Genomic DNA, 85,678 nt, shown 5'->3' with positions numbered 1-85,678 from the left:
GGAACTGGGAAATCGCATGTCGCCACCGCTCTTGGCATCCAAGCGATCGAACATCACCGTAAACGCGTCCGCTTCTTCTCGACGGTTGAGTTGGTCAATGCGCTGGAGCAGGAAAAGGCCCAAAACAAGGCGGGGAAGATCGCTGAGGCGCTGGTGAAAACCGACTTGGTGATCCTGGATGAGTTGGGATATCTGCCGTTCAGCGCTTCGGGAGGCGCGTTGTTGTTCCACCTTCTCAGTAAACTCTACGAGCGCACCAGCGTCGTCATCACCACGAACTTGAGCTTCAGCGAATGGGCCAGCGTGTTCGGCGATGCGAAAATGACCACCGCGCTACTCGACCGCCTTACCCACCGCTGCCACATCCTGGAGACCGGCAATGACAGCTATCGGTTCAAGGCCAGCTCGGAGACAGCGAAAAAGAAACGAAAGGAGACAGCAGCATTGACGCCATCATGACGCAAAGAACATAACAGCTGGGTGGGTCAAGTCTCGGTGACAATGCCGGGTCAGTTCTCAGCGACAATCAACAACTCTTCGCCTGCCGGGATTTCGCCGGAATCGCCATTGTTCCAGCCTTGCGGATCCGAGAACGTGATGTTGTACCGATCATAGGTTTCGCCCTGGAAGTTCGCGGTTCCCCCCGCAGCGATGTCGGCATCTCCCCAGGGGCTTAGCCCACCGTCGTAGACGGACCCGACTTGTGGCGTGTCCGCATCCTGATCGACGAGCACAGTAATGCGCAGCCCGTTCGCCGTGGAACTGTTGGGATTGATGAAATCCCAATTGCTCAACGTTTGTTCATACAGACCGAGAGCGCCAGCCAGGGCTTCGTAGCTCGTATCGCTGAAATGCCGGTCCTCGACCCTGTCGGCCGCAGGAGGAGAGTCCATGACATGGTTTTCCCGCGCATCCTCACCCGGTCGCGGGTCGGCGGAACTGTGCCCCGGATTGCCCAGGGTCGAGCTGTGTCCGGGTTCGTGCGAGGTTGTGCCGGCAATCGCGTTGGCCCAGCGGTCGAGCGTGCCGTCGCCGGGTGTCAGGAGACCATCGAAATTTCCGCCGACAACCGCACCGGCCGCGAAGGAACCGGCGAACACCCGTGCCATGTTACTGTTGCAGCACACGCCGAACAGCCCGCCTTTGGGATCGCTGCCAATGCCCACGACAAAGTAGCTGTCATCGGTTGGTACGGGGTTGGTCGTGCCATTGGCGCTGGTGGTCTGCACCACACGCACATCGAATTCGCAGTAGTCGGTCTTGACCCGTTCGGTAATTGCGTTGCGGTATTGTGCGGTGGTGCCCAGTGTGGAATCCAGGTCGCTGGCGTCGAAAGGTTCCAGCGGCGATGTGGTCTCGCCAAACATCGGAGACGGAAAGTTGTTGTCCGACGAGGTTGGGTAGTAAAGATAGAGAACCAGCCCATCACCGCCTCTGTCGGCCTGACAATCCACATTGGCGGCTCGAACTTCCAAGCCATTGATTAAAAACAGAATTGCAAACATAAATCCTGAACACAGGTGAATAAATCTTGCAAAGGTCATTGTTCAATCCTCTCAGATTCAAATCTTGTTCAATCCTCCCCGCCGATCATGCGCTCGGCGATTTTGGAAAGATGCCCCGCCAACCAGGACCCGCCCCGATAGCTTTCCTGCGCGTCGCTGGAACAGATGCGTTCGATCCTGCCTGGCCCTGTCGGCCGGTAGCAGCCGTAGAACCCTTCTACAGCCTGGTCGAAGAGGCGTGCGTCGATGCGATAGGCCGCGTACGTTCCGTCCTCGCTCCGTGTGCGGGTCAGGGTTGTGGGGGGGCGGGACAATGCCTGCACATAGACATAGTCTGCATCGCGCCGTATCTCGCCTTCGCCCGCTCTACCGAGTGGGCGGACCAGTCCTTCGCCTTCTGCTACGGCAAAAAGAACGATGAATTGTCCCACGTCAAAATCACCAGTGCGTGTTTCCGGTGGATAGCTGTCGAAACGGATGACGCCGAGCGATTTAGGCACCTCTGATTGACGAAAGTTGTAAGCCAATTCAATCTCGTAGCGCGCATCCTCTAGGTTTGTGACATCGCCGCGCACTGCGACGTCATTGGCCATCAGCAACTGGAAGAGCGTCATGGGACCGTAGTCCGAGGCGACTGGCGCCGCAGAAACCAGGAGGATTAAACTAGCAATAACTGACTTGACCCGCGAATGGCGCATGATGGCTCCGCTTCAGTCTCTAAGTGTCGTTGTTCAACCTATCATAGAATCGACGCTTTGTCATGTTTCAGTGTTCAGTCTTCGATGGGACGCGCAAAGGGTTCAGGTCGCGGTTTCACGGTTCCGTTCGATGGTCGCGCGCAGGTTTTCTTTTCGGGTGGCGAGAAGGCCATGCCGCTTCCCTCATAGTGAACCGCCCCGGGTTTGCCGGAGAGCACAACACTCACAGGCTGAGCCCGATGTCGAAGAGACGCTTCGCCTCCGCTTATCCGGCTGAACTTCGCGAAGGCGGAATTCTGCTGTTTCGAGAGACCCGCGCCGACTGCACCAGCGATACAACAGCGTTCCGTGCAATAGCGCTGAAGCTGGGTTGTTCGCCGGACAGCCTGCGTGCCTGGTGCCAGCAAGCCGAACGCGACACGGGTCAACGAGCTGGACTGACCCGCGCAGAGAAGGGCAGGGCCAAGGCGTCGGAGCCGGAAGTTCGCGAATTACGGACGGCCAATGAGATTCTGAAGAAAGCATCCGCGTATTTGGCGATCGACGTCTTGGCCCGCAAGATTGCCGGCTGGCGTGTTTCGGCTTCGATGACGACCGCACTGGTGGCCCTGCCGCTTCATTAATCGCGCCATTTGCCGCGATCCATACCAAGGTGTTTCCAGGAATTGTTTATCGGTGATTGCCACGAACTTCAGGTTCTCGGCGCTCTCGCCAACAGGCTGACAATACAACGATGATCGCGTCAGACGCAGCAAAGCGCACTGGCGACGCTGGCTCAGCTTGTGATCCGCGCTCACCATTTCTGCCTCGCGCCCCAAGCAACCGGTGCGAGGCAGCGGCCAAAAAACCCCGGTCCACCACCAGCCGACCGATTTTGGAGCGAAGCTTTTCTGTCTCGGCCTCAGACTGGCGCGTGTCTTCGGATTTGCCGTGCTCAAACCCCGATGCCATGTTTGCAATCGCGCTGCGCTTCCGTGTGCTGATCATCTTCGGATGCACGCCCTACTTAGTGGACAGCTCCGCAAGCGTCCTCTCTTCGCGGATCGCTTCCAGCGCAACCCCGGTCTTGAAATCGGGTGAACGGTTCTTTCTCTTTGCCATTCTGGATCGTCGCTTTCGTCATGCGATGCACCTCAAACGCTGGTCCTGATTTCCGCGACCACCTCTGGCTATCGTTCCAATGACAGGCTGCGGGCTTTTTTCCATGATTATCTGTCGGGCGTCGTCCCCCTGGGTCTTTGAAATCAGAGGCTTGGCCATGCTGGAAACGTCAGATGATCTCGTCTTCGTCAAACAACGGATCCTCTTCTAGTTGCGTTGCCAAATCGCCGATTGCGGCCTCGGCGTAATCGTTCGACTTGAGCGCAGCGAGGTGAAACACTGCATCGCCTTCGTTGACGACGGGCAACACCGATCGCCCGATGATGATACCGCCAAACGGGGCGGCAATCGTCGCCTCCGCTTCTCCAAAAGGGTCTGAAATCGAGGCCAGCGTTTCGCCGGTTTCCACAACGTCGCCTCGGCGTTTATAGATCCGGATCAGTCCGCCGACCGGGCTGCGCAGCCACTTGCTTGAGGCACAGAGCACCGAAGCGGCCTTGGCCTTGGCGATCCCTTTCGCCGGTAGCATCCCGTTGTGGCGCATGACGCGCAGGATGCCCGCAACCCCGGCGCGCACCGCCATCTCATCGAACCGCAAACCTTCGCCGGCCTCATAGAGCAGTACTTCGACACCGCGATCCCTGGCTGCGCCGCGCAGCGAGCCTTCACGGATCGGAGACGTCAGGATCACGGGGGCACCGAACACCCTGGCCAGTTCCAGCGTTTCGGGGTTCCCTGGCGACACCCGGATCTGTGGCAGGTTGGTTCGGTGCACGGCGGCCGAGTGCAGATCGATGCCAAGATCGCAGCGCATCACGACTTCGCTCAGAAACAGGTGCGCCAGCCGCGCGGCAAGCGATCCGCTGGTACTGCCGGGAAAACAGCGGTTCAGATCGCGGCGGTCGGGCAGATAGCGCGAATGGTTTATGAAACCAAATGCGTTGACAATCGGCACGACTATCAAAGATCCACGCAGGCTCTTGAGGTTTGGCATGCGCAACAGACGGCGCACGATTTCGACCCCGATCACCTCGTCGCCATGGACGCCGGAACTGACGAACATGGTTGGCCCTTTGCGCCGACCATGCACGATATGCGCCGACATGGTCACCGGGGTATGGTCCGACAGGACGCTGACCGGCAAATTGACGGTCCTGCGATCCCCCGCAGCAATCACGGTCCCGCCGATTTCAAACGCGGACTGCGGCATCATCAGCCTTTGCCCTTTGTCTTGGTCGCTCCTGTTTTGGCGTGCTTTGCGATATGGTCGATGATCTTGCCCGCGATGTCGATCCCGGTCGCTTTCTCGACGCCTTCCAGCCCGGGGGACGAGTTGACCTCCATAACCACCGGCCCATGATTGGCGCGCAGCATATCGACACCGCAGACGTTCAGGCCCATTGTCTTGGCCGCTCTGATGGCGGTGGACCGTTCCTCGGGACTTATCTTGATGGTCTTGGCACTGCCGCCGCGATGCAGGTTCGAGCGGAATTCGCCCTCGGCACCGGTCCGTTGCATCGCCGCGATCACCCTGCCGCCGACGACCAGAGCGCGGATATCCGTCCCACCGGCTTCTTTGATGAACTCCTGCACGAGGATGTTGACACCCGCACCGCGGAACGCTTCGACTACCGATTTCGCCGACCGTTCGGTGTCGGCCAGAACCACACCGATGCCCTGCGTCCCTTCCAGCAGCTTGATCACCAGCGGTGCACCGCCGGCCAGCTTCAGCACCTCTTCGGTCTGTTTCGGATCATGGGCAAAGGTGGTGACCGGCAACCCGATCCCGTCGCGCGCTAACAGTTGCATCGAACGCAGCTTGTCGCGGCTGCGTCCGATGGCAACGCTTTCGTTCAACGGATAGACACCCATCATCTCGAACTGGCGCAGCACGGCCATGCCATAAAAGGTGATCGAGGCACCGATACGCGGAATGACCGCGTCATATCGGGGCAGCTTTTCACCGTTGTAATAGATTTCGGGTCGGCGCGACGCGATGTTCATATAGCAGCGCAGCGTGTTGATGATGTCCAACTCGTGGCCCCGTTCTTCGGCGGCTTCTTTGAGGCGTTGATGTGAATAGAGGTTCGGGCTCCGTGAGAGCATAACTATCTTCATATCGCGTCCTTTCGGGTGGGTTTCTTGTGTGTTTGTCTCTTTTCGGGGGCGCCCGCGATGTAGGAGCGTCCGCTGTCTACCAGCAGATTGTGTCGCCTGATCGCGGCACGACCGATAATGATCGGGAAGGTCATCTTCGTCCTGTCGGTCAACGAGAGGTCAATCTTCCAGTGCCGCCCGGCGATCATCAGCGTGGTGCGGATAACGATCCTACTTTCGGGCACGCCACTGGTGTTCTTGATCTCGCGTTCATCGTGAACCGGAAAGCGGCACGGCGTGATCTTGCCTTTGGCTATGCGCGGGGGCAGGAATTCGACCAGCCGTATCCCACCTTCGGTAAGGGTGTGGATCTTGTGCGCGTGCAGTGCTGCGGTTCGTGCTCCGGTATCGATTTTGGCATGAAGCAGAGGCAATCCCAGATCGGGCAAGCCGACAAGCTCCCGCCAGCCTATCACGTCTGGTAGGCGGTGCTCGCGCGGTTTCGGTACAGATGTCACCGTTTTTTCCTTCATTATCCGACCAACAGCGGCATCATCATGCTGGCCAGGCTCAGCACCAGGAAAAAGCCCGCCATATCGGTGATGGTGGTCAGCAGTGGGCCGCTCGCAACCGCCGGATCCTGCCCGATGCGTTTCAGTGCCAGTGGAACGACGCCGCCGATAGACACCGCAAGAACGGTATTGAGCGCCAGCGCCAGACCGATAACCATGCCCAGCCAGGGATTGCCCTTCCAGATCCATGCAACGATACCGATCAGGATCCCAAGGGCAATTCCGTTGACCACCCCGACCGACGCCTCTTTCATCCAGACCCGGAACGCGTCGCGTGGGCGTACCAACCCAAGGGAAAGTTCCCGCATTGTCACGCCGACGGCCTGATTGCCGGAACAGCCGCTCATATCCGACACCATCGGCAGGAACACCGCGATGGCAATGACGGCTGTCAGCGTGTCCTCGTAAGCCGAAATGACGCTGGCCGCGATGATATTCAGTACGATATTGGCGGACAGCCAGGCCAGGCGGCGGCGCGACCGGATGCCCAATGGCATCGACCGCAGCTCGTCCCCGACGATACCTTGCAGGCGCAGCCCTTCGACCTGAGCGCGTTCCAGCGCGGCAGTATCCACCGCAGATCGCGACAGCGCGCCGACAAGACGCCCGTCTGCCTCGACCACTGGCAAGCCAAGGAACGGAAATTTGTCAAAAAGATCCTGAAGCTCGTCCAGCGGGGCGTCGGCTCGAACCACCAGCGGCTCGACCATAATCGATGTCAGAGGCGCGCTTCGTTTGGACGTCAGCAGGCCGCGCAATGAAACCACACCAACCGGTTTGCCGTCAGCGTCGATAATATAGGGATGCTGGCCACGGTAACGTTCAAAATCGTCGTCTTCACTGGCCAGACCGCGCAGAACGGCACCGACCGTTGCGGTTTCCGGAAACGAAAACGTCTCGGCCGCCATCAGCCCGCCCGCTGTGCCATCTTCGTATTCCGAAAGGCGGCGCACATCAGCCGCGTCATCCGCATCCATTGCGGCCAGGATCGCCTCGGCATCCTTGTGGTCAAGATCGCCGATCATGTCGGCCTGAATGTCGGAATCCATCTCTTCGATGATTTCGGCGGCCCGCATTGTAGACAGCCGTTCGACAAGCTCGGTGGCTGTCGATTGCGGCGCTTCTTCGATCAGCTGTGCGGCAAGCGTCGGCGGAATCATGGACAGAACCGCATCGCGATCCGCAACAGACAGGTTGAGCAGTTCGCGCAGTGCATCGCTGAGCGGCAAACCGTCCAACATTATTGAAATCGTTTCAACGTCCTTCGCCTCGACGGCGACTTGAAGCTGGCCCGTAATATCGATGCCATCTTCGGGCTTTGCGACTGTCTGTAAATTTTCCAACCTAAACTCTCCTGCTCGTTCCCGTAGTATGTATGTGACAAAATTTTGTCTATAGACAAAATTTCTATTTATATTAGTCTGTCCGTATGGATAGAGAGAACATTGACACAGCGGCCAACGCACTTGCGGCGATGTACGATACAGGTTTTGGTGGCAAATCCTCCGGTCGCTACAGAATACCGCGCAAACTACTCTCTGAGCTGCTGGGCAGACGGAGGATCTATGGCAAAGATATTCGGCTGCTTTCGCGTGTCCTGTTCGAAAGGGGCTATGTATTGATTGATATGGACAGTTTCTTTGTGGTCCTGAGCGCCAATTCATTCGTCAACTACAGACGTGCAAACCAGGATGCGATTTCCGCTCAGCATATCGGACTGCCGGGCCATGAGGTAAACTAGGCTCAAGGATTGGAAACGCGAGGCAATCCGCTATGACCGATGCCACAAGATCTGCCTCTCAGCTATTGTCACCTATTGGTTATGGATCCTGACTCTAGGTGTTCAGTCCCGGCATCTTGTGGATCGGGTCCCAGATGGATCGACCCGGCTCTGATGTCCGGATCTTGCAGATGTATTCACAGGGCGTGAGGCCGCTGGGGGTCTTCAGGCGGCGCGCGCAGCCGATCATGGCTCTCGTACTGGAAGCGTTTAACTGTCGCGTCCTGAATTGTTCGGTTCCGTTGTCCGGCAGGCGATTGCCTGGCAATACCCTGCCGGGTAACCGTACGTGGCGCTCCCGTGACGAACTTGCCCCATAGCGCGTCCTTCCAGTCCTGCAAAGGATCGCACTATCAAATCGTGGGATCAAACGCCTAGCATGTCCAACGAGGGATTTTGATGGCACGAGCACAATAGAACGCCTTGAGGGCCGGATTGAAATCGGGATCACGCCAGACCGCGCTCACTTCGGACGACCTGATCGTGTTGATCCAGCCTGGCATTCGGCTAGGCATGCTGAAGACAACGGAGCCCAGCGGCCAAGCGCGCCAAGGTCGGCGGGCGACCGACGTGGAGACGGAAAAACATGACCGGATTTCTGGGATGACATCGCGGCAATCTGTATTGCAGTGCGGCCCTGTCCATTTTGCCCCGAACGGCAGCTATGCGGTGGCAACGATAGACTTGCCGGTTCGGACAGTTCGGGTCCAGAAAACCGGCAAGAATATCTGATTGTTTCAGCCCGTCGTTGCCGCAAGGCACTTCGGTCCGTCAACCGGATGGGAATGTTTCAGCGCTGCCAGCCTGTCGTTCAGTACCGCAATGAGGCGACGGACGATCAGAATGCGTCAACCTTGACTCTTGGAGCGGCAGGTTTGCTGTGCGGGAGGTCAACTTCTGCGGGCCTTCCATTGCGCATAGCGCGCCATCAGCCGTTCGGGCACAGGGGGGCGGGGTCTGTTGTCCAACCGCAGCTTGCCACCGCCGGCGCGGTACATCTCGGCGAACACATCCAGCACTTTGGCGCGGACCATGCCGCGCAGCGGAACATGAGCCATCATGCCATAGGTCGCGGCCCCTCCGATGCGGGCCAGTTTCGGGTCAGCGCGCACGGTTGCAACGGCCTGGGCCAGGTCCGACAGGTAGTGTTCCGTCACCTCGCGGTGCCGTGCCGTGACCATGGCGTGGATGCCGTCGGGGTTCTGCACCCGGTTGACGCTCCAGCCCTTGGTTTCCAACTGGTCGGCGACCGCAAAGATACTGACCGCGCTTTCAGTCGATCCAAAGGACAGCAGCGGCCCCTGAGGGTGCCCGAGAATGCGCAGCCCGTCTATGTTCGCAATCCCGGCTTTTAATATTTCGACGGCTTCAGTGGTCTGGGCGGCTAAATCGCGATAGCCTTGGATGCCGAGTTTCTGCATCACGGCCCAGGCCGAGGCATAGGCCCCTCCCGGGCGCGTGCCTAGCAGCGCGGGCGACGCGAATACGCCTCCGGGCCAATCCTGGTAGACGAACATCTGGTACTTCAGCAGATCCAGATTGCGGTACAGGATCAATGAGGCACCCTTGGACGTATAGCCGTATTTGTGCAGATCCGTCGAAATCGAGGTGACACCGGGCACCCGAAAATCCCACTCGGGCAAATCGGCCCCGTTCATCGCCATAAACGGCAGAATCATCCCGCCAACGCACGCATCGATATGCAGCGGCACATGACGGCGGGCGGCAGTCTTGCCCATTGCGGCAATCGCGTCGATGGTGCCGTGCGGATATTCCGGCGCAGACCCCAACACCATCACGGTGTTGCGATCGATCTTGCGGTTCAGCCGGGTGACATCGGTGGCCAAATCCGCGGTCATTGGCAATAATCGGGGCGTGACCCCAAAATATTCGGCCGCCTTGAACCAGGCCACATGCGCCGTCGCCGGGATCGCCATATTGGGCCGATGGACGCCGCGCCGCTTGCGGGCCATGTCGCGATAGGTCTTGACCGCCATCAGACAGCTCTCAGTGCCACCGGCGGTCAGTACACCGCAGGTTTCCGGGCCGCCGTGCAGCAGGGTCGCGACCATTGCAACGATTTCGCTTTCCATACGCTTGAGGCTTTGAAAGGCGGCAGGGTTCAGCCCGTTGGCCGACGAATATTGCCGATATGCCGCCGCCGTGAAATCGTCATGCGCGTCATCCAGATGATAAACCAGGCTCCAGATCCGGTGATTGCGGTAATCGGGATCGTTCTGTCCGAACCGTTTCAGATCGTCCAGCACTTCGGCTTCGGGGCGGCCCTGTGGTGGCAGGCTTGGTCTGTCCATCTCGTCTATCCTTTGGCAGCCAGGAGCAGGGCAACGGAAATGCCCAGGTAATTTCCGATTGCAAAGCCCAGAATGCCGGTCGCCATGCCCGAGATCAGGATTGCGGGATTGCGCAGATTGCGCGCGACCATCGGCACAAAGGCGGGTGACATGATGGCGGCGACCGAGGTGATCAGAAACGTATCCGCGTCCACCCGCGCCACCCGGCACAGGATCGCATGCAGGGCCAGGCTGCCGAAGGTGGCAATCACGATGAACACCAATATCATCGGGTCCATATCAGTCAGCGCGCTCAGATTCAGAGAGGCGGCTACGCAAATCGAGAAGACATAGATCAGGTACATGCCGAGCCGGGGCGCATGGACGTTGTCCCGGATCGGCGGAATGAACGAGGCCAGAAGTCCAAAAGTCGTGAGCAGGACGATCACCATGATCTGCGGTTCTGCAAAGTGCAGCATCGATGCAAGCAGGACTGCCAGCCCAACGCAAGCCCCCGCCGCCAGGAGCGCGGACAGAACACCCGGTAAGGATCGCAGGAACAGCAGGTCGGCATAATGTTCCCGGGCCATCTCGGTGGTGACGTCCCCGCGAAAAGCATCGGGAAAGCGCGGCAGAAAGCGCCCGAACAGGCGTGGTGCCAATGTCAGAACGAACAGCAGGTAGAGCGCCCCGATCGCGGTGTCGACCGTAGCAAACAACAGATAGCGCCCGTCTGGAATGTTCAGCGCCAGCTTGATCGCGCCCAGGTTGGCGATGCCGCCGGTATACATGCCCACCGCCATGCCGGAAAGTTGTTCGGCCTGGCTGATGCCCCGGGCGGCAAACAGATAATACAGTGCGGTTGCCAGTGTCACGACCGAAATCACAGCAAACAGCATAGACACCATCGCCCGGCCGGCCACGTGTCTCCAGGCGCGGAAATCGACGGAAAACAGCAGCAGCGGCAATGCCAGGGCCAGGCTGGCCTCGGTGACGCTGGTGTGTATGGCGGTGCCGCTGTCGGGGAGCAGACCCGTCAACCCAATCAGCAACCCCAGTGCATAGCATAGCACGATCGGCCCCAACGCGCGTGCGAGGGCAATGTGGCGGACCATAAGAAGAACAATTGCCGGAGCGCCCAGAAAAAGACCTGCTGTTATGGCTCCGACCATGATGTGTCTCCGATTGCGACGCGGCAGGCGATCCTCCCCGCGTCAGGAGGCACTATGCACAGCCATTGGGGCGTCGAAAACCCTTGGACCGGGCTGCCGTTACGTCCCGGTTTCGATGCCCGCCGGGGTGCGCCGCCTGCCGACCAATCGATTTGTCAGGATATAAAACAGCGGCACCAGCAGAACCCCCAAAACAGTCGCCGCAATAGTCCCACCCAGCACGCCCGAACCGATGGCGGTGCGTCCGCCGGACCCGGCACCGGTGCTTAACACCAGAGGCAAGACCCCCAGCGAAAATGCCATAGATGTCATGATGATCGGGCGAAACCGCTGCCGCGCGGCCTCGGTGACCGCCGTGAGGGGTGGTTCGCCTGTCGCCACCCGGTCGCGGGCGAATTCGACGATCAGGATCGCGTTTTTGCCGGTCAGACCGATTACGGTCAGTAGTCCGACCTGAAAGAACACGCCGTTCTCGAACCCGCCTGCCCATGCCCCGGCCAATGCGCCCAAAACCCCGATGGGCATGGCCAGCATCACTGCAAACGGGATCGCCCAGCTTTCATACAGGGCCGCCAGACACAGGAAAACCGCAGCCAGCGACAGCGCGTACAGCATCGGCGCCTGGTTGCCAGAGTCGCGTTCTTCGAGCGACAGGCCGGTCCAGGCCACCGCAAAACCTGGCGGCAGCTGTTCGGCCAGGCGTTCGATTTCCGCCATGGCTTCACCTGTGGTCACGTCTGGCGCGGGCGATCCCTGGATCTGCATGGCAGGCACGCCGTTATAGCGCGACAAGCCTTGGGGGCCAAAGCTCCAGGATCCAGAGGTGAAGTTCGAGAACGGCACCAACCCGCCTGTGGCATTGCGCACGCGCCAGCGTTCGATATCTGCGGGTCCGGCGCGGGCATCGGATTCGCCCTGAACGTAGACCCGCTTGATCTGGCCCTGATCGACAAAATCGTTGACGTATCGCCCGGCCCAGGCCACCGTCAACAGGTTCCCTACGTCGCTGGCCGAAACCCCCATGGCACCTGCTGCGCGCCAGTCGATATCCAGATTGAACTGGGCCGCATCCTCCAAACCTGAAGGCCGGGCCGATCCGATCACCGGACTTGCCGCCGCCATTCCCAACAGGGTGTTGCGCGCCGCAAGCAGTTGTTCATGGCTTTGCCCGCTGCGCGCCTGCAGAAAAAAGTCGAAGCCGCTGACGTTGCCCAACTCGGTTACCGCAGGCGGTACGATGGGAAACACAAAAGCATCCTTGATCGACGAAAGGGCGGCATAGGCCCGTCCGGCCACGGCACCGACGCTTTGGTCCGGGCGCGGCCGTTCGGACCAGTCGCGCAGGCGGACAAAGGCCATGCCCACGTTCTGGCCCTGGCCGCCGAAACTGAAACCGACCACGCCGAACATCGACTCCACCGTGTCCTTTTCCCCTTCGAGGAAATGATGCTCGACCTGTTTGACCACATCAAGCGTGCGTTCCGCCGTGGCACCGGTGGGGGCCTGAATCAGGGTGAACATGATGCCCTGGTCTTCGTCCGGCAAGAACCCGGTCGGGGTGTTGTTGAACATCCAGACCATTGCCCAGATCAAGACGCCATAGATCAGCCCGATGCGCAGCGGGCGGCGCAGGATGTGCCCGACAGCGCCCACATAGCCCCGTGTCAGCCCGCCAAACGCACTGTTGAACCAGGCCGCCGGGCCTCGCTTGACATGGCCCGGTTTGCGCGGCCGCAGCAGCGTGGCGCACAGGGCAGGGGTCAAGGTCAGCGCGACCAGAACCGACAGTCCCATCGCCGAAACGATGGTGATCGAGAACTGTTGATAAATCACGCCGGTCGAGCCGCCGAAAAACGCCATGGGAACGAAGACCGCCGATAGGACCAGCGCAATACCGATCAGCGCGCCGGTGATCTGCCCCATCGATTTGCGGGTCGCGGCGACCGGATCCAGGCCTTCCTCTTCCATGATGCGCTCGACGTTTTCGACCACCACGATGGCGTCATCGACCAGCAGACCGATGGCCAGCACCATGGCCAGCATTGTCAGGGTGTTGATGGTGAACCCAGCCACCGCAAGAATTCCGAAGGTGCCCAACAGCACCACCGGCACTGCCAATGTCGGGATCAACGTGGCGCGAAAGTTCTGAAGGAACAGCAGCATCACCAGAAACACGAGGCCGATTGCCTCAAACAGGGTCTTTTGCACCTCTTCGATCGAGATTTTCACAAACGGCGAGGTGTCGAACGGAATCACATAGTCCACGTTCTCGGGAAAAAACTGGGCATATTTCTCCATCTGGCTCTTGACCCGTTCGGCAGTGTCCAGCGCGTTGGCCCCCGATGCCAGCTGAATCGCCATCCCGGCCGAGGGGTTGCCATTGAATCGGGCGATGGTGTCATAGTTTTCCGCGCCGATCTCGATCCGCGCCACATCCTTGAGGAGCACGAGCCCGCCATCGGTCTGGGCCCGCAGTACGATCTGTTCGAAGTCTTCCGGGGTGGACAGCAACGACTGGGCGGTGATGGTGGCGTTCAGTTGTTGCCCTTCGGGTGCGGGCAACTGGCCAAAGGATCCGGCGGTGATCTGGGTGTTCTGTTCGGACACGGCACCGATCACATCCGTCGGCGTCAGTTCGAACGCAGCCAGCTTGGACGGGTCCAGCCAGATGCGCATCGCATATTTCGCACCGAAAACCCGGACGCCGCCGACACCTTCTATGCGGCTGAAATCATTGACCAGGTTGGTGTTCATATAGTCTGCAAGATCGACCTGTTCCAGCGAGCCGTCCGTGGAAATCAGCGCCACCACCATCAGGAAGCTGGACGACGATTTGCGCACGCTTACGCCCAGCCGCTGTACTGTTTCGGGCAATAGCGGTGTGGCCTGGGCCAGCTTGTTCTGGACCTGCACCTGCGCAATATCCACATCGGTGCCGGTCTCGAAAGTCAGCGTGATCGAGGCGCCGCCGGTCGAGGACGAGGTCGAGTTGATATAACGCAGCCCGTCCAGGCCGGTCATTTGCTGTTCGACCACCTGCGTGACCGTGTTTGCGATGGTTTGCGCCGAGGCACCGGGATAGCTGGCGTTGATGCTGACGGTGGGTGGTGCGATCTGCGGGTATTGGGCCACCGGCAGGGTGTTGATCGACAACAGGCCGATGCCCATGATCAGGATTGAGACAACCCAGGCAAAGACCGGTCTGCCGATGAAAAATTGGGCCATGGGTGGCGTCTCCGGATCAGGGCATCAATCCCGCGCAGCGCGGGGGTGTCAGTTGGCGGGCTCGGGTTTGGGTTCCGGATTGGCGCGCTCCACGGGGGCCACGGTCATCCCGACCCCGATCTTTTGCAATCCGGCCACGATGATCCGATCCCCCGTCTCCAGCCCGTCCTCGACGATCCAGAATGCGCCGTGGTCGCCGAGTGTCACCAGATCGCGGGTCTCGACCACATTGTCGGCATTCACTACCATTGCGATGGGACGCCCGCGCCTGTCTCGGCCGACACCTTCCTGGGGGGCCAGGATCACGCCCTTTGCCACGCCTTGCGGCAGTTCAACCTGTACATACATTCCGGGCAGTAACAGCAAGTCAGGATTGGGAAATTCCAGACGCAGAACGACCACGCCGGTCAATTCGTCTACATAGGGTTCGGCCGCCGTCAATAAGCCGGTGTGCTCATAGGCCAAACCGTCCGCCAAGGTCAGGGAAACTGTCTGGTCGGCAGCGACCAGGGCAGCGTTGCGCAGTCCGCGCCGGGCCCGGATCAGCTCTGCCGCAGATTGGGTAACATCCACATAGACCGGATCCAGAGTCCGGATTATTGCCAATGGGGCAGCCTGACCCGACGTGACCAACGCCCCGCGCGTGGTCAGCGACCGACCCACGAGTCCGGAAAGTTCAGCCCGGATAGTCGTGTGTTCCAGATCTATCTCGGCGGCCTGCAACTGTGCCTGGGCCACCTGCAATGCGGCGGCCATGGACTCTCGGGTGGAATTTGCATCTTCGACATTCTGATCGCTGGCGACCTTACGCTCGAATAGAGTCTGGATTCGTGTCGCGTCCCGCTCGGCGGCCCGTAGATTGACCTGAGCCAGCGACACCGATGCTTGTGCCGCTGCGACCTGGGCAGCGTAGCTGGCCGAATCGATGCGGTACAGCGGATCGCCCACTTCGACCGCGCTGCCTTCGCGGAACAGTCGTTCGGTGATGATGCCAGCCACCTGTGGGCGCACCTCGGCCACGCCCGAGGCTACGATCCGGCCCGGCAGCTTGGAACTGAGGGTGATGTCCTGAGCCTCGAGGGTCACTACATCGACTTCGGGTAGAGGCGGTTGCTGGGCCCATGCTGCGCTGGTCGCCAAAAACGTGGTCAGGCATACCGCTTGTGACAGGGTGGCGATCAGGTGGGTCATGCGACAACGTTCCATTCATGTGCGTGAAATTTGTTTTCGCTAGCAGCAGTTAGCCCAAAAAAGGCGCTGCGTACAGGCCACCGGGCGCGACGTCACGAACTTTCTTGTGGCGTGCTGAATGACAGGCAAATTGGGGTCAGGCCGCCTGTATGGATGGCGAGCAACACCATTGACCTCGGTTTTTCCGCTACTTAACGTGCGTCGTGAAGCCGTCATCGCTACTGGGTACGATTGCAAACATGGGTGCCGGTACAGGGAGAAAACGTGAGATGAGAAAAATGATCGCAGCCGCCGCTGCTGTGGGCGCTTTGATGGCCGGATCGGTGCAGGCCGAGATTCGCATCGCCCATGTTTATGGCAAGACCGGTGCTCTCGAGGCCTATGCCGCGCAATCGCACACCGGACTGATGCTGGGGCTGGAATACGCCACCGGCGGCACGATGCAGATCGAGGGTCAGGATATTGTGGTGATCGAAAAGGACACGCAACTGAAACCCGACATCGGTCGCGCCGCGTTGGCAGAGGCGTTCGGCGATGACGACGCACAGATCGCCGTTGGCCCGGTCAGTTCCGGCGTAGCACTTGCGATGCTGCCGGTGGCCGAGGAATACGAACGCATCCTGATCGTAGAGCCGGCGGTGGCGGATTCAATCACCGGCGAAAACTGGAACCGCTATATCTTTCGCACCGGGCGCAATTCCTCGCAGGACGCGATTTCCAACGCCGTCGCTCTGGGCGGCGAGGGCGTGACCGTGGCGACACTGGCACAGGACTATGCCTTTGGCCGAGACGGGGTGGCCGCGTTCCGGTCGGCTCTGGAAGGCACCGGCGCCACCGTTGCGCACGAGGAATACGTGCCGACCGACACCACCGATTTCACCGCCGCCGCCGAGCGCATTTTTAATGCAATGAAGGATATTGAGGGTGAAAAGCGATTGTTCATCATTTGGGCCGGGGGCGGCAACCCGATGTCCAAGATCAACGCCATGGATCCGTCACGCTTTGGCATTGAGATCGCCACTGGCGGCAACATCCTGGCCGCGTTGAAGGCCTATAAGGAACTGCCCGGCATGGAGGGCGCTACATACTATTATTATGAGATCCCCCAGAACGAAGTGAACGACTGGCTGGTCAAAGAGCACATGGAACGTTTTGGTACCCCACCCGATTTCTTTACCGCTGGCGGCATGGCGGCAGGAATGGCCGTGGTCGAAGCGATCCGCAAGGCAGGGTCGACCGAGACCGAAGATCTGCTCGCCGCGATGGAGGGCATGGAGTGGATGACCCCCAAGGGCGTGATGCAGTTCCGGATCAAGGACCATCAGGCGCTGCAATCCATGTATCATTTCCGCACCGAAATCCAGGAAGGCAAGGATTACGGCGTTCCGGTGCTTGTGCGTGAATTGACCATCGAGGACATGGATATCCCGGTCCAGAACTGAACTGCGGGGGGCATCGCCCCCCAACCCTTGCCGGGACTCCCGCCCCATGTCCGACGCCCTATTGGAAACCCGCGACCTGACGGTACGCTTTGGCGGTCATGTGGCCGTCGATGGCGTCAGTTGCGCGTTTGCGCCGGGCCAGATCACCACCATTGTCGGACCGAACGGGGCGGGGAAAACGACATATTTCAATCTGATTTCGGGCCAGATCGCTCCCAGTGCGGGGCAGGTGCTGTTGCGGGGCAGCGCCATCACCCGGCACAGCGTTGCGGCGCGCTGCCGCGCCGGCTTGGGGCGGGCCTTCCAACTGACCAACCTGTTTCCGGACCTCACGGTGTTTGAGAACCTGCGACTGGTGGTTCAGTCGCGCCGCCATCGCGGCTTCGATCTGTTTTCCATGGCAAGCCGTCAGCGGTACATGTCGGACGAAGCCGCCGAGGTTCTGGCCCGCGTGCGACTGAGCGAGCTAGCGGATCACAAGGTGTCAGAGCTGTCCCACGGCAACCAGCGCAAGCTGGAGGTCGCGATGCTGATCGCTTTGGATCCGCTGGTTTATATGTTTGACGAGCCCACGGCGGGAATGAGCGTGGACGAAGCCCCCGCCGTCCTGGAACTGATCGCCGGACTGCGCGGGCGTGCCGACCGCACTATCCTGCTGGTCGAACACAAGATGGACGTGATCCGTAACCTGGCCGACCGCATCATTGTGTTGCACAATGGCGCGCTGGCAGCAGATGGCGATCCGGCAGAGGTGATGGCGTCGGATGTGGTCCAAGAGGCCTATATGGGGCGAGCTATCGAAGATGTCTGACACCATTCTGACCCTGACCGGCGTGCAGGCTGACATCGCGCAATATCACATCCTCCAGGGGGTCGATCTGGCTGTTCCGCGCGGGGCCGTGACCATGTTGCTGGGGCGCAATGGCGTTGGCAAGACAACAACCCTGCGCACGATCATGGGGCATCTGGTGGCGCGTCAGGGCGTGATCGGTTTTGACGGCATGGACATCACCGCCCGTGCGACCTCGGCGCGTGCCCGCCTTGGCATTGGCTATGTTCCCGAGAATATGGGCATCTTTTCCGATCTGACCGTCGAGGAAAACATGGTGTTGGCGGCGGTCTCCGGTCGGCTTCTTGCAGAGCGGCGCGACCGGATCTTTGCCGCCTTTCCGCCGCTGCGCACCTTTTGGACGTCCGATGCAGGCACCCTGTCGGGGGGGCAAAAGCAAATGCTGTCGATTGCCCGTGCCATGGCTGAGGACCGCAAGTTGTATCTGATCGACGAGCCGACCAAGGGGCTGGCTCCGGCGATCATTTCCACCATGGTCGCGGCGCTGCGTGAATTGAAGGACGGTGGCGCGTCGATCTTGTTGGTAGAACAGAATTTCGCCGTCGCCCGCGCCCTTGGCGACCATGCGGCGGTGATGGATGACGGTCGCATCGTCTGGAGTGGGGAGATGTCCGAACTGGCGGATGATGCCGGGCTGCAGGAGCGGCTGATGGGTCTCAGCATGGAAGGTAAGTGATATGAGCGATGCCCCTGACCACCGACCCACCATGGCCGCCGTCTCCTTTGGCGCGCGGCTGGACTGGGCCGCGCCCTGGCTGATGGTGCCGGCGCTGATCCTGCTGGGCTTTTTCGCCATCGGTTCGATGTCATCGTGGCTGACACTGACGGTGTCCGCGCTGGCGATGGGGATGATGATCTTTGTCATGGCTTCGGGGCTGACGCTGGTGTTCGGGCTGATGGACGTGATCAATTTCGGCCACGGCGCATTTGTATCGGTTGGTGCCTTTGTCGGAGTTAGCACGGTGTTGGCGTTGGGGCATTGGGCCGGTGCGCCATCGCTGGTGCTGAACCTGCTGGCAGTGGGACTGGGCGTGCTGGCGGCGATGCTGGTGACAGGGGTTCTGGGCTGGATTTTTGAGCGTGTCATCATTCGGCCAGTATACGGTGCGCACCTAAAGCAGATCCTGATCACCATGGGCGGGCTGATCGTGGTCGAGCAGGTCATCGTGATGATCTGGGGCCCGGACGAGATCTTTTTCGCCCGGCCAGAAACCCTGAAGGGCGCGATCACCTTTGCCGGGGCCGCGCTGGAAAAATACCGGTTGTTGGCGGTCGCCGTGGGGTTGGCGGTGTTTGTCGCCATGCGTCTGGTGCTGCGGCGCACACGGATCGGGTTGATCGTGCGTGCCGGGGTTGAGAACGGCGAGATGGTCGAGGCGCTGGGATACCGGCTGGGGATGGTCTTTGTCGGGGTGTTCATCGCCGGGTCGGCGCTGGCGGGGCTGGGCGGGGTGATGTGGGGGTTCTATCAAGAGGTTATCACCGCAGGCATGGGCGAGGATATGATGGTGTTGGTCTTTATCGTGGTGATCATCGGCGGGCTGGGATCGGTCGAAGGCGCATTCATCGGCGCGCTGATGGTCGGGCTGATGCAAAACTATATCGCGTTCCTCGAACCCAAGGCGGCGCTGATTTCCAACATCGCGCTGATGACCGCGATTTTGATGTGGCGCCCCCAAGGGATGATGCCAGTGGTAAAGGCGAAATGACATGCTGAGCGTGCTGATTTCGGGTGATCGGCCCCGGTCCGTGGTCCTGGGCGTATTGTTGATGGCCATCCTGATCGGCCTTGCCACTGCGCCATTCCTGTTTCCCGGTGTGCGGTCTCTGGAGACTGCGGCGCGGATCTGTGTGTTTGTCGTGTTGGTGGCCAGCTATGATTTGATGCTGGGCTATACCGGCATCGTCAGCTTTGCCCATACCATGTTTTTTGGTCTGGGAGCCTATGGCGTGGCGCTGGCGGTGGACGGGATGGAGCGCGGGTTTGTCCCGGTGGTGCTGGGCGCGGTTCTGGGCGCGCTGGCTGCGGCGGTGCTGGCATTTGCGATCGCATTGTTCTCACTGCGGGTGCGGGCGATCTTCTTTGCGATGATCACGCTTGCGGTGGCCTCGGCAGTGGCGGTTCTGGTCAGTCAGCTCAGCGGGTTGACGGGGGGCGAGGACGGCATGACACTGCGGATCCCGCGTGAACTGACGCCGGCGTTCAAGTTGCTGAATGAACCGGTGCTCGGCGTGCGGTTCAATGGCAAGCTGTTGAATTACTATCTGGTTTTCAGCGTGTCTCTGGTGCTGTTCCTGGTCATGCTGCGGGTGGTCAATTCGCCCTTTGGGCGGGTGTTGCAGGCGATCCGCGAGAACGATTTTCGCGCCGAGGCGATCGGGTATCGCGTCGTTTGGTATCGCACGGTCGCCACTTGCCTGTCGGCGGTGATGGCGGCCCTGGCCGGCAGTCTATATGCTCTTTGGCTGCGCTATGTCGGTCCCGATACCGTGCTGAGTTTTGAGATCATGCTTGATATCCTGTTGATGACAGTCATCGGCGGCATGGGCACGATGTACGGTGCTGCGGTTGGGGCAACGCTGTTTGTGCTGGCTCAGACCTATCTGCAATCGCTGATGGGCGTCGCAGCCGTCGCATTGGCGGATGTGCCGCTGTTGCCCGCATTGTTGAATCCTGACCGCTGGCTTTTGTGGATGGGTGTCCTGTTCATCCTCAGTGTCTATTTCTTTCCCACCGGGATTGTCGGGCGGCTGCGCGAAAGCGTGCGCAGCGGTTGAACGCAGTTTGTGGGCGCAGATGCTCGCCCCAAGACGTCATACAACCGCTGGAAGCGCTGGAGTGATATGGGCGTCTTCGCCAGGTTCATGATGAGCCTGGCCGAACAGGCCCCGAACAACAAGACCATCTCGATCGATGCAAGGTACCTCAAGGTGCTTGCAGCCTGCGGTCAAAAAGGGGGGCGTGGACGTCCGATCACTGCCCGGCAGGGCATCGCGCAGCAATGTCCCGAAAGGGCGCCCGCGCCAAGGGCGGCATGAACACCGGACTGCACGCGGTTACAGACATCTGCGGACGCCCGGATGCCATGCTGGTGCAGAAGTTTCTGATAGTCGTGAGAACAGTATTGGCTGCCCCTGTCGGTGTAATGGATACAGCCCGCAGACGGCCGCCGCAGGGCGATGGCCATGTTCAGAGCGCGGATCGCCAGGTCGCGCTTCATTCTGTTGTTGACCGCCGAGCCGATGACGCGCCGGGAGTGCAGATCAACCATGACCGCCAAATAAAGCCAGCCCTCCGGTGTCCAAATATAGCCGATGTCACCCGCTCGTTCCCGGTTGGGCGGGCTGCCGAGAAGTCCCTGTTCAGCAGGTGCGGCGCGATATAGAAACTGTGGTTGTTGTCGGTCGCAGCCTTGAATGTCCCGTTTTTTCTTCACGGCATTTCCGTTCTCGCGCATCAGGCGGCCATAGCTGCCCAGGGAAAGGCGAAATTGGTCCCGGATATGCGCGCGCCACCATGTCTTTGCGCTGGCTCTGACTGGGTGGCCTTTTTTGCACTTCCCTCTCATCCCAAAGCATACGGGTCTCTTTCCGCAGCGCGGCGATTTCGCGCTCGCGATCGGATTGTCGAACACCGGCGGGGTCGTCACGGTGGTTTCAGCCGTTTGGGAGTGTGTCCCTCCGCGCTGCGTCATGGGTCCAATTTCTGGGTGTATTCGTTCCAATGATGAAATGCAGTGTGCGTTTCTGGCAATAGGTCGCGTCATCCATATTGCGGCGGCAAGGATGAACGGATTGGTTGTTTCAGCTTGCTCTGAAAGAAACGTCTGTGCCGGGTGCGGGTCGCACGATCAGGAGGGGGTCAGCGAGACTTTTCCCCGGGACGCGGTATGCTGTCGCAAACCACCAGAATGCGCGCGTCGCTATCGCTGTCTGAGGCATAAAGATGGCCAACGGCGCTGTCGAAATAGATACTGTCCCCGACGTTCAGACGGACCGGTTCGCGCCCCTCGAGATGCACCGTGACAGCCCCCTCGAGAACGGTCAGGAATTCCTGACCAGGATGGCGGACGAAGTCCTCAAACTGATGCAGCTCATGCGCTTTTAACGTGCCCATCATGGGCTGCATCGATTTGTGCCAGACTTCGGGAAACAGCATTTCATAAACGTAGTTCGACGTTTCCTGACGTTCGAATTCTCCTTTTCTGGCGACCGCTAAACTGCCTGGCTCAAAGATCTCTCCGGTGTCCGAAAAAAACGCCGACATGTCAGTCTCAAGTCCAGCTGCCAGCAGGGCCAGACGATCATAGGTCAGTGCGATGATGCCGCGCTCGGCCTTTGAAATGGTCGATATCGCCAGACCCGAACGGGCGCAGAGTTCGGCAAGGGTCCAACCTTTTTCCCGGCGCAGGCGGCGAATACGACGTCCGAACTCAAGGCGTTGGCTGTCCGGATTCGTGGCGGTGGTCATGCCCGGAGCATAGGGTCGAACCGCTCATAAGGCCAACACAATTTTCCAATGAGAAAACTGTCTCTTTTTCCGATTGGAAAATTGTGTTAGGCGTATAGAAATTGGTGCCGGAGCAAACATGACCCAGACTGACAGTTCGACCGACTGCATCGTAATAGGCGCGGGTATTGCGGGCGCATCGGTGGCGGCGGAACTGGCGGCCCACTGCCCGGTAATTCTGATCGAACGCGAAACCCAACCCGGATATCATACCACAGGCCGTTCAGCGGCAGTCTATGCCGAAAGCTATGGCCCCCCCGTTATCCGGGCGTTAACGCGCGCCTCACGCAGCTTTTTTCATGCAGGCGGAGGTGGGTTCCCGGACCGCCCGTTGTTGCATCCCTGTGGGCTGCTGTTCGTGGCACGTTCAGATCAGGCCGAAGCGTTGGAGGCTCTTGAATATGAGCTGAGAGATGCAGTGGCGCGGCTCTCAGCGGAGGAGGTTGCGGCGCGACAGCCGCTGTTGCGCGATGGCTATGCCTGCGCGGGGCTTTGGGACGGCCATGCCGCAGATATCGACGTGAACGGTCTGCATCAGCATTATCTCAAATTGTTGCGGTCACGCGGCGGCAGTATCCAGACAAATGCCGAAGTCACCGGGCTGAGCCATGCCGACGACTGGCAGGTCGAAACCAGGGCGGGGATCTTCAAAGCGCCTGTCGTCATCAACGCTGCGGGTGCGTGGGGGGATCAGCTGGCACAGCTTGCAGGGATAGAACCGGTCGGGCTGACTCCCAAGCGGCGCACCGTGATGATCGTCGGGGGGCCGGATCGCGCCCGAATAGACGATTGGCCGATGACGGTGGATGCACAGGAACAGTTCTATCTCAAACCGGATGCGGGAAAGTTGCTGATATCGCCGGCGGATGCGACACCGTCACCGCCCTGTGATGCGCAACCCGATGAGTTGGACGTCGCAATCTGTGTCGATCGTATCCAGCGGGCTTTTGATCTGAATGTGCGCCGTATCGACAACAAGTGGGCCGGGTTGCGCAGCTTTCTGCCGGATGGGTCCCCGATGGCAGATTTCGATCCGGATGCATCCGGGTTCTTCTGGCTGGTCGGGCAGGGCGGCTACGGCATTCAGTCAGCGCCCGCTATGGCGCGTACAGCCGCCGCTTTGGTGCGCGGTCAGGACATTCCGGCCGATATTTCCGATCATGGAATAGTGGCGCAGAGCCTGTGCCATTCGCGCAAGAGGCAAGCGGCTTGATCCTGTTGGCTCCTGTCATCGCCGCGGTTTTATTGGCGTCGGGACTGGCAATTGCCTATGTGATCGGCGGCACGGCAGTTGTGGCTTTTGTCGCCTCGGACAACGCCCGCTACCTTGCCATTCTGCCACAACAGATCTTTTCCAAGATCGACGTTTTTGCATTGATGGCCATGCCTCTGTTCATCCTCGCGGGCGAGCTGATGAACAGGGGCGGCATCACCGGTGCCTTGATCAATCTGTCGATGGCCCTCATCGGGCGGCTGCGCGGCGGGTTGGGGCACGTGAATGTGCTGACATCGGTATTCTTTGCCGGGATTTCCGGATCAGCCGTCGCCGATGCTGCGGCGCTGAGCAACACGTTGGTTCCGGAAATGACCAAGCGCGGCTATTCGCCGACCTATGCCAGCGCAATCACGGCGGCCTCTTCGGTCATCGGGCCGATCGTGCCGCCATCAATCATCCTGATCTTTTATGGGGCGTTGATGGGCACATCCGTCACTGCGTTGTTCCTGGCGGGTATTGTGCCGGGACTGGTGCTTGCAGCGGCGCTGATCGGGCTGAATGCGGTTTATGCCTGGCGTCAGGATCACCCCCGTGTGGCGCGCGAGGACATGCCACCGTTGCTGCCGACGATCCTACGGTCGCTGCCCGCCCTGTCGTTGCCCATCGTCATTCTGGGCGGTATCGTGTTTGGCTGGATGACCCCGACCGAAGCAGCGGGTGTGGCGGTCTTTGTCGCGCTGCTGGCGGGATGGTTCTACGACGGCCTGACGCGCGCTTCGGTCATCGAGGGGCTGCAACGCACCGCGATGCTATCGGGATCGATTTTCATCATCATTTGCGCGGTGTCCGCTTTGGGCCACCTTGGTGCGCTCGAACGTATTCCCGAAGCGATCTCGGGGCTGGTCACGACACTGGGGCTGGGGCCCGTCGGCTATATGCTGGCGATAAACGTGATTTTCATCATTGCCGGGATGGTGTTGGACATACCGGTTGCGCTGGCGCTGCTGGTACCGTTGCTGGCCCCGGTGGCCATCGCCCAGGGGGCCGATCCTGTACATCTGGGAATATTGCTGTGCTTCAATCTGTGCATCGGGTTGATTTCGCCGCCGATGGGGGGGTGCCTGCTGGTGGTGTCTGCGGTGACGGGTGTCAACTACTGGAAACTTGCGGCTGCGGTCGTGCCTTTTGTGCTGGTTGAAATAGCCGTTCTGGCGCTGCTGATCGCCTTTCCACAGATCAGCCTCGCGTTGCCACAAGCGTTTGGTCTGGCCGGTGGGTAAGGACCATCAACATCGAGAAACGACATTATTTAGCCAAATTTGGAGGATGGAATCATGAAGAAACACAGTTTGCTGACAGGCGCACTGATGGCGTTGGCACTGGCCTTTACGGGACAGGCGGGACAGGCGCAGGTCAAGATCGCACTGGACAGCCCGCCCGATCTGCAAGGCTCGGGGAGCTATGTCTGGGCCCATGCCTTTGCCGAGCATCTCAAAGCCAACGGCATGGAGGCCGAAGAGTTTCAGCGCGGCGCGCTCGGGGGGGATGACGAGCTGCTGGATCAGGTCAGCCAGGGGTTGCTCGAGGTCAGCATGTCGCCGCTCAATATTGTCGGCTCGATAGACAAGACGATCTATGGCCTGCGACTACCCTATTTCTTCGATGATATGGCGCAGGTCGACAAGGCTCTGAACGAGGGTGGCATGCTGGGCAAGATCAATGCCGCCACCACAGCCGAAGGTGTACGGGTTCTGGCGGTTGATACGGTCGGTCAGGCGTCTGGCATTTTCAACACCAAGAAACCGGTGAAATCCGTGGCCGACATGGCCGGGTTGCGCATGCGCGCGCTGGATGAAAGCCAGATCGAGCTTTATCGGGCCTGGGGCGCGGATGGCACCATCGTCAGTTGGGCGGAAGTTCCCAATGCGTTGCAGACCGGTGTGGCCGACGGCTATCTCAACCCGGCCTTTGTACCGCTGTTGTTCGGCCATACGGATTTCATCAAATTCTACACCGATGCCGCGGTGTCGCCGTCGCTGCGGATCGCGATCGCATCCGAGGATTGGTACCAGGGACTGAGTGACGACGAACGTGCCATCGTCGACGGTGCCGTGGTTGCGGCGAACAAAGCCAACCGCGACTGGTTGAAGTCTCAGGATGCCGTGTTGGAAAAGTTGGAACAGGCCGGGGTGCAGATCGAGCGTCTGGACGCCGCCGCGCGCGAAGGATTCCGTGCCGTGTCCGGCCCGGCCTATGAGAACGGCCCCCTCAGTGCCGAACAGATCGCCGAATGGGAAGCGGCAAAGGGCAACTGAATGGTGCGTGCACTGGCCATCCATCTTGACCGGATTTCGGCAACCGTGAACCGGATCGCGCTATGGGGCGCGGTTCTGGCCGTGCTGGCGATGCTCGGGGCGGCCGGATGGCAGGTGGTCGCCCGATACCTTTTGGACGCGCCACCGATCTGGACCGAAGAACTGGCCCGGCGGGCCATGGTATGGGCCGGCATGTTGGGGGCGTCCTGCGCCTTTCGGGTGCATGCGGATCCCACCCTGTTTCCCGCAATGCGCGACGTGACAGGGCGCGCTGGCAAGGTGCTGGCGCTGATCCGGGGCGGCGGCGTGATATTGTTCGCCGCGCCGGTGATCTGGTATTCGATCTTTGACGCCCGGATGAATCCGATGCGCGGGTTCCTGGGCCGCAGCCTGAACCGGCAGGCGGAAATGCTGGACGTTCCGATGATCTGGTTCACCTCTGCCGTGCCGCTGGCCTTTGCCATCATCGTTCTGCACATGATTGCCGACACGTTGATGCGCTTGACCCACGCGGCCCCGCATCCAGCTCCCGATCCGATTTCTCCGACAAAGGCCTGAAATATGAAACTGTTCATCGCCGGTCTGAGCACCGAGACCAATTCGTTTTCCCCGCTGCCGACAGGCATGCTCAGCTTTCAGGAAGGGTCATTGCATCACGGCGATGCTACCCGCCATGCGGTGCAATATTGGACCGGCCCGCTGCATCTTTGGCGTGACAAGGCCGACGCGCTGGGGTGGGATGTCGTCGAATCCCTGTCAGCGCATGCGCAACCCGCCGGGGTGACGGTGAAATCGGTCTACGAAGAATTCCGGGACGAGATCGTTTCTGATCTCAGGCAAGCGGGCGGTGCGGATATGATCCTGTTGACCCTGCACGGCGCGATGATCGCGGATGGCTATGACGATTGCGAAGGCGATCTGATCGCTGCCTGCCGGGCCGTTGCGCCCGATGCGGTGATCGGCGGTTTGCTCGACCCGCATTGCCATTTGACCGAACTCATGCTGGACAAGGCAACGCTGTTGGTGGCGTTCAAGGAATACCCCCATATCGATATCGCGGAACGCGCAGAGGATCTGTTTCGGCTCTGTGCGGACGCCGCCACCGGCAAGACCAGACCGGTGATGCGCGACTGGGATTGCCGGATGATCCTGGCGATGCCGACACCGTCGGGGCCGATGCGCAGTTTTGTCGACCGGATGTCGGCGCGCGAGGGGCATAACGGAATACTGTCACTGTCCATCGCCCACGGGTTTCCATGGGGCGATCACACGCGTACTGGCACCCGCGCCTTGGCGATCTGCGATGGGGACAGCGATCAGGCCGCCGCCGTTGCGCAGGACCTGGGCCAAAGCCTGTTCGATCTGCGCGACGCGTTGAATACCGACATACCCGACATCGACCGGGCCCTTGATATGGCCCAAGCCGAAACCGAGGGTCCGGTCGTATTGGCGGACATGTCCGACAACGCTGGCGGGGGTGCGCCTTCGGATGCAACCTTTCTGCTGCGCGCGATGATCGAGCGGGGCATGACCTCGGTCGCGACAGGGCTGTTTTACGACCCCGGTGCCGTGCGCATCTGCCGCGAAGCGGGCGAAGGCGCGACCCTGCCGCTGCGCCTGGGGGGCAAACATGGTCCCATGTCAGGCGATCCGCTGGATCTGATTGTGACGGTCCGAAAATGCGCCTCGGGCCTGACGCAGAGGTTTGGCAAACTGCCCGCGCCGATCGGCGAGGCGGTTTGGATCGAAGCGAACGGCATCGACATTGTCATCAATGACATACGGGGACAGACTTTTCACCCCGAAGCCTTTGAACAGTTGGGCATTGATCTGTCTCAACGCCGGTATGTCTGCGTGAAATCGTCAAATCACTATCAGGCTGGATTCAATCCGATTGCCGCGCGGGTCATTCCGGTGGCGACGCCGGGGGCGATCACCCCCGATTTCGCCAATATTCCCTACACGAAACGCGCCAAGACCTATTGGCCCGCAGTCGAGGATCCATTCGCATGACCAATACCCTGATTTCCGACCGCGACCGTTTCGCCGCACAACACCCGGAACAGCGGATCGCGCTGAACGGGCGCGACTGGGGATTTCTGGATATTGGGACCGGTCCTGCCCTGATCCTGATGCCCGGAACATTGGGGCGTTGCGACATCTTCTGGCAGCAGATTTCCGCACTGTCGGACCGCCTGCGCATCGTGTCCATGTCCTATCCCGGAACCGGAGATGTGGCGGACTGGGCCAACGATATCGTGGCGATGATGGATCATCTGGATCTGGAAAAAACGTCTATACTGGGCTCGTCCCTGGGCGGATACCTGGCGCAATATGTGACCGGTCAGGCACCCGATCGTTTTGAAAGGCTGATCGCGGCAAACACATTACATTCGGTGGCGGGCATGGATCAGCGACTGCCCTATGCGTTGGACCTGGATACCACCCCCATAGACGATTTGCGCGCCGGTTTCGGCAAGGGGCTGAACCAATGGCGCGCAGACTACCCGGATCAGAGCGATCTTGTCGATCTGCTGCTGATGGAGGTCGGTGGGCGCATCCCCGAGATGGAATTGCGCAGTCGTCTGAAAGTTCTGAAGGCAGGGCCGGAATTGCCTGACCCGAGGTTGCCCCTTGCGCGGATTTTCACCATTCAGGCCGACGACGACCCGCTGATTCCGCCTGAAATGCGGGCGGCGGTGCGTGGCCGGTTGCACCCGTCCGCCGCCTATCGGTTTCTGTCCGGTGGTCATTTCCCATATATCGCGCGGCCCGCTGAATATACCGCCTTGCTGGAACAGGTGATGGGGCTCGCGCCGACTACCACGCACGAATGGGGCAAGGAGGCGGAGCGGACATTGTGATCGTCCTGTCAAACGATGACGTTGCGCGCCTGTTGCCGATGCACGAGGCGATCGGGGCGGTGACGCGGGCCATGATCACCGTATCGTCCGGAGGGGCGGAAATGCCCCTGCGCAGCGTCATGCCCGTCGGCGGCGACAACCGGATGGGGATCATGCCGGGCGCATTGTCGGACCCGGCCTGTTTCGGAATCAAGCTGATCAGCCTTTTCCCCGGCAACGCCGCGCTTGGGCTGTCGTCGCATCGCGGGGCCTATCTGTTGTTCGAGCCCGCCACCGGTGCCCCGGTTGCGATGATGGACGCCAGCCTGCTGACCGCCATTCGCACTGCGGCTGCCAGCGGCGTCGCAACCCGCGCGCTGGCCAGGACCGACGCAACCCGTCTTGCGATCATAGGCTATGGCGAACAGGCCGAGCACCATCTCGAAGCGATCTGCGCCGTGCGGCCGGTCACCCATGTCCATGTCGCCGGGCGTGACCCGTACAAGGCGGCCGCGTTTTGTGCGGCAGCGCGTAAAAACCATCCCGATGTCGCGTTTCAATCCGGTAGCGACATCAGGGCTGCTGTGGCCCGCGCCGACATCATCTGCACGGTGACGGCCGCGCCCCAACCCATTCTTGAGCACCTCTGGTTGCCCCGCGGCTGTCATGTGAACGTGGTCGGATCGTCTGTCCCGACGATGCGCGAAGTTGACGACGATTTGGTGTTACACTGCTCGATCTGGGTTGACTATCTGCCTTCTGCATTGGCACAGGCAGGCGAAATCGTCGACCTGATCGCGGCAGGGCGGTTCACGGAGGGCCAGCTCAAGGGTGAAATCGGTATGGTACTGAAGGCCGAGTTACAGGGGCGTATCACTGCGGACGAGCAAACCGCTTACCGCTCACTGGGAGTCGCGGCGCAGGACCTGGCGGTGGCCCATCTGATCGCGGATAAGGCGGCGAAAACGGGAGCAGGTCAGAAGGTTGCATTTTAGCACATTACTTTTCGGCGGTGGGGGTATTGGCCATAGGTGCGCAAACCACTGTCGCTCGCGTCCTCCTCGGTGGAACACTCTGGCGTTTTTGGACTGGGGCCTGTGGCGTGGCGGATCCTGATCGCAGGCGGCCACGCGGTTATGGGTGATTGGGTCAGATTTCAATTATGGAGCATGATTGCCGGTAGTGGCACCGGAACGCGCAATATGTTGTCGTTGCCCGTAGTTTGGCGTCATGATGATGTTTGCGATCTTGCCAAGGATGGTCCGGGAATGCCCAACGATGACTGTGTCCGGGCCCTGCAGGCCGGGCATGGCGAAGGACGCTATGCCGCGATATGACGGAAAATGGGAGTCGGCGGGCTGGGCCAAGACAAGGGCGGCAGGTGCCGGGGGCAAGATTGCGGCGTGATTCCGGCCAGACAAATGGAAAACCCACGGTGTTCAGAAGCGCCAAATGCCGCCGTCTCTTGCGGGCAACAACAATCGGATCTCGCGCCGATGCCTGAAAATGCCTTTGGCTAAAAATACGGTCAATGTGGCGATACATTCGATGACGCTCATAACCGCTTTCCGCATCAATTTGGTTCAGAGAGACCGCAGTTGAGATCTGACGACCGTTTCATTGTCAACATGACCTAGTATCTGATCTGGCCGGCAGGATCCGATCCGGCCTCGTCAACCGTTTGGCGGGCTGCTGGATCAGGACGCATGGTCGCAACCAGCTCGGCAACTTTGAGACCGAACTTGCGCATTTCGGATTTATTCATGATGGTGCCGTTTTCGGTCAGATACAGCCAGTCGGTAGCGTTCAACGTGTGCCCTCCGGACTTTTGCGGCAACACGATCTGATACTCCATTTTCACCGTCGATCCCGACACCACACCTCGTGCTTTGCCCACGATATCATCGGCCGTGGCGGTAAAAGTATTGCCTTCGCCCAGGGTCAGGAACCATTTTCGGCTCTGCTGCTCGCCATTGGAATAGGTGAATTCCTCTGACAATGTGCCCGTGTCGCCGTTCCATTCGCCGCTCATTTTCGCAACGAAGCTGTTTGTCACCCTGCCAGTGGGACCATAGATCAGCCCTTCTGACAATATTTCGCCTGCCAGATGGGTCTTAAGCAAAAATTCCGGTCCAGTGTCCGCATAGTCGGATGGGCTTTGTGCCCGGAAGCTTAAAAACATATTCTTGGCAAAGATCGCCGCCAGAACGAGAAGAAGGATAGCTGCGACGAGTTTCATGAGGTTCGCTCCTCTGTGGGAAGCGCAAGGACCATGCCCAGTGCGCCGAGTTTCAGGATACATGGAATGACTGCGTAAGCGATGTTGAGCGTGTTGAGCGCCAGGTCGCTGTTTGTTGCGCCGGGCGAAAAGCCGCTGCGCTCAAGCACGGGCAAGACGGCAAACGCGGCCAGAGCAAGCCCCAGTTTGCCTGCAAAGGACCAGATGCCAAAGGCCAGCGAAGCCTTTAGCCCGGCTCTGGTCAGCGCAACCGAGAACATCGCGGGCAGGATCACCATATCAGCGCCAAGCGCGGCCCCGGAGGCGACGCAGATCAATGCAAAATTGCCCAGGTCGCCCGATGCAAGAAAGGCGGCACCGGCAAACCCGAGAATGGCCAGCGGCATCGCGATCAGCAGGGTGGGTTTCGGTCCCAGACGGTTGCTCAGACCGGCCCAGAGCGGGACACTAAGTCCGGCGCTCAGGAAAAAGAGGATCAAAAGAGGTCCGGCCTGCCCCGGCAAGTGCAGGCGATCTTCGACAAAGAACAGGAACAGTGTCGATGTGATGGCGACAGGGAGGCTGTTGATTAGGGCAAGTGCCAAAAGGCGAAGCGCGCCCGCCTGACCAAGGCTCGCCAAAGAAGGTCGCTCGCCCAGAATGGCAGGGCGACGCCAGATCGGCTGGGTGACCAGCGCGGTCACCAGGGCCAAGCCTCCAAGGAAAAGACCGAAGGCCGGATAACCCTGCGCCCCCGCGCCCAAGGCGACAAACAGGGCTGGGGCGATGGCCGCGATGACCACACCGGCCAGCATGCCACCTTCTCGAAAAGCCGCCAGAGTCATCAGCGCGTCAGGGGTGGGAGCCTTGGCCAGCGTGGCGCTGCGTCCATAGAGCAGGATCATGCCCAGGCTGTAGGCCGAAAACAGCAGCACCAGAACCGCGATCAGCTGGCTTACCACATGTGGCCCCGAACGCGGCGTAAAAAGCAAGGGAAAACCGATGGCCAGCCCGGTTGCGGCTGCAACGGCAAACCACCTCTGCGCCCGAGGCCAGCGGTCGATTGCCCAGCCAATTAGCGGGTCTTGTACCAGATCGACAAGCCGGATCATCAGCAAGATGGTCCCGATGGTACCCAATCCGATGCCGAGATCGACCGAAGCGAACCGGGGTAAATGGATGTAGAGCGGAATGCCGGCCGCAGCCAGCATAAGCGCATAAAGGCTGACACGCGGATACAGCATCATTCACCCCTGAGCCGGCGGGTAAAGGATCTGGACCGGGTATTGTCGCCCAGAAAAATCTCCATGAAACGGGTTTTGATCTGCGGATGGCTGAGCGTGCAAGTATTGGTTCCGTTCAGCCAGAACCCAACCTTGTCCGGTCCTTGAGACACGGCGACATAGCGGTCTCCCTTGCTCACGTCATTGTAGCAGCGTTCAAGGTGTGTACGCAGGGGCAGGGCACCGCCGGTACGTTCGAATTCGCGCAATGTGCCTTTGACCAGCTCGTATTCGGTCAGATTTCGGAGGTAGGTCAGTTCGAGAGCAAAATCGTCACTCCAATCGAGAGGGGCACCGGATCGGGTGAAAAGCCGTGCCTCGTACAGTGGGAAGCCGGCAAAGCGGAGGGTCGCCGTGCCGCGCAACTGGGACTCTGGCAAAATCGACTTGACCGTCGATGCCAGAGGCAGGGTCGGCAGAGCCAGTAATACGAGGGCAAGCAACGCTCTAGGCATGGCTCAGTTCCACCTGAACAACATTGGTGTGTCCGATGGCAAAGGACGCGGCGCAGATTTCAAGATAATATTGCCAGTTGCGAAAGAAGCTCTCGCCATAGCCCAAATCATCGATCCGGGACTTCTGAGCGGTCAGGCGTTCGGCCCAGATGCGGCATGTTTTGGCGTAGTCTTGCCCAAAGGCGTAGCTGTCGCAAACCCGAAGCCCGGCATTTCTTGCCTGTGCGTCAATCACATTGTCAGACAGCAGCATGCCACCGGGAAAAACATATTGGCGGATAAAGTCAGACGAGGTCTTGTAGGTGTCAAAAAAGCTGTCTTTGACGGTGATAGCTTGCAAAAGAACACCTCCACCAGCGGCCAGGTTGCGCTTGAGCATCGAGAAATAGCTGGGCCAGTAACGTGCGCCCACGGCTTCGATCATCTCGATCGAGACAATGTTGTCATAGGTGCCGTCGATGTCGCGGTAATCGCGAAGCTGGATATCGGCGCGCCCGTCCAACCGGCATTCGGCATAGCTGTGTTGATTGCGCGAAATGGTCACGCCGGTCACGTCCCGGCCTTCTTCGGCAGCATATTCTGCGAACCCGCCCCAGCCACAGCCGATTTCCAGCGTTCTCTCGCCCTTGCCCAGACGCGACAGGGCGCGTGCGTTCTTATTGGTTTGCGCGCGGTAAAGGTCGTCGTCGCCCTGTTCAAACAGGCCCGAAGAATAGGTCATCCCTTCGTCGAGCCACAGCGCGTAGAATTCGTTACCGACGTCGTAGTGTGAGCGGATGTTCTTGCGGGATCCGCGGCGCGAATTTGCGCGCAAAAGGGTGTCGACCAGACGAAACCTTGTCCGGTTGAACGGGCTGGCCTGATCAAAGGTATCCAGACGAGCGCGGTTTCGCATGGCTACCGTCGTCAGCGTTTCGATGGATGGCGTGTCCCACAGGCCCTGAACATAGGTTTCGCCCAGCCCCACCTGGCCATGCGCGGCCATCGCCGCAACCGCGGCCCAGTCCCGAATGATCATTTCCGCCTCGGGTCCAGTGCTTCCGAACTGGTAGCGTTCCCCTTCGGGTGTTCTAAGGGTCAGGCGTCCATCATGCAGACGTTCGCAGGTCGAAAGGAAATTCGATTTCAGAGCCTTGTCGGTAAGCCGCATTTTCCATTCCTTTGAATTGGTGCCGGTCGTTGAGCATGCGAACGATGCGCATGGCGCTGGCGATCCCGTCTTCGTGAAAACCGTGACGGTTCCACGCCCCCGCAAACCAGGTGCGGTTGTTGCCCTGCACCTGACGTATTCGTTGCTGCGCCCTCAATGCGGCCTTGTCGTAAACTGGATGAGCGAATTCGACTTCGTCATAAATCGCGTGCCGAGCGATCTCGCTCGAAGGGTTCAGAGTGACGAACAGCGGATCGCTTTCGGGGATATTCTGAAGCTTGTTCATCCAGTACGTGACACCGATATTGCCGTCCTGCGAGCGATAGGACCAGCTTGACCAGCAGGCGCGGTGCCGGGGCATCTGGCCAGGGTCGCAGTGCAACACGGCCTTGTTGGGTTGATAGCGGATACTGCCAAGTGCCGCCGTTTCCACCGGCGAAGCGTCATCGCCTAAAATGGCCAGCGCCTGATCGGAATGACACGCAAGGATCAACTCGTCATAGGCCTCTGCCGGGGCGTTACCCGCCGAGACGCTTACAGAGAACGCTCCGCGATTGGCTTGGCGCACGGGTGTGCCGGTGCGAATAGTGCAGCCGCGCGCGATCAGGGCGGCTTGCAGCCGCCGGACATATTCGATGCTGCCGCCCTTGACGGTCCACCATTGGTGCGCGCCAATGCCCGCCAGCAGGGCATGATTGCGAAAGAACTGGACCAGGGATTTTGCTGGAAACTGGTCAACTTCTCCCACCGGTGTCGACCAGATCGCGCCACACATCGGCATCAGGTAATTGTCACGAAACCAGCGGCCCAGACCCAGATCGTCCACCAATTCGCCAATGGTTTTCTCGTCATATTGTGCGGCCGCCTCAGCTCGCTTGCCAAAGCGGATGACGTCGGCGATCATCTTGTAAAACTGCGGTCGCAGCAGGTTGCGTTTCTGGGCTGTGATGGTGCCCAGATTGTTCAGCCCGTATTCGAGCCAGCCGTCATTGATACTGGCGCCAAAGCTCATCTCACTTTTCATGACCGGCACGTCGAGGTCCCTGAAAAGGCGGGTAAGGTACGGGTAGGTCACATAGTTGAAAACGATGAAGCCCGTATCGACCGGTTGATCTCCGTTACGGCCCGCCATCACGGTGCGCGCATGGCCGCCCAGGCGCGGCGCGGTCTCAAACAGCGTCACGTCGTGGTAGGGCGACAGGTAATATGCGGCGGAAAGGCCGGAAATGCCGCCTCCGACAATCGCGATCTTCTTGCGCGAGCCCTGGGTTTGATCCAACATACCGTCCTCGTATTTTCAATATTATGAGTAAGATACGCCGCCGTTTGCAGGTTGGATCACAAATGGGCGCAGAATAATTTTCGCCTCAAGGGGGGCCAATTGATCCAAAGGGCGCGCGCGCGCGTAATCCACCCATGATGCTAGAACATGTACAGGCCCAAACCCACCATGCGCGGCGCGGCGCGCTGAGACACGCGTTCACTTATGGGGTGGACTACGTATTGAGTGATCTGGGCGATGCCGCGCCGTGGTTGATTTCGCGCAACCGCTTTAACCTGTGGTCCATATGGGATCGCCACCATGGCGGGCCGCGTGGAGACGGGCGCGGGGTGGGATGGTTCCGCGAGGTACTGTTACGGCGTGGCTTCGCTCAGGAGGGTGCTCAGCTTTTGCTGCTGACTCAGCCCAGCTTTCTGTGGTTTCATTTCAACCCCGTGAGTTTCTGGATCGCGATGGTGGACGGCAGACCGCGGGCCTTTGTGGCAGAGGTCAACAATACTTTCGGTCACAGGCACTGTTATTTCTGCGCGCATGAAGATTTTGGTCCGATTGCAAAGGGCGACAGGCTGGTGTCAGAAAAGATGATGCATGTGTCGCCGTTTCAGAGTGTGAACGGGCAGTACCATTTCGACTTTGGCATCGACGAGACCGAGATCGACATCAGGATCAGCTATAAAAACGGCGATCAGGGGGTGGTGGCCACGTTGTCGGGCTCACGCCGGCCTGCATCGAGCCGTTCTCTGCTGTGGGCGGCGCTGCGTCGCCCCTTGGGAGCGTTGCGCGTATTGGGTCTGATTCATTTTGAGGCCGTGATCCTTTTTGCAAAACGGGCGCCGTTTCTGAAGAGACAACCGGCACCCGAACTGCTGATCTCGGACAGTCAGAATTTTGTTAGTGCTGACAAGTGACAGGGTTTTCGGGCAAAACCTATTGGCTCGTAGGGGCGAGCGAAGGGCTCGGCCGCGAAATCGCCCGCCAATTGAGCGCTGGGGGGGCGCATCTGATCCTGTCGGCGCGAAATGCCGAGCGGCTGGACAGCCTCTGTGACGAGTTGCCCAAGGCCCGCGCGATGCCTGTGGACGTGACCGACGCAGCAGCCGTGCGCCGGATTGCCGCCGAAATCGGGGATGTGGACGGCGTTATCTACAATGCCGGGACCTACACTCCGATGCGGACTACGGAATGGGACAGCGATGCGGCGCTTGCGATGTGTGAGGTCAATTTCACCGGCGCGATGCGTGTGTTGGGCGAAATCGTTCCGGGTTTTGTGCAGAAGGGCCGGGGTGACATTACACTTGTGGGGTCGTTGGCGGGCTATCGCGGGCTGCCTGCCGCCATCGGCTACGGTGCCAGCAAGGCGGCGCTCGTCAGCCTTGCCGAGACGATGCGCTTTGATCTCAAGGGTACAGGCGTCGTGGTGCGGTTGGTCAACCCCGGTTTTATAGCAACCCGTTTGACCGAGAAAAACAGCTTCGGGATGCCGATGCTGATGACGCCGGAAGACGCTGCAAACCGGGTGCTTAAAGCGATGCGAACCCCCCGGTTTCGAACCGATTTCCCGGCGCCCTTTTCCTGGTTCATCCGAATATTGGCCTATCTTCCAGACCTTGTCGTCTATCGCTGTCTGAAATCAGGGGTTTCAACGCGATAGCTGATCGCCGATGTCACAAGTTGAACTCGAAACGGTATTGGCAGCAGAAGGCACCGGCGGGACAGCGGCTTGTGTGCAATCGCTTTTTGAATCCCGAACCGGCGTTTGCCTATCTGTTGCAGTTGTTAGCCGATGAAAGGCCGTCTACAGCTCTGAAATGCGAGACGAGTTGCTTGGCAGTAAGATCTTCTACTCGCTTCTCCCATTGACCTGCCACAGGATATTTTTTCCACGGCTGACTAACAGGCCGCTGAAATAGTCCACGAGGCGGACCAGTTTTCCGTCGGACGTGTCGGACGTACTGTCGGCCTTGCGCATCCGGGTTGTTGCCGGGACGGGTCCGTGCGCTTTTTGCCGGTTCCTCTCTTTATGCGGACAGCGGTCGGGGCAGTCCGGCGAGATTGTTGGCATCCATTGTCAGAATAAAAGAAGCGGTTCGGTTTGGCCGCTCTGGCGCGGTCTGATCGTTCCCTTTTGCGCTGCCGTGGCCGCGTAACGCCAGAGAAGGAGCTTGTCGAGGCGTGTGATTTTGCGATCGGCGATCCGGGCGAGGACCCGGGTGCGCCAGGTCTGTGGGTCGAGGCCGTTGGGCCTGGCGGTTTCGATCGCGGGATAGGCGACGACCGCAGCGTTGCCGCCGCTTTCGCAGCCAGCGATGCGGTAATTATTTCTTTCGATATTCACGTAATGAATTGATATTTATATATAATTATTGACGATCCCCAATGGGCCGTTCATCGGATATCCACACATTTTCTTTATGCGACCAAGGGTCTGGCGGATCGCCCTGGCGCGCTCGGATTTGCCCGAGATGCGGTTCAGTTGCGCGGCCAGCCAGGCTTTAAGGTCGCCAAAGACGGGTTTGGCGTCTTGCTGGCGCAGGGCGACACGTCCGTCCGGGGGTTTTCCACGCGCCGCCTTTTCAACGGCATACAGAAGCGCGATGCGCATGTCAGACAAGGAAGCCCGTACAGCTTTCCGAAAGATCCGCCGGGCTGAGACAGACGGCGATCCGATCTGCCTTGCCCATCGCATCAGACCGCGTCTAAGTCAGGCGGATTTGCGTATACCCAGCGAATTCTTTTCCAGCACCACGATGGAGCCATCTGTTCCGGCTTTCACCTTCATCCCAGTCTGTAATCGATCCAGGCCCGAACATTTCACATGCATCAGAATCCCTTTTTCGCGCGCCACGATCGCCATATGGCTAAGCCAGCCGCCAACCTCACTCAACACTCCGCCGGAACGCTGGACATAAGGTAGCCAGGAGGGGCTGACGATGTGGCAGACGATAACATCCCCATCTTCAAACCCGCAAAACGAGCTGGCGTCAGTTGCCGTTTCATCCTCCACGACGAATACGCGGCCGTCTGCGTCCTGACAGCCTGACACGCAAGTGCCTCCCAACGCCGATCCATGCCTGTTGTCGTGGATTGGAACCGATGCCGAAAGCAGTTCGCACTCCTGCAGGGTCAGCGAGACGCGTTCGGGCGCGTTTTTGGCAAGATGCGCCCCGCGTTCCCTCCGCTCTTGTGCCCTGGCTTTATGCGTCATCAGGTTTGCGTTGGTGAGGCTTAGCAGTTCCTCCATTTCCAGATGGAAAATGTGATCGAAAAGCCCGGTTTTTTCAGCCAGTGCCAGAACCGCGCGCCGGATCTGGGCCACGATTCTAAGCGCCTCGTGCTTGGCCTGTTCCTTGAGGTCCTGAAGCGCGATGGCCAGGTCGACCGGATCCGAGGGCACCGTGTCGGGATCGTCGTTCAGATTGGTCGCCAAGGGCGTGGCACTCTCCAGGAAAGGCCAAAGCAATTCGGGCGCTTCGCTGTAGCGCGGCAGGCTCAGTTCATAGTCGAATATCGCCCGATGCCCCATCAAAGCCATCAGCGTCGTTCTCTGGGCGTCACCTTTCAGACTCGCACAGGCATCAATCAGGCTAACCGGCGCGTGCCGCAGAACCGGATGCATCAGCCGGCTGTGCGCGTCTGCATCCCCCTTGGCAAAGGCCTGCGCCTGGGTCATCGCAAAGCCGGCCAAGATGTTGATCTTTTCGGCTTCGACATAGACATCAAGTACCAGTTTATCCCGCAATTTCTCGATACTGCGGATGATTTGAGCTTGTGGCAGTGCGTTGAAATCGATCGCCTGCCAGACCGCCATATCTTCTTGCAGGGCAGGGATGGTGTCCTGGCGGAACTGTGTGATCGAGCCAACCGCGCGTTTGCGCATTTGCCGTGCCTTGGCATTGCTGAGGCGCAGAGCCATTTTTTGCTTCAACGCGTGGTCTACATACGTCCGGCCAAAAAAGTTGACCAGATGCCCGGGGCGCCCTTCTGGCAGATTGTAACCGATACCCAAGTGTCGACATGCGATGTCAAGGCTGCCACCCGGTGCCCACAGCTGTCCCATGAGCGAAAAGGACAGTGGCGTGGGACGTGGCAGGACCTCGGACATTTCGTCCTGTTCGAGGATGACAGTGTAAGGATCGGCACCCTGATAGGCATCAAAAATGCGTCGCCATTCCTGTGTACGTGCCAGTTCGGTCGGATTTGCGCCAGTCAGCGTCGTGATATCCCGGCTTTGGACGATCTGGAACGCGCCATCGGCATAGGCCCATTCGATGTCTTGCGGGCATCCGAATGCCGCTTCAATCTGTCTTCCCAAAGCTAGCAATGGTGCCATGTCGATGGGGGGCGTCTCATCTCCGATCGCCGCGTGTGTATAGCGGCCAAAACGCATGCTTTGCGGCGTTACCCGGCCAGACACCAGATCGTCGCCACAGCCTTTGACCAATTCAACCATCATCAATCCAGGTGCGGTCGGATCCTCGGTAAAGAGTACACCCGCGTAGTCCGATCTGATCATATGCTGCACCAGGATGTTACCATCATGCCCGATTGCGCCATCTTTATCGTAACTCCGAGCACGCGCGGACGAGAACGACCCGACCACTTCATCGAGTGCTTTGCGCATTCCGCATTGCTTCACTTCCAAAACGCTTTCAAAAACACCTGCAAAACTCTGGTCGGCACCATCCTCGTTGGCCGCCGAGCTGCGCACGGCACAGGGTCGTTGGCCCATTATGCGCCAAACCATGTTTGAGAAGTCCTCTTTTTGTTTTTTGGACATGTGGCTGAATGCCCTGATCGCTTCGGAGCGGATGACGAGACCGTCAGGTACAGGCAAACCAGTGTTCTTGAGCACCGACAGGCGATAGGCTTTGTTTCCACATTTCTGCAGCTCATCGGTATGATCAAGCGGGACGACGCCATGGAAGAGGGCGCGTATCTTCCAACGCTGCCACGCCACCAGAGTCCGACGTTTTGCGCGCCCCCAGATGCCTGTGACATAGGCCCTTTGGATCAACAGGAATGTCAGACTGATGCAGAGATAGATATTTCCCGCCGCGCTGAGCTGAAACACCAGCCCGAACATCGCCGGCGCGCCAATCAGCCACGACAAAGCAGCCTGGCGTTTGGATTTGGCCACGGCCCAATGCAGATATGTTCCCGCCAATACCGCGAACAGCGCTGGCAGGATATACGTTCCATCCGGCTGCCCCAGTTTTGGAATCCAAAGGAAAGAAGCATCTATTGATCTGCTGGCCTGTTCGGTTGCGCTAAGTCCCAGCATCATGACCGGCAGGAACAACAACGCGATGAGGTTGCGCATCGGGGTCAGACCCTTATCCGCATAAAACTGCTGTACCGCGCGCGCCTTGCGGGCAGGGTCGCCTTTCAGCCGACCTTTCAGCGCTTTCAACTCGTCGGCATGTTTTGCGGATATTATTTGGTCGCGTTCCGATTTCAACGCGATGGGAACAACCAATAGCCGCGACAGCAGCGCGAGCATCAACAGGCCCAGCACAAAATGAGATTGCTCACCTATCCGGATCAGAGCCGCGGCAAGCTTGTTCACGCCGGTTTGCCATAGGGAAACCTTCTGTTCGGCCAACCAAAGCTGTACATGCGGTTTTGGTTGCGGGGCCACGAAATATTCCCACGGGGTCGTGTATCGCCCGAGGAAATCAATCCCTGCTTCACTCATCTCAAGGCCAAGAACCTGTGACATGAAACAGCTGCGGCGATCGTAGCAGGCTGCAATCGTCGGCTTGTCCTGCAATTCTGCGATGCGCCGTTTCAGCTCTTCGGATGGCAGAGCGCGTACCGGGATGTTGATCGCCCCGGGCAGGTGCCCGGATGCAAAGTCGCCCGGATAGCGGGTATCTACGATCTGCAGATCTGTGTTTGCTTGCAGGTCTTCGAAATCCGCAGTGCTGAGCAGCACGTCCTTGTTGGCGTATTCGGGGATTGCTCTGAGGTCTGACAGCGTCTTGATCTTTTTGTCGCTGAAACCCCGACCTTCGACGATCCATTTTTCTATGCCGCCGGCGATAAATCGGCAATCGATCCCGCGCGCGGCCAGTTCTGCGCATGTTTCGCTGCTGCGGTTGCCGTTATGGCAGAACAATACAACCTGCTTTCCTTCCAGCGGGATGTTTGATTGCAGGAAATCGGGAAAGCGGACATGCCGTGCGCCAGGCAGTGTTCCCATCCGATACTCGCTGGTTTCACGCACATCAAAGAACAGTGGAGCATTTTTGCCGTCGGTATTTTCCAGCAGGTTCTGAGCTTCTGCAGTACTCAGCGCCAGAGGACTTTTTTCCTGGTTACCAAAGCTGGTCTCTTTCAGGTCGGAGTCCAGAATCTGGGTTCCGTCAAACTGCGCGGGCCGGATCAGGGTGTCTTGCAACCGGGCCAATTCCTGAGCCTGATGGTTTCGATATTGCCAGACATTCAGGGCCCCGAACGCAAGCGAAACAAGAAGCAATGCGGTAACCAGGCGAGCCGGAAACCGCGCGGGAGCGCGTCCCGGTTTGTGTGCAAATCCCATCCGCTTGGCGATCAGAGCGCCAGCGCCCGCCGTGGTGGCGAAGGCTACGGCAAAGACCTGTGACAAGGACGACACCGAGCCGATCACAAGCTCTGGCGACGGAATGGCGAGTACCGCCGTTGGCGTCAGAACTGTGATACCAAGGATCGAATTTCTGCAGACCAGACCTAGTATTCGAAATGCGTCCGTTTCAGCAGTTGATGATGTCGGCACAGTAGTCAAACCCCTTACGCCCAAATTCGGTTCAACTATTAGACAGAATTATCAGTTAACAAATGATTATTAAACAATATGTTAACGTATCCCTGATGAAGTATCGATCTCGTAGGTGCCATCAGACTTGTGAGTGCCGATAAACGAATTGTTCGCTTTGTTCTGCCACGAATACCGTGTCTTCTCGCGGCAATGCTGTGTCGGTATTGCGCTGAAACCCTAGAGGGTAAACGATGAAAACCAAACGATTGAAATCGGCTTTTTGCCAGCGGTTGCTTTCAGCTTTCACACCTTTTGCGGCCCAAGTTCTCGGGGGCCTTGCACTGGCATTGGTTGTCTCCGCGCCGGCCAGGGCAGATATCAAACTGGTGTTCGGCACCTATGCAGCCGACAAGCCAACCGTGACGGTCAAGAAGTACAAACCATTCCTGAACTATCTGTCGCAGGAAATGACTAAGGTTCTGGGCGAACCCGTTCAAATCCGAATGAAAATTGCCAAAGATTATGAAAACGGTATCGATGATCTGGCCAACGGCGATGTGGATTTTGCACGTTTCGGACCGGCCTCCTACATCACGGTTTACGAACGCGAAAGTGGCATTCAAATCGTGGCGATGGAATCCAAAGGCGGGAGCAAGCGGTTCAAGGGCATTATCGCAGTGCATTCAAACAGCACCGCCAAATCGCTTTCCGACCTGACCCGGCAAAGCTTTGCCTTTGGCGACCCACTTTCCACCATCGGGCGCTACCTCGCCCAAAGCCATCTGATTGATGCAGGTGTAACCAGTCAGGAACTGAGCGGGTACGAATATCTTGGTCGGCACGATCGGGTTGGTACCGCCGTGGGAGAGGGCAGGTTCACCGCCGGGGCGTTGAAGGAAAGCACCTATAAGAAGCTGGTGCAATCCGGCGTACCGATCCGGGTTCTGTTTGAATTCGAAAATGTCACCAAGCCCTGGCTGGCGGCATCGGGAATGGACCCGAGGGTGCTGGCTGCCATGCGGCAGGTGATGCTGAGCACAATAGATTCCGAGGTTCTGGACAGTATTGCCAAAGACGGCTTTGTCGAGGGGGATGACGCCGACTATGATTTCATCCGCAAGGCCATGCAGCACAGCCGCTCGTTTTGACCGGTTTGATGCGCAAGCGCCTGAAAAATATGGGGATCAACGCGCAAATTGCACTGTCGATGACCTTTGCCGCGGTTCTGGTGACGTTCTTTGTGGGAGAGTACCAGCGCCGCGCCGAGATCAGCCGGATGAATGAGGATCTGCTCGCCCAGGCGGACCTGACAGTCTCTTTGATAAGCGGGTTGATGGTCGAATCCATCATCGTTCAGGACACACCCGTTCTCAAAACCGCCATGGAAGAAGCGTTGTCACGCAACTCCAAACTCCTGGCGCTTTCGATCAAGGATGAATTGGGAAACCTCATTGCCCACACCGAACGCGACAATGCAGACTCCATAACAGAGGTCCGCGACTTTACCCGGGACATCATTGTCGAAGGCGAACCCTTTGGCATGATGGAAGTGGAATGGTCCACAGCCGAAGGTCAGGCATTAATTGACGCCAATGTCCTGCGAATTCGATTAACTGTCGGAATGACCGTATTTGTTCTGTCTGCGTTTTTCCTGATACAGACTAACTTTCTGGCAATGCGGCCCCTTCGCAATATCCACAACCGGATGTCGGCGGTGATTGCCGGGCAGAAACACAATAGGATACCACTTGCGCCCTTTGTGGCCCGGGAGTTCAGAGACCTCGATTTCTCAGTCTCGGTACTTCAAAAAACTTTTGCCGAAAGGGATGAACGTGAATACGCGCTCGAATCTGCCAAAGAGGCGGCGGACAAGGCAAGCAGAGCGAAATCGGATTTCCTTGCGAACATGAGCCATGAAATTCGGACCCCTATGAACGGGGTTATCGGGATGGCCGAACTCATGCTCGAAACCGACCTGGATGAAGATCAGCAGCTTTACGCTCAAACGATTTCACAGTCCGGGTCGGCGCTGTTGACCATCATCAACGATATTCTGAACTTTTCCAAGATTGAAGCCGGGAAGATGGAACTGGAGACAGCCCCTTTCGATCTGCAGGCCGCGATAGAGGATATCGTGACACTGCTTTCGTCGAAAGCCTGTGAAAAACCGGTAGAAATCAGCCTGCGATATGATCCTCGCCTGCCGACGGTGTTTCAAGGCGATGTCGGACGGCTCCGGCAGATTATTACCAACATCGTCGGAAATGCAGTCAAGTTCACGCTTGAAGGTTACGTCTATATCGACGTAACGGGCGAAAAAGGTCCAGATGGCTACAATTTACGCATTGATGTCAAGGACACAGGCATAGGCATCCCACCGGATCAGATTGAACAGATATTCAATGAATTCAGACAGGTAGAAAGCGCGCGCAACAGGCAGTTCGAAGGCACCGGATTGGGCTTGGCGATTTCTACGAGACTGATGGCATTGATGGGTGGCCGTGTATCGGCCACGTCGGAACAGGGTGGCGGATCGACCTTCACCATAGAAGTTTCGTTGCCAACCAGCACCCAAACGCTCTCGGCTACTGCCGACAAAGAACTGGTTCTGGCAGGCTTGAACGTGTTAGTTGTCGATGATTTGGAGCTAAATCGCAAGATTCTGTCCGAGCGTTTCAATAGCTGGGATATGACTGCAGTTCTTGCGTCGTCCGGTGCCGAAGCATTAGATATACTTGAGAAGACAGCGCGAGGTTTTGACCTGATCGTCCTAGACTACCAGATGCCGCAAATGGATGGCGAAGAACTCGCAAAGCGTATTCGTGCCATCGATGCATTCAGAGATACCGCGCTTATCATTTTGTCATCAGTTGACAAATCAATCGACGCGTCTACCCGATCCGAAATCGGACCCTGCGAACTGCTTCTCAAACCGGTACGATCGGCGAGTTTGCGAAGCACCATCGCTCGATCTCTTCAGATGCAGCCAAAGACGATACGCGTGGTTGACACAACGGAACCGCATAATGAAAATGACTCATGTCTGAATATCCTTGTTGCCGAGGATAACAAAACGAACCAACTCATTGTCAAGGCAATGTTAAAAAGCTCTGGAGTTTCCTTGACATTTGCCGAAACCGGCCTTGAAGCACTGCAGAAATTTGGCGAGACTCAGCCCGATATTGTACTGATGGATATTTCCATGCCGCAAATGGATGGGATCGAAGCGACCCACGCTATTCGCAAACTCGAAAGCGAAAGAACCCTGGGTCACTGCCCAATCGTCGCGTTGACGGCCAACGCTATGCGAGAAGATCAAGATCGATGCCTTGATGCTGGTATGGATGATTTCCTGACCAAGCCGATCAGCAAGAGCGCATTGCTGGGTACAATTCAACAGTGGGGTAAATAGAGCATTGTCAGGCTATATTCTTCGGCTGAGGATCTGCCGATCGGCGTCACTTCAGCCATAAACGTCGGGGCTGCGTGCACTGCCGGTCATGGAGAGTGATATGTTCGCTTTGGATAGCGGACACTGTGAGGCACGTTATGGCAGGTCTGCGACGCGGCTTTGAACGGATGACGAGAAGCGGTCGATCTGTTTGCAGACGACGATGGCCGATGTTTCTGTAGCGCAGGTAGCCCGCCGCTATGCGATGAACGCGAACATGATCTTCAAATGGTTGCGCGATCCCCGATCTGCGCCTGATCCCGAGACGATTGAGGTTTCGGCGGCTCCGATCCCAATGCGCTGGCCCGTCTGATCCGAGGCCTCTCAGCATGATCCCGGTCCCGGCGAGCACACGGGTCTGGCTTGCAGCGGGTGTGAGCGTTATGCGGCGCGGGTTCACGACGCGGGCGGCCCAGACAGAGCAGTCGCTGAAGCAGGATCCGGTTGCGGGGCATCTGTTTGTCTTTCGTGATCGGCCCGGCGATCTGATCAAGATCATCTGGTGGGATGGCCAGTGGGCATGCTTGTTCAGCAAACGGCGTGAGACGGGCCGGTTTGTTTGGCCCTCGGCGAAAGAGGGCAGGATCGCCCTGACGGCTGCCCGGTTGGCGATGCTCTTTGAGAGGATCGACTGGCGTCTGCCACAGCGGAACTGGAAGCCACTCGGCGCTGGATAGACCGGCTCGTAACGGGTGAGATTCCTTTGACACACGGATCGGCTATGATGAGACCATGCTGGACGTGACCAAATCTCTTCCGGAAGACCCCGATGAACCGAGACAGTTCACGGCGGGGCGAGGTCGCAGGCGGCCCTGATCCACTGCCCGGCAGGGCATTGCGCAGCAATGTCCCGAGAGCGGAGAAGCTGCGGCATCCGTTGGCAGGCCAGCGCAATCACCGGTTCGGATCGTCGTCAGAGAGCATCGAACAGCCTCGACGGGTCTTGAAAACGAGCGAGATCGCAGTTGCGAAGAGGGCAGCAAGGCGGCGTCTCCCGAAGGCGGAGCCACAGGAGAAGCCCAAACGCCGCCAAATCCCGGATCACATCCCGCGCATGGAGGCAGAACTGACCATTGGTGATGACGGTTGTGCCCTGTGTGGCGGGGTGTTGCGCCACACAGGGCGGGGATGTGACCGAAGAGCCGGAGTATGTTCCGGGACGCTTCATCGTGAACCGCATCGTGCGGCCACGCTTTGCATGTTGGGCTGCGAGGCATTCACTCAGGCGCAGCTAGGATCACGCCCAATCGAGCGTGGTCGTCCTTGCCCAGGTCTGCTGGCACATGTGCTGGTCAAAAATATGCCGATCATCTGCCGCTCTATCGCCAAAGCGGCACCTTCGAGCGCGACGGGATCGGCATTGATCGTTCGACGCTGGCCGACTGGGTAAGTAAATTCACAGCACTTCCGGAGCCGCTGGCAGATGCCATGGGGCGGCATGTGCTGGCTGGAAAGGCCATCTTCGCCCCCTCTCGGCAGCATGCCTTGCATGCGCCTGCCGGGGAATGCATGTCAGGTGCAGGTTTATGGACGTCCGCCGCGCCCAGGGTTCGGCAATTTCCGACGAGGCGATCAAGCGCATCGCGCAACTCTCGGCGCTCGACAAGGAAGCCCGTGGATCACCACCAGACGTGCGGGGGCGGGGTCCGGCAAGCACAGGCAAAGCCGATCTTTGACGATCTGGAGGTCTGGCTGAGCTCTCAACTGCCCGGTATTTCCGGAAAATCGCCGCTGGCTGCCGCAATCCGCTATGCCCTGATGCGCATGGCGCGGGCGATATCTCGACCACGGCATTTTGGAATTGAACAATAACACAGCAGAAAGAGCGATGCGATCCGTCGCCATCTGGCGCAAGAACGGCCGGGTCTTCGGACCGCAGACCGGCGGTAAAGCCGCGGATTTCGCCGGTACGCTCATCGAAAAACGGTATCGACCCGCAGGTCTGACTGGCGGAAACACGCGCCCGCATCCCGGATTACAAGATCAACCACGTCGACGGCCTGCTTCCGTCGAAAACCGGACCATAGGGCGGGCAGCCACGACGCTTCCCTTCCGATGGTCGGGTTGTCAGGTTCTGTTGCCTTAACAGACTGCTGAAAAGGTCGACCGTCGACCTGCCTTGGGGAACACGATGCATCGGCGGAGCGACAACGGCTGAGGCTACGATGCGCGGGGCGGACGAGACGAGCGGGCCGCTGCCGCTGCCCCTTGTCCCGCCCTGGAGGCGAGGCCCGATCTGCGCGCTAGAGGCCCCCGGCGTCGCCAAAGGTTAAAGACGCGCAACGAGGTGACCATCACCGACATCGTCATGCACGACAACCTGCGGTGGATCACCCACGGCGCGTACGGGGCTGGGCGGGTCGGTGGCGTCGATCACCCGCGCGGGCAGGGCGCGGTCGGGGTCGGCGTGGGGTACGGCTTCTATCAGGCGTCGGGTGTAGGGATGGCGGGGGTCGCCGAAAATCTGCGACCCGGTGCCCAGTTCGACGATCTGGCCGAGGTACATCACTGCAACCCGGTCCGCGATGTTTTCGACCACCGCCATATCGTGGCTGATGAAGAGATAGGCCATATTCATTTCGCGTTTCAGCTCTGCCAGCAGATCGAGCACCGTGGCCTGAACGGACACATCCAGCGCTGACACGCTCTCGTCTGCAATGATCAATTGCGGCTCCAGCGCCAAAGCGCGGGCGATGCAGATGCGCTGGCGCTGGCCGCCGGAGAACTCATGCGGGTAGCGGTCGAGAGCGTCTTCGCCCAGGCCTACGCGGGCAAAGAGCGCGGCGGCTCGGTCGCGGCGGCTGGCGGCGGTGCCGATGCCGTGGATCACCAATGGTTCGCGGACCAGGTCGCCGGCTGTCATGCGCCCATTCAGCGCCGCCATCGGATCTTGGAACACCATTTGTAATTCGCGGCTGATTTTCTTGCGCTGAATGGCGTTGTTGCCCAGCGGTTGCCCTTTGAAGCGGATATTGCCGGTGTGCGGTACCAGCCCGGTCAGCGCGCGTGCGATGGTGGATTTGCCACAGCCACTTTCACCCACGAGGGCAAAGGTCTCGCCGGGATAGATGTCAAAGGACACGCCTTCGACGGCATGCACCCGTTGCACCACGCGGCCCAGAATACCGCCATGCAGATCATAGGCAACGCGGGTGTCGCGGAAAGATACGAGCGGTTCGTTTTGTGAATCGGGGTGGACGCCGTGGCCTGTGCCCATGCGCGGCACGGCGGCCAGCAGTTTCCGGGTGTAGGGTTGTTCCGGCGTGCAAAAGAGTTTGCGGACAGGCGCGCGTTCAACCATGCGTCCATCTTGCATGACCAACACATGATCGGCCATTTCCGCGACTACGCCCATATCGTGGGTGATCAGGATCAGCGCGGTGTCCATGTCGCGGGCCAGATCGCGCAGCAGGTCCAGAACCTCGCGCTGCACGGTCACATCCAGCGCCGTCGTCGGCTCATCCGCGATCAGGATATCGGGGCGCAGGGCGATAGCCATGGCAATGACGACGCGCTGGCGCATACCGCCCGACAACTCGTGCGGGTATTGGCGCAATCGCCGTTCCGGTTCAGTCAGCCGCACGGCGCGCACGGCCTCAAGCGCGCGTTTGCGCGCCTGGCTGACCGAGATATTCTCATGGGCGCGGATCGCTTCGACCAGTTGCGCGCCGATCCGCATAACCGGGTTCAGCGCGGTCATCGGCTCCTGAAAAATCATCGCAATACGGTTGCCGCGCAATTGCTGCAGGCGGTGCTCGGGCATGCCCGTCAGCACCAGATCGTCAAAGCGGATGCTGCCCCCGGTGACCCGCACCGCAGGCGGCGGCAGCAGGCCCATGATTGCAAGCGAGGTCAGCGATTTGCCCGACCCGCTTTCGCCCGCGATGGCCAGGGTTTCGCCCTTGCTTAGGTTGAACGACAGGTTCTCGACCAGCGGCATCAGCCCCTGTTCGGTGCGCACGGAAATGCACAGGTTGTCGACGGTCAGGATGGTGTTCTCCCCCGCCGCCGGTGGCGGGGGAGAGATGTCTTGAGCTAGGGTCATTCAAACACACATCGCGGAAAATAGAAGGACACGACCCAGTTGGGCATGTCCACGATTTCAGAGATGCGCAGATCGCCACAGGTGGACACCAGCATATAGGCATCCTCGGCGGCGAGCCCTTGCGTGGCGCAGAGCAGGTCAACCATCTGACTGACCGCGTCGCGGGCACCAGCCATCAGATCAGGCCCAATTCCGGTGGTCACCTCATAGCCCTTGGCATCGAGGTGGTTTGTCACCGGTCCTGGCGTGGTAAAACGCGGCATCCTCAGCTGCGCGTCCTTGATCAGGTCCAGGGTAATGGTCGCGTTCATCGGGCTTTCGATCGCGGTGCCGCAGACCTCGCCGTCGCCCTGTGCCGCATGGGTGTCCCCGATGGAAAACAGCGCCCCCGCTACCTCGACCGGCAGATAAAGCGTGGTGCCTGCCGCCAGATCACGGATATCAAGGTTGCCGCCGACGCGCCGGGGCGGCACGATGCTGTGCAGCCCCGGTTCGGCCGGCGCGCAGCCGATGGTGCCCGCAAAGGGCTTTAGCGGCACCCGGCCATGTTTGCCAAAGAGCGCCGGCGCCAGCGTGTCCGGGTCATAATCCCAGATCGTCAGCGCCGGATCGGTGAACTGGTCTGCAAGCAGGCCAAAACCGGGAATATTCGCCGTCCAGCCGAACCCCGAAGGGGTAAATCCCTCGACAGTGATTTTCAGCGCATCGCCCGGATCTGCCCCTTCGACATAGATCGGCCCCGAGACCGGGTTGATCTTGCCAAAGTCGAGCGTTTCCACATCCTTGACGGTGCTCGATTTGGTCAGTTGACCGGCCGAACTGTCGTGGCAGTGAAATTCGAGCGTCGCGCCGGGGGTCACTGTCTCGGCCGGGACAAACGAATTGTCCCAGCCGAAATGGTGATGGCGTCCGTGGATCGTGTATTCAGGACATTTATTGCACATCGGTCACATACACATAATCATAGTTGACGGGGATCGAGACCGGATCGACATAAAGCGCATCTGCGCCGCCCATCCGCTCCGACTTCATGGTGTAGCGCTGCTCGTTGAATACCGGCACCCAAGGTGCGTCTTCCATGATCTTCATATAGGCGTCAGACCATTTCTGCAGCCGTGCTTCGACCGCGTCGGGGTCTGTCATGCTGTCGGCCTCGGTGGCCATCGCGTCTACCTCTTCGTTACAATACCACGACCAGTTCCAGCCGCCCTGCACCGCACCGGCACAGCCAAGGATCGGACCATAGAAGTTGGACGCATCGGGGAAGTCGGCGATCCACGCCATGCCGCCTGACCAGATCATCGGGGCCTGATCGGCCTCACCACCGGCGGCGATGACGCTGGCCTGGGCGAGAGATTGGATCGACGCCTTGATGCCAACATTCGCCAGATCCTGCTGGATCGCCTGCGCAATCCGTGGGTTCGGATCGGTGTTCATCACGTAAAGCTCGGTTTCAAACCCGTCGGCAAATCCGGCTTTGGCCAGCAGTGCCTTGGCCGCTTCGGGATCATGGGGGTAGCCTTCATATCCGTCGGTGTAGCCGGGCATGGAGGGGGGGAGGGGCTGTGTCGCCGGGACGGCGCGGCCATTGATTACCTGCGTGATGCGTTCCTTGTTGATCGCCATGTTCACGGCGCGGCGTACATCGACATTGTCAAAGGGCGGCATTTTCACGTTGAGCGTGATGTATCCGGTGTGCAGCTGTCCCCCTTCGATCACGCGCGCAGCCTGCGCGGGGTCGGCCATGACTTCCTGAAACTTGGCTGGCGGGATGCCGTCACCAGGCACATCGACCTCGCCATTTTGCAGGCGCAGCAGGGCCACGATGGGTTCCTGGCCCACTTCAAAGGTGATGCTGTCGAGATAAGGCAGCCCCTCGCGCCAGTAGTCTTCGTTCTTTTCAAACACCAGCCGCTGGCCGATGGTCCATTCGCCCAGCTTGAATGCTCCGGTACCCATCGCGGTCTTGCCAAAATCGACCCCTGCTTCCTCGATCGCTTCGCGGGCGACGACGGAGGCGAAGTTCAGGCCCATGACATGCAGAAAGGTTGCATCGGGGCGCGACAGGGTGATTTCCACTGTGTAGGGGTCAATCACCTTGACGCCTTCGAGCGCCTCGGTTTGGCCGCTGGAAATCGCATCAAAGCCCGCGATGGAGCCAAAGAAGCCAGCGCCGGGGCTTTGCGTTTTTGGGTTGGTCACACGGTCGAGGGAATATTTCACGTCTTCCGCGGTCATTTCGCGGCCGTTGTGGAATTTCACGCCCTCGCGTAGCTTGAAGGTAAAGGTCATGCCGTCTTCGGAAATCTCATAGCTTTCGGCCAGACCGGGGCGCAGGTCGGTGGTACCGGGAACATAGTCCATCAGCCCGTCGTAAAGCGATTTGATCATCGACCAGTTCTGCCAGTCATAGCCGATAGCAGGGTCCAGCGTGGCCACGTCATCCTTGTATGAGATGGTGATATTGCCGCCCGATTTCGCGTTTGGGTCCATGCCGGATTGGGCATCGGCAAAGACCGTGGCCGGCAGCGCCAGGGCGGCGACCAGCGCGGTTGAGGTCAGAAATCTTTTCATTTTGTCTCTCCTTGTTGGGTGGTTTTTTGTGGTTAAAGTTAGCGGACTTTGATCCGCGGGTCGGCGAACAGCGATGCGATATCGGCCACCAGATTGCCGATCACGATGGCGCAGGCCGATACCAGCGTGACGCCCATGATGATCGGAATGTCGACGCGTTGAATGGCCTGCCAGGCAAGCTGGCCGATACCCGGCCAGCCAAAGACGGATTCCACCACCACGATGCCGCCCATGAAGATACCCACGTCGATCCCGATCATTGCGATGATCGGCAAGATGGCATTGGGCAGCGCATGACGCAGCAGGACACGGGCGCGCGACAGGCCTTTGGCGTGGGCCGTGCGGATGAAATCTTGACGCAGCACGTCGATCATGGACGAGCGCATCATGCGGCTGTACCACCCCGAGCCGAGGATACCGAGGGTCATGGCGGGCAGCACGAGGTGCGAAAATGTACCGTAACCGCCGATTGGGAACCAGCCAAGCTGCACTGCGAAGACATAAAGCAGCAGCAGTCCGACCACGAATTGCGGTGCCGACACACCGATGAAAGAGGCAATCATCAGGCTGTTGTCGGTTGCGGTGCCACGGCGCAGGGCCGCGACGACGCCCATGGTCAGCCCAACCACCAGTTCAGCCACAATCGCGCCCACCATCAGCAGCAGGCTGGCGGGCAGGCGGGCGGCGATGAGGGTGCTGACTTCGGTTTTTTGCAGATAGGAGCGACCGAGATCGCCCTGCACAAGACTGGTCAGGTAGCGCCAGTATTGCACGACAAAAGGTTGATCGAGGCCCAACTGTTCGCGGATATTCGCAACTGTCTGTGCCGTGGCTGACCGCCCGGCGATCTGGCGCACCGGGTCAGACGGCAGAAGGTAGAGTAGCGCAAAGGTGATCAGCGATACCCCCAACAGGATCATCGCGGATTGCAGCAGCCGCCGGGCAAGGAAATTGATCATTGCTCTTGTCCCCTTTGGGTCGGGTCAAGCACATCGCGCAACGCATCGCCTACCAGGTTGAAGGCCAGTGCAAGGGACACGATCGCAAATCCGGGGAAGAACACCAGCCAAGGGGCGGCCTGAAAATAGGTCTGGTTCTCAAAGATGATATTGCCCCAGCTTGGGGTCGGGGGCTGTACGCCCACGCCCAGATAGCTCAGCGTCGCTTCGAGCAGAACGGTAGTCGAGATGCCCAGGGTGCCCCAGACGATGATCATCGGCACCAGATGCGGCAGGATGTGCCGGAAGAGGATGCGCACATGGCCCGCGCCCAGAGTCCGTTCAGCGGCGATGAATTCGCGCTGCGACAGGGACGAGGTTTCTGCATAGATCACCCGCGCGGTCTGGACCCAGTTCACGGTCGCGATGACCATGGCGACGATCCACAAGGACGGCTGAAAGATTGCGGCCAGGCAGATCGCCAGAAGAAGGGCGGGGAAGGCCATCATCAGATCGGTCAGCCGCATCAGCACACTGCCAATGAAGCCGCGGAAATATCCGGCGGTGATTCCCACCAAGGTGCCGATCACCAGGGCCACACCATTGGCCACAAGTCCGATGATCAGCGAGGTCCGCGAGCCGTAAAGGATGCGGGTCAGAAGATCGCGGCCCAGCAGATCGGTGCCCAGTGGAAACTGTGCACTGGGCGGCATGGGGGCACCTTGCATGGTCAGCCCCTCAAACATCTGGGTGTTGGGTTCATACGGGGTGAGCCAAGGCGCGAAGATCGCCCCGAAAAAGGTCAGCGCGACCAGGAAAAGCCCGATCAAGGCCAGCTTGCGCCGCCGCAACCGGGTCCAGATCGAAGGGGCGCTGGCGCGCAGGGTGGCAGGTTTAGTGGCTGTCACGCAGGATTCCTTTGTCGGTGGCATTTTTTACGATCCGGGCGGCGGCCTCTTCGACGTTGATACGCCAGGCCATGGCAAGCTGGCGCAACTGGTCATAAGCCGCGTCTTGCGATTTGCCCTGCGCCGAGAGCAACGCCACGGCCTGCACCACGGTTTGCCGTGCCGACATACGTTGGCGCAGCTGTTTGATTTCCGACGTGAGCGTGCGGCGCAATTCGAACGAGTGGCGCGCCATCAGCAGTGCCGAAAACGCCCCGCTGGAGCCGACCGGCTTGAGCAGCAGCGCATCGGCTCCCATGCGCGCGGCCCATTCGATACGCCCCGGCGCCTCGGTCCCGACCAGCGCGATCATCGGCATCGGCGCAGTGCCCGGGCCCCAGGGAAACTGCGCATCATGGCCCATATCAGTGTCGTAAAAGATAAAATCCGCCGTGATCGCTGAGGCTGGAAGATCAGGCCAGGCATTGGTCACACTGAGCCCGATGGCGTTGAGCTGTCGCATCAGGGCGGCGACATGATCGGGCGCGGGGTGCACGATCACGGCGCGCGCCTGATCTAGGTTGGGAATGTCCAGGGTGCCCGCCATTACGACACGACGCTCAGCTTGGGGTGGCCGATATTGGGGTGGCGCGAGGACCGGGTGAGATAGGGATCGGGGGCGATGTCGGGCCAGTGGTGCAGTACCTCAAAGACACCGCCGCGCACCTGCGCCACCTTGACGCTGAGCGTGCTGTGATGGGTCGCCGGATCAATGCCAAAGCGCGCGCCGTGATCGGCAATGAAATTCTCGAACGGCTGGTCGCCCTGCGCCATGAGTATGGCGGCCAGTGTCAGCACCGACTGGCGCGAAATGATTTCGAACGAGGAATTCCGTCCATCGTGGCTTCGCGAGGGGCAGAAATGCGGCCCGACAGAGACCAGGCCTTCGGCATCCTGACCAAGCTGGGGCAGTTCGGCCTCGGTCAGGTTACACGATACCACCGGGCAGGTTTCAGCGGTGAAATGCGGGTCACGGCGGCCCAGTTCGCCGTAGGCATGCAGAAAGGCGTAGGAACTTGCACCCACCAGGGAATTGAGGATGAAAGCAGGGCGCAGCGTCTCGATTTCCGCGATCAGGGTATCAATGTCCTCGTCGCCCAGCGGCAGATATCGCTCTCCCAGAACGCGGCCACCGGCCTCATCCGTTCGCATCCGCGCCACACGGCAGGTTTCCCAGCCCCAGATATAATTGGAGCCGACGAGATAGGGCGTCGTGCCGAAATTCTGGAAACACCAGCTGAGCAAGGGCAGTAGATGTTGGTTGGCACAGGCGTGGGAATAGATCACCCGGTTGGAGGTCTCGAACCCCTCAAACGGCAAGTTATACCACAGCATCGCGTTGGTTCGATCGAGTATCGGGATCACTTCCTTGCGCGCAGACGAGGTGACGCAGCCGATCACATGGCGGGCGTCGGAATTGGCAATGATATCGGCGCAAAGCGGGGCGTAACGGTAAATCCGGCCCTCAGGATCGCGCAGGATGGGTCGGAATGAGATTTGCGAGCTGCTCGAGGCGTTCACCTCGTCGATCCCTGCCATCGCCCCGCGCAAGACCGCCTGGGAAATGGCCGCGTAGGTGCCGGATTGCGAATAGAGCACTCCAAGATCGACGGTTTTTTTCACAGCAAGCCCCTAAAACGAAAAAGGCCTCATGCGCACGGATACGTGCGACATGAGGCCTGATTGCCCAGCGGATATCTCCGCATGTGTTTGTAATAAACAAAATATAGATGCGGCTGTCGAGTCTTAGTTGCATGATTTCGCATTCAACTTGCAAGGGCTGCGCAACAATCAGGCTATAAGGATGCCTGGTGCCCGGAGATTGGGCGTCTAAATCGTGATTTATCTTGCGCATGGGGTCGCTCAACAATGTCTTTGATACGGTCGGCAGGCGCTGTTCCATCGCAGCTGCTGCGTCGCGGGATCGCATCGGCCTGCGTCTTTTGCTGTTTGCCCAGCAGATGCAGCGCCTGCGCGGAATAGCTGACGCGGCGCTGGTTGGTCCTCCCCGCGGTTTTGCTGCCCACGGTGCGGCAGAGGTGCCCACTGCGCGGCGGATGTCATAGCGCAGAAAGTTCAGCAGGGGTCCGCCGATCTTCCCGCCGGTGACCGTGCCGAACGCGGTTATACCGCAGTGCAAACTTGTATCGTTCACTTGGTTCACCATTTCTCGAACTTCTGCACGTGGAAGGATCGCAAGGCGGTGGCGCCAATCTGCGTCTGATGTACGGGGCCGCCACAGCCGGTCCGGCGGCTGCTTAACTGGATGTTTCCAAGGAGAAAGGGGCCGGAAAATACGCTTCAATCGCTCGGGCATGGCGGCGGGCGAGGCAGGAGGCGGTCCCTTTTTTGCATTCGATCCGGCGATGCAAAAACCCAACAAGACCAGCGGCTCGTTCCCTGCTGAAGAAGCGGCCGCGAAGCTGATCTCCTTGGCTATTTGCAAATTCGAGAAGGGCGGCAGGAATGTCCGGGAATGGTTTGCTGCCCGAAACCAATGTGTGATCCTGTCCGAGGAGCGCTTGAATGCGTGACCCCATCCGAAACCCGCATGGGGCGGGCCAGATACTCAGAGTTCCGGAAGCCCCAAGGCATTGGCACCGCTGCTAGATAGAAAACGGGCCGCTGGCTGAACACTCGGGCGGAGAATTCCCACCAGCCTTTCCGGTGACGGGAACGCGCCATGCTTTGCTTCCGGCAGATGCGATGTTTGCCGCCGTCCATTCTTCTGACTGCAAGCATTCAACCAAAAGCGCCACCTTTATTCATCCGACATTTCCAAGTTCGACCGCGCCGCCGCTCTTGCCCAGTAGTGCGGTCGAGCTTGGAATAAGGGGCAGCTTCACTGTCCATGCAGAGACTGGTTCGAATGGGCGGGCCTGACGACACCAATCCGGGTCCTCTTCTTTCAAGCGGCTCTTGGCCTTTGTGGTGGAACTGCATCCAACGTGATCGTTCTTCGCTCACACAAATATCGTGAGACACTAGCGCTTAACCCGTAACACGGTGCAGCATCTGGCGGCCCGGTGTCAGCCCCTGCACCTTCTCCACGATCGACGTGGCATCGATGCCGAAGTGGCGATAAAGATCGGCAATTGTGCCGGTCTGGCCAAAATGTTCGACACCCAGCGGCACCGTTTGATGCCCGATCACGGAGCCCAGCCACGACAGGGTGGCCGGGTGGCCATCAATGACGGTGACCAGTTTGCAGTTGCGGGGCAGATCGGCCAACAAGGTTTCAACATGGCTTTGGGCAGTGTCATTGCCGCGCGCCCTTGCACGTTGCGCGGCGGTCCACCCAGCGTTCAGGCGATCCGCCGACGTAACCGCCAGCACGCCGACATCGCGACGGCCCTGCGCGATGATACCCGCCGCCTTGATCGCCTCTGGGGCAACTGCGCCCTGATAGGCAATCACAACTTCGCAGTTCGGTCCGGGCTTGCGCAGCCAATAGGCCCCGTCGATGGCCCCCTGGCGGAAATCCTCATCCACGCGTTTGCCCGGCTGTTCGATCGGGTTGGTCGTCAGCCGCAGGTAGACCGATCCGCCGGTTTCATCGCGCAGCCAGGTGCGTTCATCCGGGTCGTTTTCGCCATCCTTTTGCAGATAGCCAAAGGCCCATTTCATGATCACGGCCAGTTCATCGGCAAAGGCGGGCTCGAAACTGGCCAGCCCGTCCTGGCTCATTCCGATCAGAGGGGATCCGATGGACTGGTGCGCACCACCTTCAGGGGCAAGGGTCACGCCCGACGGCGTGCCGACAATCATGAAGCGCGCATCCTGATAACAGGCATAGTTCAGCGCATCCAGGCCACGGGCCACAAACGGGTCATAGACCGTGCCAATCGGGATCACCCGTTTGCCAAAAGCCGAATGCGACAGGCCCGCCGCCGCCAGCAGCAAAAACAGGTTCATCTCGGCGATGCCCAGTTCGATATGCTGGCCGTCCGAAGTGAATTCCCATTTCGCGGTCGAGGGGATTTTTTCATTGATAAAGGTATCGGCCTGTTCGGTGCGCGCGAACAATTTGCGCCGGTTCACCCAGGGTCCAAGGTTGGTGGTGCCGGTCACATCGGGCGACATGGTAACGATCCGCGCCGCCAAATCGCTGTCGCCCCTGGACAAGTCATCAAGGATCTTGCCAAAGGCCATCTGGGTCGAAATCTCGCGATCAGACGACAGCTCAATCGCCGGCACGCCCAGCACATCATCGCTATGGCGGCGACGGCCCTTGGAAAAGAACACGGCATCGTCCAGGAATTTCTGTAGGGCAGCCGGGTCTTTCACAGTGGCGAATTTTTCCCATTCGTCACCTTCGGCAACACCCATGTGTTTTTGCCAGGCGGCCATCTGCGTCTTGTTCATCAAACCGCCATGGTTGTCCTTGTGCCCGGCAATCGGCGTGCCCCAGCCCTTGACCGTATAGGCCAGAAAACAAACAGGGCGGTCGTGGTCGATGGCATCGAAGGTCTCGGCCATGGTGTCAACGCAGTTGCCGCCGAGGTTTTCCATCAGCGCGGCCAGTTCGTCGTCCGAGCGCGCTTCGATCAGCGCGGTGACATCTCCCTGATCGCCCAGCGATTCCATCAGCCGTTCGCGCCAGACAGCCCCCCCCATGAAGGTCAGCGCCGAATAAAGCTGGTTGGGGCAATTGTCGATCCAGTCGCGCAGCCTGTCGCCGCCCGGTTCATCAAAGGCCGCGCGTTGCAATGCGCCGTATTTGACCTTGACCACATCCCATCCGAAGGCGTCGAAAATCTGCTCGATCCGTTTGAACAATCCTTCGCGCACCACACCATCCAGCGATTGGCGGTTATAGTCGATGATCCACCATGTGTTGCGCAGATCGTTTTTCCAGCCCTCTTGCAAGGCCTCGTAGATATTGCCTTCGTCCAGTTCGGCATCGCCGACCAGGGCCACCATCCGGCCCAGCGTGAGATCCTTGCCCCAGCTTTTGGCCGAGATGTAATCCTGCATAATCGATGCGAAAGAGGTGATCGCAACGCCCAGCCCGACCGAGCCGGTGGAGAAATCGACATCATCGATATCCTTGGTGCGGCTGGGATAGCTTTGCGCCCCGTGATAACCGCGAAAGTTTTCCATCTTCTCGCGGGTCTGATTGCCCATCAGATACTGGATCGCATGGAAAACAGGTGAGGCATGGGGTTTGACCGCAACCCGGTCTTCGGGGCGCAGGGCGCTAAAGTAAAGTGCCGTCATGATCGACACCATCGAGGCCGATGATGCCTGATGCCCGCCAACCTTGATCCCCTCGGTCTTGGGGCGAATGTGGTTGGCGTTGTGGATCATCCAATGCGACAGCCACAACAGCCGCTGTTCGATTGTTTTCAGATGTGCGGAGTTGTTTGTGGTCATGACAGAACTTTCGTGCTGGGCGTTACCATATGGGTTATCGCCCACGGTATTTCAGCTTTCAATCTGGGGGCTCGCAATTTCACCGTTCAGACCAACCGGGTTCAGGGTGGTTTGCGCGTTCGGGCTGTGCGCCAGTGATTTGCGATGCAGTTCGGCGAACTGTTCGGGCGTGGCATCAAAATCGATCCTGGCGGGTTTGAGCTGAATGCCCTCGGCCGTGGCCCCGGCGATGATGCTGACCATCATGCACGAGACCGGTCCCGGCGGCAGCAATTTCCGCGGGTTCGGCCCCTGATTGTTGCCCATCGGCAGGCACGGCCCATTCCGACGGGTTGTATGGCGCCAATAGATGAACCGGTTGCGGGCGAACCCATCTTCGACTGATCGGTATTGGCTCTCGTTCAACACAATGGTCGACGCCTGATAAATCGGGGAGCCAGCAGCGCCGATGCGCGAAGCATCGTGGGTTCCCGTATGAACTGATAGGGTCGACATACCGCGGCCCGGTGCGGAGCGATCGCTAAGGAATGGCCCTGCCTTGCGCCTGCGGTCAATGTGGTTAAGCCAGCCATCCGCGGTATGCCGGGGGGCCTTGCTGGTGATGTCGCCTGGAGTTTTCTTGCTGGACATATGTCGCTCCGGGATTCGGGATGATCTATTGGATGGTACACGCGGCCGGGTCGCCGAATTTGACCTTCGGGCTGTCAGGCGGCCTGCAAATTGTGTGCCCCAAGGGCGCTTTCCAGATCGTCGATAATGTCCTGCGCGCCCTCCAGCCCGACCGAGAGCCGCACAAGCCCCTCGGCAATGCCGTGCTCGGCGCGCTCTTCAGGGGTGTAGGTGGAATGTGTCATGCTGGCGGGGTGCTGGATCAGGCTTTCGGCATCGCCAAGGCTGACGGCGCGCTGGATCAGCTTCAACCGGTTCATGACCGCAATGCCGCCCGCCTTGCCACCTTTCACCTCGAACGGGATCATCCCGCCAAAGTCCGACATCTGACGCCGTGCCAGATCGGCTTGGGGGAAGCTATCCAGACCGGGGTAGGAGACCGACAACACTGCCGGATGCGCTTGGAGTGCCTGCGCGACTTTCATCGCGGTCTCGCAATGCCGCGCCATGCGCAGGTCCAGCGTCTTGATCCCACGCAGCAGCAGCATCGCCGTGAGGGGCGACATCACGGCCCCTGTCATATCCTTCAACCCCACCAGCCGCACCTGCATCATATCCTCTTGGCTGCCCACGATCAGGCCCGCCACGACATCGCCATGACCGCTCAGGAATTTGGTGGCCGAATGCACCACGATATCCGCACCGTGTTCGATCGGCCGCGTCAGCACGGGCGTGGCATAGGTGTTGTCCACCACCACCTTGGCCCCCGCCTGATGCGCGATCTGCGAAATCGCGGCAATATCCACCAAGCGGTTGTTGGGGTTCGCCGGGGTCTCGAAATAGACGATTTTGGTCTTTGCGCCGATCGCATGGCGCAGGTTCCCCGGCTCGGTCATATCGACCAGCGTCACCTTTACCCCGAAACGCGGCAGCCCGTGGGTCATAAAGGCGAAGGTGCAGCCATAAAGCGTCTTGTCGATGATCACCTCATCGCCCGCCTCAAGAAATGACCACATCGTCGAGGTGATCGCCCCCATGCCAGAGGCCGTACACAGCCCCGCCTGCGCGCCCTCAAGGTTCGCAATCCGGCGCTCCAGATGGTCCAGCGTGGGGTTGGAAATGCGCGTGTAGAAATGCCCCTGCTTTTCGCCGGCAAACATCTCGCCCCCTGCCTCGGCGGTTTCGAAGGTAAAAGTCGAACTCATATAGATCGGCGGGTTCAGCGCCCCTTGTTCGGACTGCGCGTCATAGCCGTGGTGAATGGCGCGGGTGGAAAAATCTTGCTGCTTTATCGTCATGGAGGCCCCCTGATCTCTGGAGGCGTTATATGTTGTTTCAAAAGGCGTTTAGTTGCTATTATGTGCGTGCCCTATACAAAGTTTGGCATATTATGCTTAAAAAACACAAATTAGACGCCACAGACCGCAAGATACTAAGAGCCCTTCAACACAATGGCAGGATGAGCAATCTTGACCTTGCGACAGCGGTAAATCTGTCTCCCTCCCCCTGCCTGCGGCGTCTTCGCATGCTGGAAAGCAGCGGAGCCATCACCGGCTATAGTGTGGACGTGGATGCCAAGGCCTATGGGTTGCCCGTGACTGTCATGGTGCGGATCAGCCTCGAAAAACATACAGATGATGTTGTTGGGCGGTTCGAGGCGCATATGCGCGATATCCCCGAGGTATTGGAATGTTTTGTGATGACGGGGCTGTCTGACTATCTTCTTCGTGTCGTGGTCAGTGATCTGGAAGACTACGAACGCTTCGTCCGCGTACGGTTACACCCCATCGGTGGCATCAGCTCCATCGACACCAGTTTTGTCTATGGAGTGGTCAAGCGCACGCATGTTTTTCCCCAGGTGGATTGATCGGCCGCTTTTGCCCCCGATAGCAATACTGGATCGTTGACTCTGTGATCGGCTTTGGTGGGCTCTGTTGCATGAATCGGCTGATGGCCAAGCCCTTCCTTTCCTCGGGCGGATTTGCCGTCAGAGGGTCAAAGATTTCTGCCAGCAGACAAGAAGGCGCGCGATATGCGCCTCTCACCGAGGGGCTTTGTTCAAAGCCAGATGTCTTTTTCAGGCACCGCTTCGCCGGTATGCACCCGGTGTCGCGCCAACCCAATGCTTAAACGCGCGATGGAAATTTGCCGGTGAGGCAAAACCGATATCCTGAGCGATAGCTTCGATGCTTTTTGAACCCGACATCAAGTCCCGAATGGCGATGTCGCGCCGCAACCCGTTCTTGATCGCCTGAAATGAAGTCGCGTCGGAATCGAGCCGTCGCATAAGGGTCCGCGGCGTCATCCCCAACATTCCTGCCGCGTTGGTCAAACTGCAGTCAAGTCGATCAGACAACAGAATCAGCTCTCGCACGCGAAGCGGCAAGGCATGCTCGCGCAGGTTGGTAAATATCCAGTCGCGCGGGGCGCGCACCAGAAAATCCTGCATCTCGGATTCGCTGCGAGAGGCCGCCAAATTCCCCAGTTTTGCGTCAAATGTGATTGCGGACGCGGGTTGGCCGAAATGAACCGGTGCGGGAAAAAGAACCGGATAGTCTTCAGCGAATTCCGGTCGGGCAAAAACAAAGCTGACACGCCGCAGTGGAAGCTCGTGCCCGGCAAGCCACGAGGCAATTCCATGCGCGAGTTTGATCAGCAGCATGTGCCCAAATCGCTGAGGGGTCGCATCGTTTCTGGGTACGAGAATGAGTTGCATCTGATCGGCATCGGTTCGAAAATCGAGACTGTAGTCATCAAGGAGCAGGTTCCAGAAGGTTGTAAACCGGAACAATGCGGCTGAAAGGGATGACGCACCGCGAACCGAAGCACAAAGATGCTTGAGCGCACCGGTCCGGATCGGTCGGCTCCACAAGCCCATCATTTCGTCTCCGGTCCCGATTGCAACCAGTTGATACAATTTGACAATCTGATCATGAGTGACACGTGCGCGCGGCTGTACGGCCGCGCTCAGCCGGGTTTGGTTCAAGAAATCCTTCAGCTGTCGCGGATCACAATGAGTCCGTAAGGATGTAAGCCAATCCTCCAGAAGTGCGCGCGAGACTGTCGGCAGGACAGGCGGATCGGATATTGAGGGCATAGGCGCACTCTGTCCTGGGATTTGGCAGTTATTGCAAGGTTTACGTCCATTTTTGAGATGGAAACCGTATAAAGATAGGATTATTTGGAAAGAAACGCCAGTCTAGGTAAGGAGCCGGTTAATTGGAATTGAAAGCCCCGATCAAGGACATGTTGTTCAACATCGAGCACCTTTCAGGGTGGGCAGCCGTGAAAGCCTCGCGCGTTGATGAAGGTTTGGAACTGGATGACGTGGTGGCCGTACTGGAAGAGTTTGGCCGGTTTTGCGCTGAAAAAATTGCGCCGCTGAATGCGGTCGGGGATCGGGAAGGATCAGTCTTTCAAGATGGCCATGTCACTATGCCGTCAGGCTTTGCAGAGGCCTATTCCCAGTTCGTTGACATGGGTTGGCAAAGCTTGCAGCACCCGTGTGACTACGAAGGCCAAGGCCTGCCGCGGGCTGTTGGAGCGGCGGCAACGGAGATTCTGAATTCGGCCAATATGAGCTTTGCGCTGTGTCCGTTGCTGACCGACGGGGCGATTGAGGCGCTACTGCTGGCCGGCGATGCCAAAACAAAGAAAACCTATCTGCCAAAACTCATCTCGGGTGAGTGGACCGGCACGATGAACCTGACAGAACCGCAGGCGGGCAGCGATCTTTCATTGCTCCGAACACGGGCCGAGCGCCATGAGGGCGGTACATATCGCATAACCGGTACAAAAATTTTCATCACCTACGGCGAACACGATCTGTCAAAAAACATCATACATCTTGTTCTCGCGCGCCTGCCGGATGCGCCTCCGGGTGTTAAGGGTCTCAGCCTTTTTCTGGTGCCCAAGTTCGTTGTTAACGACGATGGCCTGCCCGGCGCGCGCAATGACGTACGCTGCCAGAGCATTGAACATAAGCTGGGCATCAAGGCCAGCCCCACGGCGGTGCTGGAATTTGAGGGCGCCAGCGGTGTCTTGCTGGGCGAGGAAAACGCCGGGTTGAATTACATGTTCCAGATGATGAATGCGGCGCGCTATGCCGTAGGCTTGCAGGGTGTGGGCATAAGCGAGCGCGCATATCAGCAGGCGCTTTCATTTGCAAAAGAACGTGTGCAAAGCCAGCCGGTGGATGGAACGTCGAACCGGGCTGTCACGATCATCCACCATCCGGATGTGCGTCGTTTGCTGGCACGGATGCGCGCCATAACCGAGGGCACGAGGGCAATGGCGGCCTTTACCGCGGGCTGGCAAGAGCTTGCAAGTGTCAGCGAAACGGCCGCCGAACAGAGCGATGCGGCGCGTCTGGCTGAGTTTTTGGTGCCGCTGGTCAAAGGCTACAGCACTGAAATGGCCGTGGATGTGGCATCGTCTGGCGTTCAGGTGCATGGCGGAATGGGCTTTATCGAGGAAACCGGGGCCGCGCAGCACTACCGTGACGCCCGGATCCTGCCGATCTATGAAGGCACAACAGCTATTCAGGCCAACGATCTTCTGGGGCGCAAAACCCTGCGCAATGGTGGCGAGACCGCACGCCGTTTTGCGGTTATGATAGAGCAGACCGAGAAGGATCTGCATCAGGGATCATCTGTTTCCCAGGACATCGCCAGACAGCTGGGGCGCGCGCGCCTCTCATTCCTGGCCGCGGTCGACCATCTGTTGGAGATCAACAAAACAGACATCAACGCGGCCTATGCCGGGGGAGTGCCTTACCTGCTGCTGGCTGGCAATCTGTTTTCCGGATGGCAGCTGGCACGCTCTGTGGTCGTTGCCGAAAGGCTGAAGGAGCAGGGTGATGACACCGCCTTTCTGTCGGCCAAGATTGCGACGGCGCGGTTTTATGCCGATCACATCCTTCCCGAGACGCATGTGCATCGCGAGCGGATTACGGGTGGCGCCGAGAGCCTGCTTGGCGCCGTTCTGTAATCCGAAAATCCATGATGACCCGATACCAAAAGGACAATAACATGCCGCTCCAGATTGATATTTCCCGCTACGAAAACCTCGCCCTTGAGCCTCAGGATGACGGGGTCTGGATAGTCACGCTGAACCGCCCTGAAAAACGAAACGCGCTCAACCTCGACACCATTGAAGAACTGGTCGATTTCTTCTCTGTTGCACCACGGGCCGGCGTTCAGGCCGTGGTTCTGGCAGGGGCAGGCGACCATTTTTGCGCAGGTCTCGACCTGATTGAGCATCATGACGCAGATCGCAGCCCCGCCGACTTCATGCATGTCTGTCTGCGCTGGCACGAGGCGTTCAACAAGATGGAATATGGCGGCGTGCCTGTCATCGCCGCACTTCAAGGCGCTGTAGTCGGCGGTGGGCTCGAGCTTGCAAGCTCGGCTCATATCCGCATCATGGATCGGACCACCTACTTCGCCCTGCCAGAAGGGCAGCGCGGGCTGTTCACCGGCGGCGGGGCGACAATCCGTGTTACCGATCTGGTCGGCAAATCCCGGATGATCGACATGATGCTGACTGGTCGGGTCTATCAGGGGCAAGAGGCCTGCGATCTTGGTATGGCCCAGTACTTCGTCGAAGGATCAAGCTTTGACAAAGCGCTGGAGCTGGCGCGCAAGGCCGCGCAGAATCTGCCCCTGACCAATTTCGCGATCTGTTCGGCCGTAAGCCATATGCAGAACATGTCCGCCCTCGACGCAGCCTATGCTGAATCGGTGGTGGCCGGCGTCGTCAATACCCAGCCCGATGCTCGCGCGCGGCTTGCAGCCTTTGCCGACAAAAGCGCGGCACGTGTTCGACCAAACAGTTGAATCAGCTATGTTTACCTTAAGAGCGTCCAGGCGATGCTCTTAAGATTTTGCCAGTGGTCACGTGGGCGAAAACGTCGACCAGCTTCGACCACCTCGAAAGGAAATGATATGACCGCGAACCCAATCAGCCGCTATCCGGTGCCAGACATCAATGACATGCCAGAGGATATCAAGGCGATGATCCTTGGGGTTCAGGAAAAGGCCGGGTTCATTCCAAATGTGTTTCTAACGCTGGCCCACCGCCCCGATGAATTTCGCGCCTTCATGGCCTATCACGATGCGCTGATGGAGAAGGACAGCGGGTTGACCAAGTCTGACCGCGAAATGATCATCGTGGTCACCTCTAACGACAATGGCTGCCAGTACTGCGTCGTTGCCCATGGCGCAATCCTCAGAATTCGGGCGAAGAATCCAACCCTCTCCGATCAGGTGGCCGTGAATTATCGCAAGGCCGACATCACGCCACGTCAGATGGCAATGCTTGATTTTGCCATGAAAGTGTCAAACGATTCCCGCGCAATCTGTGATGCGGATTTCGAGGTATTGCGCACCCACGGATTCAATGACGAAGACATCTGGGACATCGCAGGGGTGACTGCATTTTTCGGATTGTCCAATCGTATGGCGAACTTTATGTCGATGCGCCCGAACGATGAGTTTTACATGATGGGTCGGAAATAGGCTTTTGCTTGCTTTGCGACGTCGAAGGGCGATCAACATAAATTGACGGTGTTAAGGTCCTATCGCGGCTTGTGAGTGAAGCTCGTCTGGCGTTGAGGGGGGCAACTTTGCTTCGACGACGAAGCCCCCTCGACCTTGGGATCCTCGATTGCCGTCACCGTGTCCCCGTCAGCCAATATATTGCCGTTGCTGTGGGGTGGTCCTCCCCCGCTGAAGCGGTCCTCCGCTATGTTCAGGAAAACGAAGGAAACACATGGCCAACAAGCGACCGAAGCCGAGGAGATTGTCACGAAGTCAGGGCGGGTTGAGATTCTGACGGGGCAAGGGATGCCGCGTCTGGATGCGATCCGACAGATTGGCGGGACTGAGCCGACGTTCTACCGCTGAAAGAAGAAGTACGGTGGAATGGGCGCGGACCGAAGGATCTGAAGCGTCTGCAGAAAGAGAATGAGCGATTGCGCAAGGCCGTTTATGATCTGGCGCCGGACAAGCCGATCCTGGCAGCGGCAGCAAAGGGAAACTTCTAAGCCCCGCTCCATCGATCGTGTTGGTGCTGAGCTGAATGTCCCGGAAGCGGGGTGAATCGTCTCTTCCTCATGGGGCTCAGCCTTTGAGTATTTTACTCTCCGGTAAACCCGGGGCGATTCAAACGCCGCAGTGTGTGTGGTTAAAAGAGGGTGGGTACGCCAACGCAAAGGCAGCGCACCCACGAAGAAATCAGTTCTGCAAATAAACTTCCAGCGTATCGTCCAGTGCGTCCTTCCACGGTGTGTGATGTACCGGAGCCATCGTTCCGGTAATGACGGATTTGTAGGAATTGTTCCTGAAGGTCATGATGTTATCGGCTTTGTGGCCTTTCCACTCATAGAACGCCTGGCATGCGCCATCTACGTCGAAGGTGGGATAGTCAGTCTCTTCAATCAGTTCCTTGACATAATCGCCCTGATATTTGATCGCATATTTCACGTCGTCCGATTCCTCTTCGCGGGCTTCGCGTTCGGCGACATCGGCCAGCAGAACCTGCTTGTCCGTCGGGATCTCGATTTTGCCCATGATAGCGTCTCGGACCCACCAGGCCTGGGCGTCGAACATGTTAAAGGTGAACCACTGATCCTGCATGCCCAGGTAGAACATTCTTGGATTGTGGACATAGACTACACCTTTGTACAGATCGGCGGCGGCCAGCCGGTTGGCAGTCCTCAGGCGCAGGTCGTCGGGCAGGAAGTTGAAATAGTGCTTGTACCCGGTGCACAGAATGATGGCGTCCACGTTTTTCGTGCTGCCATCGCTGAAATATGCGGTATTGCCATCGACCCGGACCAGGGCAGGCTTTTCTTCCCAGTTTTCCGGCCATTTGAAACCCATGGGTGCCGTGCGATAAGAGGACGTGACGGATTTGCAGCCGTATTTCCAACATTGCGATCCGATGTCTTCGGCAGAATAGGAAGCCCCCAGGATCAGGATGTCCTTGTCGGTGAATTCGCGCGCATCGCGGAAGTCATGCGCATGCAACACACGGCCATTGAACGTATCGAACCCTTCGTAAAACGGCACGTTTGGAGTCGAGAAGTGACCGGAAGCACAGATCACGTGGTCGAATTCTTGCTTGTAGGTGCTGTCCTTGTCGTGATCGTGTACGGTCACGGTGAACTTTTGGGTGGTATCGTCGTACTCTACCCAGCGGACGGCGGTATTGAAGCGGATCCAGTCGCGCACGTTGGCCTTTTTTACCCGCCCTTCGATATAATCCATCAGCACGGCACGCGGCGGATAGGATGCGATCTGTTTGCCGAAATGTTCCTCAAAGGAATAGTCGGCAAACTCAAGACCTTCTTTCGGCCCGTTGGACCACAGGTAGCGGTACATTGAGCAATGCACAGGCTCGCCGTTCTCATCCAGCCCGGTGCGCCACGTGTAGTTCCACAGGCCGCCCCATTCGCCCTGCTTTTCAAAACAGACGATGTCGGGAATGTCCTCGCCGTTCTTTGCGGCAGATTGGAAGGCGCGCAGTTGCGCGAGACCCGACGGCCCGGCTCCGATGATGGCCACACGTTTCTTTGTCATGCTGTCTCCCTATTGGTTCATACCAATGTAAAATTTTGGTTCTTTTGGTCTGGTCCAGTTACGCAGAAACTGCGCCTGCCTGTCAATCAATTTTAACAAAGGGAATATATCTTTCTGACTAAGGCTTTGGCTGTACGCCTTTTCTCTGCTACGGTTCGGGTATGGGATCTTCCAGTTTTGCACATCAACTTGCCGTCAAGAGCGCCCTGCCACGGATGTCGGTCGGCATGGCAGATTCGGTGAATGTCGGATTTCTCGCGCCGCTCAGCGGCCGAGTTGAAAGCTGGGGTCAGCCCGGCCTGAACGGCTGCCGCATCTGGGAGGATTGGCTCAATCGCGCCGGGGGTCTGCTGTTGGGCGGGCGGCGCTATCCGGTCCGGATCTGCCCCTATGACTGCGGTTATGACCCAGAGCGCGCGTTGCTGGGGGCAAAGCACTTGGTGCATCAGGAAGGCGTCAAGTTCCTGATGATGCTGGGCGGGGACACGTTCACGCCGGTGCGCGGCTTTGTTACCGACAACAAGGTGCTGACCTCGACTTTGCTGCCCTCGGACCTGTCACCTGACACACCCTATCTCATCGCGCCCAGCGAGCTGCACCCGATCTATAATGTGACCGGAGTCGAATGGTTGTCCCAGACCCGCCCGGAATTGAAGACCGTTGCGATCTGCAGCCAGATGGATGAGCTGGGCCGCCCGTCTCTCGCCACCTATCGCGCTGCATTCAAGGCGTCGGGCATCGGCATTGTGCATGAGGTCCAGTATGATCCCGATGATACCGACCCGGCCCCGATCGTGCAGCCGATGCTCGATGCAAAGCCGGATATCCTGTGCTGGAGCACGTCGTATACGCCGATGGTGCACGCTATGACGGAATATGCCCATGCCCAGGGTTATGACGGTCAGATCATTTCCTGCACGCTGGACGGATACGAGCGGCTGGTGGCCCGAACCTCGGTCGACTTCATGGAAGGCGTCACCTTTCAGTTCCCCGATTTCGACGATCCTCTGCTGCGGGAAAAGGCGTTCTTCTTCAACCAGCCAAAGGCGTTTTACGAAGAGTACAGCCGCCGGTTCCCAGGCACGTGGAGTTCGGTCAGCTGGGAATATGCCGCGATCCTGGACATCTGGCACGCGGCGGTGGAAAAGGCGGGGAATGTGCAGTCGCTATCGGTCATGGCGGCGATGAAGCAGTTGGGCCACGTCACCCATGCATTTGGGTCGGCGCATTGGTGGGGCGATGAATTCTTTGGTATTTCCAATGCTTTGGTCGGTGATTGGCCGGTCGTGACCATCCGCCAGGGCAAAGCACGGATTGCCGAATTCCGCTCGATTTCGGACTGGATGATGCGCCATGGCACTGTGCTGAAACGGGAGATGTCGGACCTGGGTCAGATGTGGCATCAGCGCCTTCCGCCGAGCAACCGACCGTCCCGTGCGCAGCGTCACGGTGCCGATGGATAGCGAGGCGCGCTCAGCTTTCTTGCAACAGCAGCTTCTGTTCTTCAATCAGGTGCAGCTTGATAAACTCGACCGCCGATTCCACATCGCGTGAAGCTATGGCGTTGAAGAGCGTATTATAACGTTGTTGATAATCCTGAATCCTTTTCGGCGTCAGATGGCGTCGCAAAAGAGCTGTTCGAAAACTCTGGCGGCAGGCTTCGATGGTCAGGTTGTAGCACGACGCCAGCAACGGGTTGTGGGTGCCTTCAGCGATCTTGCGGTAGATTTCCTCCTCGTATCTGACAAAGTCTTCGACATCGGCGCGCACAGCTTCGATACGGGAGAGAACCGTGTCCAGTTCCTCGATCTGACGGGGGGTCATGTTAATCACCGCCAGGCGCACCATTTCCGGTTCCAGAATGCCGCGCACGACCAGGTGATCCAGCGGGCTGGTATCCTGTGCGATCGAGCTAAAGCTGGAACGGGCGGGCGGGGTCGAGCGGTAGGTCACGAAACTGCCCGATCCTGCGCGGCGGCGGATGACCTGTCGCGATTCCAGAACATCCAGCGCCTCGCGCACAGTATTACGCGCTACGCCCAGTTCCGACGCCAGGCTGCGCTCTGATGGCAGACGGGTGTCGCTTGGGTATTCGCCCGACTTGATGCGGGCGAACAGGCTGTCAATCACCACTTGAACGGTGGCGCCCACGGAATGCGTGGCAATCATGTGGGACGTGCGCTGGTCGTCGGCAGCTGTCATGTTCTGTTCCCCGGTTACAGCGTAGGGCCTGCCCGGAATGGGCCGGCGCAGGCTTTCGCTGCCAATAGCGCCACGATGGATGCTGCGCAATCCTGACGGCCGGTTATGGCGGCCGCCATATACGGCGGATTCTAGCGCAGTCGACCGTGCAAGGCAAATATGGTCCTATAATTGGCCTGAAACCGGTCCTTATATTTTAGTCCAAAAGATGAGCGGCAAGCGCATGTTTTTGTACTGAAAATTGCGAAAATCCCAGCATTATCAGGCGCGGCGCAACGCTAAACTTACCTGAAAGGAAAGAAAATTTCTTGTAGGGCAGGCCAGTTCTTGCTAACGTCAGGTCAGAAACCGAACCGGTTCTCTCGTTTTGGTATAAAACTGGTCTCTCCCGGCTCGATCCATGCGGGCGCAACGCCGGTTCGGTTTCAACAACAATAAACCGCGCGAACGCATGCGGAGCCAACACGGAGAATTAAATGATTTCGAACCTGGTCAAAGCCGGCCTAACGCGCCGGACGTTCCTTCAATCCAGCGCAGTCACTGCAATCAGCGCGGGGTTGCCCGGTGCCGCTTTTGCGGCCGACAAGACCATCAAGATCGGTTTTCTGGCCCCGCTGACCGGCGCGGTTGCCGCCTGGGGCAAGCCCGGGCTGGACGGCTGTCAGATCTGGGCCGAGCGGGTCAATGCGGCTGGCGGTATCAAACTGGGTGATGACAGTTACACCGTCGAGCTGGTATCCTATGACAATGAATACGACCCGGCCAAGGCGCGCACCGGCGCGACCAAGCTGATCCGCGAGGATGGCGTCAGTTTCATCATGATGCTGGGGGGCGACACCTGGCCCGGCGTGCAGCCGGTGGCCGACAGGACGGGGATGCTGTTCTCGACCCTGCTGCCGTCGGATTTGTCGCCAGACACCGCCACGCTTTTTGCCCCGACCGAGGTACACCCGATCTATCTGGTCACCGGGGTCGAATGGCTGGCCGAGAACCGGCCCGAGTTGAAAACCGCGGTGATGTGCGCGCAGGACGATGCCCTGGGCCTGCCTTCGGTCGCCACATATCTGGCCGCTTTTGAAGCCGCGGGAATTGAAATGCTGGACGAGCCGCTGCTGTTCGATCCGGCCACCACGGATTTTGCGCCTGTGGTCACCCGCCTGCTCAGCAAGAACCCGGACATCGTCTGTCTGGACACCTGTTATTCGGATTATGTGCATCCGATCGCCGAACAGCTGTTTCAGCAGGGCTTTACCGGTCAGATCATCTCGGCCACCGCCGATTTCTACGACCAGATGATCGCCAAGACATCCAAGGAATTCATGGAAGGGTTCATCTTCCAGTTCCCGGATTTCGATGATCCGGCCCTGAATGGCGACAATATCAATTTTGAGGATCCCAACGGGTTCTACGCCACCTATAACGAACGTCACCCGGGTCAGTGGGGGGCGGTCAGCTGGGAATATGCCTCGATCATGGATTTGTGGAAGGCCGCCGCCGAAAAGGCCGGATCGGCGGCGCCGGATGCGGTGGCCGCAGCGATGAAAGAGGGTGGAACGGGCAACCACGCATTTGGCGATGCCAAATGGTGGGGAACCGAATTGTTCGGTATCGACAATGCACTGGTCGGCGACTGGCCGGTGGTCGTGATCCAGGACGGCAAGGCCGTGATCAAGGGGTTCCGCTCGATTCCCGATTGGTACGATAAACACGGCGATCTGCTGGTCAAGCACATGCAGGCCTATGACCAGATGTGGGATCAGCGCAGCTGATCCGTCCGCGGTAAGCGCGCGATCCTGAGCGGCGTGGTTGGGTCCACGCCGCGCCGATACCCCTTTGCAAACGAGGCTAATATGTTGGACCTCTTGGCGCAGACCGGCCTGAACGCCGTTTATGCCGCAAGTTATATTTCTCTGGTCGCCGTCGGCCTGGTGCTGATCTTTGGAGTCATGGGCGTGGTGAATTTCGCGCATGGCGAATTGTTCATGGTCGGGGCCTATGCCGTCGTGGCGCTGTACGCCGATCTGCAGGTGCCTTTCTTTGTCGCCGTGGCCGCAGGGCTGATCTTTGTCGGCTGTCTGGGCCTGGTGATGGAGCGTGCCCTGTTTCGACCGTTGCGCGATAATCCCTTGGGGGGGTTGGTCGCCTCGATCGGGTTCCTGATGATCCTGCAGTCGCTGGCAGTCCTGGGTTTTGGTGTGCGGATGGAGCATATCCCGCCGGTGACCCAGGAGGTTCTCAGCCTTGGCGACAAGGTGCGCCTTCCGGTTGCGCGGCTGTATGTCATCGTCGCGGCAATCGTGCTGTTGTCGTCCCTGTGGTATTTCCTGAAGCGCACCCGGTTCGGTTGGGCGTTGCGGGCCTCGGCCCAGGATCCGGAGGCGGCGATGTTGCAAGGCATCTCGATCAATCAAACCGCGCGGATCGCCATGTTCATCGGTGCCGGGCTTGCGGGTGTGGCTGGCGCGCTGACCGCGCCGCTGGTCTCGGTCAACCCTCATATGGGGCATTCAGTGATCGTGACGGCGTTCATCGTGATTATTGTTGGTGGGGTTGGGTCGCTGGAAGGGGCCATTGTGGCGTCGGTGGCCTATGCCTTTGTGCATACATTTGTGACCACCTTCTATGACGGGGTCCTTGCGGACATCGTGGGGTTGTCCCTGATGCTGATCGTTCTGATCGTCAAGCCGACGGGCCTGTTTGGGAGTGCGGATCGTGCCTAAGTACATTGTCTGGATGGTCTTGCTGGTCGCGCTGTTGCTGCTGCCGCACGGGTTGAGTTTTTCACAACAGGAAATCCTGGTCTTTCTGACCATCAACGTCCTTGTGGTCGCGTCCTATCGGTTGCTCACGCTGACGGGAGAATGGTCGCTGGGCCATGTGGTTATCATGGGTGTAGGGGCCTATGCCAGCGCGCTGTTTTCCAAGAAACTGGGCATTTATGTACCGGTTACGATGCTGTTGGGTGGCATCACGGCGGCGTTGGTGGCGGTGATCCTGTCTTTTCCACTGTTTCGCATGAAAGGGTTCTATTTTCTGATCGGCAGCTTTGCCGCATCAGAGATCATCCGCCTGCTGTGGAAACGATTTCGCGATCCCTTTGGCGGGGCCAAAGGCATCAAGGGGATTGATCCGATGCCGGACTTTTCGATCGGCATCTACGACTTCGATTTCTTCGAGCCGGTCTCGTACTACTACTTTTCCGGATTTATCGTAGCCATCTGCCTTTGGATCCTGTGGCGGATCGAGAAATCGCCCGTCGGGCTAACCTTTCATGCGGTCCACTGGCAGGACAAGCTGGCCGAAGCCTCGGGGGTCAACCTGCGCGCCTATCGCACTCTGGCCTTTGCCATCGCCTCCGGTTTTGCCGGGATCGCCGGGGCGCTGCTGGCGCATTACATCGGCACGATCAATCCCAACAGCTTTGATGTCGAGGTGATGGTGTTTGTGCTGACGTGGGCCATCGTCGGCGGCACGGCCACATTCTATGGGCCGATCCTGGGCTGTATCGTGCTGACCGTGCTGAACGAGATTGTCTTGCGCGAACTGGGGTTCGAGCAGATGCGGCCGCTGATCTATGGCGCTGTCATGATCCTGTCGATCCTGTTCCTGCCCAACGGGTTGGAAAGTCTTGTGCAGAAATTCAGCCAACGGCGCGCGGACGGCCTCGCCCCGAACAAAGCCAGCAAAGGGGCTGCGGAATGACCCATTTTCTTGAGGTGCGCGATCTGACCATGCGGTTCGGCGGGCTGGTCGCGGTGGACCGGCTGTCTTTTACGGTTGAACATGGCACCATCCACGGGCTGATCGGTCCCAACGGAGCGGGCAAGACCACGACGTTCAACATGATCTCTGGGTTCTACAAACCCACCGAAGGGGCGGTTTTGCTGCGTGGGGAAGATATTTCGGGGCTCAAGATGCACGAGGTCGCCCGGCGCGGCGTGGTGAGAACCTTTCAACATTCGACCCTGTTTGCGGAGTTGACCGTGCTGGAAAATGCATTGGTCGGCACTCATATGCCGTTTCGTCCCAACATCTTTGCCGCCATCGTCGGTTGGGACAAGGAAGACCGGCGTGGCGCACAGGCCCGCGCGATGGAGGCGCTGGAGTTCTTCAACCTTGACGGTCTGGCGCAGGAAATCGCTGGCGATCTCAGCCACGGGCACCAGCGCGCGCTTGGCATGGCGGTGGCCTTTGCCAGCCATCCCGACGTGATCCTGCTGGACGAACCCTTTACTGGCATGAACCCGGAAGAGACGCGACAGATGATGGGGTTGATGCGCCGCTTGCGCGATGACGGTATCACCATCCTGATCGTCGAGCATGACATGCAGGCAATCATGGGGCTGTGCGACACCATCACCTGTATGAGTTTTGGCAAGTTCCTGGCCGAAGGCGGACCTCGCGAAATCCGCAATCATCCGGCGGTGATCGAAGCTTATCTGGGAGGTGCCCGCCATGTTGCTTGAGATGAAGAACATTGCCGTCAACTATGGCAAGATCAACGCCATCCGGAATATCTCGATCGCGGTGCCCGAGGGCAAGATCGTCACCATCATCGGCGGCAATGGCGCGGGCAAGACCACCACCCTGCGGGCAATGTCGGGGATGTTGCCGATCACGACAGGCGAAATCACTTTTGACGGCAAGCGGATCGACGGGCAGCCTGCCAACAAGGTGGTTGCCCACGGTATTGCCCATGTACCCGAAGGCCGCCGCATCTTTCCCGGCATGACGGTCGAGGAAAACCTGCGCACCGGTGCGTTTTTGCGCCGGGACAAGGATGCGGTCGAAAACGATCTGGAAGATGTGTTTCGCCGCTTTCCGCGGCTGCGTGAGCGCCGTACGCAACGGGCCCAGACCATGTCGGGCGGGGAACAGCAGATGCTGGCCATCGGGCGGGCGCTGATGTCCAAGCCGCGCCTGCTGTTGATGGACGAACCTTCAATGGGCCTGGCTCCGGTGATTGTCGAGGAAATCGCGCAGATCATCGAGGAAATCAACGCCAACGGCCTGTCGGTCGTTCTGGTTGAGCAGAACGCCGAATTGGCGCTGGAACTGGCGGATTACGCCTATGTCCTGGAAACCGGAAACGCCGCACTGGAGGGACCCGCACATGAGCTTCACGACAATGAGCATGTTCGCGCCGCATATCTGGGGGTCTGAACGGGATGCCGAGATGCGCGCGGCGCGCGCAGCCGGTTGGCGGCGGGCAGATCTGATCTGGGAGCGGCTTCTGGAGGTTGCAAACCGGGACTGGTTGGCCAACGATCGTGGCCGCGCCCGTCGCCATTTCCGGCAGGCCGATTTTGTTGCCAGGCTTTTTTTTGCCGCCACCGACCCGCGCCGGGCCACCGCACAGGCCGGGCTTGCAATACTGGCGCGTCACTATGGCCAGTTGGGTCGGGCCGAGCGGTTTCAACGCCGGGCATTGCTGCATTGGCAGAACGCAGCAGACAATATCGCGGCCATGGAGATCCGGCCACGGACCCGATCGAGCCTGTTCCATTTACGCCTGGAAGTGCTGCACCGCGACCGGTTTCACGACAACCTGCGGCGCCGTATTCAGGGCTTTACGACCGAAACCGGCGATACGCTGCGCAACCTGACCAGCGGTGGCCCGGCCCCGCATCGGCATTTTGCACGCTGGAGGGGCGAGCGCCCGGCGGTGTTTGACGATACCCGAAAAATGCTGGCGGCCTGCCTGCTGATCCCCGACAGCTGAATGCCGCCGCGGTCGGCACGTAATCCAGTTTCGCCCGATTGAACCGGCGAAATCCCTATCTGCCCCTCTGGTGTCCGCCGTGCCAATATTGCACTGTCGCGCCGAATGGATTTGGGGGGCGGAATGCGGGCATCCTACTTGAAACTGTGTCAATGGCTGGACAGGGTTACGGCGCTGATCTGCGGGTTGGCTTGCGGGGTTCTGACCCTGTCGGTTTTGACGATCGTCGTGGCGCGGTTCGGCTTTAACGCCGGGCGGATCGAGGTGCAGAACCTGGCTGGATATGCCTTTGCGGTGATGTTGGTCATGACCATACCCTATACCTTGGCACGTGACGGGCATGTGCGTGTCGAGGTACTGTCCGAGCGCCTGTCGGATGCCTATCTGCGTCGGGCCGATGTGGTGGGGTTGCTGCTGTTTCTAATCCCGGTTTTCGGGTTGATGGGCTGGGCCTTTCTGCCCGATCTGGCCTATAGTTGGTCGATCCGGGAAGGTTCGGTGGAAACCGGTGGGCTGGCCGGCGTCTATCTGGTCAAGACCATGTTGCCTGTCGCCGCCTTACTGACCGTCTTGCAGGGTATTGCGGCGGTGTTGCGTCCAAGCAGGGTGGCGCAATGATCGCGCAGGAATTGTTCCTGGGATTGATGTTGCTGGGCCTGTTTGCGGGCATCCTCAGCGGCATCCCTGCGATGCTGGCGATCGCCGGCGTTCCGCTGGTTACGGCGGTGTTGGGCAGCCTTCTGGGTGTGTTCGATCTGACCTTTCTCAACTTTTTTCCGGCGCGGGTTTACGGCGTGATGTCCAATCCGCTGCTGATGGCCGTGCCGCTGTTTGTGCTGATGGGTGTGCTGCTGGAGAAATCCCGGCTGGCCGAGGACATGCTGGCGGTGCTGGCACGCATGCTGGGCGGCAGTCCGCGCGGCATGGCGCTGTCGGTGTTGGCCTTTTCTGCGATCATAGCGGCCTCGACAGGTATCATCGGGGCGACGGTCGTAATGCTGGTGCTGATCAGCTTGCCCGCGATGCAGCAGGCGGGTGTGCCCAAGCGGACGGCCAGTGGCATCATCTGCGCCTCGGGAACTTTGGGGCAGATTATTCCGCCCTCGATCCTGCTGGTGCTGCTGGGCGATCAGATAGGCAATGCCTATCTCGAAGCGCAGCAAAAGGCGGGGAATTTTGCCCCTGACCCGGTGTCGGTCGGGGATCTCTTTGCCGGGGCGCTGTTGCCCGGATTGATGCTGGTCGGGCTGTATGCGGTCTATATCCTGATCGTTCTGCGGCCCACGAATGGCGCGCGCCCGCGCGTGCCGTCCGATGTCACGGCGGGCGAGATCGTGGCCAGTTTCCTGCCGCCGCTGTTGCTGATCCTGTCGGTTCTGGGCTCCATCCTTGCCGGGATCGCCACCACGACCGAAGCCGCCGGGTTGGGGGCCATCGGGGCGCTGTTGCTGGCCGGATACCGCGATACAGGCACCCTGCGCGGCGCGCGACCGCTGATCCTGGCGGCGGCTTTGGCGGCGGCGGTACTGGTCTTTCTGTCGTTTGCCGGTATTGCCGCACAGACGCTCGCGCTGATCGCTGCGGCCCTGATCGGCCTTGGCACATTGGCCGCTGGCCTGCGGCTGTGGCGCGCGGGCGTGATGGCGGGGGCTGTGGGCGAAACGCTGAAAATTTCAGGAATGGTGTTTGGCATCGTCATCGCCGCCTCGTTGCTGGCGCTTGTTTTTCGCGGCTTTGGCGGAGATCATATGGTCGAGGCAATGATGGCCGGTATGCCCGGTGGCACCTGGGGCGCACTGGCGCTGGTTATGGCGATCGTCTTCGTGCTTGGCTTTATCCTCGAAGCGGTCGAGATCATCTATATCGTGGTGCCGCTGCTGGGGCCGCCGCTGCTGGGCACCGATCTGTCGCCGGTCTGGTTCGGGGTGCTTTTGGCGATGAACCTGCAAACCAGCTTTCTGACGCCGCCGTTCGGCTTTGCGCTGTTTTATTTTCGATCTGCCGCGCCGCGCGATATCACAACCGGCGATATTTATCTTGGTGTCCTGCCTTTTGTGGCCTTGCAATTGATCGCGCTTGGCGTCCTGATCGCCGTACCTGGGCTGGCTACCTGGCTACCCACATTGATTTTCCGTTGATAACCGAGGAGCAAGTCACATGAAACGCAGAACTTTCCTGACCACCGGCGTCACCATGGCCGCTGCCGCGCCGCTGGCCAGCCCGGCCATCGCGCAGGGCAAGATTCAGTGGAATCTGCCCACGGCATTCCCAAAGAACGCGCCCGGCGTTGGCACCAACGTCACCACCTTTGCCGAAAAGGTTGCCGCCATGTCCGATGGGCGGCTGACGTTTACGGTCTATGGCGGCGGCGAACTGGTTCCGCCCTTTGCGGTCGAGGATGCGGTGCAGTCTGGCAACGCGCCTGCCGGGCACGGGCCGACATACTATGCCGCAGGCAAGAATCCGGCTCTGCACTGGTTCACTGCGGTGCCGTTTGGCATGACGGCTGGCGAACAGGTGGCCTGGTTGAGATGGGGCGGCGGGCAGGAAATCTGGGACGACATCTATGCGCAGCGGGGGCTGAAGCCTTTCTATTCCGGCAACTCGGGCACCCAGTCGGCAGGCTGGTTCAAGAACGAGATCAACAGCGTCGCGGACCTGCAGGGATTGAACATGCGCATTGCCGGTCTGGGCGGCGAGGTGTTCCGCAAGCTGGGCGTGAACGCAGTTCTGATGCCGCCGCCGGAAATCTTCCAGTCGTTGCAGTCGGGTGCCATCGACGCGGCCGAATGGGTCGGGCCGATGCTGGACCAGGCGTTTGGGCTGCAGAAAATTACCAAGCTGTGCTATCTGCCCGCGCTGACCGAGCCCGGGGCAGGGCTGGCGGTGGTATTCAACAAGGACGCTTGGGACGAACTGCCTGCCGACCTGCGGGCGATTTGCGAAAACGCGGCCGCTGCGGCGGCGCTGGAAAACCATGCGCAGTTCGATTTCTTCAACGCTCAGGCGATGGCTTCGCTGCGCGAGGACGGCGTCGACTTCCGTCAGTTTCCCGAAGATGTGATCGGCGCAGCGCGGGTGGCCTGGGGTGAAGTTCAAGAGGAGCTAACCGCTGCAAACGAGGATGTGGCACGGGTGCGTGAAAGCTATGACACCTATCTGGCGAATGCGCAGGACTATGCCGCCGCAATGACTTTGCCAATGCTTGCCGGACGCGGGTAAAATACAGGACGGGCGCGGCACCGGCCCGCGCCCGCCCGAGCCGGGAAGGCGATAAACCCTCGCCCGGACCGTCACCGATTGCCAGGCGTCAGCCGTAGTTGCCCTTGACCCGTTCCTTGGTTGGGTCGAAATGCGGGAAGGGCACGATGGTTGCCAACAGACGTTTCTGATCGCCATCCAGCCGTCCTATTTCGACCTGCGCGCCCAGTTCCGAATGGGCCACGTCCAGCCGCGCCAGCGCAATCACCTTGCCCAGAACCGGCGATTTCACCGCAGATGTGACGACGCCGATCTGCGGTTTGCCGACATGAACGCAATCGCCCGGAGTCGGCACGATTCCCCCGGCCAGTTCCAATCCGACCAGCTGTTTCTGTGGGTTCGCTTTGCGTCGCTCCAATGCGGCGCGGCCGATGAAATCGTCCTCTTTGCTCTTCAGCGGCACGGTAAAGCCGATGCCGGCCTCCATCGGGTCGGTCTGATCGTCGAATTCCGAGCCGGCAAAGATCAACCCCGCCTCGATGCGCAACATGTCCAGTGCGTTCAGCCCCAGAGGGATCATGCCCATCGGCTCTCCGGCCTGCCAGACAGCGTCGAACACCGCGGTGGCGTCCTTGGGGTGGCAGAATATCTCGTACCCCAGTTCGCCGGAATAGCCGGTGCGGCTGATCACGACGGACGGGCCGTGGAAATCGCCGATACGACCGATCGCCAGACGAAACCAGGGCAGTTCCTCGACCGTGGCCTGTTGCGGTGGAGTCCAGATCACCTGTTTCAGGATGTCCCGGCTCAGCGGACCCTGCACAGCGATGTTGCAATGATGATCGGTCGAAGCCCGCACCCAAGCGTTCATCCCGCGTTCGGTGGCCTGCTTGCGCAGCCACAACCCCGACTGGTCGTTGCCGCCAATCCAGCGAAAATTCGTCTCGCCCAGCCGGTAAACCGTGCCGTCGTCGATCATGCCGCCATGTTCGTAGCACATCGCGGTATAGACAATGCCACCCACCGCCAGTTTCTTGATGTTGCGGGTCACGCAAAGCTGCATCAACTCTTCGGCGTCCGGGCCTGTGACCTCATATTTGCGCAGCGGGCTGAGGTCCATGACCACCGCCTTTTCCCGCGCTGCCCAATATTCGGCGATCGCGCCGTGATTGGTCATCTGGCTGGGCAACCAATAGCCCGCATATTCGGTGAAATCGCGGGTATGACGCGCAAAGCAATCATGAAAGCCTGTCTTTTTCGTTTGTTCCACATCCGCCTCCGGAGTTTTGCGCCAGCCGATCGAACGGCTGAATTCGTTGGATTTATCATAGGTGCGGACCTGGATGTCCGTTGGGTTCCAGCCATTGGCCGGGTCCACATCACAGGGACAGGCGGTCGACACGCAGACCAGATCGGTGAGCGCGCGCAGCAGCACATAGTCGCCGGGGCGTGAATAGGGGTCGTCCATGCTGATCGCATTGGCGTCGTCCAGCATGGTGTTGAAGAAAAAGTTGATCGCTGGCCATCCACCGCGCGGACGCACGCCATGGGCGGCCAATTCACGGTTCATGTTGTCTGAACAGTTGATATGGCCGGGATAGCCAAGATCCTCGTAGTAGCGCGCGGTGCAGGCCAGGCCGAAGGTGTCGTGCCGCCCGACGGTGTCGCGCACGATCTCGACCAATGGCTCCTGATCGACCGAGAAGTATTTCGAAAAGATGCCCGGTGCCGGGTAAAGCGACCCCATCAAGGACCGCGTTGTGGTTGGGTCGATCTCGCGTTCCAGGCCGCGATCCAGCGCGCGTTGTGAAAATGCCTGAAAATCGGAACATTCCCGTCCCTGCACATCCAACACCTGAATGAACTGTCCCTTGCGGACTTCATAGGGTTTTGCCTCGCCGGGCCGGATGTTGAAATCCATCAATGGATCGGCCAACGGGTCCGGCGGCAACAGGCCGCTCCTGGCCATGTCCGGGTTGGCCCGGCGGATGTACAAGGCCACCTCTGTCGGAGCCCATTGTTCGTGCGGTTCCATCGCACCGCCCGCCGCACAGACGATCAGCAGCCCGTCGCAGGCGGCGACAAAGCTGCGGAATTCACCGGGGCGCGAGCCGCCCTCAAAAATCACTGTGCCATCTGCACGGGCGATGTCGAACCCGGCGGCGTCCAGCGCCCGTACCACGCGCGCGCCCGAAGGATCGCCCAGCAGCGCTGCCTTGAGCCCAGCGGGATCACGCCCGCCGGTGGCCCCTATCATGCCTGCGTCGGATCGCCCGTCCGGTGCGAAAAACACCAGTTCGACGGGCTGCAGGCCTTCGCGATCCTGTACGGTGATCTCGTCGCCCTGCTCAACACGGACCGCGCGGCTGCCCCCGCCTGGAACGGGATAGCGTTCTACACCGTGGGGCAGGATCGGCAACCCGGGCGTCAAAACGCCCGCGCGTTCGTAGGGCACCGGAAAAATCGGGTTTGTGTTCATGGCTGTCGTTCCGATTGATTGCGTTCGAGAGGACTTGTCTTGCCGTAGCCCGCCACCAGCGGATCGGCCAAAGTGAGTACGGTAAACCTGTGTTGTGACCCAACCCTCTGGCTGATCGAAACGCTGGTGCGATAGATTTTGCCGTCGGAAACGGTCATTTCGCCTTGTAGCATCAGAAATTCTTGCATGCGCGGGCGCCTGTACGAGGTGCGTCGGGTCATAGTAGGGAAGGCAACTTGCTTGCCCGATGTCCAATCAGCGCTATGGCCAATGGCATCGATGGTGTCCGCGGCGATCTCTTGCTGACGCGGGATCCACCGTGCCTAACTCGATCGACCGGATCCGAACAGGTCTATGGCTACCCGACCACGTGACTCATTTCGATCCGCGAGGGCAAGGCGTGTTGGGGTCATGTCGGCTCCTGTGGGTTGGCAGCTTTTCGGGACGTGATTCTTGTTCGATCATGGTTTTCTCGAACTGCCAAGAACTGTGGCCCTAAACGGATTTTTTGCTGAATGTTTTTTTGATACGCTGTGCCTCAGGAAATTGGGGGCATCTGGATTCGGCGGCGCAGCGGTCTGTGTACCATGGCTTGGGAGTACCCTTTTGACCCATAGAACTTATGAGCAATAACAAAGGCTTTCATCGGAAAATGTCTAAAGGTAAATCGTCCCTTCCGCCATTGGACTATCTATTGGCTTTTGAGGCCGCAGCCGAATGCGAGAGCTTTGTCGGGGCATCCAAAAAGCTGAACATCAGTGAAACTGCCATCAGCCGCAAGGTTCGCCTGCTGGAGTTGCACCATGATGTGACGTTGTTTCTGCGCGGTCATCGGTCGATCAGCCTGACACCGCAAGGTGTGTCGTACCTAAGCCGAATCCAGCCGGCGCTGCGGGATCTGCGAGAGGCCTCCAGCCAGATTGTTGCACAGCAAAAGAACAAGCCGGTGACGTTAGCGGCGACAAATTCGGTTGCATCCCTGTGGCTGATGCCCCGGCTGCGCGATTTCAGTCAAACCAGCAAACACGTCAAGATCAAGCTCGTCGCGTCAGACAATGACGAGGAATGCCTGTCCGAAACGGTCGACCTGGCGATTCTGAGAGGAGACGGTCGTTGGCCGGGGTTTGAGGCGCGGATGCTGTTCGGGGAGACTGTGTTTCCGGTCTGCTCGCCAGACTACCTGCAGGCTCATCCACGGGCGGGCGATCTGGAAACCCTGCCGCAGCTGGATCTGATCGAGGTTTCATCGAGCCATAGAGAGTGGATGAACTGGAAAACCTGGCTTCGGCGCGCGGGTGGCACCCGGCGCGAGCCCACGCAGGCGGTGTTGTTCAACACCTACCCGCTGTCAATTCAGGCGGCGGTGGACGGTTTGGGGATCGCGCTGGGGTGGGGGCATCTTGTCGACCCTTACATCGAACAGGGCAAGCTGGTGCGTCCGGTAGAGTCGGTCAATGTGCGTACTGAATACGGTTACTACCTTTTGAAGTCGGAGAATGCGCTGCAATCTGACGACCGGCAGGTGGTCGAGGACTGGTTGATGGGGATCAGCAAGGCGCGACATCGGTATGGTGCGATCGTAACCTAGGGTTGAATTTGGCAACATGTCGCATATTGTGAGGTGTTTGTCCGATATGCCCTTAATTTTTTCTGGAATTCCCACAAACTCGTGTCGCAAATGAACGAGGTCATTCATGCGATACTCTGGTCTGAGGGTCATCAAGGAAGCTTTGACGGGACACAAGGGCTGGAAAGCAGCCTGGCGTGATCCTGAGCCGCAACCGTCCTATGATTACGTCATCATCGGCGGCGGTGGGCACGGGTTGGCAACCGCCTATTATCTGGCCAAACAGTTCGGCAAGAAACGCATCGCGGTGATCGAAAAGGGCTGGATCGGCGGCGGCAATGTGGGCCGCAACACCACGATCATCCGCAGCAACTATCTGCTGGACGGCAACGAGCCGTTCTATGAATTCTCGCTAAAGCTCTGGGAGGGGCTGGAGCAGGATCTGAACTATAACGCCATGGTCAGCCAGCGCGGCATCCTGAACCTGATCCATTCCGACCCGCAGCGCGACGCCTTTGTGCGCCGCGGCAATGCGATGATCCTGAACGGAGCGGATGCCGAATTGCTGAGCGCCGACCAGATCCGGGCCGAGTATCCGTTCCTGAATTTCAACGACGCCCGGTTCCCGATCAAGGGCGGTCTCGCGCAGCGGCGCGGGGGCACTGTGCGCCATGACGCGGTCGCCTGGGGATATGCGCGGGGGGCCGACAGCCATGGCGTGGACATCATCCAGAATTGCGAGGTCACCGGGTTCCGTATCGAAGACGGTGTCTGCAAGGGCGTCGAGACCAGCCGCGGGTTCATAGGGGCAGGCAAGGTCGCGGCATGTGTCGCCGGATCATCGGGGCGGCTGATGGCCAAGGCCGGCATGCGCCTGCCGATCGAGAGCCACGTGCTGCAGGCCTTTGTCAGCGAAGGTCTGAAGCCGGTTCTTCCCGGCGTCATCACCTATGGGGCAGGGCACTTCTATTGCAGCCAATCCGACAAGGGCGGGCTGGTGTTTGGTGGCGATCTCGATGGCTATAACTCTTATGCCCAACGCGGCAACCTGCCGGTTGTCGAAGATGTCTGCGAAAGCGGCATGTCCCTGATCCCGGCAATGGGTCGTGCGCGTTTGCTGCGGATGTGGGGCGGCATCATGGACATGTCGATGGACGGCAGCCCGATTATCGACCGCACCCATATCGAGGGGCTGTATTTCAACGGTGGCTGGTGTTACGGCGGCTTCAAGGCCACCCCGGCCTCGGGCTTTGTCTATGCGCATCTGCTGGCCACCGACACGCCGCACGACACTGCCACCGCCTATCGGTTCGATCGGTTCAGGCGCGGCTATATGATCGACGAAAAAGGCATGGGCGCACAGCCCAACCTGCATTAGGGGACCCGGACCATGATTATCAATCACCCGCTTCTGGGGCCGCGTGACAGCCAGGAATTCACCTATCTGGGCGATGCGTCGCTGATCGACCGCCCCGACTGGCAGGCCGAGAATGCCGTGGATCAGTTCCACGACTATCTCTACCTGCGCGACAACCCGGCAGGCAGCCATCGCGAACTGTGGTTCCACGAAACCGGCGACCGCAGCTGGCTGGTTGTGACGCGCGACACCACCACCCATGAAATCACAGCCGTAGAACTGGCCCGCGATGTGGCCCGTGCACGAGGGCGCAGCAAATGAGCCAGATCAACCGATTGAATGGCGGGCAGATCGACACCTCCCGCAGCCTGACTTTCCGCTTTGACGGTACCCGCTATCAGGGCCATCCCGGCGACACGCTGGCCTCGGCGCTGATGGCCAATGGCGTGCGCCTGATGGGGCGGTCGTTCAAATATCACCGCCCGCGCGGCGTGCTGACATCGGGCAGTGAAGAGCCAAACGCGCTGGTCGAGCTGCGCAGCGGCGCACGGCAGGAACCCAACACCCGCGCCACCACCGCCGAGCTGTTTGACGGGTTGGAGGCGCGCAGCCAGAACCGGTTTCCGTCGCTCAAGTTCGACGCCATGGCGATCAACGATCGGTTCAGCAACTTTCTGACCGCCGGGTTTTATTACA

General features: G+C 59.3%; 77 protein-coding genes and 9 pseudogenes (1 of these 86 cut by a window edge). 47 read left to right on the top strand and 39 right to left on the bottom strand.

Features of this window, described 5'->3' with window-relative positions:
* A partial coding sequence (locus NANH_RS0122070; RefSeq protein ID WP_027263999.1) for an ATP-binding protein occupies positions 1–459 on the top strand: 459 nt, incomplete at its 5' end.
* 50 nt (positions 460–509) lie between these two features.
* Here NANH_RS0122070 and NANH_RS0122065 read toward each other — a convergent pair.
* Together NANH_RS0122065 and NANH_RS0122060 are read right to left on the bottom strand one after the other, a co-directional pair.
* A complete protein-coding gene (locus NANH_RS0122065) occupies positions 510–1,544 on the bottom strand; it encodes a hypothetical protein (protein WP_139236405.1) in 1,035 nt (344 codons plus the stop codon).
* 29 nt (positions 1,545–1,573) lie between these two features.
* The gene (locus NANH_RS0122060; RefSeq protein WP_027263997.1) at positions 1,574–2,119 is read right to left on the bottom strand and encodes a hypothetical protein; all 546 of its coding nucleotides are present in this window, start codon (positions 2,117–2,119) and stop codon (positions 1,574–1,576) included.
* A 323-nt stretch (positions 2,120–2,442) separates the two neighbouring features.
* Here NANH_RS0122060 and NANH_RS29865 point away from each other — a divergent pair, with 323 nt between their 5' ends.
* A complete protein-coding gene (locus NANH_RS29865) occupies positions 2,443–2,826 on the top strand; it encodes a hypothetical protein (protein ID WP_081710510.1) in 384 nt (127 codons plus the stop codon).
* A gap of 647 nt (positions 2,827–3,473) precedes the next feature.
* Here NANH_RS29865 and NANH_RS0122045 read toward each other — a convergent pair.
* Genes NANH_RS0122045 through NANH_RS0122030 form a run of 4 tightly spaced genes read right to left on the bottom strand, consistent with a single transcriptional unit; the run spans position 3,474 to position 7,316 of the window.
* Entirely contained in the window at positions 3,474–4,517 is a 1,044-nt protein-coding gene (locus NANH_RS0122045; protein WP_027263995.1) for a succinylglutamate desuccinylase/aspartoacylase family protein, read from the bottom strand.
* Positions 4,517–5,422: a 30S ribosomal protein S6--L-glutamate ligase gene (gene rimK, locus NANH_RS0122040; protein WP_027263994.1), complete on the bottom strand. Its 906-nt coding sequence runs from the start codon at positions 5,420–5,422 to the stop codon at positions 4,517–4,519. Before rimK ends, NANH_RS0122045 begins: the two co-directional genes overlap by 1 nt.
* Positions 5,419–5,934, bottom strand: a complete 516-nt coding sequence (locus NANH_RS0122035) for an ATP-dependent zinc protease family protein (protein WP_036050225.1) — start codon at positions 5,932–5,934, stop codon at positions 5,419–5,421. The genes rimK and NANH_RS0122035 overlap by 4 nt, the downstream gene beginning before the upstream one ends.
* Positions 5,934–7,316, bottom strand: coding sequence for a magnesium transporter (locus NANH_RS0122030; RefSeq protein ID WP_027263992.1), 1,383 nt, complete (start codon positions 7,314–7,316; stop codon positions 5,934–5,936). Before NANH_RS0122030 ends, NANH_RS0122035 begins: the two co-directional genes overlap by 1 nt.
* 86 nt (positions 7,317–7,402) lie before the next feature.
* Between NANH_RS0122030 and NANH_RS26890 the strand changes: the two genes are divergently transcribed.
* Positions 7,403–7,714: a hypothetical protein gene (locus NANH_RS26890; protein ID WP_051372548.1), complete on the top strand. Its 312-nt coding sequence runs from the start codon at positions 7,403–7,405 to the stop codon at positions 7,712–7,714.
* Positions 7,715–7,808: 94 nt separating this feature from the next.
* Here NANH_RS26890 and NANH_RS29905 read toward each other — a convergent pair.
* From NANH_RS29905 to NANH_RS0122000, 6 genes and pseudogenes are all read right to left on the bottom strand, one after another.
* Positions 7,809–7,992, bottom strand: a pseudogene (locus tag NANH_RS29905) (IS481 family transposase); the annotation flags it as partial.
* A 135-nt stretch (positions 7,993–8,127) separates the two neighbouring features.
* Positions 8,128–8,256 (bottom strand): DUF3604 domain-containing protein, encoded by a 129-nt coding sequence (locus NANH_RS28720; protein ID WP_245601495.1) that lies wholly within the window; start codon positions 8,254–8,256, stop codon positions 8,128–8,130.
* A gap of 387 nt (positions 8,257–8,643) precedes the next feature.
* Positions 8,644–10,065 carry a pyridoxal phosphate-dependent decarboxylase family protein gene (locus NANH_RS26885; protein WP_051372547.1) on the bottom strand — a complete coding sequence of 474 codons (1,422 nt, stop codon included), beginning with the start codon at positions 10,063–10,065 and terminating at the stop codon, positions 8,644–8,646.
* A 5-nt stretch (positions 10,066–10,070) separates the two neighbouring features.
* Entirely contained in the window at positions 10,071–11,216 is a 1,146-nt protein-coding gene (locus NANH_RS0122010; RefSeq protein WP_081710509.1) for a DUF819 family protein, read from the bottom strand.
* 99 nt (positions 11,217–11,315) lie between these two features.
* Entirely contained in the window at positions 11,316–14,441 is a 3,126-nt protein-coding gene (locus NANH_RS0122005; RefSeq protein ID WP_027263989.1) for an efflux RND transporter permease subunit, read from the bottom strand.
* Positions 14,442–14,489: 48 nt separating this feature from the next.
* Positions 14,490–15,632 (bottom strand): efflux RND transporter periplasmic adaptor subunit, encoded by a 1,143-nt coding sequence (locus tag NANH_RS0122000; protein WP_027263988.1) that lies wholly within the window; start codon positions 15,630–15,632, stop codon positions 14,490–14,492.
* 269 nt (positions 15,633–15,901) lie between these two features.
* On the opposite strand from NANH_RS0122000, the gene NANH_RS0121995 reads away from it, so the two are divergent.
* The 6 genes and pseudogenes from NANH_RS0121995 to NANH_RS29425 form a co-directional block, all read left to right on the top strand.
* The gene (locus NANH_RS0121995; protein WP_027263987.1) at positions 15,902–17,074 is read left to right on the top strand and encodes a substrate-binding domain-containing protein; all 1,173 of its coding nucleotides are present in this window, start codon (positions 15,902–15,904) and stop codon (positions 17,072–17,074) included.
* A gap of 46 nt (positions 17,075–17,120) precedes the next feature.
* Positions 17,121–17,885, top strand: coding sequence for an ABC transporter ATP-binding protein (locus NANH_RS0121990; protein WP_027263986.1), 765 nt, complete (start codon positions 17,121–17,123; stop codon positions 17,883–17,885).
* A complete protein-coding gene (locus tag NANH_RS0121985; protein ID WP_027263985.1) occupies positions 17,878–18,600 on the top strand; it encodes an ABC transporter ATP-binding protein in 723 nt (240 codons plus the stop codon). The genes NANH_RS0121990 and NANH_RS0121985 overlap by 8 nt, the downstream gene beginning before the upstream one ends.
* Before the next feature lies 1 nt (position 18,601).
* Complete coding sequence (locus NANH_RS0121980; protein WP_027263984.1) at positions 18,602–19,633, top strand: branched-chain amino acid ABC transporter permease; 1,032 nt, start codon at positions 18,602–18,604, stop codon at positions 19,631–19,633.
* Between the two features lies 1 nt (position 19,634).
* Entirely contained in the window at positions 19,635–20,702 is a 1,068-nt protein-coding gene (locus NANH_RS0121975) for a branched-chain amino acid ABC transporter permease (protein ID WP_027263983.1), read from the top strand.
* A gap of 30 nt (positions 20,703–20,732) precedes the next feature.
* Positions 20,733–21,004 (top strand): annotated as a pseudogene (locus NANH_RS29425) (hypothetical protein); the annotation flags it as partial.
* Here NANH_RS29425 and NANH_RS29420 read toward each other — a convergent pair.
* Both NANH_RS29420 and NANH_RS0121965 read right to left on the bottom strand, forming a co-directional pair.
* Positions 20,996–21,488: pseudogene (locus tag NANH_RS29420) on the bottom strand (DDE-type integrase/transposase/recombinase); the annotation flags it as partial. The pseudogenes NANH_RS29425 and NANH_RS29420 overlap by 9 nt on opposite strands.
* A 298-nt stretch (positions 21,489–21,786) precedes the next feature.
* On the bottom strand, positions 21,787–22,395 hold the full coding sequence (locus NANH_RS0121965) for a helix-turn-helix domain-containing protein (RefSeq protein WP_027263982.1): 609 nt from the start codon (positions 22,393–22,395) through the stop codon (positions 21,787–21,789).
* A 118-nt stretch (positions 22,396–22,513) separates the two neighbouring features.
* Here NANH_RS0121965 and NANH_RS0121960 point away from each other — a divergent pair, with 118 nt between their 5' ends.
* Genes NANH_RS0121960 through NANH_RS0121930 form a run of 7 tightly spaced genes read left to right on the top strand, consistent with a single transcriptional unit; the run spans position 22,514 to position 29,803 of the window.
* Complete coding sequence (locus tag NANH_RS0121960; protein WP_027263981.1) at positions 22,514–23,647, top strand: NAD(P)/FAD-dependent oxidoreductase; 1,134 nt, start codon at positions 22,514–22,516, stop codon at positions 23,645–23,647.
* On the top strand, positions 23,644–24,930 hold the full coding sequence (locus tag NANH_RS0121955) for a TRAP transporter large permease (RefSeq protein WP_051372659.1): 1,287 nt from the start codon (positions 23,644–23,646) through the stop codon (positions 24,928–24,930). The genes NANH_RS0121960 and NANH_RS0121955 overlap by 4 nt, the downstream gene beginning before the upstream one ends.
* A gap of 54 nt (positions 24,931–24,984) precedes the next feature.
* A complete protein-coding gene (locus NANH_RS0121950) occupies positions 24,985–25,965 on the top strand; it encodes a TRAP transporter substrate-binding protein (RefSeq protein ID WP_027263979.1) in 981 nt (326 codons plus the stop codon).
* The gene (locus NANH_RS26875) at positions 25,966–26,523 is read left to right on the top strand and encodes a TRAP transporter small permease (RefSeq protein WP_074920605.1); all 558 of its coding nucleotides are present in this window, start codon (positions 25,966–25,968) and stop codon (positions 26,521–26,523) included. It begins immediately after the preceding gene.
* Between the two features lie 3 nt (positions 26,524–26,526).
* Entirely contained in the window at positions 26,527–27,978 is a 1,452-nt protein-coding gene (locus NANH_RS0121940) for a M81 family metallopeptidase (protein WP_027263978.1), read from the top strand.
* On the top strand, positions 27,975–28,829 hold the full coding sequence (locus tag NANH_RS0121935) for an alpha/beta fold hydrolase (RefSeq protein WP_027263977.1): 855 nt from the start codon (positions 27,975–27,977) through the stop codon (positions 28,827–28,829). The genes NANH_RS0121940 and NANH_RS0121935 overlap by 4 nt, the downstream gene beginning before the upstream one ends.
* Positions 28,826–29,803, top strand: a complete 978-nt coding sequence (locus NANH_RS0121930) for an ornithine cyclodeaminase family protein (protein ID WP_027263976.1) — start codon at positions 28,826–28,828, stop codon at positions 29,801–29,803. The genes NANH_RS0121935 and NANH_RS0121930 overlap by 4 nt, the downstream gene beginning before the upstream one ends.
* 638 nt (positions 29,804–30,441) lie before the next feature.
* Here the strand turns inward: NANH_RS0121930 and NANH_RS26870 are convergent.
* From NANH_RS26870 to NANH_RS0121900, 5 genes are read right to left on the bottom strand one after another with little or no spacing between them, the layout of a single operon-like run.
* The gene (locus tag NANH_RS26870) at positions 30,442–31,047 is read right to left on the bottom strand and encodes a DUF3833 domain-containing protein (protein WP_051372545.1); all 606 of its coding nucleotides are present in this window, start codon (positions 31,045–31,047) and stop codon (positions 30,442–30,444) included.
* Positions 31,044–32,270, bottom strand: coding sequence for an MFS transporter (locus tag NANH_RS0121915; protein WP_027263975.1), 1,227 nt, complete (start codon positions 32,268–32,270; stop codon positions 31,044–31,046). Before NANH_RS0121915 ends, NANH_RS26870 begins: the two co-directional genes overlap by 4 nt.
* Positions 32,270–32,764 (bottom strand): hypothetical protein, encoded by a 495-nt coding sequence (locus NANH_RS0121910; RefSeq protein ID WP_027263974.1) that lies wholly within the window; start codon positions 32,762–32,764, stop codon positions 32,270–32,272. The genes NANH_RS0121915 and NANH_RS0121910 overlap by 1 nt, the downstream gene beginning before the upstream one ends.
* Positions 32,757–33,914: an SAM-dependent methyltransferase gene (locus NANH_RS0121905; RefSeq protein WP_027263973.1), complete on the bottom strand. Its 1,158-nt coding sequence runs from the start codon at positions 33,912–33,914 to the stop codon at positions 32,757–32,759. Before NANH_RS0121905 ends, NANH_RS0121910 begins: the two co-directional genes overlap by 8 nt.
* Positions 33,853–35,196, bottom strand: a complete 1,344-nt coding sequence (locus NANH_RS0121900) for an NAD(P)/FAD-dependent oxidoreductase (protein WP_027263972.1) — start codon at positions 35,194–35,196, stop codon at positions 33,853–33,855. Before NANH_RS0121900 ends, NANH_RS0121905 begins: the two co-directional genes overlap by 62 nt.
* A gap of 134 nt (positions 35,197–35,330) precedes the next feature.
* Here NANH_RS0121900 and NANH_RS0121895 point away from each other — a divergent pair, with 134 nt between their 5' ends.
* The gene (locus NANH_RS0121895; protein WP_322786814.1) at positions 35,331–36,104 is read left to right on the top strand and encodes a DUF1365 domain-containing protein; all 774 of its coding nucleotides are present in this window, start codon (positions 35,331–35,333) and stop codon (positions 36,102–36,104) included.
* Positions 36,101–36,847 (top strand): SDR family NAD(P)-dependent oxidoreductase, encoded by a 747-nt coding sequence (locus tag NANH_RS0121890; protein ID WP_027263970.1) that lies wholly within the window; start codon positions 36,101–36,103, stop codon positions 36,845–36,847. The genes NANH_RS0121895 and NANH_RS0121890 overlap by 4 nt, the downstream gene beginning before the upstream one ends.
* A 417-nt stretch (positions 36,848–37,264) precedes the next feature.
* Here the strand turns inward: NANH_RS0121890 and NANH_RS26865 are convergent, their stop codons facing one another.
* The 3 genes from NANH_RS26865 to NANH_RS0121875 all read right to left on the bottom strand — a co-directional run bounded on the left by NANH_RS26865 (position 37,265) and on the right by NANH_RS0121875 (position 41,950).
* Positions 37,265–37,531 (bottom strand): transposase domain-containing protein, encoded by a 267-nt coding sequence (locus tag NANH_RS26865; RefSeq protein ID WP_074920604.1) that lies wholly within the window; start codon positions 37,529–37,531, stop codon positions 37,265–37,267.
* Positions 37,532–37,546: 15 nt separating this feature from the next.
* Positions 37,547–37,798, bottom strand: coding sequence for an IS66 family transposase (locus NANH_RS0121880; protein ID WP_027263969.1), 252 nt, complete (start codon positions 37,796–37,798; stop codon positions 37,547–37,549).
* A gap of 99 nt (positions 37,799–37,897) precedes the next feature.
* Complete coding sequence (locus NANH_RS0121875; protein WP_245601494.1) at positions 37,898–41,950, bottom strand: PEP/pyruvate-binding domain-containing protein; 4,053 nt, start codon at positions 41,948–41,950, stop codon at positions 37,898–37,900.
* A gap of 233 nt (positions 41,951–42,183) precedes the next feature.
* Here NANH_RS0121875 and NANH_RS0121870 point away from each other — a divergent pair, with 233 nt between their 5' ends.
* The 8 genes and pseudogenes from NANH_RS0121870 to NANH_RS29855 all read left to right on the top strand — a co-directional run.
* A complete protein-coding gene (locus NANH_RS0121870) occupies positions 42,184–43,080 on the top strand; it encodes a PhnD/SsuA/transferrin family substrate-binding protein (RefSeq protein WP_027263967.1) in 897 nt (298 codons plus the stop codon).
* A gap of 8 nt (positions 43,081–43,088) precedes the next feature.
* Complete coding sequence (locus tag NANH_RS0121865) at positions 43,089–45,344, top strand: response regulator (protein WP_245601493.1); 2,256 nt, start codon at positions 43,089–43,091, stop codon at positions 45,342–45,344.
* Between the two features lie 368 nt (positions 45,345–45,712).
* Positions 45,713–46,060 carry an IS66 family insertion sequence element accessory protein TnpB gene (tnpB, locus tag NANH_RS0121855; protein ID WP_027263965.1) on the top strand — a complete coding sequence of 116 codons (348 nt, stop codon included), beginning with the start codon at positions 45,713–45,715 and terminating at the stop codon, positions 46,058–46,060.
* Between the two features lie 92 nt (positions 46,061–46,152).
* A pseudogene (locus tag NANH_RS29415) lies at positions 46,153–46,431 on the top strand (IS66 family transposase); the annotation flags it as partial.
* A 31-nt stretch (positions 46,432–46,462) separates the two neighbouring features.
* On the top strand, positions 46,463–46,618 hold the full coding sequence (locus NANH_RS29860) for an IS66 family transposase zinc-finger binding domain-containing protein (RefSeq protein WP_367889530.1): 156 nt from the start codon (positions 46,463–46,465) through the stop codon (positions 46,616–46,618).
* A pseudogene (locus NANH_RS29410) lies at positions 46,578–46,838 on the top strand (IS66 family transposase); the annotation flags it as partial. The gene NANH_RS29860 and the pseudogene NANH_RS29410, both read left to right, overlap by 41 nt.
* 71 nt (positions 46,839–46,909) lie before the next feature.
* Positions 46,910–47,059, top strand: a complete 150-nt coding sequence (locus NANH_RS29405; RefSeq protein ID WP_245601547.1) for a hypothetical protein — start codon at positions 46,910–46,912, stop codon at positions 47,057–47,059.
* A 110-nt stretch (positions 47,060–47,169) separates the two neighbouring features.
* Positions 47,170–47,469: pseudogene (locus NANH_RS29855) on the top strand (hypothetical protein); the annotation flags it as partial.
* A 183-nt stretch (positions 47,470–47,652) separates the two neighbouring features.
* Here NANH_RS29855 and NANH_RS0121845 read toward each other — a convergent pair.
* Genes NANH_RS0121845 through NANH_RS0121815 form a run of 7 tightly spaced genes read right to left on the bottom strand, consistent with a single transcriptional unit; the run spans position 47,653 to position 55,510 of the window.
* Positions 47,653–49,428, bottom strand: coding sequence for an ABC transporter ATP-binding protein (locus NANH_RS0121845; protein WP_027263963.1), 1,776 nt, complete (start codon positions 49,426–49,428; stop codon positions 47,653–47,655).
* Positions 49,425–50,372 carry an acetamidase/formamidase family protein gene (locus NANH_RS0121840; RefSeq protein ID WP_027263962.1) on the bottom strand — a complete coding sequence of 316 codons (948 nt, stop codon included), beginning with the start codon at positions 50,370–50,372 and terminating at the stop codon, positions 49,425–49,427. Before NANH_RS0121840 ends, NANH_RS0121845 begins: the two co-directional genes overlap by 4 nt.
* Positions 50,362–52,002 carry an ABC transporter substrate-binding protein gene (locus NANH_RS0121835; protein ID WP_027263961.1) on the bottom strand — a complete coding sequence of 547 codons (1,641 nt, stop codon included), beginning with the start codon at positions 52,000–52,002 and terminating at the stop codon, positions 50,362–50,364. Before NANH_RS0121835 ends, NANH_RS0121840 begins: the two co-directional genes overlap by 11 nt.
* Before the next feature lie 38 nt (positions 52,003–52,040).
* Positions 52,041–52,961, bottom strand: a complete 921-nt coding sequence (locus NANH_RS0121830; RefSeq protein WP_027263960.1) for an ABC transporter permease — start codon at positions 52,959–52,961, stop codon at positions 52,041–52,043.
* Positions 52,958–53,848 carry an ABC transporter permease gene (locus tag NANH_RS0121825; protein ID WP_051372543.1) on the bottom strand — a complete coding sequence of 297 codons (891 nt, stop codon included), beginning with the start codon at positions 53,846–53,848 and terminating at the stop codon, positions 52,958–52,960. Before NANH_RS0121825 ends, NANH_RS0121830 begins: the two co-directional genes overlap by 4 nt.
* Positions 53,835–54,434 (bottom strand): ANTAR domain-containing response regulator, encoded by a 600-nt coding sequence (locus NANH_RS0121820; protein WP_027263958.1) that lies wholly within the window; start codon positions 54,432–54,434, stop codon positions 53,835–53,837. The genes NANH_RS0121825 and NANH_RS0121820 overlap by 14 nt, the downstream gene beginning before the upstream one ends.
* On the bottom strand, positions 54,434–55,510 hold the full coding sequence (locus NANH_RS0121815) for a transporter substrate-binding protein (RefSeq protein ID WP_027263957.1): 1,077 nt from the start codon (positions 55,508–55,510) through the stop codon (positions 54,434–54,436). The genes NANH_RS0121820 and NANH_RS0121815 overlap by 1 nt, the downstream gene beginning before the upstream one ends.
* 692 nt (positions 55,511–56,202) lie before the next feature.
* On the opposite strand from NANH_RS0121815, the gene NANH_RS28715 reads away from it, so the two are divergent.
* Together NANH_RS28715 and NANH_RS29900 are read left to right on the top strand one after the other, a co-directional pair.
* Positions 56,203–56,421: a hypothetical protein gene (locus NANH_RS28715; RefSeq protein ID WP_027263955.1), complete on the top strand. Its 219-nt coding sequence runs from the start codon at positions 56,203–56,205 to the stop codon at positions 56,419–56,421.
* Positions 56,422–56,501: 80 nt separating this feature from the next.
* Positions 56,502–56,700, top strand: a pseudogene (locus tag NANH_RS29900) (IS6 family transposase); the annotation flags it as partial.
* A 178-nt stretch (positions 56,701–56,878) separates the two neighbouring features.
* Here the strand turns inward: NANH_RS29900 and NANH_RS0121800 are convergent.
* From NANH_RS0121800 to NANH_RS0121790, 3 genes are all read right to left on the bottom strand, one after another.
* Positions 56,879–59,263, bottom strand: a complete 2,385-nt coding sequence (locus NANH_RS0121800) for a transketolase-like TK C-terminal-containing protein (protein ID WP_027263954.1) — start codon at positions 59,261–59,263, stop codon at positions 56,879–56,881.
* Positions 59,264–59,314: 51 nt separating this feature from the next.
* Entirely contained in the window at positions 59,315–59,758 is a 444-nt protein-coding gene (locus NANH_RS27590; protein WP_074920602.1) for a hypothetical protein, read from the bottom strand.
* Between the two features lie 209 nt (positions 59,759–59,967).
* Positions 59,968–61,170: a methionine gamma-lyase gene (locus NANH_RS0121790; RefSeq protein WP_027263953.1), complete on the bottom strand. Its 1,203-nt coding sequence runs from the start codon at positions 61,168–61,170 to the stop codon at positions 59,968–59,970.
* Positions 61,171–61,262: 92 nt separating this feature from the next.
* Here NANH_RS0121790 and NANH_RS0121785 point away from each other — a divergent pair, with 92 nt between their 5' ends.
* Complete coding sequence (locus NANH_RS0121785; protein WP_027263952.1) at positions 61,263–61,739, top strand: Lrp/AsnC family transcriptional regulator; 477 nt, start codon at positions 61,263–61,265, stop codon at positions 61,737–61,739.
* A gap of 210 nt (positions 61,740–61,949) precedes the next feature.
* Here the strand turns inward: NANH_RS0121785 and NANH_RS29720 are convergent, their stop codons facing one another.
* Positions 61,950–62,321: a helix-turn-helix transcriptional regulator gene (locus NANH_RS29720; RefSeq protein ID WP_322786820.1), complete on the bottom strand. Its 372-nt coding sequence runs from the start codon at positions 62,319–62,321 to the stop codon at positions 61,950–61,952.
* A gap of 93 nt (positions 62,322–62,414) precedes the next feature.
* A pseudogene (locus NANH_RS29715) lies at positions 62,415–62,969 on the bottom strand (AraC family transcriptional regulator ligand-binding domain-containing protein); the annotation flags it as partial.
* Positions 62,970–63,091: 122 nt separating this feature from the next.
* Between NANH_RS29715 and NANH_RS0121775 the strand changes: the two are divergent.
* From NANH_RS0121775 to NANH_RS0121765, 3 genes are all read left to right on the top strand, one after another.
* Positions 63,092–64,861 (top strand): acyl-CoA dehydrogenase, encoded by a 1,770-nt coding sequence (locus tag NANH_RS0121775; protein WP_027263950.1) that lies wholly within the window; start codon positions 63,092–63,094, stop codon positions 64,859–64,861.
* A gap of 41 nt (positions 64,862–64,902) precedes the next feature.
* Entirely contained in the window at positions 64,903–65,709 is an 807-nt protein-coding gene (locus NANH_RS0121770; protein ID WP_027263949.1) for a crotonase/enoyl-CoA hydratase family protein, read from the top strand.
* A 108-nt stretch (positions 65,710–65,817) separates the two neighbouring features.
* Positions 65,818–66,390 (top strand): peroxidase-related enzyme, encoded by a 573-nt coding sequence (locus NANH_RS0121765; RefSeq protein WP_027263948.1) that lies wholly within the window; start codon positions 65,818–65,820, stop codon positions 66,388–66,390.
* 59 nt (positions 66,391–66,449) lie between these two features.
* Here NANH_RS0121765 and NANH_RS29850 read toward each other — a convergent pair whose 3' ends face one another.
* Positions 66,450–66,680, bottom strand: a complete 231-nt coding sequence (locus NANH_RS29850; RefSeq protein ID WP_367889528.1) for a PhnA domain-containing protein — start codon at positions 66,678–66,680, stop codon at positions 66,450–66,452.
* Between NANH_RS29850 and NANH_RS29400 the strand changes: the two are divergent.
* Positions 66,619–66,908, top strand: a pseudogene (locus tag NANH_RS29400) (IS3 family transposase); the annotation flags it as partial. The gene NANH_RS29850 and the pseudogene NANH_RS29400 overlap by 62 nt on opposite strands.
* 199 nt (positions 66,909–67,107) lie before the next feature.
* Here the strand turns inward: NANH_RS29400 and NANH_RS0121755 are convergent.
* Positions 67,108–68,454 carry an NAD(P)-binding domain-containing protein gene (locus NANH_RS0121755; protein ID WP_027263947.1) on the bottom strand — a complete coding sequence of 449 codons (1,347 nt, stop codon included), beginning with the start codon at positions 68,452–68,454 and terminating at the stop codon, positions 67,108–67,110.
* 161 nt (positions 68,455–68,615) lie between these two features.
* Between NANH_RS0121755 and NANH_RS0121750 the strand changes: the two genes are divergently transcribed.
* Positions 68,616–69,917: an ABC transporter substrate-binding protein gene (locus NANH_RS0121750; protein ID WP_027263946.1), complete on the top strand. Its 1,302-nt coding sequence runs from the start codon at positions 68,616–68,618 to the stop codon at positions 69,915–69,917.
* Positions 69,918–69,927: 10 nt separating this feature from the next.
* On the opposite strand, the gene NANH_RS0121745 is transcribed toward NANH_RS0121750, so the two are convergent.
* Positions 69,928–70,656, bottom strand: a complete 729-nt coding sequence (locus NANH_RS0121745; protein WP_027263945.1) for a FadR/GntR family transcriptional regulator — start codon at positions 70,654–70,656, stop codon at positions 69,928–69,930.
* 476 nt (positions 70,657–71,132) lie between these two features.
* Here NANH_RS0121745 and NANH_RS0121740 point away from each other — a divergent pair, with 476 nt between their 5' ends.
* The 9 genes from NANH_RS0121740 (at position 71,133) to NANH_RS0121700 (ending at position 79,600) form a co-directional block, all read left to right on the top strand.
* Positions 71,133–72,425: an ABC transporter substrate-binding protein gene (locus NANH_RS0121740; RefSeq protein WP_027263944.1), complete on the top strand. Its 1,293-nt coding sequence runs from the start codon at positions 71,133–71,135 to the stop codon at positions 72,423–72,425.
* Positions 72,426–72,506: 81 nt separating this feature from the next.
* The gene (locus NANH_RS0121735; RefSeq protein WP_027263943.1) at positions 72,507–73,376 is read left to right on the top strand and encodes a branched-chain amino acid ABC transporter permease; all 870 of its coding nucleotides are present in this window, start codon (positions 72,507–72,509) and stop codon (positions 73,374–73,376) included.
* Positions 73,369–74,358 carry a branched-chain amino acid ABC transporter permease gene (locus NANH_RS0121730; RefSeq protein ID WP_245601492.1) on the top strand — a complete coding sequence of 330 codons (990 nt, stop codon included), beginning with the start codon at positions 73,369–73,371 and terminating at the stop codon, positions 74,356–74,358. Before NANH_RS0121735 ends, NANH_RS0121730 begins: the two co-directional genes overlap by 8 nt.
* Positions 74,355–75,122 (top strand): ABC transporter ATP-binding protein, encoded by a 768-nt coding sequence (locus NANH_RS0121725; protein ID WP_027263941.1) that lies wholly within the window; start codon positions 74,355–74,357, stop codon positions 75,120–75,122. The genes NANH_RS0121730 and NANH_RS0121725 overlap by 4 nt, the downstream gene beginning before the upstream one ends.
* Positions 75,112–75,819, top strand: coding sequence for an ABC transporter ATP-binding protein (locus NANH_RS0121720; RefSeq protein ID WP_036050206.1), 708 nt, complete (start codon positions 75,112–75,114; stop codon positions 75,817–75,819). The genes NANH_RS0121725 and NANH_RS0121720 overlap by 11 nt, the downstream gene beginning before the upstream one ends.
* Positions 75,770–76,378 (top strand): tetratricopeptide repeat-containing protein, encoded by a 609-nt coding sequence (locus NANH_RS0121715; protein WP_245601491.1) that lies wholly within the window; start codon positions 75,770–75,772, stop codon positions 76,376–76,378. Before NANH_RS0121720 ends, NANH_RS0121715 begins: the two co-directional genes overlap by 50 nt.
* Positions 76,379–76,501: 123 nt before the next feature.
* The gene (locus NANH_RS0121710; RefSeq protein ID WP_027263938.1) at positions 76,502–76,996 is read left to right on the top strand and encodes a TRAP transporter small permease subunit; all 495 of its coding nucleotides are present in this window, start codon (positions 76,502–76,504) and stop codon (positions 76,994–76,996) included.
* Entirely contained in the window at positions 76,993–78,516 is a 1,524-nt protein-coding gene (locus NANH_RS0121705) for a TRAP transporter large permease (RefSeq protein ID WP_027263937.1), read from the top strand. Before NANH_RS0121710 ends, NANH_RS0121705 begins: the two co-directional genes overlap by 4 nt.
* A gap of 19 nt (positions 78,517–78,535) precedes the next feature.
* The gene (locus NANH_RS0121700; RefSeq protein WP_027263936.1) at positions 78,536–79,600 is read left to right on the top strand and encodes a TRAP transporter substrate-binding protein; all 1,065 of its coding nucleotides are present in this window, start codon (positions 78,536–78,538) and stop codon (positions 79,598–79,600) included.
* Positions 79,601–79,688: 88 nt separating this feature from the next.
* On the opposite strand, the gene NANH_RS0121695 is transcribed toward NANH_RS0121700, so the two are convergent.
* Both NANH_RS0121695 and NANH_RS0121690 read right to left on the bottom strand, forming a co-directional pair.
* Positions 79,689–82,058: a DUF1989 domain-containing protein gene (locus NANH_RS0121695; RefSeq protein ID WP_027263935.1), complete on the bottom strand. Its 2,370-nt coding sequence runs from the start codon at positions 82,056–82,058 to the stop codon at positions 79,689–79,691.
* Positions 82,055–82,246 (bottom strand): hypothetical protein, encoded by a 192-nt coding sequence (locus NANH_RS0121690; RefSeq protein ID WP_027263934.1) that lies wholly within the window; start codon positions 82,244–82,246, stop codon positions 82,055–82,057. Before NANH_RS0121690 ends, NANH_RS0121695 begins: the two co-directional genes overlap by 4 nt.
* 464 nt (positions 82,247–82,710) lie before the next feature.
* Between NANH_RS0121690 and NANH_RS0121685 the strand changes: the two genes are divergently transcribed.
* The 4 genes from NANH_RS0121685 to NANH_RS0121670 form a co-directional block, all read left to right on the top strand.
* Positions 82,711–83,646 carry a LysR substrate-binding domain-containing protein gene (locus tag NANH_RS0121685; protein ID WP_027263933.1) on the top strand — a complete coding sequence of 312 codons (936 nt, stop codon included), beginning with the start codon at positions 82,711–82,713 and terminating at the stop codon, positions 83,644–83,646.
* A 106-nt stretch (positions 83,647–83,752) separates the two neighbouring features.
* A complete protein-coding gene (locus tag NANH_RS0121680; protein ID WP_027263932.1) occupies positions 83,753–85,003 on the top strand; it encodes a sarcosine oxidase subunit beta family protein in 1,251 nt (416 codons plus the stop codon).
* Positions 85,004–85,015: 12 nt separating this feature from the next.
* On the top strand, positions 85,016–85,303 hold the full coding sequence (locus NANH_RS0121675) for a sarcosine oxidase subunit delta (protein ID WP_027263931.1): 288 nt from the start codon (positions 85,016–85,018) through the stop codon (positions 85,301–85,303).
* Positions 85,300–85,678, top strand: the 5' portion of a protein-coding gene (locus NANH_RS0121670) for a sarcosine oxidase subunit alpha family protein (protein WP_027263930.1). It continues 2,579 nt past the right edge of the window; the window shows 379 of its 2,958 coding nt (coding positions 1–379); it begins with the start codon at positions 85,300–85,302; its stop codon lies beyond the right edge, outside the window. The genes NANH_RS0121675 and NANH_RS0121670 overlap by 4 nt, the downstream gene beginning before the upstream one ends.

This window comes from Sedimentitalea nanhaiensis DSM 24252, from assembly GCF_000473225.1.
Classification (GTDB): domain Bacteria; phylum Pseudomonadota; class Alphaproteobacteria; order Rhodobacterales; family Rhodobacteraceae; genus Sedimentitalea; species Sedimentitalea nanhaiensis.
This window is presented reverse-complemented; position numbering and strand designations above follow the sequence as displayed.

Excerpts from the sequence above, each read along its gene's own strand:
- NANH_RS0122005 (WP_027263989.1), bottom strand. The coding sequence starts at position 14,441 with ATGGCCCAATTTTTCATCGGCAGACCGGTCTTTGCCTGGGTTGTCTCA.
- tnpB (WP_027263965.1), top strand. The coding sequence starts at position 45,713 with ATGATCCCGGTCCCGGCGAGCACACGGGTCTGGCTTGCAGCGGGTGTG.
- NANH_RS0121950 (WP_027263979.1), top strand. The coding sequence starts at position 24,985 with ATGAAGAAACACAGTTTGCTGACAGGCGCACTGATGGCGTTGGCACTG.
- NANH_RS0121685 (WP_027263933.1), top strand. The coding sequence starts at position 82,711 with ATGTCTAAAGGTAAATCGTCCCTTCCGCCATTGGACTATCTATTGGCT.
- NANH_RS0121770 (WP_027263949.1), top strand. The coding sequence starts at position 64,903 with ATGCCGCTCCAGATTGATATTTCCCGCTACGAAAACCTCGCCCTTGAG.
- NANH_RS29865 (WP_081710510.1), top strand. The coding sequence starts at position 2,443 with ATGTCGAAGAGACGCTTCGCCTCCGCTTATCCGGCTGAACTTCGCGAA.
- NANH_RS0121870 (WP_027263967.1), top strand. The coding sequence starts at position 42,184 with ATGAAAACCAAACGATTGAAATCGGCTTTTTGCCAGCGGTTGCTTTCA.
- NANH_RS0121745 (WP_027263945.1), bottom strand. The coding sequence starts at position 70,656 with ATGACAGCTGCCGACGACCAGCGCACGTCCCACATGATTGCCACGCAT.
- NANH_RS0121785 (WP_027263952.1), top strand. The coding sequence starts at position 61,263 with ATGCTTAAAAAACACAAATTAGACGCCACAGACCGCAAGATACTAAGA.
- NANH_RS0121715 (WP_245601491.1), top strand. The coding sequence starts at position 75,770 with ATGAGCTTCACGACAATGAGCATGTTCGCGCCGCATATCTGGGGGTCT.
- NANH_RS0121965 (WP_027263982.1), bottom strand. The coding sequence starts at position 22,395 with ATGACCACCGCCACGAATCCGGACAGCCAACGCCTTGAGTTCGGACGT.
- rimK (WP_027263994.1), bottom strand. The coding sequence starts at position 5,422 with ATGAAGATAGTTATGCTCTCACGGAGCCCGAACCTCTATTCACATCAA.
- NANH_RS0121800 (WP_027263954.1), bottom strand. The coding sequence starts at position 59,263 with ATGACCACAAACAACTCCGCACATCTGAAAACAATCGAACAGCGGCTG.
- NANH_RS0121910 (WP_027263974.1), bottom strand. The coding sequence starts at position 32,764 with ATGCCTAGAGCGTTGCTTGCCCTCGTATTACTGGCTCTGCCGACCCTG.
- NANH_RS0121675 (WP_027263931.1), top strand. The coding sequence starts at position 85,016 with ATGATTATCAATCACCCGCTTCTGGGGCCGCGTGACAGCCAGGAATTC.
- NANH_RS0121935 (WP_027263977.1), top strand. The coding sequence starts at position 27,975 with ATGACCAATACCCTGATTTCCGACCGCGACCGTTTCGCCGCACAACAC.
- NANH_RS0121840 (WP_027263962.1), bottom strand. The coding sequence starts at position 50,372 with ATGTGCAATAAATGTCCTGAATACACGATCCACGGACGCCATCACCAT.
- NANH_RS0121705 (WP_027263937.1), top strand. The coding sequence starts at position 76,993 with ATGATCGCGCAGGAATTGTTCCTGGGATTGATGTTGCTGGGCCTGTTT.
- NANH_RS26870 (WP_051372545.1), bottom strand. The coding sequence starts at position 31,047 with ATGAAACTCGTCGCAGCTATCCTTCTTCTCGTTCTGGCGGCGATCTTT.
- NANH_RS0121750 (WP_027263946.1), top strand. The coding sequence starts at position 68,616 with ATGGGATCTTCCAGTTTTGCACATCAACTTGCCGTCAAGAGCGCCCTG.
- NANH_RS0121710 (WP_027263938.1), top strand. The coding sequence starts at position 76,502 with ATGCGGGCATCCTACTTGAAACTGTGTCAATGGCTGGACAGGGTTACG.
- NANH_RS0121905 (WP_027263973.1), bottom strand. The coding sequence starts at position 33,914 with ATGCGGCTTACCGACAAGGCTCTGAAATCGAATTTCCTTTCGACCTGC.
- NANH_RS0121865 (WP_245601493.1), top strand. The coding sequence starts at position 43,089 with ATGCGCAAGCGCCTGAAAAATATGGGGATCAACGCGCAAATTGCACTG.
- NANH_RS28720 (WP_245601495.1), bottom strand. The coding sequence starts at position 8,256 with ATGCCAGGCTGGATCAACACGATCAGGTCGTCCGAAGTGAGCGCGGTC.
- NANH_RS0121940 (WP_027263978.1), top strand. The coding sequence starts at position 26,527 with ATGAAACTGTTCATCGCCGGTCTGAGCACCGAGACCAATTCGTTTTCC.
- NANH_RS0121700 (WP_027263936.1), top strand. The coding sequence starts at position 78,536 with ATGAAACGCAGAACTTTCCTGACCACCGGCGTCACCATGGCCGCTGCC.
- NANH_RS0121975 (WP_027263983.1), top strand. The coding sequence starts at position 19,635 with ATGCTGAGCGTGCTGATTTCGGGTGATCGGCCCCGGTCCGTGGTCCTG.
- NANH_RS0122010 (WP_081710509.1), bottom strand. The coding sequence starts at position 11,216 with ATGGTCGGAGCCATAACAGCAGGTCTTTTTCTGGGCGCTCCGGCAATT.
- NANH_RS0121755 (WP_027263947.1), bottom strand. The coding sequence starts at position 68,454 with ATGACAAAGAAACGTGTGGCCATCATCGGAGCCGGGCCGTCGGGTCTC.
- NANH_RS0121690 (WP_027263934.1), bottom strand. The coding sequence starts at position 82,246 with ATGCAAGAATTTCTGATGCTACAAGGCGAAATGACCGTTTCCGACGGC.
- NANH_RS0122060 (WP_027263997.1), bottom strand. The coding sequence starts at position 2,119 with ATGACGCTCTTCCAGTTGCTGATGGCCAATGACGTCGCAGTGCGCGGC.
- NANH_RS29860 (WP_367889530.1), top strand. The coding sequence starts at position 46,463 with ATGACGGTTGTGCCCTGTGTGGCGGGGTGTTGCGCCACACAGGGCGGG.
- NANH_RS28715 (WP_027263955.1), top strand. The coding sequence starts at position 56,203 with ATGGCGGCGGGCGAGGCAGGAGGCGGTCCCTTTTTTGCATTCGATCCG.
- NANH_RS0122045 (WP_027263995.1), bottom strand. The coding sequence starts at position 4,517 with ATGATGCCGCAGTCCGCGTTTGAAATCGGCGGGACCGTGATTGCTGCG.
- NANH_RS0121880 (WP_027263969.1), bottom strand. The coding sequence starts at position 37,798 with ATGCGCATCGCGCTTCTGTATGCCGTTGAAAAGGCGGCGCGTGGAAAA.
- NANH_RS0121740 (WP_027263944.1), top strand. The coding sequence starts at position 71,133 with ATGATTTCGAACCTGGTCAAAGCCGGCCTAACGCGCCGGACGTTCCTT.
- NANH_RS27590 (WP_074920602.1), bottom strand. The coding sequence starts at position 59,758 with ATGTCGACCCTATCAGTTCATACGGGAACCCACGATGCTTCGCGCATC.
- NANH_RS0121765 (WP_027263948.1), top strand. The coding sequence starts at position 65,818 with ATGACCGCGAACCCAATCAGCCGCTATCCGGTGCCAGACATCAATGAC.
- NANH_RS26875 (WP_074920605.1), top strand. The coding sequence starts at position 25,966 with ATGGTGCGTGCACTGGCCATCCATCTTGACCGGATTTCGGCAACCGTG.
- NANH_RS0122035 (WP_036050225.1), bottom strand. The coding sequence starts at position 5,934 with ATGAAGGAAAAAACGGTGACATCTGTACCGAAACCGCGCGAGCACCGC.
- NANH_RS0121735 (WP_027263943.1), top strand. The coding sequence starts at position 72,507 with ATGTTGGACCTCTTGGCGCAGACCGGCCTGAACGCCGTTTATGCCGCA.
- NANH_RS0121835 (WP_027263961.1), bottom strand. The coding sequence starts at position 52,002 with ATGAAAAGATTTCTGACCTCAACCGCGCTGGTCGCCGCCCTGGCGCTG.
- NANH_RS0121845 (WP_027263963.1), bottom strand. The coding sequence starts at position 49,428 with ATGACCCTAGCTCAAGACATCTCTCCCCCGCCACCGGCGGCGGGGGAG.
- NANH_RS0121980 (WP_027263984.1), top strand. The coding sequence starts at position 18,602 with ATGAGCGATGCCCCTGACCACCGACCCACCATGGCCGCCGTCTCCTTT.
- NANH_RS0121960 (WP_027263981.1), top strand. The coding sequence starts at position 22,514 with ATGACCCAGACTGACAGTTCGACCGACTGCATCGTAATAGGCGCGGGT.
- NANH_RS0121680 (WP_027263932.1), top strand. The coding sequence starts at position 83,753 with ATGCGATACTCTGGTCTGAGGGTCATCAAGGAAGCTTTGACGGGACAC.
- NANH_RS0121915 (WP_027263975.1), bottom strand. The coding sequence starts at position 32,270 with ATGCTGTATCCGCGTGTCAGCCTTTATGCGCTTATGCTGGCTGCGGCC.
- NANH_RS0121900 (WP_027263972.1), bottom strand. The coding sequence starts at position 35,196 with ATGTTGGATCAAACCCAGGGCTCGCGCAAGAAGATCGCGATTGTCGGA.
- NANH_RS26885 (WP_051372547.1), bottom strand. The coding sequence starts at position 10,065 with ATGGACAGACCAAGCCTGCCACCACAGGGCCGCCCCGAAGCCGAAGTG.
- NANH_RS29720 (WP_322786820.1), bottom strand. The coding sequence starts at position 62,321 with ATGCAGGATTTTCTGGTGCGCGCCCCGCGCGACTGGATATTTACCAAC.
- NANH_RS0121895 (WP_322786814.1), top strand. The coding sequence starts at position 35,331 with ATGATGCTAGAACATGTACAGGCCCAAACCCACCATGCGCGGCGCGGC.
- NANH_RS0121790 (WP_027263953.1), bottom strand. The coding sequence starts at position 61,170 with ATGACGATAAAGCAGCAAGATTTTTCCACCCGCGCCATTCACCACGGC.
- NANH_RS0121985 (WP_027263985.1), top strand. The coding sequence starts at position 17,878 with ATGTCTGACACCATTCTGACCCTGACCGGCGTGCAGGCTGACATCGCG.
- NANH_RS29405 (WP_245601547.1), top strand. The coding sequence starts at position 46,910 with ATGGACGTCCGCCGCGCCCAGGGTTCGGCAATTTCCGACGAGGCGATC.
- NANH_RS0121720 (WP_036050206.1), top strand. The coding sequence starts at position 75,112 with ATGTTGCTTGAGATGAAGAACATTGCCGTCAACTATGGCAAGATCAAC.
- NANH_RS0121990 (WP_027263986.1), top strand. The coding sequence starts at position 17,121 with ATGTCCGACGCCCTATTGGAAACCCGCGACCTGACGGTACGCTTTGGC.
- NANH_RS0122065 (WP_139236405.1), bottom strand. The coding sequence starts at position 1,544 with ATGACCTTTGCAAGATTTATTCACCTGTGTTCAGGATTTATGTTTGCA.
- NANH_RS0121725 (WP_027263941.1), top strand. The coding sequence starts at position 74,355 with ATGACCCATTTTCTTGAGGTGCGCGATCTGACCATGCGGTTCGGCGGG.
- NANH_RS0121820 (WP_027263958.1), bottom strand. The coding sequence starts at position 54,434 with ATGGCGGGCACCCTGGACATTCCCAACCTAGATCAGGCGCGCGCCGTG.
- NANH_RS0121995 (WP_027263987.1), top strand. The coding sequence starts at position 15,902 with ATGAGAAAAATGATCGCAGCCGCCGCTGCTGTGGGCGCTTTGATGGCC.
- NANH_RS0121830 (WP_027263960.1), bottom strand. The coding sequence starts at position 52,961 with ATGATCAATTTCCTTGCCCGGCGGCTGCTGCAATCCGCGATGATCCTG.
- NANH_RS0121695 (WP_027263935.1), bottom strand. The coding sequence starts at position 82,058 with ATGAACACAAACCCGATTTTTCCGGTGCCCTACGAACGCGCGGGCGTT.
- NANH_RS0122000 (WP_027263988.1), bottom strand. The coding sequence starts at position 15,632 with ATGACCCACCTGATCGCCACCCTGTCACAAGCGGTATGCCTGACCACG.
- NANH_RS26890 (WP_051372548.1), top strand. The coding sequence starts at position 7,403 with ATGGATAGAGAGAACATTGACACAGCGGCCAACGCACTTGCGGCGATG.